Genomic DNA, 115,343 nt, shown 5'->3' with positions numbered 1-115,343 from the left:
CACCTCCAGTGCGTTCGCGCCGCACGCCACGCAGACTCTGGTCTCAAACACGCAACATGTGGACTGCCAGGCCGAGCAGGGCGCAGGCAAACAGCACCTGGATCACACCCCGCTTGAAGCGGAACAAGGCAACCGCTGCAGCAACCGCGATTACCGCTGAAGGCCAGTCAAACGCCCCGCTGAAGCCCTCTGGCCAAAGTACGTGGTAGCCGAAGAACATGGCGAGGTTCAGGATCACTCCCACCACAGCGGCGGTGATCCCTGTCAGCGGTGCGGTGAATTTCATCTCGTTGTGAGTCGACTCCACCAGCGGGCCACCGGCCAGGATGAAGATGAACGAAGGCAGGAAGGTGAACCAGGTGACAAGGCTTGCCGCGACTGCGCCGGCAAGGAACGGGTGTTCAGCACTGAACATTGGATGCACGTAGCCACCAACGAAGCCGACAAAGGCAACCACCATGATCAGCGGCCCTGGCGTGGTTTCCCCCAAGGCGAGCCCATCGATCATCTGGGTTGGAGTCAGCCACCCGTAGTGCCCGACAGCGCCCTGGTAGACATAGGGCAGCACGGCATATGCACCGCCAAATGTCACCAAGGCAGCCTTGGTGAAGAACCAGCCCATTTGTGTCAGGGTTCCGTCCCAGCCAGACGACAGCGTAAGCAGCCCCATGGGCAGAGCCCAGAGCGCAACACCGACCAGCAACAGGCGCAGGAGGTGCCCCCAATTGAAACGGGCATGCTCGGGACGAGGGGTGTCGTCATCGATCAGGGCCGGGCCATAACTGTTCTTGGCGGCCCCATGACCGCCACCGATCACGAACTTGCCTGGGGCGAAGCGGCCACCCACGTAACCGATGATGGCGGCAACCAGCACGATCAGCGGGAATGGCACGTTGAGAGCGAAGATGGCCACGAACGAGGCCCCAGCCATGGCCCACAGCCAGCCGTTCTTCAGCGCTCGCGAACCTATTCGATGGGCTGCGTGAACGACAATGGCCGTGACCGCCGGTTTGATGCCATAGAAGATCCCTGCGACCACCGGCACCTCACCGAAGGCGATGTACACCCAGGACAAACCAATCAGGATGAACAGCGAAGGCAGCACGAACAATGCGCCGGCAATCACACCGCCCCAGCTGCGGTGCATGAGCCAGCCGATATATGTGGCGAGCTGCTGAGCCTCAGGGCCAGGCAACAACATGCAGTAGTTCAGCGCATGCAAGAATCGTTTTTCGCTGATCCACCTCCTTCGCTCAACCAGCTCCTGGTGCATGATCGAGATCTGTCCGGCGGGCCCACCAAAACTGATGAAGCCCAGCTTGAGCCAGAACAGGAATGCTTCAAACAGTCCGATCGGCCGCTGAGCCGCTTGCGATGGTGGCTGTTCGCCCACTGCAGAGGTGCTATCAACCATTTTGAACTTCCTCAATCGCGAAAGCCGTCAGTAGCCCATCGAAGATGCCCCCGGCGACAGTTGTCAGTTGATCGTCATCGCCAATGCTTTCTCTCAAGCCCGCGAGGACGCGTTCGATGCCTGGGGCTTCGGAGGGTTGGTTGCCTCCCACATCCAGGTAGTGAATGACGCTTGCCAAGCGTGTCAGGCCTGGCTGCTCAACGGCAAAGCTCTCGATGAGGGTTTCGAAGGACACCCGCTGCCCGACATGGCTGAACCTGGCCCCATCAAAATCGAAGCCCAGGGCATCGTCTGGGCAATCGCCGGGACTGTCCAGCCAAATGAATTGGGCGTCGGCATCGATGAAACGACGGATCAGCCAGGCACAAGCCAACCGGTCCACCCACGGGCGCTTTCGGGTCGCCCAACGGCGGCCCTGGTAGTCGCTGCGTACCAATGGCGTGATGGCTTCGTCGTGCGCACTCGGTTCATCGGCAGACAGTGCTCGACCAATCGCGGTCTCAAGGGCCTGCAGCGCTGCGTCGGCTTGAGCCTTGAGTGCGCCTGGAAAGAAATCGATCGCCGCCAACTGGCCGAAGGCCTTTCTCAGCTTGCGTACCTGCCGTGCTGTCTGCAGTGCATTGTCTGGTGAGAGATCCGCTCGGCAGCCTGCAATTTCTTCGAGGAGTCTGGCGTATTCATCACGCCTGTCGAACAGCGCGCTGAAGCGCTCTTCACGCTCAGGCAGCGACAGGAGAAATGCCGTGCCGTTGATGGCCAGCACGTCGCGCTCCACGGCTTCGAACGCCTCGCGGCCCGCGCTTCGTTCCGGCAGCAGGTACACGCCATCCCGCAGCACGGCAGCACCAGAGGCCTTCAGGGCTCGCCAGGCGCGCATACGCTCGGTGGCGTTGGCTGTCGGCAGCCCGAGAATGAGTAGCGACCAATCAATCATGTAGAGAACTCAACATAAAATGCATCTTTCTCTACATTAATGCAGATTGGGCCAAAAGCAACGGGCAAAGAACCCTTTGGGGGCGCTAGCGCGGAGCGGCCACAATGGCATGCCGTGGCAAGGCGATTGAAATCAGGGCAGCCAGCACAACGAAGGCCGTGGAGATCCACAGGCAGGCTTGCAGCCCGTAAGCCTGGAATACCCAACCGGAAAGCAGCGTACCGACCAGCCGCCCTAGCGCGTTGGACATGTAGTAGAAGCCCACATCCAGCGATACCCCGTCTTCCTTGGCATAGCTCACGATCAGGTAGCTGTGTAGCGACGAGTTCACGGCGAACAGCACGCCGAACAGCATCAGCCCGCCAAGCAGCACCACCTGAGCCGACCAGCCTGCCGACAGGCCCAGGGCGATAAGCGCAGGCAGCCCGGCAAGGACGATCGCCCAGATAAAAGCCGCCCGACCGTCGGGCACATGGCCGCGCTTCTTGCCAGTGATGTGGGGGGCAAACGACTGAACGATGCCGTAGCCGATTACCCATGCAGCCAGGAAGCCGCCGACCAGCCAGAAGTCCCAGCCAAAAGCCGTGCTCAGGTACACCGGCAATGCCACGACGAACCAGACGTCACGGGCGCCAAAGAGAAACAGCCGTGCGGCCGAGAGGATGTTGATGGCCCGGCTCTTGGACAGCATGTCGCGGAACTTCGGTTTGGCCTTGGCTTTGCCCAGGTCCTTTTTCAGCAGGATCAGACTGCCGATCCAGATCAATGCCAGTACCGCAGCCATGGCCAGCACCGCCAAGGTAAAACCGAGCAGGGCGAGCAGGGCGCCGCCAAGGAAGAAACCCACGCCTTTGAGCGCGTTTTTCGAGCCCGTCAGGATGGCCACCCACTTGTAGAGGGTACCTTGCTGATTGTCCGGCACCAGAAGCTTGATGGAGCTCTTGGCACTCATCTTGTTCAGGTCCTTGGCGATGCCGGACAACGCCTGGGCGGCCATCACCCAGGGCACTGTCAGCCAGGCTGCCGGCACCGTAAGCATCAGCAAGGCCAGCACCTGCATGCCCAGGCCGATGTTCATGGTGCGGTTGAGCCCCAGGCGGGCGCCGAGGTAGCCGCCCACCAGGTTGGTGATCACGCCGAACACTTCGTAGAACAGGAACAGCGCCGCGATCTGCAGCGGCGTGTAGCCAAGCGAATGGAAGTGCAATACCACCAGCATGCGCAACGCGCCGTCGGTGAGGGTGAAGGCCCAGTAGTTGCCGGTCACCAGCAGGTACTGACGCACTTGAGCAGGCAGGGCTGACAACGCCTTCATGATTGCCGTCTACTCCGCCATGCCGACCATTCGGGCCAGTTCAGCTGCGCGGTTGGCGTAGCCCCACTCGTTGTCGTACCAGGCGTAGATCTTCACCTGGGTGCCATTGACTACCAGGGTCGATAGCGCATCGATGATCGAGGATCGCGGGTCTGTGCGGTAGTCGATGGACACCAGTGGTCGCGCTTCGTAGCCCAGAATGCCTTTCAACGGGCCTTCGGCAGCCGCCTTCAGCAACGCGTTGACCTCTTCAGCCGTGGTCTCACGCGCCACTTCGAACACGCAGTCGGTCAGCGAGGCGTTGGCCAGCGGTACACGCACGGCGTGACCATTCAGTTTGCCGCGCAGCTCAGGGAATATCTCGGCGATTGCGGTGGCCGAGCCCGTCGTGGTCGGGATCAAGCTCATGCCCGAGGCACGGGCGCGACGCAGGTCCTTGTGCGGCGTATCGAGGATGCTCTGGGTATTGGTCAGGTCGTGGATGGTGGTGATCGAGCCGTGGCGGATACCCAGGCTCTCGTGAATCACCTTGACCACCGGGGCCAGGCAGTTGGTGGTACAGGACGCGGCGGTGACGATGCGGTGTAGCGCCGGATCGAACAGGTGCTGGTTGACACCCATCACCACGTTCAGCGCGCCTTTCTCCTTCACCGGAGCGCAGACCACCACGCGTTTGACGCCCTGATCCAGGTAGGCCTGGAGCACGGCTACCGACTTCATCTTGCCGCTGGCCTCGATGACCAGGTCGCAGCCCGACCAATCGGTGTCGGCGATCGCCTTGTTCGCGGTGACCTTGATGCGCTTGCCGTCGATCACCACCGCGTCGCCTTCTGCCCCGGCTTCAAGATGCCAGCGCCCGTGAACCGAGTCGAAGTTGATCAGGTGGGCGTGGGTCTCGGCGTCGCCGGCCGGGTCATTGATCTGGATGAATTCGAATTCCGGCCAATCCCAGGACGCCCGCAGCGCCAGGCGACCGATACGGCCAAATCCGTTGATGCCTACTTTGATTGCCATGTTCCTGTTCTCGAGTTGGGACTTCAGATGGATCGTTGATTGACACGCCTGGACAGTTCTTCGGCCGACTCCTTGCGCTCGGAGTATCGGTCGACGAGGTAGTCGGTGCGGTCACGCAACAGCAGGGTGAACTTCACCAGTTCTTCCATGACATCGACGGCACGGTCGTAGTACGGGGACGGTTTCATGCGGCCCGCTTCGTCGAACTCCAGGTAGGCCTTGGGCACTGACGACTGGTTAGGGATGGTGAACATGCGCATCCAGCGGCCCAGCACGCGCAGCTGGTTGACCACGTTGAACGACTGCGAACCGCCGCACACCTGCATGACCGCGAGGGTCTTGCCCTGGGTCGGGCGCACAGCGCCCATGCTCAGGGGGATCCAGTCGATCTGCGACTTGAACACACCGGTCATCGCGCCGTGGCGTTCCGGCGAGCACCAGACCATGCCTTCCGACCACAGCACCAGGTCGCGCAGCTCCTTGACCATGGGGTGGTCTTCGGGGGCGTCATCCGCCAATGGCAGGCCGGACGGGTTGAAGATTCGCGTCTCGGCACCGAAGTGCTCCAGCAGGCGGGCCGCTTCCTCCGTCAGCAGGCGGCTGAAGGAGCGTTCGCGGGTCGATCCGTACAGCAGCAGGATGCGCGGCTTGTGGGTGGACTGCTGGGCGATCGCCAGTTTCTCGGCGGATGGCAGGTCGATCAGTTCGCTGTCGATGTTGGGGATAACATGTTCGGTCATGGTTCTACTCCTGGGACAAGGCACCGGACGCCTGATCGAACCAGCGGCGCTTGAGCCACCAGGCCACGCCAACCAGCGAGATCAGTACCGGCACTTCCACCAAAGGCCCGATGACGGTGGCAAAGGCGACCGGCGAGGCAAGGCCGAAGGTGGCGATGGCCACGGCAATGGCCAGTTCGAAGTTGTTGCTTGCCGCGGTGAAGGCCAGCGCAGTGGTGCGGGGGTAGTCGGCCGCCAGCAGCTTGCCCATCCAGAAGCTGATGAAGAACATCACCACGAAATAGATGGTCAGTGGGATGGCGATGCGCAGCACATCCAGTGGCAGTTGCAGGACCATGTCGCCTTTCAGGCTGAACATGGCCACGATGGTCAGCAGCAACGCCACGAGCGTCAGCGGGCTGATCTTCGGAATGAACTGCTTCTGGTACCAGGTTGCGCCCTTACTGCTGATCAGGATCTTCCGGGTCAGGAAGCCGGCCAGGAACGGGATACCCAGGTAGATCAGCACCGATTGGGCGATATCGAGGAAGCTGGTCTCGATGACGCTGCCCTCCAGGCCGAACAGCGGGGGCAGCAGCCCCAGGAAAATCCAGGCGTACACACTGAAGAACACAATCTGGAAAATGCTGTTGAAGGCAACCAGGCCGGCCACGTACTGGTTGTTGCCGCCGGCGATCTGGTTCCACACCAGCACCATGGCGATGCAACGTGCCAGGCCGATGAGGATAAGGCCGGTCATGTATTCGGGCCTGTCGGACAGAAAAACGACCGCCAGCCCGAACATCAGCACCGGGCCGATCACCCAGTTCTGAATCAGCGACAGGGCGAGGATGCGTTTGTCCTTGAAGACCTGCGGCAACTCCTCGTATTTCACCTTTGCCAATGGCGGGTACATCATCACGATCAGGCCGATCGCGATGGCGATGTTCGTCGAGCCCAGCGACAAGCTGTTCAGCCAAACCGGCAACCCCTGGAACAGGCTGCCCAGCCCGATGCCAAGGCCCATGGCCAAAAAGATCCAGACCGTCAGGTAGCGGTCGAGGAAGGAGAGTCGGCTTTTGCTCATGGTGTATCTCCCTGAACGTCAAAGCGTTCCGATACGTGCCAGCTCGCCTTGAGCTGGGTGGCATCCAGTTGTTCGAAAGGCAATGTGAAAAATGCCGTGTTTTTTCTCGGCAGTGGTCAGCAGCAGGTAGCGACGCGCTGAGGGCGGTCACCCATGCTGTCCAGTCGTTTGGCGCTGGTGTTCAACCAGTCGCGATTGGCCTCCAGCGTTGTTACCAGGACATCGCGTACCCAGGTGGGCAGTTCTGGATGCAGGCGGTAGTAGACCCACTGGCCTTGGCGGCGGTCTTCAAGCAGGCCGCAGGTACGCAGTTGTGCCAGGTGGCGGGAGACCTTGGGTTGGCTTTCTTCCAGGGCGCAAATCAGTTCACAGACGCACAGCTCTTGCTCGCGAGCGATCAGCAGCATCATCCGAATGCGGTTCTCGTCGGCGAGGCATTTGAAGACCTGGGTCGGGGTCAGCGAGTCAGTCATGGCAGTTCTCGGTGTTTGCTCTTCATGCTTGATATATATGGTTTTTCAAATATACGAATTTTCGCATGTATTGCAAGGCCTGCCAGATTGATTCCTGCAGACGAAAAGAAGGCCTTGCAGGAGATCGGCCAGCTTGTGGGCTGCGCTGACGCTTGGCGAACTGAATTCGCAAGCAGTCCGCGTACCCTGTGGGAGCGGCTTTAGCCGCGAAGAATCCAACGCGGTGGATGGCACCGGCTGCGCCGGTGTTCGCGGCTAAAGCCGCTCCCACAGGGTCCCTGCCAATTCAATGAGTCATGTGCAGTTCCATGAGGGCGGGCCAGTCCGTTCCACCGTAGCGTCCTGTTGATCAAGGCTTGACCGCCCGCGCTGTGCAAATACCTTTAACATGCTCAAGGACCAGCCCCCATCGTTGAAAGAGAGTTGTATGGAGTTACGTCAGCTTCGCTATTTCCTGAGTGTTCTGGAGTACGGCAGTCTTGGCCGGGCGGCGGTCGAGCTCGGGGTCGGCGCCTCTGCACTGAGCCAGCAACTGTCGAAGCTGGAGAGCGAGGTGAGTACCCGGCTTTTGACACGTTCAAGTACCGGCGTGTCGCCGACGGCGGCCGGCCTGGCCTTCGAATACCATGCGCGCCTGGCGCTTCGTCAGGCGGAGCATGCGGTCCTTGCGGCACAAAGTGGCCGCATGAGCGGCTATGCCAGCGTAGGGCTGGCACCGACCACCGCATCGATTCTTGGCCTGGCGTTGATCGACAGGATGCGCGAACGCTATCCGGACATCCGCCTGCACCTGGTGGAAATGTTGTCTGGTTATCTGATGAACCAACTCAATGCCAGGCACCTTGACCTGGCGGTGCTGTTCCAGACAGAGACGGGGCCGCGGCTGGATGTCCGGGCGCTTCTGACGGAGCGGCTGTTCGTGCTGGTTCCCGCCCCGCTGGTCAAGGCCGAGTGGGGCGAGTCGCTTACATTGCAACAGATTGCGACGCTCCCCTTGGTGATGCCCAGCACCCAGCATGGTCTGCGCACGACATTGCGCTCGATTTTCGAACGGGCCGGGCTGGAGGCCAGCATCGTCATGGAAGTCGATGGTCTGTCGCTGTTGATGGATTGTGTCTGTGCGGGCCATGCCGCCACCATCCAGCCCGGCGCGACGGTGGCCCGGGCGCATCAGGCAGGCTTGCGCGTGTTTGCCATCGATGAAGCGCAGGCGCAGCGTCGCAATGTGATTGTCAGCCTGACCGATGACGAGCTCTCGCCGGCCGCGTTGGCGACACGGATCGTACTGCAGGAGGTCGCTCGGGATCTGGTGGAGCAGGGCCGATGGCCTGGGGCCCGGTTGCTATGACCTAGACTGTGGGTTCACTCATCCAGCCCCTTTAGAAAAACTGAATGCCTCCCCCTGACGATCGCGTTTCGCACCCTCCGGGCACTCATTAAAGTCCGTGGCCACGAGGAGCACCCGAACATTCGGCTCTTCGTGACCTGGAGGCGAAATGATCGATGTGCTAGTCATCGGAGGGGGCAATGCCGCCCTCTGTGCCGCGCTGATGGCGCGAGAGGCCGGAGCCAGCGTGCTGCTGCTCGAGGCCGCGCCCCGCGCCTGGCGTGGTGGTAATTCACAACACACACGTAACCTGCGCTGCATGCATGATGGCCCGCAGGACGTGCTGGTCGAGGCTTACCCGGAGGAAGAGTTCTGGCAGGACCTGCTGAAGGTCACCGGTGGCCAGACTGACGAAAAGCTTGCGCGTCTGGTGATTCGCGCGTCCTCCAACTGCCGTGGGTGGATGCGCCGCCATGGTGTGCATTTCCAGCCTTCGTTGTCGGGTGCGCTGCACACCGCACGGACCAATGCCTTCTTCATGGGCGGCGGCAAGGCGCTGGTCAATGCCTACTTTCGCAGCGCCGAAAACCTCGGGGTACAGATACGCTACGACACGCCTGTAGCCGACATCGAGCTGCAGGACGGACGCTTCGTTGCGGCCCATGTACCGGCGCGTGAGGTTCAGGGGCGGCAACTGCCCGCCGAGCGCATCGAGGCACGCACCTGTGTGCTTGCCGCCGGCGGTTTCGAGTCCAACCGCCAGTGGTTGCGCGAGGCCTGGGGGCAGAACGAGCGAGGGGAGTGGCCTTCAGACAATTTCCTGATCCGCGGTACGCGTTTCAATGACGGGGTCCTGTTGCGCCGCATGATCGAACAGGGCGCCGACACGATTGGCGACCCGACCCAGGCGCACATGGTGGCGATCGATGCTCGCGCTCCGCTGTACGACGGCGGCATCTGCACGCGCATTGATTGTGTGTCGCTGGGCGTGGTGGTCAACCGCGACGGTCAGCGCTTCTATGACGAAGGCGAGGACTTCTGGCCCAAGCGCTATGCCATCTGGGGGCGTCTCGTGGCCCATCAGCCCGGGCAGGTGGGGTTCTCGATCATCGACCAGAAAGCGCTCGGTCGCTTCATGCCGCCGGTTTTCCCCGGTGCCAGCGCCGACAGCCTGGAGGCGCTGGCCGGCCTGCTTGGTTTGCCTGTGCAGGCCTTCCTCGAAACCGTGCATGCCTACAACCAGGCCTGCCAGGTGGGCACTTTCGACCACACCCGGCTGGACGACTGTCACACCGTGGGCCTGGAGCCGGTGAAAAGCCACTGGGCGCGCCCGATCGATACACCGCCTTACTACGGTTACCCACTGCGTCCTGGCGTGACTTTCACCTATCTGGGGTTGCGCACCGATGAAACTGCCGCGGTCCATTTCGGCAGACGTCCTAGTCCGAACCTGTTCGCTGCCGGCGAGATGATGGCGGGCAACGTACTGGGCAAGGGCTACACCGCAGGTGTCGGCATGTCCATCGGCACCGCCTTCGGCCGTATCGCCGGGACCAGCGCCGCTGCGGCGGCAGGTTACGAACATCCAGAAAAAGAGAATCGCCATGACCGTGCAACTGCCTGAACCACGCCAGCCTGATGCCGCCCGGCCGGCCCTCGCACTGATCCCGGTGTTGAACCTGGAGGAGCGGGAAGTGGACCGGCAAATGCGGATCTGCAACGCCTGCCGATACTGCGAAGGCTTCTGCGCAGTATTCCCGGCCATGACCCGCAGGCTGGAGTTCGGCAAGGCCGACATCCATTACCTGGCCAACCTGTGCCACAACTGCGGCGCTTGCCTGCATGCCTGCCAGTATGCCCAACCCCACGAGTTTGCCGTCAATGTGCCCCAGGCAATGGCCAAGGTGCGCGGGCAGACTTACGCCGAGTACGCCTGGCCGGCCCTCTTCGGACGGCTGTATCGGCACAACGGCACCTATGTCGCCACTGCATTGGCCGTCGCCTTGTCGCTGTTCTTGCTGCTGACCTTGTACGTCAACGGCACGCTGCTGCCCGGGCGGTTGGCGGGGAACTTCTATGCGGTCTTCCCGCACAACGCTCTGGCGCTGATGTTCGGTAGTGTCTTTGCCGCTGCAGGTGTGGCCCTGGCGGTGGCGGTACGACGTTTCTGGCGCTCGGTCTCGCCTGCCGAGGCGCTGGCGCAACCGGCCAAAGGGGCAGTTTTCGAGGCATCAAGCGCAGCGTTGACCCTGAAATACCTGGACGGCGGGCACGGCCAAGGTTGCAACAATGCCGATGATCGCTACACGCTCTGGCGTCGGCGCTTCCATCACTTCACCTTCTACGGCTTCATGTTGTGCTTTGCCGCCACGGTGGTCGCCACCGGGTATCACTACCTGCTGGGCCAACAGGCGCCGTACCCGCTGCTGAGTGCACCGGTGTTGCTCGGAACACTCGGCGGTATTGGCTTGATCGTCGGGCCGGCCGGGCTGTTGGCGCTGAACCTGCGCAGGGCGCCGGAGCAGGGCGATGTTGCCCAGCGGCCCATGGACCGGGCGTTCATCCTGCTTCTGCTGCTGGTCAGCGCCACGGGCCTTGCGTTGCTGGGCCTGCGTGATACCGCAGCGATGGCGATCCTGCTGGCGATCCATTTGGGCACTGTGATGGCGCTATTCGTCACGCTGCCCTATGGCAAGTTCGCTCATGGCCTGTTCCGCAGCGCGGCACTGCTGAAGTTCGCGATCGAGAAACGCCGGCCCAACGCCCTGGGGCTGGGAGGGGAGTGAACCATGGACGCAGCCGGTTTTTTCCCAGTGCCGCGCCGCGCGAAACGCAAGGCGTTTCGCTTATCGGTTGGGCCACTTGTCCAGCAGGATCGACACGAACTTCTCCGCTGCTGGCGACAGCGACGCCCCGCGGCGATAGACCAACCCCAGGGTGCGGGTGACCTGGGGTTCGATCAGCGGCACGCTGACCAGCGTCGGGTGGTCGGCGTTGGGCATGGCCAGGCTGGGCATGGCCGACACGCCCAGCCCGGCCTCGACCATGCCCAGCGAGGTGGAAAGGTGCTGAACCTCATAGAACCACTTGGGCCGCAGATTGAGCCCGGACAGGGCATGGTCCAGCAGCATCCGGTTGCCGCTCAGTCGGCCTACGCCGATCAGGCGGTAGTCGGCCAGTTCTGTCCAGGTGACGGCTTCGCGGTTTGCCAGCTTGTGGTCCCTGCGGCAGGCCAGCACGAAATGTTCCTGTACCAGGGAGACGAATTCGATGTCCGGGTGCTGGCCGCTCATCATGTTGATGCCGAAATCGGCCTCACCCCGCAGCACGGCTTCGAGCCCGTCGTTGGCGCTGAGGTCCAGCAGACGAATGCGGATCTTCGGGTATTGCTCGTTGTAGTCGCGGATCACCGACGGCAGGAAATAGAACGCCGCGGTCGGGATGCAGGCGAGGGTGACCTGGCCGGTCTGTCGTTCGGCGAGTTCGCGAATGCTCAGGATCGAGTCCTCGAAGTCATCCAGCAGGCGCCTGGCCTTGGGCAGGAAGTCACGCCCGACGCTGGTCAGGCTGACGCGACGGGTAGTGCGTTCCAGCAACGACGTGCCCAAGCCTTCCTCGAGCTTCTTGATCCGTCGGCTCAAGGCAGGCTGGGACAGGTGCAGCGCTTCTGCGGCTTCGTGGAAGCTACCGAGTTCGGCGATTTTCACGAAAGATCGTATGTCTTGCAGCTCATATTCCATCTCGGTTCGCTCTTGGCATTGGGCTCTTTATTGATGCTCAAATCGGAACAATGACTACGATATTTGCATTGGATTGATTTATCCATCCCTGTCAATCTTTTGTCCACAGCATCAATGATGTCCATTGATCAACAAGAGTGCGAAATCATGCAACGAATTCCTTGCGTACTCATGCGCGGTGGCACCTCCAAGGGCCCCTTTTTCCATGCATGGGACCTTCCTGCCAATGTGGTCGAACGCGACGAATTGCTGATCAACCTGATGGGTTCCGGGCATGAACTGGAAATCGACGGTATCGGTGGCGGTAGCCCGCAAACCAGCAAGGTAGCGATTGTCAGCCCCTCGCTGCATGCCGACGCCGATGTCGACTACCTGTTCGTGCAGGTCATGGTCGCCCAGCGCCGGGTCGATACCGCGCCCAACTGCGGCAACATGCTGTGCGCCGTTGGCCCGTTCGCCATCGAACAAGGCCTGGTCAAAGGCCAGGACGGCAAGACACTGGTGCGTATTCGCAACCTCAACACCGGTACTTTCGTCAATTCGCTGGTAGAAACCCCCGGCGGCATCGTGCGCTACGAAGGCCGTACGGCGATCGATGGCGTACCGGGCACTGCCGCCCCGGTGCACCTGACCTTCCTCGATGCGGTCGGCAGCAAGACCGGCAAGCTGTTCCCGACTGGCAAGGCCAAGGATGTGATCGATGGCGTATCGGTCACCTGCATTGACATGGCCATGCCGATGATGGTGATTGAAGCCAGCCAGCTGGGTGTCACCGGCTCGGAAACCCCGGCCGAACTCGACGCCAACGTCGGTCTGCTCGAGCGCCTCGAGGCGTTGCGCCTGAAGGCCGGCAAGGCCATGGGCCTGGGCGATGTCAGCGGTATGGTCATCCCGAAGCCGGTGCTGGTGTCCAAGCCCCGCTATGACGGCACGTTGCAGGTTCGCTACTTCATGCCGCACAACTGCCACCGCGCCCTGGCCATCACCGGCGCGATAGGGTTGGCGACTGCCTGCGTCAGCCCCGGTACGGTCATCGGCGAACTGCTGGGCGAGGGCGCCGAGCAACTGGCCGAGGTACGCCTGGAACACCCAAGTGGCGGTATCGATGTCGCGCTGTCACGCAGCGGTGCCGATGGCAAGACGATTCAGGCCTCGGTGGTGCGAACTGCCCGGCGGCTGTTCTCAGGCTTCGTTTACGCCCCTACATTCCGCAGGTTGGCGGGGTAAGCCCAGGCGGTAGCCCAGACCTGTACATTCGCAACAAGCGCATCCGCACAATTTGAACAATGGGTGATGCCTCATGAGACTTGCCAAATCGCTGTACTTCCAGATCCTCTGCGCCGTCCTGCTGGGCGTGGTGGTCGGTCACTTCTGGGCGCAACAGGCCGTTGCGCTCAAGCCTCTGGGTGATGCGTTCATCAAGCTGATCAAGATGATGATCGCGCCCGTGGTCTTCTGCACCATCGTCACCGGTATCGCCGGCATGACCGACAAGCGCTCCCTGGGGCGTTTGATGAGCAAGACCTTGCTGCTGTTCCTGGTACTGACCGTCGTCAGCCTCATGATCGGCCTGGCAGCGGTATACCTGTTCCGCCCGGGCGTCGGCATGAACATCGACCCGGCTACGCTCAGCACCGAGGGGCTCGGCCAGTACGCCGCGTCTGCGGCGAAGCTCAGCGTGGTCGACTTCTTCATGCACATCATTCCCGACACGTTCATCGGGGCGTTCAGCAAGGGTGAAGTGTTGCCGGTGCTGTTCATCGCGGTGCTCAGCGGTTTTGCCCTGTCGTCCATGGGCGAGAAGGGCAAGCCGGTACTCGATGTGCTGGAGTCCGCCTCGACCATGGTGTTCCGCATTTTCGGCTACCTGATGCGCTTCGCCCCGGTCGGTGCCTTCGGTGCGCTGGCCTTCACCGTCGGGCAGTACGGCGTGACGTCCCTGGGCGCACTGGCCAAGCTGGTCGGTACGCTCTACATCGCCTGTGCGTTTTTCGTGCTCGTGGTGCTTGGCGGCATCTGCCGTGCCCATGGCTTCAGCCTGTGGAAGCTGCTGCGCTATTTCCGCGAGGAGTTCCTGGTGGTGCTCGGCACATCGTCCACCGAGCCTGTACTGCCACGCATGCTGGAAAAACTGGAAAAGCTGGGCTGCAAGAAAGGTGTGGTCGGGCTGGTGCTGCCAACCGGCTACTCCTTCAACCTCGACGGTACTGCCATCTACCTGTCGCTGGCGGCGGTGTTCATCGCCCAAGCCTGCAACATTGATCTGAGCCTCGGCCAGACGGTGACGATGCTGGCGATCATGCTGTTGTCGTCAAAAGGCGCCGCGGGTGTGACCGGTAGCGGTTTCGTTGCGCTGGCCTCGACCTTGACCGTCATTCACGACATCCCGCTTGCAGGGCTTGCCTTGCTGATCGGCATCGATCGCTTCATGTCCGAGGCGCGTGCCCTGACCAGCCTGGCCAGCAACGCCGTGGCCACCGTGGTCATCTCACTGTCTGAGAATGCCTGTGACCGGGAAACCTTGCTGCGCCGCCTGAACGGCACCCCGGCTGCACCGGACGTGGCGGACACTGTGCCGGCCGACTGGTCTGCCGAGCCTAGGCATCACGGCTGAAAGCCTCTTCTACCTCCCATTGTTGACTTAGAATCCCACTCAGCATCCCAGCGATGTCGAGTGGGGTAGGGGGCCGTCTGCCTTGGCGATGGCCGCAATAGAATAAAAACAAGAGATAAGACCATGCTCGCACTCCTGGGCCTGATCATGGTGGTGACCTTCACCTACCTGATCATGAGCAAACGCCTGTCACCGATCGTTGCGCTCACCGTAGTACCCGTTGTCTTTGCAGTGATCGGTGGCTTCGCCCCCGAACTGGGCAAGATGATGCTCGATGGCTTGAAGATGGTAGCGCCCTCGGCGGCCCTGCTGCTGTTCGCCATCCTGTTCTTCGGCCTGATGATCGATGCCGGCCTGTTCGACCCGTTGATCCGCAAGATCCTCAAGCGCGTCAATGGTGACCCGATCAAGATCGCCATCGGTACTGCGCTGCTGTCCCTGCTGGTGGCGCTCGATGGTGACGGCACCACCACCTACATGATTACCTGCGCGGCCATGCTGCCACTGTACAAGCGCATTGGCATGAACCCGATGATACTGGCAACGGTGTCCATGCTGTCGCTGAGCATCATGAGTGGCATGAGCCCCTGGGGTGGGCCGGCCACCCGGGCCATTGCCGCGCTCGGTCTGGATGCGACCGAGTATTTCATCCCGATGCTGCCGACCGTGATCGGCGGTGCGGCCTGGGTGGTGTTCACCGCCTACCTGCTGGGCCGCGCCGAGCGCCGACGCATCGGCAACATCGCCCTGGAGTCGGGTGGCGGCAACTGCTACATCAAGGAAATCCTCGGTGATAACCCGCACAAGCGCCCACGGCTGGCGTATGTGAACCTGGTGCTGGTGATTGCCGTGATGACGGCTCTGGTGATGGGTGTCATGCACGCGGCACTGTTGTTCATGATCGGTTTCGTCGCGGCGCTGATGATCAACTACCCGCAGCTGGATCTGCAGAAGGAGCGCATCCTCGCCCATTCGGGCAACGCCATGACCGTGGTGCTGCTGGTGTTCGCCGCAGGCATCTTCGCGGGGATCTTCTCTGGCACCAAGATGGTCGATGCCTTGGCGCAGACCCTGGTCGACTGGATTCCCGACGCGTGGAGCCACTGGTTCCCGCTGGTGGTGGCGCTGACCAGCATGCCGCTGACCTTCGTGCTGTCCAACGACGCCTATTACTTTGGCGTGGTGCCGATCCTTGCCAACGCCGCGGCCGCCTATGGCATCGACCCGGTTGAAATCGCCCGCGCCTCGGTGCTGGGGCAGCCGGTGCACCTGATGAGCCCGTTGGTGGCCTCGACCTTGCTGCTGGTGGGCATGGTCGATCGCGACATCGGTGACTTCCAGAAGGCCACCGTGAAATGGGCGGTGCTGACATCGCTGGTCATCACCGCGCTGGCCTTGGTCACGGGTGCCTTGTCCTTCTTCGTCTGATCTGCATGGGGCGCCGCTGGCGCCCACCTCATCCAAGAACAACAACAGAGTACCGAACATGTCCCGAACTGTTTTCCGTGGGGCCACCTGTGGCCTGCTCTGCGGCTGGTTGCCTGTGGCCGGCGCTGCCGGATTCATCGACGACGGCAAGCTCAAATTGCAGCTGCGCAACGTTTACTTCAACGAAAACTTCCGTGACGAACAAGGCATGAGCGCCCGCGCTGCTGCAACTGCCAAGAGCGAGCGGGTGGAGTGGGCACAGGGTTTTTTGCTGGACTACCAATCGGGGTTCACTCAAGGCCCGCTGGGCCTGGGGCTCGATGCCCTGGGGCTTGTAGGCGTACGGCTTGATTCGGGCCGCGGCCGCAGCGGTACCGGCTTGCTGCCGGTCCATGACGATGGCCGTGCGGCTGACGAGTTCGCCAGTGCCGGGGTGACGGCCAAGGCGCGACTGGGGCAGACCGTGGTCAAGCATGGCACCTTGCTGCCCAAGACGCCGGTGCTGGTCTACAACGATGCGCGGTTGTTGCCGCAGACCTACCAAGGCACGCAGCTGACCAGTAACGATGTCGATGGCCTGACCTTGACTGCCGGCCACCTGGACCGCTTCAAACAGCGCGACTCCTCCGACAGCACTGGCCTGTTCCTGGATGGCTACAGCGGCGGGGAGTCTGGCGATTTCAACTTTGCCGGTGCCGACTATGCCGTCAGCAAGCAGCTGCGCTTGAGCTACTTCCACGGCCAGCTCGAACACTTCTACCGCCAGGACTATGTCGGCCTGGTCCATGACCTGCCGTTGGCCGGCGGGGTGTTCACCACCGACTTGCGCTATTTCAAGAGCCGCGACAGCGGAGCCGCTCACGGTGGCGAGATCGACAATGACATGTTCAGCGGGCAGCTGTCCTACACACACACCGGGCACACGGTCGGTGCCGGTTACCAGGTGCTCGACGGCGAGGCCGGGCTGCCGTACGTCAGCGGTGCGACGGTCTACTCGTTCAGCAACGTGGGTATCGGCAAATTCATCGAGGAGGAAGAGAAAACCTGGATGGCGAGCTATGCCTACAACTTTGCCGCGGCCGGTGTCCCCGGGCTCACGTTCATGGCGCGCTACCTGAGCGGCGACAACGGTCGCTCCGCTGATGCCGGGCTAAGCGAGTGGGAGCGTGACGTGGAGCTTGCCTACGTGGTGCAATCCGGGCCGGTGAAAGGGTTGGGCGTGAAACTTCGCAACTATGTCTACCGTTCTGACTTTTCCCGAGGTCGCGACAGCAACCGGATCTATCTGACCTACGATATAGCGGTTTGGTAATGCGCCAGCGCGAGCATGCGCTCTTGGAGCGCTTGCTCGCCAGGTGCAGGCAGAAAAACGAATCACGCTCCGGACGGCTGTGGCGCTTTCTTGCCTAACCGGATCAGCTCGTTGGAGAAACACAGTCCGCTGAGAATCAACCCGGCCCCAAGGTACAAGGTATCTCGAGGTACCTCATTGAGGATCACGAACGCCAGCAGCGCGGCAAACAGCGGTTCAGTCAGTTCCAGTGCCTGGACTTGCGATGGCTTCAGATACTCGATGGCCTTGGTGGTACAGAAGAAGCCGAGGATGGTCGGCAACGCAGCCAGAGCCAGCAATGCCATGACCGCCGCCAACGAAAGCTCTCCGATGATGAACCCATCGGTCGCAGCCGGCATCAGCAGGTAAAGACTGCCGAAAAACAACAGTTGGCGAGTGAAATGCAGCCCCCCGGAAACGCCCATGCGCTTCATGGCAACCGAAAATGCGCCATAACCGCAGCCTCCGATCGAAGCGAGCACTGCGCCTTGCAGCGTGAAGCCTTGTTCCAGGTCGGCTCCAAAGATTACGGCAATACCGGCTATCGTCAATCCGGCGCCTACTGTCGCGTTGGCGGTGATTGGGTCCTTGAGGACTATCCGTCCCAGCAGTATCGAAGAAATGGAAGCGCTCGCCATCAGGATCACCACGACACCTGCCGCGGCGTAATGGCTATAGGCTGAGGTTTCAAAGTGGAACAGCACAAAAATGCCGAGAAAGGCGCAAACGGCCGCAGGGAGCCACTTGGCCGTATGCAGGGGCCGCTTGAGGAACATGAGCAAGGCTGACAGCAGCAGGCAGCCAAGTACGGTTTTTATCAGGGCGATGCTGCTGGAGCTGAATCCACTGTTCATCAACACCTTGCTGAGTACGCCGATCGTTGCATTCAATGCTGCGGCGCAGAGTGCAAAGAGGACGCCTTTGCCGAAATGAGATTGCATCAATACTTTCCTTGTCATTGGCTTTATACATTCGCCCCGTCGATATGCAGGCGATTGCGGCCCGCTTGCTTGGCGATATAGAGCGCCTGGTCGGCGCGTTCAATTAGTGACGGCGGGCTGTCGAGGGCTGTTCCATCGGAGCAGGCGATGCCGATACTGGCGGTTACTTGTCCGAAAGGGCTGCCTTCGTGAGGGATATGTTGCAAGGCCAGGCGCTCGAGCATCAGCCTGGCAACGACGGTTGCCCCATCGTTGTCGGTATCGGGCAGGATCACAGCCATTTCCTCACCCCCGTAGCGTGCCAGCAGGTCGCGAGGGCGGCGGATGCAGGAGGAGAGCAGGTGAGCCATCTGCTGCAGGCAGGCATCGCCAGCCGGATGCCCATAGGTGTCGTTGTAGCGCTTGAAATGATCGATGTCGATCATCAGCAGCGCCAGCGTGGTCCCATCTCGATGGGCCATGCGGATCTCCTGGGTCAGCGCTTCGTCAAAGCAGCGCCTGTTGGCAAGCCCCGTCAGCGCATCATGCATCGCTTGGCGTTCGAGCTGTTGGTTGCTCTCAAGCAACTGCTGTTGGGTCAGTCGCAGTTCGTTTTCGACCGCGCTTCGCCGGCTCATGGCTCGAATCAGCAGCCAGCCAATGGTTCCGGTCAGTGCGAGCAGCGCAGCGACCACCAGCGACGACAGCAGCGCCTCGAGCCGCCAGGCTGCAAGTGCTTCCTGCTTGCCCAGCGCGACCGTTGTCACCAGGGGTAGCTTGTCACTCTTGCGAAACGCATAGAGGCGTTCTACGCCGTCCAGGCTGGAGGTGAATGACGCGGTGCCGGCTGACTGGTCGATGAGGTACTTGGCGAAGATTGGCGACTTCGAAAAGTTGCGCCCCATGTCCTGTTCCCGAAACGGATAGCGCACCAGCATGGAGCCATCGGTAAAGGTCAGCCCGATGGCACCGTCATGGCCAACGTCCAGCTTGCCGAAAAGCTGCAGGAAGTTCTCCACGCCAAGCGTCATGGCAACAACACCGGCGAATTCTCCGCGGTCATCGTTGAATCGCCGGCTGATGGTGATCACCCATTCCTGGGTGACGCGGCTTCGGATTGGCAAGCCGATGAAGGGGTCGCGGGACGGGTCGTCACGGTGGTGGATGAAAAAGGCCCGGTCGCTGCTGTTGGCGCCGACGGGAGTCGGACGGTTGGACGACATGAGCCAGCGCCCATCCTTGGCATAGATGGTGATGCCGCTCATTGGCGGCATCAATGGCTGCTGACGCTTGACCAGCTGACCCAGCCGTTCGATCTGTGCAGGTTCGGCGCCCTCGGTTTCCAGGCGTTCGACCAGGCCGAGCAACAGCATCGAGCTCTGCCGGACGATACCTTCCGAATAGGTGGACAGTGCCTGGGTCAGGTTCAGGCCATGGACATTGATGTCTTCCAAGGCGCGCTCGCGAGAGGCCATGACCTTCCACAGCGTTAGCGAGGCGAGAGAACAACCTATGACCGATAGCAGTAGCACAACAAGGTGGATGTCACGCTTCACGTCAATTCACACGCCTTTTTCCCTAAAGACCAAGCTGAGCGCCGACACGCTGTAACTAACCAAACGGTCAGGATGTAACTATCTGGTCCATGCCCAAAAATATAGCACCTAAATTATTGGAATGTCCGACAGAATTACGCGAGCTGAAGTTTTCCTTGAGGGCGCGAGTCGTTATCTTCCAACCGGGTTTTCAGAAGAGTCAGCATGGTAATCAGGCAAGTAACCCTGGACGTAGCGCACGGTTTTCTCCAGCGTTCGCGCCATGTCGGGATGTGCCAACTGATACTTTCGTTCCAATTGCTGGCTGTTACGCATGTCGAAGCGCTGTGTCTGAATGAAGTTCAATGACTCGGCGCTGATCGCGAATCGGGCTGCCAGTCCGGGAATCATCAATAGCCACTTGAGCAACCCTATCGGTACATGGCGGCGGGGTGCCTTGATCTTCAGCGTTTTTGCCAGTTGTTCGAGCATACCCTGCAAGTTCGGGGTGTGCTCATAGAGCGCCAGGACCTCCCGGTTGGCCATCGAGGGGTCGAACGCCACGCAGGTCATCATCATCACCAGGTAGTCGACGCTGACCAACGGCAACCAGTGCCTGGCGGAACCGGGGACAGCCTTGAACCGGCCCTGGGCCAGATTTCGAATCAGTTCGGCCAGGGGTTGTCCTTCAGGGATGTGCCCACTCTCGCTGTGGCCACACACCGTAGCAGGATGAACGATCGAGTAATCCGCGCCCACCTCCTGCATGTAACGGATGACTGCAAAATGGGACTCCAGCTTGCTGCCTTCGTAGCCACCTGCTCGGCTGTAGACTGCGGGCCAATTGGTGTTTTCAGGGCGTTCGTTATCAACCCCGATACTCGCAAGGTGGGTGAGGTTCTGCAGCATATAGCCGCCTACCATCAGTAATCGGACGCGCAGGCTCGCCGCGAGCCTGGCGACTCTCAGCGCTCCTTGTACATTGACTGCGCGGGCCTGTTCCATTGTCAGGCCCCAGGTAAACTGCGCCGCGAGGTGGAAGACTACAGCGGCTGAAGACACGCATTGCTTGTCTGCTTCACTGAGTCCAAGCCCCTCCCTGCTGATATCGCCTTCAACTGCATGGATATAGGCAGGGTCACCGCCCAGTCGGGTGACCTGGGCTCTCAGGCGCTCGATGTTTTCGGGGTTACGCATAAGTACCCGGGTCGTGTGCCCTGTTGCAGTAAGGTGGGCCAACAAGTGTTGACCCACAAACCCACTGCCGCCTGTGACGAAGCATTCCACGCTCATGTCTGAACCCTTGTATGGATGATTGGCGCAGGCTAAGGTGTAGAGCGTACTCTACAGTCAAGGGATTTTTGCTGTGAATATTGGTGAGTTGGAGCGCCGCAGTGGAATCGGTCGCCATACAGTGCGCTATTACGAGCAACTCGGGCTAATCGTGGCCCATCGACAAGCCAACAACTACCGCAGCTATAGCGACCAGACCATTATTGATCTGGCCTTTATCCAGAGTGCCCAGAGCGGCGGTTTTTCACTCGCCGAGATCGGCGACATCCTTGTAGCCAAGCGGGGCAATACGATCGATTGCGCGCAAGGCGCGGTCCTCGTCGCCAGCAAGATGGCCGAAATTCAAGCGAAGATCACCACGCTGCAGGCCGCCTATGTGTTTCTGGATGCGGAGCGTGCAAAGCTTGAAGCCAGCGCCATTGCCAACGGACTGACTGTTCCTGACCTTACTGTGAATTTGCATGGCCCGACGCTGTAGCTTGTTTATTCGCAACTATTTCTCATTTACACTTGCGTCTTGTTTTCGGGGCCTACCTCTTTTCAGGATGCATCGTGTCGCTCGATCCCGCCAAACCGACGCTGCTGTCTACATTGGTACGTCACTATGACGACCTGGTGGACCACATTCGCCGACGCTTCGGCGACAGAAGCATGGCGCGCGATGTAGTGCATGACGTGTGTGTGCAGTTGCTTGAGCGCGGTGAGAAAGAAAACGTTCGGACCCCGCTGGCGTTGCTACGAAAAATCTCCAACGACACCGCCGTGAGTCGCTATCGTAGCGATCGCCGGCGAGGCGCCTGGGTAGAGGCAGTTTCAGAGCTTCCGGAGGTAGCCTGCCCGGCAGCCACGCCGATGAGCCGGTATGACAGCGAGCGCGAGTTTCAACTGCTCGTGAGCGCTATCGCAGACCTCCCACCTCGCTGCCAGGCCGTTTTCGTCATGCATAAAGTTCACGAAATTCCCCAGGCAGAGGTAGCCGCTCGCCTCGGCATTTCCATCAAGACAGTCGAAAAGCACCTACGCCTGGGGTTGGCGGCGTGCAGGCAACGGCTTGGCCGCGATGAGGTGCAACCATGACGAAGCAGCCCGAACAGGCGCCACTGGACGAGGCTCTTGGGCGACACCGTGAAGAGCTCAAGCACCTGTTCCCCCTGCCGCCGTCCAGGCCTGCGCCCGCTAAAGCGGTAAAGTCAGCAGGTATCACGCTAGCGGTTGCGATCGCCTTTGCCGCCCTTGCCTGGCTGAACCCCGCCTATAAGAACGAGGGTTTCGCTACCGCTATTGGTGAGCGGCGCGCTGTGCTGCTGAGCGATGGAAGCAAACTGCTGCTCGATAGTGGCACGCACGTCGATATCAGATGGCGCCTGCTCAGCCGCGAAGTCGACCTGCGCGCTGGGCAGGCCCTCTTCGATGTGTCCTCGGCCGTGTACCGCCCCTTCGTAGTGTCTGCTGGCCTGGCGAAAGTCGAGGTGCTCGGTACGCTGTTCAATGTTCGCCGCCTGGATAACGAGGCGGTTCGTGTGACCCTGGCCCGTGGGCGCGTGGACGTCACCGTGGCAGCTGCGGCGCAAGCGCCTGTCACCCTCAGGCCAGGGCAACAGGTCGACTCGATTGGCGGGCAACTGATGCCAGTGGCGAAGGTCGACGCCTTGAAGGCGATGGCCTGGAAAGATGATCGCATCGTGTTCGAGCAGACGCCGCTGGATGAAGCGGTGTCGTTGCTACGTCACTATCGCAAGGCATCCATTGAGCTGAGCGACCCAAGCTTGGCTGCACTCAAGGTGACAGGGGTCTTCGAGGCGCACAATGTCGACCTGCTGCTGGATCTGTTACCGAGCATCCTGCCCGTCGCCGTGCTGAAACAAGAGGATGGCAGCGTCCGGATTCAACGTAAATCTACAAGAAAATAATTCTCAAGCGCAGGTAGGGTTTCTCGATTCCCATGGCGGCTATTGAAAAAAGCCCAACCAAAAAAAGGAACTCGAGAAGTGCATTTTCCCCTCCGCAGTCGCCAACTACGCCTGTCATTGCTTGCCAGTAGCCTGCTCATCGCAATGTCGGCCCAGGGCCGGGAACGGGTGAACGTGGATCTCCCTGCTGCGCCGCTTGGGGAGGCCATCAACGCCCTTGCACAGCAGTCTTCGGTACAGATCATCTTTGCCAGCGATCTCGGTGCAGGCCGAAACGTGCCCGCGGTGAAGGGGCGGTTCACACCTGAGGAAGCACTTCAAACGCTGCTCAAGGACAGTGGCTTGCAAGCACAGGCCAAGGATGAGCGCACCTTCGTCATCATCGCGCAAGGCACCGCTGCACCCAGGTCCAAAAACCAAAGCGTACCCGTGGAAATGGCGCAGATGGAAATCACGGCCTCGCGCACCAGCAGTAGCCTGGTGTCCGCGACGCGGCAGTCCACCGTTCTCGAGCATGAACAACTGCAGGAGCTACGCCAGGGTTCAGAGAGCCTGGCCACGGTACTGGCCAAGGCGATTCCGGGCATGTCCGACTCCAGCCGCACCATCACCGAGTATGGCCAGACCCTGCGTGGGCGCAGCATGTTGGTCATGGTCGACGGGGTGCCGCTCAATACCAACCGCGACTCTTCGCGCAACCTGGCCAACATCGACCCGGCGCTGATCGAGCGGGTCGAAGTCATCCGTGGCAGCAGCGCCATTTACGGCAGCGGCGCCACGGGGGGCATCATCTCCATCACTACACGACCTGCTGGCGGTGAAAGCCGTGCCGAAACCAGCCTGAGCGCCACTTCGCCACTTACCCGCCTGGGCAGCGATGGCCTGGGGGGCCAGTTCCAGCAGTATTTTGCAGGCTCTCAGGGCGCGGTGGACTACTCGTTCGACTTCGGCACCCGCCACATCGGTGCCTCGTACGATGCGCACGGCGACCGGATTGCTCCGGAGCCCAGTCAAGGCGACCTGTTCGATTCGAACATCTACAACATTGGCGGCAAGCTGGGGCTGCACATCGACGAGAACCAGCGAATCCAGCTTGCCGTCAGCCACTACGATGCACGCCAGGACACCGACTACGCTACAGACCCAAGCGTCGCGAAACTCCCCGCAGGCTCGGTGCCGGCCAATGCGATCAAGGGCCTGGATCTCGACGAACAGAACCGCATTCGCAACACACTGCTGAACCTGGAGTACGAGAATCTCGACATTCTCAGCAGCCGGCTTTCTGCCCAGATGTACTACCGGGACTACTTCACCCGCTTCACGCCGTTCGACGCCCGGGCCGTTGCTACCCGTGGCGGCAACGTGGACCAGATCATGCAGAACAGCGAAGTGTTCGGCAGCCGCCTGACCCTGCGCACGCCACTTGGCGACAGCGGCAGTACCGAGCTGGTGTGGGGTGGCGACTATAACCAGGAGCGCAGCGACATGCCGCTGGATGTCTTCGACCCAGCGGCTTATGACGCCAGTGGCGGCCTGGTCTTCGACAAGACCGGCAAGCTCACCTACATGCCCCCGCTCAAGACCCGAAGCGCCGGTGCGTTCGCGCAGCTTCAGCATCGCTTCGATGAGCACTGGTCGGTCGACGGTGGCCTGCGCTACGAATACTCCACCGCCGAATTCGATGACTTTGTTCCTTTGTCCGAATCCAGGGCTGCCTCCCCTGTGGCGGTGAAGGGTGGCGACATTCACTACGATGCGGTGCTGTCGAACCTTGGCATCGTCTATTCGCCGGTACTCGGCCAGGAAATCTACGCCTCCTTCAGCCAGGGCTTCCAGTTGCCCGACGTGGGCATCCAGTTGCGAAATGCGCGCCGTGGCTTCGACCTGGGGGCCTCGAACCTGGAACCGGTCAAAACCAACAACTATGAGATTGGCTGGCGAGGTGAGCTGGGCAGCAACACCCTGGGCACCCTGGCCCTGTTCTACACCACCTCCAAACTGGGGGACGTGCAAAGTTTCAACAATGGCCTGATTCTGACCCGCACCAAGGAGCGCATCTACGGTGCTGAAGCCAGTGCCGACTGGCTATCGGACGATGCGGTGTGGGGCGCAGGGGGCAGTGCGACCTGGATGCGTGGGCGAGAAAAGCCGGACGGCAAAGGCTGGCAAGACATGACCGGCTATCGCGTTCCGCCCCTGAAACTGACCGCCTACGTCCAGTACAAGCCGACCCTGGACTGGAGCAACCGCTTGCAAGCCACGTTCTTTGACGCCAAGGATTACAGGCTCGATGGCGTGGACAGCTTTGGCCGACATCAGGTGAGTTCCTATACGACAGTGGACCTGGTCAGCCAGTACCAGATCACCCCTGATGACAAGGTGAGCGTCGGCATCCAGAACCTGTTCAACCGCGACTACTACCCGCTTTACAGCCAGTTGTTGCGTAATAACAACAACACCAGCCACTTGCCGGCACCGGGCACTGTGTTGACTGCCAGCTATACGCATGATTGGTAAGGTTGTAAAAGATCGCCGGGCCGATGACGAGCCCGGCGCTCGACGGAAAGAAGAGGGCGCTTCGGGAAGGGTCAATGGGCGTCGGCGGAAGGCTGTGTCGGGGGCTGTACCTTGCGCATCAACGGCACCAGTACCGTGGCGAGCGCGAAACACACCATGATCACCAGAAAAGCGTCGGCGTAGGTCAGGGTTTGCGCTTCGCGCCAGGTCAATGCCCAGAGCTGGCGCAGCGCGGTATGGCTGGCATCCAGGCTGTCCTGGCCCAGGGCTTGGGCGTTGCTGCTCCATTGCTCGAGCCAGGCGTTCATCGTCTCGTTCTGAACGTTCAGGTGCTCGGCCAGGCGCAGGAAATGCAGGTTGGTACGGTCGTTGAGTACCGTGGCGCAAGCCGCAATCCCGAGCGCGCCACCCAGGTTGCGCATCAAATTGAACAAGCCCGAGGCGAGCTTGAGGCGTGCAGGCGAGAGCGCACCCAGGGTGAGGGTCACGGTCGGCGGCACGGCCATCTGTTGGGCAAACCCGCGAATGGCTTGAGGCAGCAGCAGCTCTTTGCCGCCCCAATCATGGGTAATCGAAGAAAAATCCCACATCGAAATGCCGAACAGTGCCAATCCCAGCATCAGGATCCAGCGCAGGTCTACACGGTTGGCGAGAAAGGCATACACCGGAATCGCCAGCAGTTGAAACACGCCAGTGGAAAACACCGCCAGGCCGATATCCAACGCGCCATAGCCGCGCACATGGCCAAGGAACAGGGGGGTGAGGTAGATCGTGGCGAAAATGCCGATTCCGGTAATGAAGGAAAACAGGCAGCCCAAGGCGAAGTTGCGGTCGCGCAGGGCACGCAAGTCAACGATGGGGTCTTCGATCTTCAGGCTGCGCCAGATGAACAGTACGCCACTGATGCCCGCCACCCAGGCGGTGGCAGAAATCGTTGCATCGCTGAACCAGTTCCAGCGCGGGCCTTCCTCCAGGGTGTACTCCAGGCAACCGAGAAACACCGCCATCAAACCAATGCCCAGGTAGTCAGCGCCCTTGAGCAAGTGCAGGTTGGGGTGGTCGACCTTGACCAGCAGCGGTACGGCGATGGTGACGAACAGGCCAGGAACCAGATTGACGTAGAACAACCAGTGCCAGGACGACACGTCGGTGATCCAGCCACCGACTGCAGGGCCCAGCGTAGGGGCGAGCGATGCGATGGCACCGATGACCGAGGCAGCGATCACCCGCTGCTTGCCGGTGAAGTAGATGAACGCGGTGGTGAACACCAGCGGGATCATCGACCCGCCAAGAAAGCCCTGCAGGGCACGAAAGGCAATCATGCTCTGGATGTTCCAGGCCAATGCACACAGCAGGCTGGTCAGGGTGAAGCCGGCCGCCGATGCCGCGAAAAGCCATCGCGTGCTCATGACCCGTGACAGCCACCCCGACAAGGGAATCACAATGATTTCCGCGATCAGGTAGGCCGTCTGCACCCAGGCGATGTCGTCTGCACCGGCCGAGAGCCCGCCGCCGATGTCCTTGAGCGATGCCGAGACGATCTGGATATCGATCAAGGCGATGAACATCCCCACGCACATGGTGGCAAAGGCCGTGACTTTCTGTGCGGGTGTGAGGACGGGCAGGGCGCCATTCATGGCCGGGCTGCCGATGCCAGTTTCGCTTGCGGCAGGGCCTGCGGCCCGGTGTCGACTTCGGCGATCACCGAAAGGCCCGGGCGCAGGGCGCCAAAGTCTGCATCGCTGCCCTCAAGGCGCACCCGCACCGGCACGCGCTGCACGATCTTGGTGAAGTTGCCGGTAGCATTCTCGGGGGGAAGCACGCTGAACTGAGCGCCGGTGGCTGGCGCGATGCTCTCGATGCGGCCATGGAAGGTATGGCCCGGCAGGATATCGGCGGTGACGCTGACCGTCTGGCCGACTTGCATGTTCGCGAGTTGGTCTTCCTTGAAATTGGCGTCCACCCATAGCCCATGGGCGGGCACTACAGAGATCAACTGACTGCCGGATGCAGCAAAGGCCCCGACCTTGGCTCGGCGGTTGCCCACGTAGCCGTCCACCGGCGAGCGTAGTTCGGTGTAACCGATATTGAGCCGCGCCTGTTCCCTGTCTGCCTCTGCCTGGGCCAGCGCGGCTTGTGTCTGCTGACGTTGCGTGTCGATCACCGCCAGTTGCTGGCGCGCCGCAAGCCAGCCGGCTTCGGCGTGGGCCCGATCGGCTTGCGCCGTTTTCCAGGTGGCCTCGACGCGTTGGGCGCTTTGCACGGAAACCGCCTGGCTGCTGACCAGGCTCTGGTAGCGGACCTTGTCGTTCATGGCTCGCTGCGCTTCAGCGCTGCGGGCGTCGATCTGCGCTTTGGCCTGACTGATGAGCGCATGCTGCAACTGCTCTACCGCATCGAGGTTTGCAAGACGGGCACGTTGCGCGGCGACGGCCCCATCCGCTTTGGCCAGTGCCGCCGTGTAGTCGCGCACATCGATCCGCGCCAGGAGGTCACCTGTCTTGACGAACTGGTTGTCCACCACCGCGACCTCGGTGATATAGCCCGGTACCTTGGCGCTGATCACGGTGACGTCCGCGCCCACGTAGGCATCGTCGGTGTCTTCGATGAAGCGGCCATGGCTCCACCAGTGGCTGGCATAGCCTGCACCGCCAACCATCGCGAGCACCAGTAGCGCCGTGCGCAGTAGGGCCTTTGAACCGATGGATTTCCTTGCAACTGCTTCGGTGGCGTCCACCGGGTCAGGCGCTGCACCAACGTGAGCATTCATGACGGTCAACCCTCTGAAGAGGCTTGGGTGGGGAAGGGGCTTACCAAGGTGCTGCCTTGGCGGTAGGCCTGGCCGGTTTCAGCGCGCCAATGGGTCAGCGGGTCCGCGTCGGGTGCGATACACAGCCGGTGCTCGTCCACGGTGATGGGTTTTCCAGTGTTGGCGTCCATGAGTGCCAGGGCGACAGGCTCGCCGGTGCGTTCATCGGCCAGGTAGACCTTGTGCGAACCCTCGGCATGCTTCGCACCCCACGCCATCAAGGTCAGGATCACCGGGCGCAGGTCACGCCCGGCCTCGGTGAGCAGGTATTCGAAGCGCGGCGGGTTGTTCTGGTACGGCCGGCGCTCGAGCAGGCCTGCGGTGACCAGGTCGGTCAGCCGACGGGTAAGCGTATTGCTGGCGATGCCCAGGCTGTGCTGGAACTCATCGAACCGGCGCAAGCCATAGAACGCATCGCGCAGGACCAACAGGCTCCAGCCATCACCGATGTGCTCGAGCGCACGGGCTACGGGGCAAGGCATGGGTTGGAAGCTGGCTTTTTTCATGGCATCGGCCTCGGGCGTCATCCTGGGATGAAGTCACTATCCGCCAGTAACTTTCATTATGCAAGTTACTATGGCCATGATTTTGATGTCCGTTGGTCGGCCAGATTGACTTACGTGCAGGGAATCTCATTACCCGCCAGCGTCGTCATGCGACACCCGTTGTTCACTCGGACGCAAACGACGGTCGTTCCGCGAACCATGCCACCGCCAGCTCCTTGAACGCCTCAGCCGAAGGCGTCAGCGGATAGCGCTGGTCATGGGCCAATACGATGCTGTGCGTTGGCAACTTCTCCAGAGTCGGCCGACACACCAGCGCTTGACCATCGTAACTACGGTCACCAAATGGCCGGGTATAGATCAGCGCCACGCCAAACCCGTTGGCGACGAGGCTACGCTGCAGCTCGAAGGTGCGCACACGGTGCACAGCGGCGGGTGAGAGATCGTAGAAGCTGAACAGATCCAGCACATGCTGCCAGCTGTGGACCTGATCGGTGACGACCAGGGTGTATTCGGATAGCGCTTTGAGACTGACGCGCGGCTCTTTGGCCAACGGATGATCGGCAGCCAGCAGTACCTGGGCAGTCAGCTGACACAGCTGTGTGCATTGCGTGTTCGGCGGCAGACCCAGATCGTAGGTGATTGCCAGCTCTATCGCGCCCTCACTCAGCCGCTTGCCAACATAATCGAAGCTGCCTTCGCGCATATCGACAGTCACCCTCGGGCAGGACTCCTGCATTCGTCGCACAATCTGTGGCAGGCAATAGGGCGCCAGGTCTTCAAAACATCCGACGACCAATTCTCCAACACACTCTCCGGCATTGGCATTGATTTCGGCAAAGGTCCGAGCCTCTGCCAGAACGCGACGGGCCTGGACCATGACGGTGCGACCGAATGGGGTCAGCGATATGCCAAGGCCACGTTGGCGTACGAAAATCGATTGACCCAGTACCTCTTCCAATTCGGTGATGGCCGCCGAGATGGAGGGTTGTGAAACATGAAGCTCCATGGCGGCAGTCGTCAGGTTACCGTGCTTGGCCGCTGCGAGCGCATAGCGAAGTTGTCGCAGTGTGAACTTCATAGTTTTTTCCGTTGTGATACATCAGGACATATTATTTTATCCTTTTTTGAGGTTGTGAAATATTTCTCCTGTGCGGTGGTCACCGATGACAGGTGCCACGCCGATGCCGATTGCAAGGCTCATCAGCCCGTTTGGCGACCCTCTTTGGGCCGGATGCCCTCGACTGCTGCAATCCATGTTCTTGTTTGGGAGCGTCACAATGAAAATTACAAAGGCTCTGCTGACCACGACACTATCTTTCGGGCTGCTGGCGGCCGCTGGCGCCAGCCAGGCGGCCGGTTGGTGCGAGTCTGGCAAACCGGTGAAATTCGCCGGTTTGAACTGGGAAAGCGGGATGCTGCTCACGGACGTGATGCAGTTCGTGCTGAAAAACGGTTATGGCTGTGATACCGATAGCTTGCCGGGTAACTCCATCTCCATGGAAAACGCCCTGAGCAGCAATGATATTCAGGTATTTGCCGAAGAGTGGGTGGGGCGCAGCGAGGTTTGGAACAAGGCTGCGGCTGCCGGCAAGGTGGTTGGCGTCGGCGCGCCGGTCGTTGGCGCGGTCGAAGGCTGGTATGTGCCGCGTTATGTGATCGAAGGCGATGCCAGGCGCAAACTCGAAGCCAAGGCACCGAACCTCAAGACCATCGCCGATCTGGGGCAATACGCACAGGTATTCAAGGACCCGGAAGAACCGGACAAGGGGCGCTTCTACAATTGCCCGGCCGGCTGGACCTGCGAGCTGGACAACAGCGAGATGCTCAAGCGCTACGGCCTGGAAAGCACCTATACCAACTTCCGCCCGGGCACCGGCCCGGCACTGGATGCCGCCGTGTTGTCGAGCTACAAGCGTGGCGAGCCGATCCTGTTCTACTACTGGTCGCCGACGCCGCTAATGGGCATGGTTGACCTGGTCAAGCTGGACGAGAAGCCAGGCGTGGATAAGTCCCTGACCATCAAAGTGGGCCTGTCGAAGGCCTTCCACGAGCAGGCGCCGGAACTGGTTGCGGTGCTGGAAAAGGTCAACCTGCCGATCGATCTGCTAAACCAGAATCTGGCCCGCATGAGCAAAGATCGTATCGAGTCGCCGGAACTGGCCAAGTTGTTCCTCAAGGAGCACCCCGAGGTCTGGCATAGCTGGGTCAGCGAAGACGCAGCCAAAAAGGTGGACGCGGCACTCTGAGCGTGTGAACTCGTCCGGCTCCTGCCGGACAAGGCGCATGACAGTCCGCTTCATACACTTGCTCGAGAGAATCCCATGTTTCCCAAGAACTTCACGTTTTCCATTGCCGACTGGGTCAATGGCTGGGTCGATGCGCTGGTAACCAACTACGGTGACGTGTTCCGGCACATCTCCGACACTCTGCTGTGGGCCATCGTCAACCTTGAAGGCCTGCTGCGCACGATGCCCTGGTGGCTGATGCTGGCCATCGTCGCCGGTATTGCCTGGCACGCCACTCGTAAAGTCGTGACCACTGTCGTGATCGTCGGTTTGCTCTTCCTGGTTGGTGCGGTCGGTCTCTGGGACAAGCTGATGCAGACCCTGGCGCTGATGCTGGTAGCAACACTGATATCGGTCCTGGTCGGCATTCCGCTGGGTGTCCTTTCGGCACGCAGCAATCGCCTGCGGGCGGTGTTGATGCCGCTGCTCGACATCATGCAAACCATGCCCAGCTTCGTGTACCTGATTCCGGTACTGATGCTGTTCGGCCTGGGCAAGGTGCCGGCGATCTTCGCCACCGTCATCTATGCCGCCCCGCCGCTGATTCGCCTGACCGACCTGGGTATTCGCCAGGTGGATGGCGAGGTCATGGAAGCGATCAACGCTTTCGGTGCCAATCGCATGCAACAACTGTTCGGCGTGCAGCTGCCACTGGCGTTGCCGAGCATCATGGCTGGTATCAACCAGACCACCATGATGGCCCTGTCGATGGTAGTCATTGCGTCGATGATCGGTGCCCGTGGCCTGGGTGAAGACGTCCTGGTCGGCATCCAGACCCTGAATGTGGGCCGCGGCCTCGAAGCGGGCCTGGCCATTGTGATTCTGGCGGTTGTGATCGACCGCATTACCCAGGCCTATGGCCGACCACGGCATGGGGTGGGCAAATGAGCGTTACGCAGACGATGAACAAAATCGAAGTCAAGCATGTCTTCAAGATCTTCGGTGCTCGCGCCGAAGATGCCCTGAAACTGATCCGCCAGAATAAAGCCAAGGATCAGGTCCTGGCCGAAACCGGCTGCGTGGTCGGGGTCAACGATCTCTCGTTGTCCATCGGCAGTGGTGAGATCTTCGTGATCATGGGGCTGTCGGGCTCTGGCAAGTCGACCCTGGTGCGCCACTTCAACCGCCTGATCGACCCAACCAGCGGCGAGATCCTGGTCGATGGCGAGGACATTCTGCAATACGACATGGAAGCCCTGCGCGAATTCCGCCGGCACAAGATCAGCATGGTGTTCCAGAGCTTTGGCCTGTTGCCGCACCGCACTGTGCTGGACAACGTCGCTTACGGCCTGAAAGTCCGGGGCGAGAGCAAGGCCATATGCGCGGAGCGAGCCCTGCACTGGATCAACACCGTGGGCCTCAAGGGTTACGAAAAATCGTACCCGCACCAGTTGTCGGGCGGCATGCGTCAGCGCGTCGGCCTGGCCCGTGCTCTGGCTGCCGACACCGACATCATCCTGATGGACGAAGCCTTCAGTGCGCTCGACCCGCTGATTCGCGCCGAAATGCAGGACCAGTTGCTGGAACTGCAAAAAACCCTGCACAAGACCATCGTCTTTATCACTCATGACCTGGACGAAGCGGTGCGTATCGGCAACCGGATTGCCATCCTCAAGGACGGTCGCCTGGTCCAGGTCGGCACGCCGAAAGAAATCCTCTACCAGCCTGCGGACGAATACGTCGATCGTTTCGTGCAGCGTCGCGTAGCTTCGCTTTAAGGAACCGCGTGTATGTCGTTTGCCGAAAAAATCATCATCGCCGAGGCGCCAGTTCGTTGGCAGGACGTGGTGGCTGTGGCCCGGCATGGCGCGAAGCTTGAGCTGGCCCCATCGGCCTGGGCGCGGATCGAGAACGCCCAGGCGATTGTCCAGCGCATCGTTTCCAGCGGTGACCGCGCCTATGGCGTCAACACCGGGCTTGGCGCCTTGTGCAATGTGTCGTTGCAGGACGAACAACTCAGCCAGCTGTCGCACAACACCTTGCTCAGCCATGCCTGTGGCGTGGGTACGGCGCTGTCGGACGAACAGACCCGGGCGATCATGTGCGCGGCGATCATCAATTTCTGCCAGGGCCGTTCAGGCCTTCAGCGCAAGGTGGTCGAGGCGCTGCTGACCTTGCTCAACCAGCATGTCACCCCGCAGGTTCCGAAACAGGGGTCGGTGGGGTATCTGACCCACATGGCACATATCAGCATCAGCTTGCTGGGCGTAGGCCAGGTCAGCTTTCGCGGCCAGATCATGCCGGCGCAGCAGGCCTTGGCCGAGGTCGGCCTGGCGCCGATCAAACTGGGTGCAAAGGATGGTCTTTGCCTGGTCAACGGTACCCCGTGCATGACTGGCCTGAGCTGTCTGTCCTTGGACGACGCCACCCGGTTGAGCCAGTGGGCCGACGTTATCAGCGCCATGAGCTTCGAGGCCCTGCGCGGCCAGCTCGATGCCTTCGACCCTGAAATCATCGCGATGAAACCGCACCCCGGCATGCAGCGCGTGGGCAGTAACCTGCGTCGCCTGCTCGACGGCAGCGAAATCATTGCCAGCAGCCAAGGCATTCGCACCCAGGACGCCTTGAGCATTCGCTCGATCCCGCAGGTTCACGGTGCTGCGCGCGATCAATTGGAACACGCTGCGCGGCAGATCGAAACCGAACTCAACTCCACGACCGACAACCCGATGTTGCTGGGTACCCCCGAGTCGTATCGGGTGGTTTCCCAGGCGAATCCGCACGGCCAGTCCGTGGCCATGGCGGCCGACTTGCTGGCAATCGCGGTAGCGGAGATCGGGGCGATTGCCGAGCGTCGTCTCGATCGCCTGATCAACCCGTTGGTCAGCGGTTTACCGGCCTTCCTGGTCAGTCAACCGGGGGTGAATTCGGGCATGATGATTGTCCAGTACGTGGCCGCTTCACTGTGTGCAGAAAACCGTCAGCTGGCACAACCGGCAGTCGTCGACAACTACGTCACCTCCGGCCTGCAGGAAGATCACCTGAGCATGGGCACCAATGCCGGGTTGAAGCTGCACCGCGCCCTGGAGAACTGTACGCAGATCCTCGCCATCGAATACTTGTTGGCGGCCCAGGCCTTCGAGTTCCTCAAGGAGCAGCGCTTTGGCGCAGGTACCAACGTTGCCTGGCGGTTGCTGCGCGAACGGGTTCCGGCCTACGCCCAGGACCGTTGGCTGGCCCCGGATATTGCCAGCAGCGCATCGATTCTGAAGGACCCCGGTTTGCTTGGTGTTGCATTCCCCGAGCTGCTTTGACAGATGCAAGCGGCTCGCGACCTCGATCCATGACGAAGCAAGTTGTTCTGTGCCCGAAGATGCCCTAGGCTGCCTCCTTGTGAATCGATGCTATGACACTGGGTAGACGATGAGCGAATTACAAGGATGTTTAGGATTTTCCGGTCTGGAGTGCCGGCCTGTGGGGCCATCCGACGCAGAAATGATCTGCTCGCACCGCCAGGAAATGTTTCTTGAGGCGGGTGGGGACCCTGCAGAGCTACAGGTCATGACTCAGCACTTTCGCCCTTGGCTGGAGGAGCGGCTCGGTGACGGTCGGTATTACGGGTTCAAACTTCTGGATGGCGACCAACCGGTCGCAGCCATTGGCCTGATGAGCATTGATTGGCCGCCACATCCATCGCACCCAACCCAGGACAAGCGTGGTTATGTGTTGAATGTGTTCGTCCAGCCGGCCTACCGCCGCCGAGGCCTGGCTTCGGCCTTGATGCAAGCAGCTGATGCCGAGTTCGCCCGCCGAGGAATCACCTTCGCTGTCCTGCACGCCACCAGGACGGGCAAACCGGTCTACGAGCAGACCGGTTGGACTGGCACCTCGGAAATGGCCAAATCCATTACTTGAGAGTGGCCGCATTCGACCCATACCTGCCCTTCGCCATGGGGTTAGCTGCCGGTCTAACGCTCAGTCGACCTCTAAGTTCTCCAGCTGTGAAAAGCCAGACCCTATCAGAAAGCCAGTATCTGGCCGGAGCTGCACCGGCCGAATGAGCATGCCAAGCTGGGCTGATGGGGACTCTTGCCACTTTGCCGTTCAGCCTCTCACCGCAGCCCACGCCTGACGCTGAGTAGCGGATGCTCTTCATGGGCACCAATCTTTCATTAAGACTTGTTTATTGAGCTTTTGAAATCAAGCTTCTCATGTATTGGTTAACATCTCGCAAATCCTGAACACTCCAAGAGTGAGGCGGGATCTTAACATTATTCTCTTTCAATGTATTTGGAATCAAATTTCCATTTGGGCGAAGCACTATAGAAGATACAATCACCCCAGGATAATCAGCTAATCGCTTCTTGAAATTCAATGTCGTGAGGTCTGGCGTTGGAGGATTGCTTTTTCTTGCCAGCGGCCCTGTCCCTTTGATATCCGCACCATGACAAACCGAGCACCTCTGTATGTAAAGGTTTTTTCCGTTGATATTATCCGCCAACGAATACGGCGTTTGGGTTGTTGCGCAGAATCCAAATAACGCGATGAACAACTTTCTGTTTTTCATTTTTGATTGCGCCAATCAATTTTAATGAAACGAACCTTGCGCGATCACAGCCTGTCCAAGCAGGTAGTCCGGCTGCCGACATGAATACGCCTCTTTCCGAGGTGGACAGCTTAGAGGCGGTTCGGTTGTCTGTCGAACGGTAGCTTTGACTAAGGCGCAAGGCGTCCGCCACTGGCAGATAGCAGCTACTGGTGAAGGTCAGCTATGGGTCGAAAGCGGTCACTCGCGAACGGCTGCTTTCGACCCATTACCGTCCTTCGCGAGAGGCGGCTGCCGGCCATTAGCAGTCATCTGATGTGGCGTTGAGCCCCGAAACGATTTAGTCATCTGAATCCAGCTTCCTTTACACCTACTACTATCCCTACCAACGCGTTGAACGAATCAATATCAAGCGGCCGGCTCAGGAAATAACCCTGACCTTCATCGCACGACACTGCTTTGAGCAATTCCAAGTGGTCGGCGGTCTCAACGCCTTCTGCGGTGACGATGAGGGATAATGCACGCCCCAAACCCACGATAGCTTGGATGATGGCAGTATCGTCCTCGTTCCCCCCCATCCGGCTCAAAAAACTGCGGTCTATTTTCAAGCCGTCAAAGGGGAATTCGCGCAGGTAGCTCAGCGAAGAATACCCCGTTCCAAAGTCGTCCATCGATATCCGCACACCGATGCGCTTGAGCGCTCGCATGACCTCAAGTGCGCCTGCGGCACCGTCAAGCATGACACTTTCGGTAATTTCCAACTCCACCCTTGCAGGATCGACTCCGGAGTCGTTCAGCGTTTTCTGAATTCGCTCGACCAGGTTGCCTCGCTTAAATTCAATGGGTGAAAGATTGACTGAGACAAACAAGCTTTCCGGCCACTGCGCGACGGAGCGGCAAGCGGTACTGATAACCCAGTTACTTAAGGAAAGAATCAGCCCAGCCTCTTCGGCAATCGGGATAAACGTGTCGGGTGGTATTAAACCGCGCTCAGGATGCTGCCAGCGTACCAGCGCTTCGGCACCGACCATCTGACCGTCAGCTATACGATAGCGTGGCTGGAAATACAGACGTAGTTGGCCGTGTCTGATGGCGAAACGTAGGTCGCTTTCCAAACGACGGCGTTCAATGATCCTGGCATTCATATCACCCGCGTAGTAGCGCCAAGTGTGACCACCAGCGGCCTTTGCCTCGTAGAGAGCAATATCGGCATAACGAAGCAACTCGGCGGCCTCGACAGCGTCCGTTGGCGCCATCGCGATGCCTATACTGGTGCTGACGAACACTTCCTGCTCCTCGATCGCTATAGGCCGCTCGAGGGACTCGATGAGGCGACGACAGAGCGCCTCGACTTGATCCTGGATGCTCATGTCGGTGAGGATCAGTACAAACTCGTCCCCCCCGAGGCGAGCTACCAGATCGCCATCGCGCACGCACTCAGCCAGCCGGCTCGATACTTCATTCAGCACCAAATCACCGGCAGCATGCCCGAGCAAGTCATTGACCGGTTTGAAACGATCAAGGTCCAAGCTGAGCATGATCAGAGGTTGCTCTGCTGTCTGCAATGCCTTGAGTTTGCCGTCCAGAAACTCCTGAAGACGCCTCCTGTTGGGGAGCCCGGTCAAGGCGTCGTGTTGTGAGAGGAATTCGATTCGCCGACGGGCTTCAACCTCTTCCGTCACATCGGTCGCCGTACCGCGAAAACCTTTACCTGCCATTTCGCGCGCCGAAAGGCGAGTGATGCGCTCCCGACCTTGGGTATCGACGTAGCGGCACTGAATGCTGATATCCGACCGACGGTTCGGGATACTGAGCCACTGGGATAACGTGCCCGATTCGGTGCACAACAGATCGTCGATCACCGCACCGATCCAAGCGTCCCTGGACAATCCCGTCACGTCTTCAAACCGCTCGGACAAAAAGGTCAGACGCCAGTCAGCATCTATTTCCCATACCCAATCCGAGCTGGTTTCAACGACGTCGCGAAAACGCGCTTCGCTGGTGGCTAGGGCCTCCTGGCTGATCCGTAGCGATGCATAGCTGGAGTCAAGCTCCAGCGCCCCGGCGGTGGTGCGACGCAAAATGGCCCAGGTCATCAGGCACACCAACAGCAAGGCAACGCCGATCAATGGCAACCCTAGCTTCAATAGACGCAGCCCTGGCCTGGATGAGCTCCAGCGCAGCGTACCGGCAGCACCGTCATTACCCAATGGCAGTAGTGACATTGCGCCCGCCTCGTCAGCCGTGGCGACATGCAGATTCTCGACTCCAAAATCGTTGCCGATCAGCTCGAGCTTGGCGCGGTTCAAAACATCCACAAAAATCAGCACCGATGGCGACCTGTCATCCGCCACCACCGACTGATCGGTGCCCGGTGTAATCGCTGCTGCCCCGACGAGGGCGGGTACGCCACTTACATTGATAAAGGCAGTGATCGGTGTTTCTGTTTCCGCGCCTGCACGAGCCTTATCAAGAATCCCGGCAATGGACTGCCCGAGCCACTCAGAGACCTCAACGGATTTGAGCTCGCCCTTGACCACAGAGTAAACGGTGCGATTGACGTCGTTGACGACAAACAGCCCGTGGAAACCGAAGTCCTTATAAATCGTTGGTCCGACGTTTTGTCGAGCGAAGGCCCAGTCTAGGTCAACTTCGGTATGCAGGTGCTTATAAGCATCACCCCAAAATGCGTAATCCTTGACGGTCGAGCGTAGCGATTTCTCCAGCGATTGCATCGCCTTCTTGGTGTAAAACGCGCTTTCGACCTCCTCCGTTCGGTCTAAATCATGGGCAAGATAAATAAGTGAAACGCTGGCTAGTAAAAACACACCCGCCAACAGGCCCAAAAATTTGAAAAGAGAAGCCCGTGCTAGCGACACGCTCGAGCGATTAGAGAGGGTAACGATGGAGGCGAGATTGTTCGGCATGATTTCCTGCTGGCCGCAGATACAAGTAGCGTGCATAACGCTATCGGCTGCGCTGAGGAAACCGTGAGAGTGCTCATTTTTCTGTGGTCGGTGTAAAACACCGATATGGCTAGGCCCTACCCAAGAAATGAATTGCCCTTGCTTTCGTAGACAACGCCAAGCGACCGCTCTTGGCCGATAGCTGTCCTCCGCGAAAGGCAGCTCTGGGTCGAAAGCGGTCAGTTGTGACTGGCTACTTTCGTCCCAACGCTGCCATTCAGCCCCCTGGCTTAGTAGTTGTGCTGCCTCCGGTATTCGCCCGGTGTCATGCCTGTCCAGGCTTTGAAGGCGCGCAAGAAAGAATTGGCATCCATGAAACCAATCAGGAACGCAATTTCCCCTGGGGACAGGTTTGAGCGAGATAGGTAATGGCGAGCCAGCCCCTCACGAGTGTCATTGAGTACCTCCTGATAGTTCAGTGCCTCGTCTGCAAGATGGCGCTGGAGGGAGCGCTTGCTCATCGCCAGGCGACGGCAGACATCATCGATGCTGCTCCGGCCGCTCGGCAGCATATCGAGCAGTGCACTGTGTACTCGCTCTTGCGTGCTGGCGCCAGCTTCGAGCTTTGAAAGCCGCGTCTGGAGTTCCGGCTCGAAGAATTGCCACATGGAAACGTTCTCGGTGAGGAAAGGGCGAGCAGCATCTTCTTTGGAGAAGCGAATACGATTCCAGTCGCCTTGTCGCAAACTACATCCAAGGAACGCTTCGCACGGCTGTACTGGTTTGGGCTGCGCTACCAGCTCTGCCTCCTGCGGTGTGATCGTTTGCCTTGTGGCGAGGCGCGCCAAGTGGGTAAGAAAAACCAGTTCCATGGCACAGAGGCTGCGCGGCAGCGGACGATCGTATCCATAACACTCGATGAAAACATCGGTGTAAGCGTCGTTGAAGACCACATTCAGTGCCAAGGGACCACAAAGACGCTTGTATTCGGCAAGCCGGGTGAGCGCCACGTTGAGGTTGGGGCTGCACAGGCAAGCAAAAAGAGCCGGGTCGAAGGCTTCGACTGAAATGGCACCACCGAGTCGTAGCGGTAGATGCGATTCTCCAACCAGCTGTTCAAGGCTTTCGAACAGTCGAAAATACTCAGGCGGCGAGAGCACGGAATCCTTGCGGCTGAACAAATCCGCCGGTAGTTGGGCCAAGGCCAGCAGGTCCCCAGGTGTTACTCCCAAATCAGCAATGATCACCTTCCACCCAGCATGCACAGCGAAATTCTTGGCTTGTTTCATTATCGAGGCATCTCTTCGCAGTGCATTGCTGTAGCACGATAGTCAGTAAGGTGAACGGGTACGGCTTCTCTGTCCTTTCTCAGGATGCCTTTTCCATTGCTTTGCGGGACATCTTGAGCACCAGTTTGCGAGGCAGCAGCGGAACAATCCAGTCGAGCATGACGCGCAACTTGCCTTCGTTGAAAGCAACCAGTTCACCGCGCTCCATGGCCTCGTAGCCGCATTGCGCTACGGATTGTGCCGTCTTGGCATTTTTCCAGGCATCCACGCCCTGTAAATCCCCCGCGGTGACGAAACCTGTTGCGACCGCTCCCGGGCATAGGGCAGTGGCGGTTACACCGTATTCCCTGACTTCCTCGGCGATTGCCTGGGTGAATGATGTCACGTATGCCTTGGTGGCGTAGTAAACCGCCTGCAAGGGGCCCGGTATGAACGAGGCGGTCGACGAGATGTTGAGAATGCGCCCGCATCGACGCAAGACCATTGCCTTCAGATAATGATGGGTCAGAGTGGTAAGCGCGCCCATATTCACTTGCATCATGGCTAGATCGGCAGCGATGTCGCGTTCGACAAACTTCCCATGGCCACCGAACCCGGCGTTGTTGATCAGAACGTCGATGGACAACCCTAATGCTTCGGTGGCAGCGATTACTCGATCTGCTGCACCAGGATCGGCCAGGTCTTCCACGATTACATAGACTTTCACCCCGTATCGTGTCTGAAGTTCTTGCTTGATGGACTCAAGCTTGTCACGCGAGCGCGCAACCAGGACGACATCGCCGCGCCTGGCCGCATGGAGGCGTGCCAGTTCTAGTCCGATGCCACCCGAGGCGCCGGTGATCAATGCGGTGTCAGGAACCATGTCATCTCCTTGTTTGGGGCAATAAGTTTGGGTAAGGAGATGTTACGGTCCGAGTTTTGGCATGGCACTAGCACAAGATGCCATGGCTAATTCTGATTGTGCCAAGCGCTCATCGGGCATCCCGTAGCGAAGACCGGAGTGAGCCAGAGGGTCGGTCGCATCAGGTGCAGGTATGGCTAGGCTTGAGTGTTCGCCAGGGGGCGACTGCGGTCTGTCGCGAACGGTTGCTATCGACCCGAAGGTGCGTTGATGGAGGACGGCCAACGACCAGTCGACTGACCAGGCCTGGGCGGTTACGCTGGCGCTTTCTACCTGCACGGAAGCGCCAATGACAGAGGCATACCAAGGAAGCTGCTTGTGCGCAGCAGTCAGTTTCGAGCTACTCGCTCCGCCAAAGGCAGTGAGTCATTGCCATTGCAGCCAGTGCCGCAAAGGCCACGGGGCCGCATTTGCTTCGTACGGCAGCGTTCCGCGCAGCAAGCTGCGAGTACTTCGCGGCACCAACAGCATCAAGGCCTATGCGTCTTCACCGACGGCAGTGAGGGAGTTCTGCGTGGAGTGCGGCTCGACCTTGTTCTGGTCACGCTCCCAAGGTGAGTTTGCCGACTGGATTTCAATAGCGATAGGCACGCTTGATACACCGTTCCTGCCGAAGAAGCAGAAACATGTTCACGTCGATTCCGCAGTGCTCTGGTACACGCCATCCAGTATTCGGCCTCAGATCGACTGACAGCTACGCGCCCTGGGGAAAGCAGTCACCCAAAATGATGCTGGCTTGCGCGCTGCTGGCACTGGCCCTGCGCCGCCGGTGGATTACCTGGAGGGGCTTGGCGAATGACTGTCGTCCGAGAACGGCGATTGTTGACAGCTGTCGAGGTGGTGCAGGGTGGATTTCAGTGTCCTTCCACCGTGGATGCTTCCAGCTGCTGATGAGTGGCCGAGCGATCGCGAATGGCGAATGGTGACAGAGGGCCCTGATGGTTCGGGGGGGCTTTCAGTGGGGCTCCATCCCAGGGTCTGGGGGGGCCTAAAGGGGCGGGCAAGCCTGCTGCTTGATCCGCACTCCGATGCTTCCATGGGCGGAAGCTCGGCGTGGTACGTGCTCGCCTTCTTTGCTAACTGGTCCCTTTCTGAAACAAATCCCGAACCACCTCCCTCATCCAGCGATTCCCGCTGTCTTGCTGGTACCGCGCGTGCCAATGCTGCTTGACTGTGAAACCTTCCACTGCAAACGGGCAATCGTGCACCTGTAAACCATGCATGTCGGCAAGTGTCTGCCCGATGTGCCGTGGCAGCGTAGCCACCAGGTCGGTCGACCCGACGATCATCCCCAAGCCCAGAAACGCTGGCAGCTCCAGTATGATCCTGCGTTCGATGCCGGCCCGCGCCAAGCCAGCCTCCAGTAACTTCTGCCCGGTCCCGGCACTGATCTGTACATGCCCTTCGCCCTGGTAGCGCGCCACGCTCATGCCTTGGCCCAAACGAGGGTGTTGTGGGTTGCTCAGGCAGACCCAGTCCTGCTCGAACAACACCTGCTGATACATCCCCGCGCCCAGCCAAGGCACAAAGCCGATCGCCAGGTCCGCCTCGCCCGACTCCAGCGCACTTTCGGTATTGCCATCGATGCGCGCCGCCTCCAGGCGAATACCGGGCGCGTGGGTACGCAGGTGGTTGAGGATGCTGGGCAGCAGGGTGATATGGCTGGCATCACTGACGCACAGGCGAAAGCGCCGTTGCGCCGTGGCCGGAACGAATTGCGGCTCCCAGGCGGTCAGGCGCCGTAGCGACTCCAGCACCTCGCGGCATGGCCCGATCAACTGGTCTGCGCGCGGGGTAGGGGCCATGCCCCCTGGCGTGCGTACGAACAGCGGGTCGTTCAACTCTTCACGCAAGCGCCCCAGCCAGATGCTCACAGTAGGTTGGCTCTGGCCGAGCTGTTCAGCGCTACGGGTCACGCTGCGGCACTGGTACAGCACATCGAACAGCTGCAGCAGCTTGGGGTCAGGCAAGGCGTCGAGCGTGCTCATTATTGCGAATCTCAATAGGCATATTAAGCCCATTGTATAGCCGAAATAAGCCTCGCTGCATAAGGTAGTCGCAAACAACAGGAGGTCTGCGACGTGAAAATCTGCATTCTGGGTGCCGGCGCCCTGGGTTGCGCCATAGGCGCGGCCTTGAGCGAGGCGGGGCATGAAACCTGGCTGTTGAACCGTGGCCGCGCACATGTCGAGGCGATGAACCTGCACGGGCTGCGGGTGCAGGACGAACGCGGCGAGCGGCAGGTGCGGGTCAATGCGGCCTGCGACGCCGAAGACGTGGGTGTGGCCGACCTGGTGGTGGTGCTGGTCAAATCGTTCCACACCCGCGAGGCGATTGACGGTGCCGGGGCGCTGATCGGGCCGCAGACGCTGGTGCTGTCACTGCAGAATGGCCTTGGCCATGAAGACATCCTGGCCGAGGTGGTGGGGCGTGAGCGGGTGCTGGCCGGCAAGACCTACGTCGGCGGCGTATTGCTGGCGCCGGGTTCGATCCGGGCCGGTGTAGCAGGCAAGCAGACCTTCATCGGCGAACTCGACGGCAAGCTGACGCCCCGTGTGCAGGCCATTGCCGAGGTCTTCAACAGCGCCGGGCTCGCGACCACGGTCAGCGACAACATCCTTGGCACCATGTGGGACAAGCTGCTGGTCAACGTCGCGACGGGCGCGCTCAGCGCTATCACCAGGCTCGGTTATGGCCAGCTCTACAGCGAGCCCCTGCTGGAAAGCACCGCCAAGGCAGCGGTGGCTGAAGCCATCGCCGTCGCTGAGCAAGCCGGCATCCGCCTGAGCCTCTCCAGCCCGGATGCTGCCTGGCGGCTGGCCGCCGAAGGCCTGCCGGCAAGCTTCCGTACCTCGATGCTACAGAGCCTGGAGAAGGGCTCGGTCACCGAGATCGATTTCATCAACGGCTCCGTCGTGCGCTGGGGCCAGCGCCACGGCGTGGCGACGCCGGTCAACGCGACCCTGGTGGCCTGCATCAAGGGTATCGAACGCGCAATGGCCGATCAGCAGAAGGGGAGTCATCCATGAACCAGCCGAAAGCCTACCTGGAACACGTTGCGTTCTGGGTGCGGGACATCCAGTGGCATATCCGCTTTTTCAGCGAGGTGTGCGGCATGACCATGCGCGAGATACAGGGCGACGTCGAGCAGCCGGCGCAGTACTGGACTCTCGGTGGCCTGCAGTTCATCCACCAGCCGGACTTTGCCGGCCCGGAAGGGCGCATGGCGCACCTGGGCATCATGTGCGAGGACCTTGAAGCTGCCCTGGCCGCTGCACAGCGTTTCGGCGTCAGCGAAATGCCCCAGGGCCGCAACTGGCTGCGCCTGCCGGACGGCCTGGCGGTGGAGTTCATTCAGGCATTGCCGGCGAAGTGTGTCGCCCAGGCATTGGCCATCGACCCGCGTGCGGAGGTGAAGGCATGAGCGTGGTGGAAAAATACTGGGACGATGCCCGCGAAGGTGATGAATGCATCAGCCCCACCTACACAGTGACCCGCGAACGCATCCTGGCCTATGCCGACCTCACAGGTGACCACACCCCGGTGCATGTCGACGAGGCGTACGCCAACGCAAGCCACTTCGGCTGCCTGGTTGCCCATGGCCTGTTCGGGCTGTCGATCGCCGACGGCCTGAAGACCCAGTGCGAATACCGCTTTGTGCCGGGCATGTCGCTGGGCTGGACCTGGGACTTCGTGCTGCCGATCAAGGTCAACGATGTGCTGCACGTGCGCATGCGCGTGGGGGCGATGCGCCCGAGCAACAGCCGTCCGGGCTGGGGCATCGTGGTCCTGCCGTCGGAACTGATCAACCAGCACGGCGAAGTCGTGCAGCGTGGCGAGCACCGGCTGATGGTGCCCAGGAGAGTGCAGGCATGAGCCAGGCATTGCCATTGGCGGGTATCCGCGTCATCGATTACAGCCACTTCCTGGCCGGGCCCTATGTGGGCCGCTGCCTGGCAGCACTGGGCGCCGAGGTGATCAAGGTCGAACGGCCGGGCAGCGGCGATGCCGGCCGCCAGCATGCATTCACCCTGGATGAGCAGCAGAGCGGTTACTTCCTGCAGCTGAACATGGGCAAGCAGGGCGTCAGCGTGAACATGAAGGACCCGCGTGGCAAAGCGTTCATGCAACGCCTGACCGACTCGGCCGATGTGTTCATCGAAAACTATCGCCCCGGCGCCCTGGACAAACTGGGCCTGGGCTATGCCGAGCTGTCGGCGCGCAACCCGCGACTGGTGTACTGCTCCATCTCCGCGTACGGCCACACCGGGCCGGATGCCCACCGCGCCGGTTTCGGGCTGATTGCCGAGGCCAAGAGCGGGATCATGCAGATGGTCGGCGTGCCGGGCGAAGCGCCGCCGTTGCTGCGCATTTCCCTGGGCGACATGTACACCGGCATCCATGCCGTGGCGGCGATCAATGCGGCGCTGCTGGGCCGGGTGAGCAGTGGTCGTGGCCAGCACATCGACATGGCCCTGTACGACACGCTGGTGTCGATGCATGAATACGCGGTGCAGTGCTACACCTTGTCCGACGGTACTGTCCTTCCTGAGCAGACCGGCCATGACATGCCGACCTCCACCCTGTACGGCGTGTTCCGCGCCGCCGATGGCGACCTGGTGATCGCCGCCCAGGTCGACGACGCCTGGAAGCGCTTTGCCGCGATGCTCGAGGCCAACGGTGGCCCGCCCGGGTTCGGCAGCGACAGCCGCTACCATAGCCTCAATGGCCGCAACGCCCATCGCCAGGCGATCCTGGCCGTGGTGCGTGACTGGGTCGGCGCACGGCGGGTAGCCGATATCCTGCAATTGCTCGATGGTATCGACATTCCCAGCGCCAAGGTGCAGCGCATCGACGAGGTCGTGGCTGACCCGCAGATCCAGGCGCGCAACATGGTCATCGAGCAGCAGCACCCGCGCTACGGTACCTTGCGCCTGCCCAACCTGCCGTTCCGCTTTTCCGACTGCGACACCACGATCCACCAGGTGGCCCCGGATCTCGGCCAGCACAATGCCGAAGTAGCCGCCGGGCTTGGCTTCAGCCCTGAAGAAATCACCGCCATGCAAGCTGACGGTGTGCTGTTCACCCACGGAGATGCCCGATGAGCGACCGCTATGCAGTGATCGGCCGACCGATCAACCACACCAAGTCCCCGTTGATTCATGGCCTGTTCGCCCAGGCCACTGGCCAGTGCCTGGAGTACGGCGCCATCGAGGGCGAACTCGAGGGCTTCGAGGCCCAGGTACTGCAGTTTCGCGATGATGGCGGGTTGGGCATGAACATCACCGCGCCGTTCAAGTTGCGTGCCTTCGAGCTGGCCGACCAGCGCAGCGAGGCCGCCCAGCTGGCGCGGGCGGCCAATGCACTGAAGTTCGAGGATGGCCGTATCGTTGCCGAGAACTTCGACGGCATTGGCTTGTTGCGGGATATCGAGGAAAACCTCGGTGAACCGCTGGGTAATCGACGGGTACTGTTGCTTGGCGCCGGTGGCGCGGTGCGTGGTGCGTTGCTGCCGTTCCTGCAGGCGGGGCCGAGCGAACTGGTGCTCGCCAACCGCGACATGGCCAAGGCGCTCACACTGCGCAACGAGCTGGATCACCCAAGGCTGCGCATCAGCCGTTATGAGGAGTTGGAGGGACAGTCCTTCGACATCGTGGTCAACGCCACTTCCGCGAGCCTCACCGGTGAGCTGCCGCCGCTGCCTGAGGGTGTGCTGGGCGAGACGCGGCTGGCTTACGAGCTGGCGTATGGCAAAGGCCTGACGCCGTTCCTGCGCATGGCCCAGGCGCAGGGTGTGGCGCGCCTGGCCGATGGTGTCGGCATGCTGGTCGAGCAGGCGGCGGAGGCGTTCGCCTGGTGGCGCGGGGTGCGGCCAGAAACCCGCACTGTCATTGATCGCCTGACTATTCCGCTGGAGTAGGACCAAGACCACTGTGGGAACGGGCATGCCCGCTCCCACAGTGGCCCTGCCAATCAGTACGGCGGCGGTGGCAATTCGGCCAACAGTCTTTTGAGCCCGTCACTCCACTGCCTGCGTATCTGCTCGTAATAGGCATCGTCGCTGGCGATACGCTGGCGTTTCGGTGTTTCCAGGCTGTCCTTGTGATATACCAACAGGTCCAACGGCATACCCACCGACAGGTTGCTGCGAATGGTCGAGTCGAACGAGATCAGGCCACAGCGCAACGCTTCATCGAGAGGCATCTGGTAGCCGAGGTTACGGTCCAGAATCGGCCGCCCATACTTGCTTTCGCCCAGTTGCAGGAACGGGGTGTCCGGCGTGGCCTGGAAGAAATTGCCCTGCGCATAGACGTTGTAGATGCCCATGGCGCCGCCGGCAATCTGGCCGCCGACGATGAACGAACTGCTCAGGTCGATTCCGGCCGACAGCTTGCTGCGATCACGGCCGACCACTTCGCGCAGGGTGTCGGCAACCAGTACCGTCGCATCGTAGAGCGTGGCAACGTTCAGCAGGTGGGGGCCGGGGCCCCGGGTGCGTTGCTGCAGCAGGTTCACCACCGATTGCGAGGTCGCCAGGTTGCCAGCGGTCTGCAGCACGATCAGGCGTTCCCCCGGCACGCCGAACACGAACAACTTGGCAAAGCTGGCGATCTGGTCGATGCCCGCATTGGTGCGTGAGTCGCTGATGAAGACAAGCCCGTCCGCCAGGTGCATGGCGACACAATAGGTCATGCTGTTTCCCTTGTTTTCTTTATGAACGGGTGCAGCGCCTGTCACTGGCGATGCACGTGCACGCTGGCCTGCATCGATTCGGCGCCACCTCCGCGGCGCACGCCCCTGACCGGACAGGCATCGAGGTAGTCCAGGCCCACTGCCAGCTTCAGGTGACGCTCTGGCCGGGTAAGGCGATTGGTGATGTCGAAGCTGTACCAGGCGTCATCGACCCAGGCTTCGGCCCAGGCATGGCTGGCCAGGTGCTGCTCGTCTTCGGTGCACAGGTAACCGGAGACGTAGCGTGCCGGAATACCCAGGCTACGTGCGCAGGCGAGGAATGCATGGGTGTGGTCCTGGCAGACCCCGGCAGCGCCGCCGAACGCTTCGATGGCGGTGGTGCCCACCGACGTGGCCCCGGGACTGTATGGCATGTGCTCGGCCAGGGCTTGCATCAGCCCGACCAGCGCCGCTCGGTCGCGGTGTTCGCCACAGTGTCGCTTGGCGAAGGCCTTGAGTGCGTCATCGGCCTGGGTCAGGTGGCTGCCGCGCAGGAATGGCAGGGGAGAATGTTCGCCGGCCTCCTGCTCGCGCTCCGGGTCGATCTCCACCTGGCCGCTGGCGGTCAGCGCCAGGTGACCGTGGGGTTTGTCCAGGGTCAGTACATGCAGGATGTTGCCATACGGGTCGATCTGGCCGTTGACCTTGCAGGGCAGGTCCAGTTGCCATTCATTGATGCGCTGGCGCTCGCTGCTGCGGGGTGTCAGGCGCAGGAACTGGATGCTGTTGCAGACATCGCTTGCGTAGCTGTACGTAGTGTCGTGGCGAATGGACAGTTTCATACGACCTCCAGATAGGAGTGATGGACCGCCTGGCCCAGTTGGTTGATGCGTCCGATGAAGTCGCTCAGCCACGGGTGCAACCCCGCTTCGAGGATTTCGTCGATCGCGGTGTAGCGCAGACGAGCGTTGAGTTCGGCGGCCATGCGCTGGGCGGCGCGCCCGGTGCTGCCCGGCAGGCAGGCAAGGATCTGGTCCAGTTCCTCGATACAGGCATGCAGCGAGCGGGGCACGTCGACCCGCAGCAATAGCAGCTCCGATACCGGCCGTGCACTGGGCGCGGCGCGATAGAGTTCGTTGAAGGCTTCGTAGGAGGTTAGCGCGCGCAGCAGGGCGCTCCATTGGTAGTAGCCGCGGGCAGAGTCATCGCTGACCTCTTCAGAGGCCTCGCCGAACATTTCATAGCGTGCATCGAGCAGGCGCAGGGTGTTGTCGGCTCGCTCCAGGAAGGTCCCCAGGCGGATGAAACTGTATGCGTCGTTGCGCATGATGGTGCCTGAGGTTGCACCGCGGAACAGATGCGAGCGTTCCTTGACCCAGTCGCAGAACTGGCTGATGCCGTAACGGCCAAGGCCATTGCTGGCAATGTTGCGCATCTCGATCCAGGTAGCGTTGATGTTCTCCCACATGTCGGCGGTGATGCGGCCACGCACTGCGTGGGCATTGGTCCTGGCCGCCTGCAGGCAGCAATAGATGCTGCTGGGGTTGGTCGCGTCGAGGGCGAAGAAGTGCAGCATGCGCTCGGTATCGAGTTCGGTGTGCCGGCGGCGGTAGTCGTCCAGCGTTCCGGATGCCAGCAGCGACATGGCCAGCTCGGCATGGCCGTCACTGCGCCCGGCCTGGGGCATCAGTGATAGCGAATAGCTGACCTCGAGCATGCGCGCAAGGTTCTCCGCACGCTCCAGGTAGCGCGACATCCAGTACAGGTCGGAAGCAGTTCTCGAAAGCATGGTTCAGTCCTCCACCACCCAGGTGTCCTTGGTACCGCCGCCCTGCGACGAGTTGACTACCAGCGAGCCCTCCTGAAGTGCCACGCGGGTCAGGCCGCCTGGCACCAGTCGGGTTTCACTGCCAGACAGCACGAACGGGCGCAGGTCGATGTGGCGCGGTGCGATGCCGCTGTCGACAAAGGTCGGGCAGGTGGACAGGCACAGGGTAGGTTGGGCGATGTAGGCATGCGGGCGGGCCTTGATGCGGGCGCGGAAGTCTTCGATCTGTGCGCTGGTTGCCGCTGGCCCGACCAACATGCCATAGCCACCGGAACCCTGGGTCTCCTTGACCACTAGGTCGGGCAGGTTGGCCAGGACATGGGACAGGTCTGCAGGCCTGCGGCACTGCCAGGTAGGGACGTTGTTCAGCACCGGCTCTTCGCCCAGATAGAAGCGGATCATGTCGTCGACATACGGGTAGATCGACTTGTCGTCTGCCACACCGGTACCCACCGCGTTGGCCAGCACCACGTTGCCGGCGCGATATACCGAGATCAGCCCCGGCACGCCCAGCATCGAGTCAGGGTTGAACGACAGCGGGTCGAGGTAATCGTCGTCCAGGCGGCGATAGATCACATCCACCTGCTGCGGACCGGCGGTGGTACGCATGTAGACGTGCTCGTCACGGATGAACAGGTCCGCGCCCTCGACCAGTTCGATACCCATTTCCCGAGCCAGGAAGGCATGCTCGAAATAGGCACTGTTGAAGCGGCCAGGTGTGAGCAGCACGGCGGTGGGGTTGTCCAGTGGGCTGGCGCTCTTGAGCGTGTCCAGCAGCAGGTTGGGGTAGTGGTCGATCGGGGCGATACGCTGTGCGGCGAACAGCTCGGGGAACAGCCGCATCATCATCTTGCGGTCTTCGAGCATGTAGCTGACCCCGCTGGGGGTGCGCAGGTTGTCCTCCAGCACGAAGTAGCTGCCGTCCCCATCGCGGACCAGGTCGACGCCGGCGATATGGGCATAGAGCCCACGGTGCAGCCCCAGGCCTTGCATGGCGATCTGGTAGCCTTCATTGGCCAGCACTTGCTCCGGCGGGATGATGCCGGCTTTGAGGATGCGCTGGTCGTGGTAGATGTCCTGCAGGAACAGGTTCAGGGCGTGCACCCGCTGGATACAGCCGCGCTCGACCATGCGCCATTCGCTGGCGCGAATGCTGCGCGGGATGATGTCAAAGGGGATCAGGCGCTCGGTGTCCTGTTTGTCACCGTACAAGGTGAAGGTGATACCGGCGCGGTGAAACAGCAGGTCTGCTTCGCGTCGGCGTTGCTCCAGTAACTCCAGCGGGGTGTTTGCCAACCAACGGGCGAACTCTTGGTAATGCGGGCGGCAAACTCCGTTCGTTTCGTACATTTCATTGAAAAATGCCCGGGACATACCCACTCCTTGCCACCGTTGCCGGCAGCTTCATTGCGGTTCTTCTACGTGTATCAGGGTGCGGCCTTGCTGGGGTCGGTGGGTGCTGTGTCTGCGGTGAGCCTCGAATCCAATCAATTGCTGGTGCGTTGTGCACGCAAGAGGCCGTTGCAATGAAGGTGCCTAAAGCCCGGCACAGTACGGAAAAGGCCAGTATGTAGCAGTAAGCTACTGATCCCTCGGGTTTTTATCGCGCCTCTCAACGGTTGCGCGGCGCGCAGTCTTGCTTATGCGGGCCAGGTGGATCGTGGGGCTTGCATCAAAAAGGCGCGCGATGTACCCCGGTTTCAGCTTTTGACCCGAATTGAAGCAAACCGATGCAACACCGGCCCACGGGTTCAGGGCTGAGGCTCACCGCTTTCGAACCATGGCTGCCATGGGTTCAACGGGGAGGGGGGCTTGGCGCGAGGTCGATGGCCGTTGAGTGCGGTTGTCCAGGCTTGTCGCCCGACGTGAGGAAAATCCGGTGCATATTTTTATTCCTAATTATTATTACAGAACAAATTAATATTCCTATTTAATGGTTTCAGGCCCGCTCAGCATCAGTGATGAGCTTGTCGATCGCCCCATCGAGTACAGGAATAATGATGTCCGATCCGAACCCCCTTTTGTTCGCCCTCTATGAGCAGGCCAGTGTCGGCTGTGGCGGGGCACCGAGTCTCTGGACTCACCCGGCCGACGAACGTCTGGCCGCCAACACCTTTGAATTCTGGGCGAATCAGGCGCGTATTGCCGACCAGGCCAACCTCGACATGCTGTTCTTCGCCGATGTGCTGGGCTTCTACGATGTGTTCGGCGGCAACGCAGAGGCAGCCGTGAAGTGGGCGGTAGAGGCGCCTGCCAACGATCCGCTGATGATCATTCCAGGCCTGGCCGCCATTACCCGTAACCTGGCATTCGGCGCTACCGTATCCACGACCTACGAACACCCTTTCAGCCACGCCCGACGGTTCAGTACGCTCGACCACATGACCAATGGCCGGATCGCCTGGAATATCGTCACCTCTTATCTGCCCAGTGCTGCGCGCAACTATGGTCTCGAACAGATGATCAAGCATGGCGACCGTTACGAGCGGGCCGAAGAGTTCATGGATGTGGTGTACAAGCTTTGGGAGGGCAGCTGGGCGGACGACGCCGTAGTCGCCGACAAAGTACGTCGGCTGTATGCCCAGGGTGACCGAGTGAAGCCGATCAACCACATGGGCGAGCATTATCGTGTAGCCGGGCCGCACCTCAGCGCACCTTCGCCGCAGCGAACGCCGCTGCTGATACAGGCTGGCTGGTCTGGCAGAGGGCGCGAGTTCGCCGCCAAGCATGCCGAGCTGGTCTTTATTGCCAAATCGAACCCGCACGAAATCCGCCAGGGCCTGGAGGAAATCTGGCGCATGGCCGAAGCGCGCGGGCGCGCCCGGGCGGATGTGCAGTCGCTGACCGTGTTGCGGATAGTCACAGCCAAAACCGAGATCGAGGCTCAGCGCAAGTACGATTTGTTGCAGAGCAACTATCACCTGGAGGCACAGCTGGTCAGCTATGCCGGCGATACCGGTATCGACTTGAACCGCTATGCCGACAGCGATGCCTTGGCGACCCACACCGAAGGTCTTACTTCCTACATGATGCGCCCCGACGGCAGCGGCAAACCGTTAACAGCAGGCGATGTGAGGCAGCGCTTTGCCAACGTCACCCGCGGCACGGACCTGATCCTGGTGGGCACGCCGACGCAGGTAGCCGACCGTATTGAAGAACATGCGCGAATCTCGGGCACAAGTGGCTATATGCTGAATCCCTTGACCAGCCCGGGCACACTGGAAGACTTCGTCGAACTGGTGGTGCCAGAGCTACAGAAACGAGGGCTTTACCGTAGCCGGCCGCAAAGCGGGACGTTCCGCTCCCGCTTGAGGGCCGATGGGGCCAACCGCTTGCCGGCCAGCGCGTATGGCGCTTCGTTCCGCTCGGCTAGCGCCGGCGATCAGCAATAGAAATCGCCATCTTCCATGCCCGCCTGTAGGAGCGGATTGTTCTCGGTAGCCCGGAACCACGACCAATGCGGGCAAGCCGCACCGGTCGTGAACCACTATCACCGCAGATGCTGTCTGATCGCCCGGGCAGCCTGGTCCATCGCACTGCGGGTACCGGGCACCTGGCCGAGTACGTTGAGCAGGCCGAAGTCGTGGATCATGCCGTTGTAGCGCACGGCCGTCGCGGGTACACCGGCAGCGCCAAGCTTGCGGGCGTAGGCTTCGCCTTCCTTTCAGCTGCTTCAGGCTGGCGCGCAGCGGCGAGGCGTGGATGTCGTCACGCTGCCTGGGGGCGGTGGTATAGCTGTCCCAGAACCATTGCATCATGTTGCGGGTCAGGAAATGGCCCTCGGCGAACTGGTGGTATGAGCCGTTGCTGAAGTTGGCGTCGGTCACCGGCCACAGCAGGGCCTGGAAGCGCAGCTTCGGCGTGCCGGCCTCCTTGGCCTTGAGCGCGACAACCGCGGCCATGTTGCCACCAACACTGTTGCCTACCACCGCCAGATGCCTGCCATCGACGCCAATCTGCCTGCCGTTTTCGGCAACCCAGCGGGTGGCAAGTGCAGCGCTCGACCTGGATGCCGGAGCGGGAGAGTTCCATGGTCAAGCTCCTGGGGGCGCTGGGTAGGATGATCAGTTCTGGTTGGCGTAGGTGGTCGGGCGCAGGTAGCTGACCTTCTGCACATTGCCGTCGCTGTCACGGTAGGTCAGGGTGGCAGTGGTGGCGTGCCCGTTGGCGTTGGCCGGCGCGTCCACGGCGATCACTTGGGCGATGTCCAGGTGCATACCGTACTGGTACGGCGAGGCGGTCTGGGCGAAGGCAGCGACGCTGGCGCCGAAGGTCAAGGTGGCGATGGCGATTGCTTTGCTGAAGTTCATGGTCATGCTCCGTTAGCTTGAGTAGTGGGATCAGCGATTGCTTGTGGGTTGACTGGTATATTGCGCGATAATAATTAGCGCACAAAATATATTTCCGTTATCGTGCCGATCGAAGCGCTGCATCAGCCCCGGCCTCCGTCGCTGGGCGGCGGTCGTCGGGTTGTTTTGCTAGCGTGCCGCCGGCGGGAAGTCGATATCGGTAATGGCGATGTTGTTCAGGTAGTTGGTCAGGGATGGCAGCGCAGTAGTCGCAACCGTTCACGTCCGAAGCGGCGAGGGCATCTGTATTCCATAAATGCGGGCCGTCTGTGTCTATCGGCATCATTGCCAGATTGATACGGTCTGCATTTATTGTATTTCGATGAGGTAACAATGGATCTCACTGCAATCCCCTTCGGTACCACCGATTGGTCAACGATAGAACCGGTAGCACATGCCGGTCAGACAGGCACAGCCTATTGGCGTACCTGCCAGTTTGGTTCAGCGCGCGTGCGGATGGTCGAGTACAGCCCTGGCTATTTGGCCGATCACTGGTGTTGGAGGGGACATATTCTGTTGTGCCTGGAGGGTCAGTTGCATACAGAACTGGAAGATGGTCGTCAGTTCACACTGACGCCGGGCATGAGCTATCAGGTGGGTAATAATGCTGAGGGACATCGGTCATTCACCGCCACCGGGGCGAAGCTGTTCATTGTGGATTAGCAGTGCGGGCGGACCTGCATGACGCACCCAGACAATCTGTTTGTGGCCATGCAGCCGCAATCAGGATAGCAGGCATCCGTGAAGGGCTGCTTTGGGACGAAAGTAGCCGGTCACGATTGACCGCTATCGTCCCAAAGCGGCCTGTCGCGAGAGGGCAGTAATCGGCCAGAAGCGGTCATTGCACAACGAGAACCTAGTTGGTCCCTCGACACTCTTGTGAGACGTTGAGGTGACTCTAACTTTCCAGGGAAGACCATGGACGTTCGATCGACGGAAACAAAAGATTGGATGCTATTAAAGCAAGTCCGACTCGCTGCGCTTTTGGACACGCCAACGGCGTTTGGTGTGAGTTATCAGACTGCCGCCGCATACAATGACGAGCAATGGAAAGAAAGAGCCTCATCAGCCGGAACAGAATTCTGGCTGGCCTTCGAGCAAGACAGACCTGTTGGAATGATCGGTGCCGCAGTCAGTAGTGCGAATCGCTTTAACTTGATCGGGATGTGGGTTGAACCTGCTGCACGGGGCTCTGGCGCGGCAGCTCAGCTGGTAGAAGCCGTAAAAGCTCGCGCGACGGTGAAAGGCTTTGATCGCGTTTTTCTGGACGCCTCTCCCGACAATGCAAGAGCCTCGAATTTCTATCTGAAGCAGGGTTTTACTTTCCTGGATGAATGGGAACCGTTAGAAAGTCATCCGCATATTGCGGTTCAGACAATGCTCTGGATCGGAAACTGATTCACAGAGTTACCTACTAGCGGTGTGTCCGTTTTGGGTCGAAAGCGGTCTGCCGCAAACGGCAATTGTCCGCTAGTGGACGACTCAGCAAAGGGATTGACTGTCGCAGCAGTAGCTCTACTCTTGCAATGAGCGTCGGCTCAAAGCTTTAAACCGCAATGCCGGGAGTGCGCTGATGTGACAAAAACAGGTGAAGCGCAGATTCTGGCCAAGAGAGCCGCTTCGCGCGCCAAGATTGTCAACGTTATTGCTGCTGAACTTGAAGGGAGATAACAGGGATGTCCAAAGCACTCTTTACTGTGGGGCCCGTGCTGTCCTTTCGAGGCGTCAGCAAAACGGGACAATGGCAAGTGACCGCATTGGTCGGGGTTGCAAGAGGTTCTGTATTCCCTGCATTTTTTATTGAAGGGCGGGCTTGTCCAGCGCCGAAAGTTTTGCTGGAGCGTCCGAAGGAAACCATCCTCCGATATGACCTGAGCTGTGATCAGCAGGAGGAGGAGCGAACGGTTCAGTTCGGTATAGGCGTTGAAGGGCCGCGATGGCAGTTCTCCGTTCCCGGTCGAGAATATGCCCCGAGAATGGCCTACGTCTCTTGCAATGGCTTTTCGGACCCTAGTGGAATGCGCAAGTTGGTACGCCCTGAAAACGCCGTCTGGGCCGACCTGATCAGCAACCATGACAGTGAGTTGCGGGCTGCCGGTTACGTGCTGGACAAGGAGCAGCTTTGGCACGAAGGACGAATCCATGACAAGGGGTTGAAGCGGTTCCAATTACTTCTGATGGGGGGAGATCAGATTTACTTTGACTCGATCTGGGAGGATATAAAATCTCTCAAGAGATGGGTTGGGCTGTCGCGCAAGGAGCAGCTGGCGTTCAAGGTGAGCGCAGCGTTGGAGAAGGAGATAGAAGCTTACTATTTCGGCCTCTATGCCAATCGTTGGCTACCCGATACACGGCGTGACTGGGGGCACGCCAGGCCAAATCTGGATGCAGCTGATGCGATGGCGAGAATTCCTACGGTGATGATGTGGGATGATCACGATATCTTCGACGGTTGGGGGTCATACAGCCCAGCCATGCAGCACTGTGAGTTGTTCCAGGTGTTGATGCGCCATGCACGTAAGGCGTTCTGGGTGTTTCAGTTACAGCATGCGCTTGATGATTTGCCACAGCAGCAATTGCTCCAGCGCGCGAACGTTTCCCAGCAGGATCCACAGTATGAGCCGGTGCAATGGAGTGCACGATTAAAAGGAGATCAATTGGCCTTGCCGCTCCTGGATGGCCAACCAGGCTTCAGTTTCGGCTATCACCTGGGGCCGGTGTCGCTGTTTGTTGCTGATTTGCGCACTGAGCGTTCACGTACCCAGGTGATGGGGGCCAATACCTGGACTGCCATGCAGGCTTGGCTCCGCACACTGCGTGACGGCACACCCGCTCATCCGGGAAGCAAATGTCAGCACTTGATCTTCATGTCCTCGGTGCCGGTCGCGCACCCCAAATTGTCACTGGCTGAAGGATTACTCGATACGTTTGGGCAGGATCATGTGCTCGACAGTAATGCTGATGACCTCAAGGATCATTGGTCGCACGGGGACCACGAGGGGGAGCGCAAGCGACTCCTGGAGTCACTGACCCGTATTGCTGAGCAGAGAATGCTGCGTGTATCCATTGCTTCCGGAGACGTGCATGTGGCGGCGTGGGGCAGTTGCTATCGTCGGGATATTCCGCCGACGTCGAATTGGGCGCAGATTCAGCAGTTTACTTCGTCAGGCGTGGTGCATCCGTCGTTGGTTGGAGTGGCCGAGCGGCTTTTTCTGCAGTTGCTGAACCAAACCGCAAGCAAGGTCCAGTCCATCGACGTGCAGCACTGTGTCGAGATGATGTTGTTCCCGGGGTTTAATCGGTACGTGATGCCAGCTCGGAACTGGTTGGCCTTTGAGTTGGACGTGGGGGGCGAGGCGGGATCCAAGCTCTGGGCAACCTGGCGTTGTGAAACCGAGGCAGGCTTTTCCAATCACCTGCAAGCGGTGCAACCGGCTCAGAAATAGAGCAACTCAGGTGCACAGCAGTTACAGCGTTCAGAGCGAGGGATTGGTGCGGAGTGCTTTGAAAGCCAGGGTCAGGGTTTAAGAGGGCGGTGTCAGTATGAGCCACTGATCCTGGTTTGATTGACTACCGTGCCGACTGCCCTATGAGCGACGACTGAGTCTTCGCGGACTTGGCAATGTGGGACAGCCTTGAAAGCGCACAAAAAATGGCAAAGGCGTTTCCGGTGGGATTCTTCTCGCCTGGCGCAAGCATTTGCCCAGGGTGTGCAGGTGATGCTGAAAGTGATCTGAGAGCTGTTTTTTTTGTTTTCATGAAATAAAACGCCAACATTATCAAAAAACGAACAATAGTTAGTCTCTATTAGGCAGGGTGTTGCTGAAAAACGCAATCGGCTTAAGCCAGGCATGGTGTAAATTGGATCCAATGTTTGCTCTTGCCCTCTACGGGCGACTACAGGGTGTGCACAGGCATAGGAGAAAGCCGCCATGATGTTGAAGGATCCTTCAAGTAAATATCGCCACTTCGCCACAGTCGACCTGCCAGACCGCCAATGGCCCAATCGGGTCCAGAAGGTCGCTCCCACTTGGTGTAGCGTCGACATGCGGGACGGTAACCAGGCACTGATCGAACCGATGAACGCCGAACGCAAGCGTCGATTCTTCGACCTGTTGGTGAAGGTCGGTTTCAAGCAGATTGAGGTGGGTTTCCCGGCAACATCGCAAACCGATTTCGACTATGTGCGTGAATTGATCGAGAGCGGTGGTATCCCCGAGGATGTCACTATCCAGGTCATGACTCAGGCCCGTACTCACCTGATCGAACGAACCTTCGAAGCGCTCAAGGGGGTGCCACGGGCCATCGTTCATGTGTACAACGCAACGGCTCCCGTATTTCGTGATGTGGTGTTCGGCGTGGATCGGGCAGGTTGCATCGACATCGCCACTCAGGCCACCAGGGAGATCAAGGCGCTGATGCAGGCCAATCCGCAGACGCACTGGACCTACCAATATTCACCTGAAACCTTCTGCTTCACCGAACTCGATTTCGGTCTGGAAATCTGTGAAGCGGTGATCGATGTATTCGAACCGTCGCCTTCCAACAAGATGATCCTGAACCTGCCTACCACCGTGGAGGTTTCGACCGCCAACGTGTTCGCCGACCAGATCGAATGGTTCTGCCGGCATGTACGCAAGCGCGACAGCGTGATCATCAGTGTTCACCCGCACAATGACCGTGGCACCGGGGTATCTACCGCCGAGCAGGCTTGCCTGGCAGGAGCCGAGCGGGTCGAGGGCACCTTGTTCGGCAACGGTGAGCGAACCGGTAATGTCGATATCCTGACCTTGGCTATGAACCTCTATACCAGTGGCATCAGTCCAGTGCTGGATTTTTCCGACATCATCCACGTCCAGCGTGAGGTCGAGTTCTGTAACCAGTTGCCGACCCATCCGCGTCATCCCTATGCGGGAGAACTGGTGTTCACGGCATTCTCTGGTTCTCACCAGGATGCTATCAAGAAAGGCTTCGCCCATCGGCAGAAAAACCCCGACGGTTTCTGGGAGGTTCCGTACCTCCCGATCGATCCTGCCGACATGGGGCGCAGCTATGAGGCCGTCATCCGGGTCAACAGCCAGTCGGGCAAAGGTGGTGTGGCCTACCTGCTGGAGCAGCATGGTATCGTCCTGCCGCGCCGGTTGCAGATGGAGTTCAGCGGGCTGGTGCAGCAGGTTGCCGATAGTGAAGGGAGGGAGATCACCAACGAGATGATCTTGTCGTGCTTCACCAGAAACTACCTGGAGCAGGGTAATCCGTACGTCTTGCTGCACCCCATGGTCACCACTGACGAAGCCTGCACTTACCTTGACGCTCAACTGGTGGTCGATGGTGAACGCCTGGCGCTTGCTGGCAAGGGCAACGGCCCATTGGCCGCACTGGTCCATGCGTTCGCCCAGCAAGGTCTGGTCTTCAATATTGCCGATTACCACGAGAACGCTGTTCGCGATGGTGCTGAGTCCGAGGCGATCGCTTACATCGAGATACGTGTCAACAACCAGTTGCTGTTTGGCGTGGGTAGGGACGGCAGCACACTTCAGGCATCACTCAAGGCTGTGGTGAGTGCTGTCTGCCGTGCCACGCGCCTGGGTTTGCTCAATACCGTCAATAGCATGACCGCCACGGCTTGAGGGGATAGTGCATGGAAGCATTGGGAATGGATTATGAGCATGCTGAAGTCGTGGAGGTCGGTATGTCCTATGGCGAGTGGCGGGCCCGCGCCCGAATGATGCTTAGCCAGCTTCGTCTGGCTGACGGCTTGCCTGCTACCCTTCAGGCCTCGCTGCTGCTTCTGCCCAACGCATCGACGGCTTCGTCGATGAAGTGCCTGACCTTTGCCGAGGGACGACGGTCGGCTGGGTAGATCAGGTTGACGGGGTAGGTGGGCCCTTCGAAGTCCTCAAAGAGTACGACCAATTCACCTCGTTGCACGTAGGGCATGAGCACGTCCTCGACACAGAGCGTGATACCGAAGTCCGACAATGCCGCGTTCACCTTGGCCTGGGTGTTGTTGACGTTCAGTCGACTCGCAATGGGGATCGTGAACGTCTGCATGTTTTGGGTGAATCGCCAAAGCTTGTCCGTCATTCGATCGGAAAACAGGTAGCCCAGACAATCATGGTCCACGAGTTGCTCAGGATGGACCGGCGTTCCTCTGCGCGACAGATAAGCAGGGGAGGCGCAGGCGAACATCCTGAAAGGCTTCAAGCCGCGTTGAACTAATGCTGCACTGTCAGCCAGTTGGGGTTTTCCCAAGCGGAAGACGACTTCGAATCCCTCTTCCACGATGTTCACAAGCCTGTCTGTCAATTCCAACTCGATTTCCGTTTCGGGGTAACGCGTTAGATACTGGGTAAGGAATGGGATTAATCGATGCGAGCCGTAATTATAGGGTGCGCTGATCCTGATTTTTCCGCGTGGCGTTGAGTTCGCTGCCAGCGCCAGCGCGTCGGCGTCTTCAACGTCGCTCAGGATTGCCTTGCAGCGCGAATAGTATGCTTCACCCAAGGCGGTCAAGCTTTGACGGCGGGTGGTTCGGGTGATCAATTTGAGACCTAACTGAGATTCCAGATTGCCAACCTGTTTGGCAATCAGTTGCGGGGTTACGCCCAGTAGTGCCGCCGCTGCCGAAAAAGAGTTTGATTCGGCTGCCGCCACGAACGCCGCCATACTTTTCAGCTTGTCCATATTTACAACCTTTAGTTGTCAATGTTGTTCTGTTTCGAGCGTTTATCTTGAAGATCTTCCTGCTTAACATGTCCCGGGTCAATCAAAGTAAGCGTCTTGTACTTCTTGGAGCGGAGATCTGGAAATGGTGAACATATCGCATGAAACGGCAGAAGAGACGGAGCGCCGGCTGCTACGCGTGTCGACCCAGGCGCGTGTCCGGTTCTTTACCGGCACGTATGCGTTTTTGGAGTTTCCTTTGTCATCTTTTCCACGTGCGGTAGATCCTGACGCACTGGCCCTCGTTCGAGATGACAAGGTGTGGAGTCAACTGGTCCCTTGCGAAGCCGTCGACCAGGAGTTATTCGGCGTCTTCCGTTTCCATTTCCCCGAGGGCGCCGACAACAGCGGGTTCGTAGGCTGGTTGGCAACTCGTCTGAAACAGCGCTTTGGTACAGGTGTTTTCGTCACGTGTGGCCAGCACCGAGATGAGGGTGGGATCTTTGATTATTGGGGCGTCCCGGCCAGTCTGGCTTCGGATGTCTTCATGGAGATCCAGGCATTGCTTGATCGTCGGGCCGGGAAAATGAAGGGGGATCGATAGAGGGGGCGGTGTTCGGGAGTTCCCCCAAAAATACCCTTCGATACCCCCAGCAGACTATGGCTGGTGCTTGCCCGCGCCGTAGCGCTTCTTGCGGGATCGGCATCCGCGCTGTTTCTGTTCTTCCTCGATCACGCGACCCAATGGCGTGCAACCCACCGCTGGGCCATCTGGCTGTTGCCTGTGGCCGGCCATGCGGTGGGCTGGTTCATTACCTGATCGGCAAGCCGGTGAACGCGGGCAAAAACCTACTGATCGACGAGATTCACGACCCTAAGAAAACCGTTCCGCTGCGCATGGTGCCTCTGGTGCTTGCGAGTACGGTGATATCCCACTTCTGGAACTATCGTGCTGTTTCAAGCAATCGATTTTGTCATTTTACGATCCCTCTCCAAGCACCATTGAGCTGCATAAATCAAAGGTTTCAGGGCGCGTCGGGATTTCTCACAAAAAGAGAATGGTGGCACGTTGACTCTCCCCTTAGGGGGAGACTTTAGACTCCCGGCCCTCGATAGACCTGGCCTGAAAACAGCTTTTTTGGCCCGATGACTTTATTCATTCAATGCGGCTTTTGTAGGGAAACAACCAATGAACAATCCGTTGGAATTGGACAGCGTTATCAGCAGTACACAGGAGATTCTTGCGCAGTTGCTGGTGTTGGATAGGGGGGACGTGGCAGAGCACAGCAGTATCGTTGACGACCTCGGCGCCGACTCGCTGGACATCGTCGACCTGAGCTTCCAGCTGGGCCGTCAGTACGGTTGCACCTTGCCGAAAACCAGCGTGCTGGATCACGCGGTAGCGGTGTTCGGCGACGCCAGCCGGTTTGTTGAAAATGGCCGAATCACGCAGGACGGCGTGGCCTTGCTGGAGCAGAGCCTCAGCGCTTATGCGCCGGGCCAGTTGCACGCGGGCATGCAGCCGGGCGATGTCTTCTCGGCCACCACCGTGCGTAACTGGGCGCAGCAATGCCATAACGTTTTCAACTACCTCCCCGAGACCTGCCCGGAGTGTGGCGCGGTTCATGCCCAACTCAATGAACGCAAACAAGTGGTGTGTGGCGGTTGCAGTGCTCGCCTGACCCCTCTGGACGGTGACTCGATCTCGCGTCTGTTGGTTGAGCAGTACGCGGCCACCCAGTTGAAGGCTTCGGCGTAGGGGTTGCCTTGATGCAGGCCAGAGAGGTTCTGGTCACCGGCTATGGCCTGGTGGCTCCCACGGCACTGGATGCGGCCTCGCTGTTCAAGACGATCGGCGAAAACCGTTCCTGCATTCGCCAGCACCCGGCGTTTGTCGAACTGGGGTTTGCGAACCCGGCCGCCGGATTTATCGATGAGCAACAATGGCAGGTCATCGCGGCGGCCTTTCCGGGCGATCTGCAGACCACCTCTCGCCAGGAATGGCTGGCGCATTACGTGGCCCGTCAGGCGCTGGCCCATGCCGGGTTGGCCGACGGCGCATTTGCCCGAGTCGCCAGCGGCATTTTCGTTGGCACCAACAAATATTGCGCGAGCGGTGATTTGCGGGACGCCAGCCGTTACATGGACGATCAGGGGCGGGTCGATCTCGACCAGTACCTGGATAACCACACCCTCAGCGGTGGGGCGTTTGCCCGGCGGGTTGATCAGCAAACCCGCCATCTCGCCGAATGGCTGGGTGTTCGTGACCATGTCTCCACACATTCCGATGCCTGTGCCGCCGGCACCATGGCCATCGGCAGCGCCTATCGAGCGATCGCCCGTGGCGAGATCGACCTGGCGTTGTGTGGCGCGGTGGAGTTGATGGCCCATGAATTGTCCTACTACAGCTTTGATGGGCTGGGCGCACTCTGCCAGCGAACGGACTTTTCCCCACAAGAACAGAGCCGGCCGTTCATGCCGGACCGTTGCGGTTTTGTGCTGAGTGAAGGGGCGGCGCTGTTGGTGCTGGAATCCCGCGAGCATGCCGAGCGTCGTCAGGCCTGTTCGCTGGGCCGGGTGCTGGGTTACGCGAATCTGTGCGAGGCAGAGAAAATCACCTCCAGCAGCCGCGACGGCAGCAAGTATGCCGCCTGCATGACGGCGGCCCTGGCCGATGCCGAACTGACCAGTGCGGCTGTGGACCATGTGAATGTTCACGGTACGTCGACACAGGCCAATGACCGTTGCGAGGCCCTGGGCCTGGCGCAGGTCTTCGGCGAAACCCTGGAGCAGATGACGTTTACCGCCAACAAATCTGCCGTAGGGCACTCGTTGGCCGGCAGTGGTGCCATTGAGGCGGTGCTGTCGTTGATGAGCATTCAGTTGGGCGTGGCCTTGCCGACCCTCAATTTTCAGCCGGAAAAATCCGAGTTTCCGGAGTTGAAATTCCTTTGCGAACCGTTGCAGCAACCGATCAATGTCGTGCTCTCCAACTCCTTCGGGTTTGGTGGCGTGAACAGTTCGTTGGTGCTGGGCAGGGCATGACATGACCAGATCCAATTCAACCGCTGTTTATATCACCGCTGCGTCGGTACTCAACGCCGCCGGTACTGAATGTGCGTCCCGTGACAGTCAACCTCAGGCCGCGCAACCGCTGGATTTCGACCCGGCGCGCCTGGCTCATTGTGTCGCAGCGCCCGCCTTGCCGGCTGGTGTGTACGACCGCAAGCTGTCCCGCAGCCTCGAGCCTCAGGGTGCGCGCCTGCTGTATTGCGCCGGCCGTCTCGCCGAGACCTTGCGTGGGCTGGAACTGCCCGACGAGCGGATCGCATTGATCGCTGCCATTCCGGAAGTGGATGGCCCCAGCTCGTGCTGGGATGCAGTGCAGGCCATTGGCGCACAACCGGCAGATCTGTTGGCGCAATTCTTTGCCCACACACCGCCGCTGCATGCGCTGATGATGCTCAACAGCAGCGTCATGGCCCACGCCGCTGAGGCCTTGCGTTGCAAGGGGCCCATGGGCGGTTTTTGCTCCCAGGGCAATGCGGGGCTGGATGCTTTGATGGAGGCCGCCGCCCATCTGAGCGAAGGCCGTGCCGATGCTGCCGTCGTCGTCAGTAGCAGTCCGAACATCACCCCGGCGTTGTACCTGCGTGACGCTACTCACCCACCTGTGAACCCCGGCTCGTGGGTTTTCGGCGAAGGTGCTGCGGCACTGTTGCTGACGACCAACCCGGGCAGCGGTGCTCAATCTGCGTTGCGCATTGCCGGGTTTGCCCGTGGTTACAGCGCGCAACCCGAGCGTGGACTGGCGGTTGGTCGCGACGTCATTGAGCGTGCTTTGAGCAACGAAAACCTGTGCCTCAGCGATGTCGGGCAAGTTGTCGCCGATGCACAGGATCCGCAGATTGCCGCGTTGTTTACCCGATCGGGGCACACCCTCGAACACTCCAAGGCGTTGGTAGGTGACTTGGGTGCCAGCGCCTTGCTCAGCGAAATCGCTGTGACCTGGGCACTGGATTGCAGCCGTTACACGCTGTTGCTCGAACATAGCCGAGGCGGGCATTGGGGCGCGGTGCTGCTGGCCAGAACGTCGTCGGACACAGAGACAATGGAGAGTTACCCATGAGCCCCACACGGGTCGTGATCACGGGCATGGGCGCCGTCACTGGCTTCGGCTTCGAGTGGCAGTCCATGTGGCAAAAAATGTTGGCCGGCGAGCATTGCATTCGGCCATGGCAACCGGAAGGCGTCGAGGCGGGTGCGTTCCCCGTGCGTTACGCAGCGCCCGTGGACATGAGCTTGATGCCGGCACACTTGAAAGACCATCCGGCCTGGCGGTTGTCGCTGGAAAAGCGCACCCGCTTTGGTTGGGTCGCGGCCACCCAAGCCATTGCCGACAGTGGCCTGAGCCCCGAACAATTGCGTGGCGCGGCGGTATTGTCAGCGTCCGGCGCACCTGCTCATCGTTTGCAGGACATGCTGCTCAGCCTGGCGGATAACCCGGCGCAGGCGCCGTCCTGGGCTCAATTGATGGCGCGACAGGCGCAGGTCGATCCTGACAGTTCACTGTGTCAGAGCAACGACCGCCTTGCACGGGTGATTGCCGATGGCATCGGCAGTGAAGGCCCGGTGATCAATATCAGCAGCGCCTGCGCGGGAGCGTCCCAGGCCATCGGCAATGCATTCCAGATGATCCGTCGCGGCGAGGTCGAGCTGGCCATTGCCGGGGGCGCTGATTCGGTGCTGAGCCTGGACACCATGACCGCGCTGTATCTGCTCGGCGCCGCCAGCAGCGAACAGCGTTGGGGCACCGAACTGTGTCGGCCGTTCGACCGCCATCGCAGTGGCTTGATTGCGGGTGAAGGCGGTGGTTTTGTAGTGCTCGAAACCCTCGAACGGGCGCTCGCCCGAGGGGCAACGCCGTACGCCGAAGTGCTGGGTTTCGGCAGCAGTCTGGATGCCTACAAAATCACCGCACCCGACCCGCAGGGCCGGGGAGCGGTGCTGGCGATGCAGGCGGCCCTGACGGATGCCGGGCTGGCACCGCAACAGGTCGATCTGATCAATGCCCACGGTACGTCGACACCCCTCAACGATGCCGCCGAAACCCTGGCGATCAAGACCCTGTTCGCCGAGCGCGAACATTATCGGCGGTTGCTGGTGACGGCCAACAAATCCCAGTTCGGCCACCTGATTGCGGCCGCCGGAGCACCGGAGTTCATGCTCACGGCCCTGGCCTGCCGGGATGATCGGGTCACGCCGACCCTGAACCTGCATGATGCCGACGAACAATGCGACCTCGACTACTGCGCCCATCAAGCGGTCAAGCGCAAGGTCGACGTTGCCCTGAGCAACTCCTTCGGTTTCGGCGGCCTCAACACTTCGCTGGCGCTGGGCAAGTACCAGGAGGCGCCGCAATGAAACAGGCGGTCGCGATTGCCGGTGCGGGTTGCGTGTTGCCCAGCGGCTGGGGTGTCGAGTCTTTCTGGGCGGCTGCAACCGAAGGGCGCAGTGCAATTTCGGCGCTGAACGCCCGACGGTTCAGCAGCGAACGCGTGGTGGCGTTCGGGCAAATTCAGGATCAGGACCACCAACGCAGCCGACAAGACCTTGCGCAAAACCTTCAGCGTTACTGCACGCCGGCAGTGATCTGGGGTGTCAGCGCGGTACGTCAGGCGTTGGAAGAAGCAGGCCTGGCCGATGAGCAGCCGGATGTCCGTTTCGGTTTGTATTGCTGTCAGGGCGGCTACACCCATCCGTCTCTGGAATCCTATGCCGAGTTGTTGCTCGGCTGTCGGCAGGACGGCGTCGCCAACATGGCGGCGTTCGCCAAACGGATCCTGCAAGACCGTGCCCAGGACCCTTTTCTGGTGCTCAAAGGCTTGAGCAACTGCTTGCTGGGTGTCACCAGCCTGGCGCTGAAACTGGTGGGTGAGTGCAACGCCTATATGCAAGGTGTCGCCGGCAACCTGGCAGCCTTGCGTGAGGCTACGGCCGCTTTGCAGGATGGCCGAATTGACGCGGCAATCGTTGTTGGCGCGGGCAGCGAGCTGGACGCCCTGGCGCTGTCCGGGTTGGTCCAGGCGGGTGTCATCAGCGCCAACGGCTCGAACACTCTACTGCCGTTTGACCTTCGGGGCACCGGCGGCATTGCCGGGGAGGGCGCGGCAGCATTGGTGCTGCGCCGGCGCGAAGACCTGCCGGCCGGTCCTCAGGCGTGCCTCGCCGACATGACGGCCCATGCCACCCTCAGTCGCTTGAGCCTGCCCGACAGCCCAACCGATGTGTTGGTGTGCAGCGGCACCGGCGATGCGCACAAAGACCGCATGTTGTGCCAGACGCTGGCCCTTGCGCGCGCCTCGCACATCACCAGCGGGTTGGCGATCAACGGCATTCTCAGCGCGGCGCCGAGCCTGGTGGATCTGATACTTGCGCGTTGCGCATTGCAGGCCCAAAGCGTGCCACCGATTGCCGGTCTGCAGCATCCAGTGGCGAACCTGCCGTTTATTCAGGGCGCGCCCCACGCTGCGAGCCTTGCGCATTGCCTGGTGCTGAACCGCGACGACAACGGATTCAGCGCCGCCTATCAAGTGCTCTACAGCGCAAAGGTCACTCAGGACTGCCGCTGACTACCGCCTCTTTTTTACTTTCAAGGGATATGACTGTCATGGATTATCGCGATTTCGTTCGGCCCAAATTCGTCGGCCTGCTCCAGGCACTGGGCCTGGAGTGTGAGTTTCAGCGCGCTCTCGGTAGCCAGTTGTTCTACCGCAACCCCAAGGGCGACATGGTCACGGTCACCGACTTTCTCGGCGGTTACGGTGCGGCACTGTTCGGCCACAACGACCCACAGTTTGTCGATCAGCTATGTGCGCTGCTACGCAGCGACGTGCCGTTCAACGCACAAATGTCGATCCGCGGTGCGGCCGGGCAATTGGGGCGAGAGCTCAGCGACGCCTTCAATCGCGAACTGAAGAACACCGAACGTTATATTTCGACGTTCTCCAACAGTGGCGCGGAGGCAGTGGAAATCGCCGTCAAGCACGCGGAGTTCCGTCGCCAGAAGAGCCTGCAAAAGCAGTTCGACGACATCGATTTCACCCTGGCCAGCCTGACCGCCAGCGAACGCGCATACCGCGAGCTGGATGTGGCCGACCTCGACCTGCCTGCAGGTGTCCTGCCGGCCAACCTGAACAGCGTGACCTTGCGTCAGGTGGTTGAAGCCGTTCGCCAACACAACCTGGCGCAGTTGCACATCGAACCGGTATTCGTCGCCCTGCGCGGCAGCTTCCACGGCAAATTGGTCAATACCGTGCAACTGACCTATGGCCGTCAGTACCGCGCGCCGTTTGCCCGTTTTGGTCTGAACGTGGAGTTCATCGACCCACAGCAGCCCTATCAGTTGCAGGAATTGCCTGCCCGGCACAGGCACCATTGGTTGAGCCTGCAATGGGACGGCGAACACCTGAACGTGCTGCAACTGCCGTTCAGTGCGATTACTGCCGTGTTGATGGAGCCGATTCAGGGCGAAGGCGGTATCAACGAGTTCGCGGCCGAGTTCTACCTGGGGCTGCGCAAGCTGTGTAACGAGCAACAATGCCCGCTGATCGTCGATGAAGTACAGTCGGGTTTTGGTCGCGCCGGGACGTTTCTTGCCAGCAGCCAGTTCAACCTGCAAGGCGACTATTACTGCCTGTCCAAGGCCCTCGGTGGCGGCTTGATGAAAATCGCCGCGACGGTGATCCGTAGCAGCCACTACGAAGGCGAGTTCAGCTACATCCACAGCTCGACCTTCGCCGAGGACGATCCGTCCTGCCATATCGCACTGTCGGCATTGCGCCGGTTGTTCGCCAATGATGACGCGATGCTCAAAGACATCCGCACCAAGGGCGCCTACCTCAAAGCCTCGCTCGATGAACTGAAGATGGCCTATCCGGATGTGATCGCCGATGTGCGCGGGCGTGGCTTGCTGGTGGGTTTGGAACTGCACGACTTGAGTGTCAGCAGCTCGCTGGTACAGGCGTCGGCCCAGTACAACGATGCCTTGGGTTACTTGATCGCCGGTTACTTGTTGCAGTTCGAAGCGTTGCGGGTAGCACCGTCGGGCAGCAACTCCAACGTGATTCGCCTGGAGCCGCCAGCCTGTATCACCCTGAGCGAGATCGACCGGCTGATCGGTGCCCTGCAACGGGTCTGCGACATGCTGCGCCGTGGCGATGCGTTGCCGTTGGCCGCGGGTATCTGCGCAGACTCGATTCCCGCCGTGCCAGCCCGTCAGGACGATTTTCGGGTGGCCGAGCCCGTTGAAAACATCGATGCCAAGGTCGAAGTCGTCGCTCGGGTAGCGTTCATCAACCACCTGATCGATGCCGATATTCTCGGTGACGTCGATCCCTCGCTGGCAGCCCTGAGCCCGGAACAAAAACGCACGTTCATCAACCGCACCAAGCCTGAGCGCCGCGCTGCGCCAGTCGGCCCGGTGATCATTCGGTCGCGCCTCGGCATGGCGGTGGAGTTCACGTTGTACCCGCTGTGCATGGATTCGGATGCCATGGCCGAGTACATCCTCAGCGGCGACCTGGACAGCATTCGCGAAGAAGTCGGCAGACGTGTCACCGATGCCCGCGCCGATGGCTGCAGCATCGCTGGCCTTGGGATGTACACCTCGATCGTCACCAACAATTGTCAGGCGCTGAAGATTGCCGACATGGCGCTGACGTCCGGCAATGCCCTGACCATCGGCATGGGGCTCGAAGCCATCGAGCAAGGCTGCGTACAGCAAGGTCTGGCACTGCGCGAGCAAACCGCTGCCGTTGTCGGTGCCGCCGGTAACGTTGCCTCGACCTATGCCTCGGTGCTGTCCGCCACCGTCGATCACCTGATTCTGATTGGCAGCGGTCGTGACGGCTCGGTTCGGCGCCTGGAGAAAACTGCCCAACTGATTTACGCCGACGCGGCCCGTTCGATCCTCAAGGGCACGGCCGAACACGACCGGTTGGCGCAGCGACTGCTGACCCTTGATGGTTTTTGTGACTTGTTGCGCTCACATGGACAAAAAGCCGACCTGGGTTTGCACATTGCCCGTCTGGTGGATGAGCGCCTTGGCGCGAACGCTTTCATCACGGTCACCAACGATCTCGACGCCCTCAAGGGCGCACGGGTTGTCCTGTGTGCGGCCAATGCGCCTCAGCCATTCCTCGGCGCCGAACATTTCGCCGAGCGCAGCGTGATCTGCGATATCGCTGTGCCGCTGAACGTCCATCAAGACCTGCCGAGCCAGCGCGAAGACGTGCTCTACATGCACGGCGGCATCGTCCAGACGCCGTTCGACGACGGCCTGGCGCCCAACGTGCGGGCCTACCTGAAAAAAGGTCAGCTGTATGCGTGCATGGCCGAGTCGGTATTGATGGGCTTGTCCGGCATGAGCCAGCACGGCTCATACGGCGATATCAGCCGTGAGCAAGTTCAGCAGGTCCGCGCACTGGCCGCGATCCACGGCTTCAGCCTCGCGCAATTCAAAACTCAAAACTCACTTTAAGGAGCGGTCATGACTCACAAAATAGCTGTTGTGACCGGCGGCAGTCGCGGCATTGGCAAGTCCATCGTGCTGGCCCTGGCCGGCGCGGGTTATCAGGTTGCCTTCAGTTATGTCCGTGACGAGGCGTCAGCCGCTGCCTTGCAGGCGCAGGTCGAAGGGCTCGGCCGGGAGTGCCTGGCCGTGCAGTGTGATGTCAAGGATGCGCAGAGCATTCAGGCGTTTTTCGAACGGGTCGAGCAGCGTTTCGAGCGTATCGACTTGTTGGTCAACAACGCCGGTATTACCCGTGACGGTTTGCTCGCCACGCAATCGTTGAGCGACATCACCGAGGTCATCCAGACCAACCTGGTCGGTACGTTGTTGTGCTGTCAGCAGGTGCTGCCCTGCATGATGCGCCAGCGCAGCGGGTGCATCGTCAACCTAAGTTCCGTGGCCGCGCAAAAGCCCGGCAGAGGCCAGAGCAACTACGCCGCCGCCAAAGGCGGTGTAGAAGCATTGACGCGCGCACTGGCGGTGGAATTGGCGCCGCGCAACATCCGGGTCAACGCGGTGGCGCCCGGCATCGTCAGCACCGACATGAGCGAAGCCCTGGTCGGCGCCCATGAGCAGGAAATCCAGTCGCGGCTGTTGATCAAACGGTTCGCCCGGCCTGAAGAAATTGCCGACGCGGTGCTGTATCTGGCCGAGCGCGGCCTGTACGTCACGGGCGAAGTCTTGTCCGTCAACGGCGGATTGAAAATGCTATGAGCCAGGCACGCACGATTGTGATTACCGGCGCGGCCAATGGTATTGGCCGCGCCGTCGCGGAAAATTTTGCAGCCCAGGCCGAGCACCTCTTGATCTTGCTTGATCGGGATCTGGCAACCTTGCAGAGGTGGGTCACGGAGGGCGAATTTGCCGCTCGCATCGAAACCCATGAAGCGAACATCGCCGATCTCGCCAGCCTGCAACTCCTGTTCAAGGGCCTGGCCAACCGGGTCGGCTTTGTCGATGTGCTGGTCAACAGCGCCGGGGTCTGCGACGAGAACGAACCTGAAGACCTCGACAACTGGCACAAGGTGATTTCGATCAACCTCAACGGCACCTTTTACGTCACTTCGTTGTGCCTGCCACTGATGGCGGATGGTGGGCGGATCGTCAACATGTCGTCGATCCTCGGCCGAGCGGGCAAGGTCCGCAACACCGCTTACTGCGCCTCCAAGCACGGCATCATCGGCATGACCAAAGCCTTGGCGCTGGACCTGGCGCCACGGCGAATCACCGTCAATGCCATCCTGCCCGCCTGGATCGACACACCGATGCTGCAAGGCGAATTGGCGGCGCAAGCGCGCATCGCCGGGATCACCCACGAGCAAATCCTGCGCAATGCGAAGAAGAAGTTGCCCCTGCGGCGCTTCATTCAGGGCGACGAAGTGGCGGCCATGGTCCGTTATCTGGCGAGCCCGCAGGCGAGTGGCGTCACGGCGCAAAGCCTGATGATCGACGGCGGTGCCGGGTTGGGAATGTAGCCATGGCTCGACTGGGATTGAACCGCGGCCTTTTGGCCGCGCTGGTCAGCCTTGGCTCGCCAGTGGCGATCGCCGAGTGGTTGCCGGGGCATCATGAAGCGGAGATCGGCGTTGCCACGGCCGTGCGTCTGCACGGTGACGACCAGGTCACGCAAAAGGCCGTGTACCTCAAGTTCAGCCTGGAGGATGCCTGGGACAGCGGCTACTACAAGGCCAAGGGCCGAGCCCGTTACGACTTCCGTTATGACGGCAACAACCCCTACAGCGCGCAAGCCCGGGACGATTACCGGGCTACTGCCGATTGGCGGCACCTTTACTGGGGGCTCTACGTCGGTGACGGCGAGCTGACGGTGGGCTGGCAGCAGGTGGTGTGGGGGCGTGCAGATGAATTACGGGTGCTCGATCAGATCAACCCGCTGGATTATCGCGAGGGTGTGATCGGTCTGTTGGAAGACAGCCGCATCGCCGTGCCGATGATTCGCCTGGTGCAGCCGGTCGCCGAGTGGGAGCTGGAAGCGCTGGTGATCACTGATTTTGTGAAAAACCAGGCGCCGGCCGTCGGCAGCGAGTTCGATGCACCGATTTTTGCCACACCCGATCCGCAGATGTTTGTGGTCGATTCGCGGCCCGGTTATGACGGTCACAGTGGCTTCGGTTACGGCGCCAGTGCCAACGGCCGGATCGGCACGGTGGATGTCAGCTTCGTGGCCCTCAACGCCCGCCAACAGGACCCGGTTTACGCCGTCGAAGGCCAGACCGAAGAGGGCCTGATTCGCCTCGAACGGCAATTCCCGCGCTATTCCATGGGCGGCGCCAGTGTGGCCATCGATGCCGGCCACAGCATCGTGGTACGCAGTGAAGTCGCCTACTTCGACAATTGGCGCGTCACCAATCCTTACCGCGCTTACGGCAGCGACCAGACGGCGATGACCAAGTCGCTGCTGGGCGTCGATTACCTATTGCGGGACTGGCTGATCTCGACGCAGTGGCAACATCAGCGGCTGCTCGACTGGCAGCCTGGCATGGTCCAGGACAAACGCGACGACCTGTTCACCGTGTCTGCCGAAGGCTCGCAGTTCCAGGATCGCCTCAAGACCCGTCTGGTTTTCGGCATGTCGCCGCCAGCGCAGGACGACAGTTTCGTTCAGGGGATCTTCACCTACAAACCGGTGGACTGGCTCAAGTTGGGGCTCGAAGTCGATGTGTTCTTCGGCAAGCCCGACCGCCAGTTCGGTGCGTACGCCAACCGCGACCAGGTGCGCTTGTCCGCCGGTTATCTGTTCTGACCACACCGGTGCGGTGTGCGAACCACTCAAACAATGAAAAGGAAATCGCGATGTTGCCCATCTTCAAGACCCTGACTGTAAGCGCACTGTTGCTGAGCGCCGCTGCCGCCATGGCAGCTGAAACACGCACGGCCGACGACATCATTCGCCAGGCTCGGGACCGCGATGACGGCAAGAGCTTCATGTCCCAGGTGTCCCTGATCCTGATCGACAAGCAAGGTAACACCCGCATCCGCGAGTTCAGCTACCTGCAAAAGGATTACCCGGACAGCGACAAATTCACCATGTATTTCTCCGCGCCGAGTGATGTGCGTGACGTCGCCTTCCACATCGAAAACCCACGCGAGGCCCTGGGCCTCGAAGACAGCCAATGGATGTATTTGCCGGTCAGCCGACAGACCCGAAGGATTTCCACCACCGACAAACGCGGGGCGTTCATGGGTAGCGACTACTCCTATGCCGACCTCGACAAGATTCGCGCCGAAGACTATCGCCAAACGCTGGTTGGCGAAGAGCAGTTGCAGGGCCGCGATTGCTACGTGATCGAGCGTGAGCCGGCGACGCCTGCCGTGCTGGCCAAGACCGGCTACAACAAGCTCAAGGTCTGGGTTGACAAGAAGAACTCACTGGTGCTGCGCCAGGATTTCTTCGATGTAAAAGGTGTGATGTTCAAGCAGATGCGCACCCTCAAGACTGAAACCATCGACCAGATCGACAGCATTACCCTCAGCGAAACCGAGGACTTCATCGCCGGTACGCGCTCCCAGCTGCGCTTCAACCAGTTGCAGTACAACGTCGCACTGGACGACCGCCTGTTCACGCAGACCGCGATCAAGCGCGGGCTGAAAGCCGGCGACTTGCCGGAATACGCCGTGTCTGCCCGCTAAGCGCCGCTCTCGATTCATCTGGGACCCTCATTCATGGAAAGATACTTGAACTTCGTCGAGCGCTATGCGCGGGCAATTGTGTTCGTGCTGGTGGCGATCACCGCCTACTTCACCTACACGCTCGGCGCGCTGATGTCGGACACCAATCCGTATCTGCTCAAGGACACTCACCCGGCGCGCAAGACGATCATTGATTTGCAGCGCGAGTTCACCGGCACGTATGACTCGGTCATGGTGGCGCTGAGCAACCCCGAGAGTGTCTTCAACACCACGTCGCTGAACGCCCAGTTCGAGCTGTCCCAGGCCATACGCCGGTTGATGCTGGCGAACGATGAGGACCGTGTCGAACTGCAGCGCATTGTCGGCCTGCACAGTGACGACCATGATGCCCAGGGCTTGCTGGTGCAGATCCTCGCCGAGGGTTTTTCGCAGAACGATTACGCTGCTGCCAAAGCGTTGCGCGACCATGGGATTGCCCGGCACTGGGACAGCCATGACCTGCAGTTCCTGAGCTTTCTTGCCGAGCGGCTCAACCCGATCCAGGAAATGGCCTCGATGGCTGACCTGGAAAACATCAGCTTGAGTGCCGATGGCGAGTTGTGGATCCACAAGACCCTGCACGCCCTGGATATGGACCCGATCAAGGTCGAAGCGCAGATCATGGGCAACGAGCAGATGGTCGGTGGCGTCGTCTCGGCGGACAAGAAAGTCGCCATGGTCGTCGCCGAACTGGGCACCAAACAGGACGACGCTCAGGCCCAGTTGCGTGCCTATCACCAGGTCCGCGAGATCATCGCGAAGTACCAGGCCGCTCACCCGGAGTTCACCGATGAGGTGTTCATCGCCGGCATGCCGATCTTCATTGCGGCCCAGCAGGAAATCATCGATCACGACCTGGCGATGCTGTTCCCGATCGTGTTCCTGTTGGTGACCTCTCTGCTGGTTTTCTTCTTTCGCAAACCACTTGGCGTGGTGTTGCCGCTGTTCAATATCCTGTTCTGCACCATCTGGACCCTTGGCCTGATGGCGCTGCTGCGTGTGCCGATGGACTTGCTCACCAGTGTCTTGCCGGTGTTCCTGTTCACCATCTGTTGTGCCGACGCGATCCACGTCATGGCCGAGTATTACGAACAGCTCAATTCGGGTAAGTCTTTCCGCGAAGCCAACCGTGAAACCCAGCGCCTGATGGTCACGCCCGTAGTTCTGACAACGGTCACGACCATTGCGACGTTCTTGATTTCCACCACCAACAACATTGTCAGCATCCGCAACTTTGGCGTGTTCATGTCCATCGGCCTGACGGCGGCGCTGATTATCTCGTTGCTACTGATTCCGGCGTGGATTTCGATCTGGGGCAAAGATGCCGTCCCGCGCAAAGTGCAACTCAAAGAGTCGCTGATCTCCCACTATCTGGTGGTGTTCTGTGCCTGGCTGATTCGCTGGCGCAAGCCGGTATTGCTGGTGACCCTGCCGTTGTTGGCGATGATGACGGTGTTCACGTTCAAGGTGGATATCGAAGACTCGGGCATTGCCTACTTCAAGAAGGACAGCCCGGTGCGGATGTCCGACGAGTTCATCAACCGGGCCGGAGTCGCGGGTACCTCGCCGGGCTGGATCGCCTTCGACACCAAGACTCCGCGTGGCGCGCTGACCACTGAAACCGTGCAGTTCCTCGAACGTCTGGACCAATTCATCAGGGCCCAGCCGAACGTGAGTTACACCTATTCGGTGGCGACCTACATCAAGCGCATGAATCTCGTGCTCAACGACATGAACCCTGCTTTCCTGCGGGTGCCGCAGGCGGTGGAGCAGGTGACGGTGGTCGATGATGACGGCAAACCGGAGACCTTCGAGGTCGATGGTAACTCGCTCATCGAACAGCACATCATGATGTTCGAGAACGGTGGCGGCACCGACTTGCAGAACGTGCTCAATGCCGATTACTCGAAGGCGGTGACGCTGTTCACCATGACCTCCTCTGTGGCGGGAGATTACCAGGCGATGCTGGATAAACTGGACGCCTGGCTGGCCATCAACAAACCGGCCAACCTGCAAGTCACCCATGCCGGTACGCCGTACATATGGACCGGGGTGTTGCAGGAAATCACCCAGGGTCAGGTGCTGAGCTTCTCGCTGGCGTTGCTGGCCGTGACCTTGATGATGATGTTCTGGCTCAAGTCAGTACGCCTGGGCATCCTCGGCATGCTGACGTTGCTGACCACGTCGGTGACGGTGTACGGCAGCATGTACCTGTTGGATATCGAGTTGAACATCGGTACCACACTGGTGACGTTCCTGGTGGTGGGCGTCGTGGATTACGCCGTTCACCTGCTGTCACGGATCAAGATGCTGGTGCAGAAGGGCATCGAGATCGACGAGGCCATCCTGGCGGCCATGCAGGGCGTCGGGCGCTCGACGGTGGTCAACGTCGTGATCTTCTCGATGGGCTTTGTCGCGCTGCTGTTCTCCGCCTACAAACCCGTCATTGACCTGGGTGTATTGGTGATACTGGCGCTGTCATCCAGCGGCTTCATGACCATTTTGTTGGTCACGCTGATTTCGCCGTGGTTCTTTGCCTCGATTGTGCCGCAGCCAGCAGTGCAAGAGGGCGAGCAGCCGGGGGGTGAGACTGTGCCAGGCTAAATCGCCGGGGCGCCTGCGTGCTGAAAACGGCACGGGGCGCCATGGCCGTTCAGGGGCGGCGGTGCGGATTCAGCGGGCTTTTTCCAGGTGTTCGAACTGGCATTGCATCTGAGCATCTTTGAGGCTCAGCTCAAACTCAACCAAGCCGTCATGCACTTGCTGCAAGGCCTGGATCTGCCCCATCAATTCCTGCTTTTTGTTATCGATGGCCTGCATGGCCAGATCCCAGGGCAGCTCCTGGCCGCGGTGATCCTGCAGAATGGCCTGCATTTCCTTGAGCTTGAAACCGAGTTGCTGAGCGCATTTGATGAAGGTCAGCAGCTCTACGCTTTGCTGGCTGTAGATGCGGTACTTGCCTTCGCGTTGCGGTGGGGGCAACAGGCCGATTTCTTCGTAATGTCGAATGCTTTTGACGGTGGTGCCCGACAGCTTGGCGGCTTTGCCGATGTACATGAAGATCCCTTTTTTGACGCATCAGAAGCGAAAAGATGTCGCGCGCTCGTACACGCGCGCGACATCTTTGCACAAGCGTCAGGGGGCGGGAAGCCGGGTTGGATAAGGTGTCACAGGAGGGGGACTTGGCTGGGCCGTGCAGGGGCACGGCCCAACCGGGGCCGATCAGCGGCTGGCGACCGCCTGGACTTGTTTGAGCCAGGCTTCACGCTGTTCCGGCTTGGAGCCCAATACCGGACCGAAGGTCAAGGTTTTCAGAGGTTTTATGCCGCAGAACTCCAGGGTGGTCTTGCGCATTTGGTGCAGGCCCGGCATACGATACACCCAACGGTAATACCATGGCGGCGTGTCCATGGTCACCAAAAGGTGAGCCGTGCGCCCCTTGAGCAGCTTATCCGGGAAGGGTGAGCCCTTGCGATACTTGAAGGCAAAACCGGGCAGAAACACGCGGTCGAAGAACCCCTTGAGCAACGCCGGAATGCCGCCCCACCAGATCGGGTACACCAATGTCAGGTGTTCGGCCCAGGTAATGTCGTTCTGTGCGTCGATCAAATCGGGCTCAAGCAACTGGATCTGGTTATAGCCATCGTGCAAGACCGGATCGAAATCCAGGGTGTCCAGGCGCAGCAGGCGCACCTCATGGCCTGCTTGCGTGGCGGCCTCGACATAACGTTTGGACACAGCGCCGCAAAAGCTGTCGTTCGAAGGGTGGCCGAGGATTACGAGCATGCGTTTGCTCTTCATGACGAACTCCAGATAATGAAGTGCCAAGGGTAAAGTCTGCCCCTAACGGTAGAGTCAAGCCTTGCCGGTTAGCGGTAGAGACAAACAGTCCAGCAGCGCTTGGGTGTAACCCGGCAAACCGTCATAAGCGTGGCTGAGGGTATCGCTGAGCGTCAGGGTGTCGAGCCCTGTCAAGGCATGATCGACCGGCATCATCAACACTTACCCTAAAGACTGTCAGGGTCGCCGAAGCACATTTGGACAGGGCTGTGTCCATTAGGGAGTGCATTCACGATCGGCTGCTGTCGACCGATAGCGGACAAGATCAAAGCAGGTCTTAGAGTCATCGAGACGGCGCACGTGCGTGGCGAGAAAGGCGCTCCTGATTCGATAGATACACGGCTGACTGAAACTGAGCATCAGATCCAGGGAACCGTGGGTAAGCCGCGCGCAGCCACGCTCAAAACCGGTGAGCGATGGCTCACTCAAATCCAGGCTCGGCTCGATGGTATCGATCTCACAAAGGCGACCGTTGGTCGGATAAGGTTGGATCCGGGTTATATGCGTTTGTATTTTTTTGACGCTTTCATAGTCCTTTAAAAACAATGGGTTGTGGCGTGCTTTTTCATACTCCTTGTAAGGATGATTGTTCGTTGACGATCGATTTGTATCAGGTCTAAGCCTGATTTTCGAACGCCTGGAGCCTGGGGTACACGATGGATGACCGCTGTCGTCCCGGCTTTTCTGCTATTAATGAATGACTCTTCGTTCGAGTGCTAGTCCTTTCGGGAGCGCGTCATGAATCCGTTCATTCGTATCGGCATTGTCGACGACCATCCGTTGTTGCGTGAGGGCGTTGCCAACATACTGAGACGACGGGCGGATCTTCAGGTCATGGAACAGGGCGCCAGTGCGCAAGATGCCAAGGATATCGCCCAGAGGGTGCGTCCGGATGTGATGCTGATGGACGTCAATATGCCGGGTGATGTTTTCGCTGCGGTGCGGTTCATTTCCACTGAACTGTCGGATGTGAGGGTCCTGATGCTGACGGTTTCAGAATCCGAAAATGACGCCTTTTTGGCGCTGGAGGCCGGCGCGTTCGGGTATGTGTTGAAAGGTGTCAGCGGACCGGAACTGGTCACGGCTATCAGGTTAGTTGCCAAGGGGCAAACGTATATCACCCCCGATTTTGTCAACAAACTGCTGAGTAATTTCAAGAAACATGAAGCGGAGATTCACACGTTTGATCTGACCCAGCGCGAAGAGCAAGTTATTTATGAAGTTTCAAAGGGGTTGACTAATAGGGAGGTTGCGTCAAAGCTGTTTATTAGCGAAAAAACAGTCAAGCACTATATGAGTTGTGTGATGCAGAAGCTGCACGTACGAAATCGTGTCGAAGCGGTCACGGCCCTACGGTATTACAGGGAACGCGAAGCTCTCGGGCGATTTCACATCGGCGCAGGGAAAACACCAATGTATGCCCGGAACCGTTCTGACTAAAGTTTGAACTGTGCATTGACCGACGTTCCTGATGTACTAGAGTCGATACTGAACAACCCGCCCAGAGATTCAACGCGATAACGCAAACCGGCGAGCCCCAATCTGGTTCTGCCGGATGTATCGAGTTGCATGGCGTCCGCCGCCATACCCGGACCACTATCCCTGACGCTGATATTTAATACCTGATCAATGTATTGCGCTTGGATGACCTGACCCTCGCCGTTGGCATGCCGGTAAGCGTTGTTGAGGGCTTCTTGCACAAAACGGTACAAACAGAGTTTGAGCGGCAGCGGCGTGGCGTCAGGTAGCGGCCCTAGGGCTAAGTTGACCTTGGTGCCGGTACGTTGCTCGTGCCGTTGCGCCACCAGTTGCAAATCTTCCACCAAGTTCAAATCGTTAATTTCCGGAAGTGCCAGACCTCGTGATAAATCGCGGATCTCCCGCAGTGCGTCGGTCGCGGCACCACGAATGGTTTCGAACGCCTCCTGATCGACATCCGAGCAGTTTTCGGTCAACTCGTCGAGCCAGATTAGAATCAATGTCAATAACTGCGCCGGCCCGTCGTGCAGGTCTGCACCAATCCGCCTCAAGTTGAGTTCGTTGACTCGGGAAAACTCCTGGGTCGCCGTCGCCATCTTGAGCTGGAGTTCGGCATTGCTGATGTGTAAGCGGGTTTGCTCCTGCAGCCGCAAGTGCAGCGCCACTTGTTGCTGCTGAATAATCTTGTCACCGCGTCGCACGATGAAGAAAAGCAGCGCCAGCATTGCCAACGTCGCGGCGCCCACGACCCCCCATACCTGCTGTCGGACGCGATTGATCTCGAGCTCCAGAGTATCGGCTTTTTCATAAAATTCGCCCACAGCGATGATTTTCCTGGAGCTTAAATCCCGCAGGGGCGCGTAGATCTCATAGAGCGGAACGTTTAGATTGCGCTCGAACTCATTCTCATTCTGGCTCAGCTCTTCAAGGGCAGTGACCACTTTGCCCTTAAGCGCCTCGGTGATCTCGTCTATTGGGAATTTGTGGTTGGTGATGGCTTTATTCGTGCTGTAGACCACCGTGCCATCCGCTCGCCAGATCTTGATCGAGACAATGTGTTGATTTAGCGCACGATTTTCCATGAGGCGGTCCAGGGACTGGACACTTGCAGTCGAAAGGCTGTTGTCCCGGATCATCTCCTGCACATAGGGTTCCAGAAACGCTTCCATGTAGTGGGCGCCTGCTTCTGCCGCGCTTTGTACTGCGGCACTTTCTATTCGTTCGCTCACCAGCTTGCCGACCGAGAACATGGTCAGTCCCAGGATCACCGCAGCGGCAATGACAAACTGGGTCGAGTGACTTAGTTTGCGCGCCCGGCCCCTGATCCGGGTGCGCCAGATTCCATTGCGAACCTCCTCGCAAACAGGAGGGTCTGGTTCGACCAAAGGCTGAGCTTCATCTGCGATAGAAGTCTCATTTTTTGATTCGACCTTTGCATCTTTTGCCATCGGCTTGGTTCCCCGATCATCGTGATAAGTCGTTTGAAAAACCCAGCAACTCAGGATATCTGGAGACTGACATGTATGGGCTAAAGCGCTTCACTCTTAATCAAAACGATATTTCGTTTCTTGACCAGCAGGTTACGTTCCCGACCATTCATGTCGTCGGTTATAACGCCGCCGGCGATCCTCTTTACGGCTACAGTGGTTCGGACGGCAAGGTCCATGTGCTCGGTACACTCGGCAGCTTCAATCCCCTGGATATTCCGGTCGGCGAATCCCGCTGGTACAACGGCGCACGGGACCCGATCGGCTTGCGCGACGTCTCCGGTCACTTCAATAACCTGACCCAGGACGGACAGAGCTGGGGCAGTTTTGGTCAGAACTTCATTCGCCTGACCCATTCGGACTACACGCATTACGTTCATCAGAACCTGGATAACGCCGCATTGGCCGGACCGGGCATTCCCGACGGTGTCACGCCCATAGCTGACAGTAGCTCACTGTATAGCGATCCAACAGCTTCACTAGTGGACTACACCCCCCGGATGATCAGCCAGACCATCGTCAGTGGCGGGGTAACTTTTGCTACCGATGCCAACGGGTACATCCAGCATACCGACACGGGCGTAGCGATCGTTACTGATCCGGGGATTCTAGGCACCATTGGCGAGGTGGATAGCACCTCACCGGATTCCGGGCAGTACTACATTCGCAACCAGAACACCGTCAGTGGTGACCCGTCGACAACCGGCTGGTTCACCTTGTTCGGGCAGTTTTTCGACCATGGGCTGGATTTCATCAACAAACCCAATCAGAACGCGACGATCACTATTCCTCTGGCGCCGGATGATCCGTTGTACGGCTCCATCGGCCCGGACGGGCAGCCGGTTTACTCGATCAAAGTGCATCGGGCTTCGGTCAGCGAAGTGGACGGTCAAGGCCAGGCGCAATACGTCAACCTTGACTCGCCCTACATCGATCAGAATCAGACTTACGGCTCCAATGAGGCTGTGACTCAATTGCTGCGTCAATGGGTGGCGGACCCCAATCACCCCGGCCAGTTCATCGCGGGTGCGGCGCTGTTTGACGGCACAACCTTAAGCGACGAAGCCTCCTGGACCCTCAACGGTGTGCTGACCCATCAGACGTTGCCAACCCTGAGCGAATTGCGCGCTCATGTGCTGGCCACCGGTCGCGACGATCTGACCTGGGACGATATCGTGAACTTCCGCGTGCGGGATGCCAACGGCCATGTACTGGATGCCGATCCTGGGACCGCCGGCATACAAGCGGTTTACACCCGCGAGGCGATCCTGCTGGACATGAACCCGCACTTTGATGATATGCATATCGATCAAGCGAAACTGATGTCGCTGGATGCGCACATCACCAGCATCACGTTCGACACGAACAACCCTTATGGGATGGTCATCAATTATGACAATTCGGGTCCGAAAAACTTGTTCAGCTTTGTCAACTTTTCCGACTTCTCCATCAGCGCGGTTCCCGGCAGTGCCGATTTTGCGGTGGCCAACGAGTTGCTGCTGCAGTCGGTGGGTGATCACTACATTGCCGGTGATGGTCGGGTGAACGAAAACTTCGGCCTCACCGCCATTCACCACATATTCCATGAAGACCACAACGTGCAGCTAATCAACCTGCAGAACGAGGTGCTGGGGCAGACAGACGTCAATGTGCGGCATAACTGGCAGGTCCAGGTGAGCAACGGTAGCGGCGGTTTTTACACTGATGCCAACGGTAATTTCACTCTGCCCGATGGCGTCACCGTGTCCTGGGATCAGGACAAACTGTTCTATGCCACCAAGTTGACCGTGGAAATGGAATACCAGCACGTTGCGATCGACCAATACGCGCGTTTGATCACCCCGGATTTGCCAGAGTTTGTGACCTATGACTCGGGCATTAACGCCAATATTTCTCTGGAGTATGGCCAAGCCGCGTTTCGTTTCGGCCACTCGCAACTACGCGAAACCATCGATGCTCTGGAAAAAAATGCCAGTGGTGGCTACGACCTGACCGGTGCAATCACTCACTACGCGCTAGAGCAAGCTTTTCTCAACCCCGGCGGTTTTGCCGAGGTGGGGCCGACAGCCATTGCTCTGGGCATGACCCGGCAGATCAGCAACGAAATCGACGAATTCGTCACCCCGGCCCTGCAACAAGGCTTGCTCGGTCAACCGCTGGACCTCGCGACCATCAACCTGGCTCGTGGTCGCGACTTGGGTCTGCCTACCCTGAACCAGGCGCGTCAGCAGATTCACGATGCACTCGTCGAGGAGAGGGCGTCGCCGGCAGGCGCGCAGCATCACACGAACCTGATCGTGGATGGCTTGACGCCCTATACCAGTTGGAGTGACTTCGCCAACAACATGATTCACCCCGAGTCACTGGTGAATTTCATCGCCGCCTATTCATTTGATGGTGATGTGGCCCATGCCCAAGCCATCATCGATGCCGATACCTCAGGTGTTACCACCAACTATGCCGGCGGCAGCGTCACGGCTGAAGAGGCGGCCTATTTCCTTTCCGGTGCGGCAGATGCCAACGGCAATCATGTGGCCGGTTACGACGGCTACAACGCGATTGATCTGTGGATCGGTGGCCTCGCGGAGAAACATGTCTACACCGGGCAACTGGGCACCACCTTCAACGCTATCTTCGAGGATCAGATGGAACGGTTGATGGATGGCGACCGTTTCTATTATCTGTTCCGCCTTGATCTCGGCTTGCCGGCGATGACCAACCTCAACGAACAGGTAGTGACCGAGCAATTCAAGGACATCATTGAACGCACCACCGATGCCCGGCACCTGGCCGGTGATGTATTCGGTTACGCCGACAGCTACATCGAACTGAGCAACACCGACTCCGGCGCAAGTGCGACGGCGTACAAGGGCGAGCACAAATATGGCACGCTGATCGAGGCGAACCATGTCGGCGTTTACTCAAGCGGTGGCGCGGGCGGAATTGGCGGTAACGGCTTGCTGGTCAGCCTGACCAGCCCGGAAACGCATACCGCTCAAACCTATATCCGTGACTACCGTCCGGACCAGGGCCAGAACCCTGATGGCACAGCGGCAGTGGGCTACAACTCGCACGAAGTATTGTCTGGCACTGACTACAACGACTGGCTCGACGCTGGCGATGGCGACGATACGATCTATGGCGAAGGTGGCGATGACATCCTTGATGGCAAGGCCGGTGCCGACCATATCTATGGCGGTGACGGCAACGATGTGATCTACGGCGGTGATATCGAAGACTTCCTCGATGGTGGGGAAGGGGACGACACCATCTATGCCGGGACCAGCGCAGGTGCCCTCGATGTGGTGATTGGCGGTAATGGCAACGATCACCTCTACGGTGAAGCCGGGATCGACGAGTTGTACGGTGGCGCTGGCAATGACTACATCGATGCCGGCGGCGACACTGATCTGGTGCATGGCGGTGACGGTAACGACGAGATCTACGGTGGCGACGGCCCGGACATTCTGTTCGGTGAGGACGGCGATGACATCATTTCCGGCGGTTCCACTGGCGACCAGGAGTTCGGCGGTGTCGGTGACGACATTCTGCTGCCTGGTCTGGGTGGCGCTCCGGGTCAAGGTGACGGCGATGAGGCCCTCGGTGACGTGGGCTTCGACATCGCGGCCTTTAGCGATGTGAACATTGCCCTGGATGCGGCGGCAGACCTTAACAATCAGAATATCGTGGCGGCGCCGGGCACCGCTGTGCTGTTCCAGCCGTTCAACGCCTTGCTGACAGACATTGAGGGATTGATCGGTTCACGCTTCAGCGATAGTCGTGCAAGCACGACGACTCCGGCCAACCCTCAGGCGGGGCTGATCGGTAATGCCACGGAAAACTGGTTGATAGGCGGCAGCGGCGACGATGTTTCTCAAGGTAATGGCGGAAATGACGTAATCGTCGGCGATTCGATCAAACTCGCCGATCTGAATCACTTGCTCGCCAGTCAGGGGTTCGCTCAGCACTTTACTGGACTGCAAGCGGCCCGTCTGGACTTCATTTTGGGTGATAACCACGCAGCCCAAGGCACGGCCGATGGCGCAGCCGATGAAGCGCTGTACAGTGGCAATTTTGCCGACTACAGCATTACCAAGTTCACCGACATCCGGCCGGGGGGCGAGTTGATCACGGCGTTCAAAGTGGTGGATTTGCGGGTCGGCGCGGCGAATGTCGATGGCACTGATATCGTGACTGGCATTGAAAAACTGCGCTTCGCCGACCGCACAGTCAACCTGAACATCACCAACAGTCTGCCAACCGGCAATGCGTTGCTGTCGGGGTTTGCCACTGCGCCGACCACACCTAGCCGTCCGGTGCCGGCTCAATACCGGCTGACCGCCAATACCTCAACCATACAGGACGCTGACGGCTTGCCTGGGCCAAGTGGGTTCACCTTCCAATGGCAAGCACTGGTGGGCGCGGCCTGGATCAGTATTGCCGGGGCGAATGCTTCGACCTTTGCGCCGACCTCGGCACAGTTCGGCCAGCAGCTACGGGTCATCACCACTTACACCGACAACAACGGCACAGTGGAACAACTGACGTCCGACCCTTCGGAAGCGGTAGGGCGCTTCATCGAAGGCACCAACTTCTTCGGCAACACGCTCAATGGCACCAACTATCAGGACATCTTGATGGGTTACTCGGGCAACGACGTCCTCAACGGCGGACTGGGTTCCGACTTACTGGACGGCGGTAGCGGTAACGACACGATGCTGGGTAACGCCGGCAACGACACTTACAGGGTGGATGCCAATGGCGATGCGGTTCAGGAAAACCTGAACGAAGGCACCGACACGGTCTTGTCCTCGGTCAGCTACACCCTGGGTGCCAACGTCGAGAACCTGAGCTTGCAGGGGGCGAACAACAGTAACGGCACAGGTAACGGGCTGGACAACGTCATCCATGGCAATAGCGGTAACAACCAGCTTAGCGGTGTGGCCGGCAACGACACCGTCTTTGGTGAGGCAGGCAACGATACGCTGCTGGCATCGCTGAACGACGGCAACGACCACTATGACGGCGGTACGGGCACCGATACCTATGACTTATCGGCCACATCGGCGTCGGCCACGGTCGATTTGCTTGTTGGCACGTCAACCAGCACCCAAACCGGCAATGACTCCCTGACCGACATCGAGAACGTCACCGGCAGTTCTGGCGACGATCACATCCAGGGCAACGGCGTTAGCAACCTTTTGCAAGGCCAGGGCGGCAACGACTGGATCGACGGTGGCAGCGGAGACGACATATTGGTCGGTGGGCAAGGTCTGGACAGCCTGTTTGGTAGTCTTGGTAATGATACCTTCCGGGCGTCGGTCAATGACGGCAATGACAGCTACGAGGGTGGTGGCGACACCGATACCTACGACCTGTCGGGTACCTTGGCCAACGCTACGGTCAACCTGTCTACTGGCCTGGCGAGCAGTTCGCAAACCGGTAATGACACCTTGAGCGGCATCGAGAATGTTCTCGGCAGCAACGGTACCAACAGCTTGACCGGCGATAACGCCAACAATGCCCTGACCGGGCAAGGCGGCATCGACACCCTCATTGGTGGAGGCGGCGCTGACACACTGACCGGCAACGGCAACCGCGACATTTTGACCGGTGGGGCGGGGGCGGACATCTTTATGTTCAGCGCAATGAACGACTCCGGCACTTCGACCGCTAGCCGCGATGTGATCACCGACTTTGCGCAGGGAGCTGACCACATCGATCTGACGCTGATCGATGCCCGCACTTCCGGCGCAGGTTCCGCCGGTAATCAGGACTTTGCCTTCCTTGGCGAGTGGAATGGCGTCGGCACTGAGTTCAGTAACCAAGCGCAATTGAAGTACCACTTCGCCAATGTCGGTGGGGTTGAACACACGTATGTGGAGGGCAATGTCAACAGCGGTAATGGCGCAGATTTCCAGATTGATCTGGTCGGGCATGTCGCCCTGACAGCGAGCGATTTCGTCGGCGTGGTGTAAGGTTTTCAACCAAAAACGGCGCCCTCCTTGAGCGAGGTCTGGACCTGCAAGTACAGGCCGGGGGCGGTCACGCTGCGTAGGAAGGCATCGCTGAGTTTTTGCCGGAACGCCGGTGCGGGATGTGTCGGCAAAATCTGGGGGTATCGTTTTTCAGGAAATGAAAAGTACCCCAAACGATACCCCCAGTTACGTTGGAAATGAGTGGAATACGACGGATGGCAACGGACAGAAAATTCGCCTATCTATCTGTATTTGCAGAGGTTATTGGAATTCAGTGGAACTCGCTCACAGGCTATCGGGGTCGCCGAAGAACATCTGTATCCGCGACCGCAACCACCGCTCCGCCGGGTCATTGTCCTGCGCCCCACGCCAGGCCATGTGCAGCTCGAAACTACGCACCTCCAGCGGCAGATCCTCGGCCCGCAACCCACCCGCCGCGGTCAGCGCATCCGCCGTGTAGTCCGGCACCGTAGCGACAATATCGGTGCCCGCCAGCAAGCTCCCCAGCCCGTTGAACTGCGGCACCGCCAGCACCACATGGCGCTTGCGGCCAATCTCCTCCAGGGCCTCGTCGATGAACCCCGACAGGTCCCCGGCAAACGACACCAGCGCATGCGGGCGCGCGCAGAAGTCGTCCAGGGTGATGGTGCCCGGCACGCTGTCGGCTCGCAGCAGTTTCGGCATGCTGCGGCGCAGCACCTTGCGCTTGGCGTTGGCTGGCAGTTCACTGGTGTAACTGACCCCCACCGAGATCTCGCCCGAGGCCAGCAGCGTCGGCATCAGCAGGTAATTGACCCGACGTACCACCAGCACGATACCTGGCGCTTCGGCGCGGATGCGCTTGAGCAACTGCGGCAGCAGGGCAAATTCGGCGTCGTCCGACAGGCCGATGCGGAACACAGCATTGCTGGTGGCCGGGTCGAATTCGGCAGCGCGGCTGACCGCAGTGGAAATCGAGTCCAGCGCCGGGGACAGCAGGGAGAATATTTCGTGGGCCCGGGCCGACGGCTCCATGCTGCGGCCGGTGCGCACGAACAGTGGGTCGTCGAACAGGTTGCGCAGGCGCGACAGGGCCGCGCTGATGGCGGGCTGGCCGAGGAACAGTTTTTCCGCGGCACGGGTCACGCTGCGCTCGTGCATCAGCGTTTCGAACACGATCAGCAGGTTGAGGTCTACGCGACGCAGGTCGTTTCGATTCATCGGTGCGCTTCGCCTAAAGTGGGGCAGAGGTGAATCTTAAGGCCAAAGGCTGGTACCCTGCACGGGTTTAGGGGGACCAATCGCAGGGAAAGTCAGGTGCCCAATCGATGACAAGCATGTCGACTATTAATGACCACTGATGGTCTATCCGGCAAAGCCCGGATAGAGTTCGTGGTAATTAGAGGTTCACAATGGCGAGGTATGCGATGTCCCGCATGATCCGTTTCCACAAGTTCGGCGCTGCCGATGTGCTCCGTTGCGAGGAGCAGCCCGAACAGTCACCCGCTGCCGGCGAGGTACAGATCCGCGTCGAGGCGGTTGGCGTCAGCTGGTATGACGTGCTCTGGCGCCAGAACCTGGCACCGTCCCAGGCACGCCTGCCGGCGGGGATCGGCCACGAGATGGCCGGGGTGGTGACCGCGGTTGGCGAAGGGGTCGAGGATATTGCCGTGGGCGACCGGGTTGCCAGCTTCCCGGCCACCAGTGCCAACGACCACCCCGTATATGGTGATGTCATCGTGCTGCCGCGTACGGCCATTACCCGTTATCCGGATGTACTTACCCCGATCGAGGCCAGCGTGCACTACACGCCGCTGCTGATCGCCTATTTCGCCTACGTTGACCTGGCCCGGGCCAAGGCCGGGCAGACCGCGCTGGTCACCGACGCCAGCCACTGCGCGGGCCCTGCCTTCGTGCAACTGGGCAAGGCCCTGGGGCTGAAGGTGTTCGCCGCCACCAAGGAGGCGGAACAGCGTGAGTACCTGCTGGGCCTGGGCGCCGACAAGGTGATTGTCACCGAAGAACAGGACCTGCTGCTGCAGATTGGCAAGTACACCGATGGCCGTGGCGTGGACATGGTCCTCGATGGCATGGGCGGGCCGCAGATGTCGCTGCTGGGCGATGTGCTGGCACCGCGTGGCAGCCTGGTGCTGTATGGTCTGCAAGGCGGCAATCAGACGCCGTTCCCGGCCTGCGCGGCATTCCAGAAGAACATCCAGTTCCATGTGCATTGCATTGGCAACTTCACTGGCAAGCCGGAACTGGGCATCAGCCAGGACCAGGTGGCACTGCAGCGCGCCCTGCGCGATATCAACCAGTTCACCGCCGACCAGTTGCTGACACCGCAGATCATCAAGGTGTACCCGTTCGAGCAGGTGGTAGAAGCGCATCGCTACATGGACCAATGCCCGTGTGGCGGGCGTGTGGTGCTGGACATGGCGCAACACTGAGGGCTGTTTGCATTATCAGGAAACCCGGGCAGAGTCCCGGGTTTTTTGTGCTCGGTACATAAGATTGATGCTCAAAAGAAGAATGTTCCTACAATAAAGAGCGAAGCGGACTACATTTGGCGCGATTATTAAGTGGCTCGTGGAAATATTCCGCCAAGTTTTTTGGCTTGAACTGTTTTTACCTGGCGGTCAATGTGTTTTCTCACTTCGGCTGAATGGTTTTTTTACCTTGATCTGTATCTTCTATTCGCCTTGCATCCCTCGATAATGGCTCAATGATGGTTTGCGCAAGGAGCGTGGAATGAGCATGGCTATGCCCGAGCCAGGGCGGTACATGGTAGCGGCGGGGCGTCGCAGCGACGCGTTTTTCTCGATGGTATGGCGACAGTGACTGGTTACGTCATTACTTCCATTTAGTTGTAGGGAATTTCTTCTGGCCAAGTTCAGGGCATGTTGACGTTCAGGTCTTCTGTTCGACGTGCGCTGGCTGCATGAAGTTGATGAGGTGATTACGTGACGGCTATTCACGACCAGGCAATGCACTATATCTACCAGCAAGTACTCGAGCGCTTGCTCAGTCACATGTCACAAGCGCAGCGTGCTTCCTTGCAGTTGCTGATACAACGGCTGCTGGTTGCTGCAGGGGGGCCCGAATACATCGGCACCTTCCGCTTGCTGGTGCTGCAAGGCAACGATCGCCACAGCGCCCGGCTGCTGGCCATGCTGCGTGCCGCGCAACTGAGTATTGCCCTGCGTGCGCCGGTAACCTTCCAGTTACGGGTGCTGGTGGTCAGCCTGCCCGTGGCTGGCAGCGCCACGCTCGAAGGCCATGAGCGCAGCTTCAGTGCGCTGTTCATGCAGGATGACCCGCGGGTGCAACTGCAGATGATCGAGGGGCGTGAAGTGGTCCCGTTCAGCCGGCACCTCTCAGCCGCGCCCGAACGCTGGTTGTTGGCGAGGGACGCCATGCTGATGTTCGGTCACCTGGTCGATGCCAGGCCCGAAGCACTGCTAGGTAGCCGCCTGCATCTGGAATTGGCGGGTACCGTGGGTTTTGCGCTGCAGGCACAGGCACCGGCGGATGTCTTGATCACCGCCATCCCCGCGCGCCAGCGCCGCCGGTACCTGGCCTGGGCCCGGCGCAGCCTGCGCCTTGCAGGGGAGCGTGGTCCGCATGTGGTGCATCAGTGCCTGGCGGCGCTGGCCCACGGGCTGAGTCGGCTGAACGGCAGCGTCGGTGTACCGCTGGGCGCCTTGGCGGGGTCGACATCGGGGGCTGTGCCGCAGGATACGCCGGTGCGGGTGATTGCCATTGATGACCTGCTGCCGCCGTTGCTCGAAGGGCAGCAGCTCGACCTCATGCTCGGTTGTTGCTTCGAGGCTGCCCAGGATGCCTGGTCATTGGCCGCGTTCGTCGAGCCGTTGGCCCCGGCGCAGTTGCAGGAGCTGCGCGCACGCAGTCTCGAGCCGCAGGCCAGTCGCCCGGCATTGCGGCTGGCTGGCCAGCCGGAAGGCATCAGGCGGCGTGATGTGCATCAGTTGCAGTTCGGCAAGGCCTACGGCATCAACCCGATCCAACAGGTGTGCCTGCTGTTCAGCCCGTTCGCCAGGCAGGGGAAAAACCTCGAGCGTTTTCTGCAATGTCGGCATGCCGACATGCTGGTGGCGTTGCCTTACCTGCATCGAGCCTTGCAGGGCAAACCCTGCCCTGATGCGGTGAAAAACTGGTTGGTGAACACCAGTGGCCTGCCGCTGGGGCAACTGCGGGTGATCTATGACGGGCGCCTGCCGCTGGCCGCCTGGCGCCTGATGAGCCACCTGGCCTGTCGCGATGTACAACTGCGGTTACTGCCACGGCAGGCCTCGGGTCGGCGGCGTGGAAATGCGGGGCTACCTTGATGGAGGAATCGGGCCCCGGCGAGTTTGCCTATCGCAAGGTCTATCGCTACCTGGAAGCCTTGATCGGCCAGGCGCCAGGCTGTGGCCCATGCCGCTTACCGTCGCTGCGGGTGTTGTCCCGGCGGCTGAGGGTGTCATTGGCCACCGTGCAGAGTGCCTACAGCCTGTTGGAGGAAGAGGGCCGTGTGCAGTGCCTGCCGAGGTCTGGCTATTACGTACAGGGCGCTGGCAAGGGGGACGCTGCGGCCATGCCCCAGCCACCCTTGCCGGCACAGCCGATGCTGGAGCGGGCCCTGTTCACCCACGAGCGGCGCCTGGCACGTCAGCGCATGCACAGTGTTGCCCCTTGGGAGGCGCCTGGCAGCGCCCGGCTGCGCAATGCCGTCGCCGAGCGCTATACCCGCTCCTCCAACCAGTACTGGTGTGCCGAGGACGTTCAGCTGGCCCCTGATGTGCAGGCGTTGCTGGAGACGTTGCTGGCGGCGCTGGCCCTGCAAGGGGGGACCGTGCTGGTGCACTCGCCCTGTTGCTGGCAGGTGTTGCGCGCTTTGGCACGTGCCGGCATGCGGGTGCTGGAGGTACCACTGGATACCCGCGGCAACCCGGATCTGCGCGCCCTGGCCCGGCTGCTGGGGAGCGAGCCGGTACGCATGCTGGTCATGCCGTCGTGCCTTGGCATGCCGCAGGGGCGGCTGGTTTCACCGCACTACCAGCAGCAGCTTGGCCAGTTGCTCGGCCAGCACCCTGTATGGTTGCTGGAAAACGACCTGGACAGTGAGCACTGCTACAGCGGGCCGCCGAATACGCGCCTGCGCAATTGGGTCGACCCCCGCTGGCTATTGGTGATGGGGGCGTTCGATGCCGCAGTGGGGGGCGAGGCGCCCTATGCCTACCTGCTGGGCCATGATGCCGTGCTGGCCAGGGCTTTCTCTGAACGTGCATTCCGGCTTGCACCGCTGCGCCTGCAAGCGCTGGCGCACATGCTGGGCAAAGGTGAGATAGAGGCGCAACTGGTGCGGCTGCGTACGGACCTGCAAAAGCGCATGCAATGCCTGGCGCGTGCGCTGCAGCAGCAGTTCGGCCAGCGGGTGGCGTTGGAAATGCCGGACGGTGGGCGGACACTGTGGGTGCGCTTTCGCCAGCCGCTGCAGTGGGAGGGTATTGCTGAAGCGCTGGCTGGTTCAGCACTGCATGCACTGCCGGGCGAGCAGTTCAGCCTGCAGGGGCGCTACCAGCAGTACCTGGCGTTGGTGTGGCTGGGGGATCACCCGGGGGAACTGCAACAGGCGGTAGAACGCCTTGCCCAGGCGCTGGAACTGCGCTGCGGCCGGCCCGGCGGGGTTGCACCTTGAGCTGCCGGGGTCGCGTTGCAACCCGTTGCTCCCACAAGGTCCCTGCCAATGCAACGAGTCAGGCGTTGACCTTGTGGGCGATTGCCCAGCCCTTTGGGCCGCGCTGTCGCACAGATAACTGAATTCGCAAGCGATCCTCGTACCCTGTGGGAGCGGCTTTAGCCGCGAAGCATCCAACGCGGTGCATGGCACCGGCTGCGCCGGTGTTCGCGGCTGAAGCCGCTCCCACAGGGTCCCTGCTAATTCAATGAGTTATGTGCAGTTCTATGAGAGCCGGCTTGCCGGCGATGAGGCCCTGGCAGGTAAAACCTCCTGTCAGCGATGCGCTTGCTCCTGCCCCTGCCGCAAGTGGGTACTGACCAGCGCGGCTACCACCAGCAACGCGGCAATGATCCACAAGCCATTTCGGGTACTGCCGGTAGTCTGCTCGATCAGCCCCATTACCGATGGCCCGACGAAACCGCCAAACAGGCCGCAGGTGGTGACAAAGGCCAACCCGGCCGCCAGGGCGCTGCCGCTCAGGCGGCTGGAGGGGAAGACGAAGATGATCGACTGGACCACGAACAGCATCAGGGCAGTCAGCGAAAACCCGATCAGGCCGATGAACGAGTTGGCCAGCGACGCCAGCAGCAGCCCGGCGGCCATGGTCAGCAGGCCGAAGAACAGCAAGGTGCGGCAACGGCGCGGCGAGGTGGCCAGGCGCGGGAAGGTGGCGGCGCCGATGGCGGCAGCAACCCACGGTACGGCGGTCAGCAGGCCGACCTGGAAGGGCGACAGCGCGCCGTAGGTACCGATGATGCCCGGCAGGAAGAAAATCACCGTGTAGATGGTGATCTGGTGCACGAAGTACACCACGATCGCCAGCCAGATCTGCCGGTCGCGGAACATCTGCCCCAGCTTGCTCTGCTGCGGTGCGGCGGCCCGTTCGGCAGCCAGGCGGCGCTCGATGTCCTCGGCGTCTGTGGCCGACAGCCAGGGTGCCGAGGCCGGGCCATCAGGCAGTTTCTTCCACACCACATAGGCCAGGGCTACGGCGGGCAGGCCTTCGAGCACGAACAGCCATTGCCAGCCGTGCCAGCCCAGCACACCGTCCATTTCCAGCAGGGCGCCCCCCAGTGGGCCGCTAAGGATATTGGCCAGGCACACGCCCAGCAGGAAGTAACCCGTGGCGCGGGCACGCTGTTCACGGTCGAACCAGTAGGTCAGGTACAGCATCACGCCAGGGAACAGGCCCGCTTCGGCCACCCCGAGCAACAGGCGCATGATGTAGAACGAGGTTTCGCCCTGGACGAAGGCCATTCCCGCCGAGAGCAGGCCCCAGGTGATCATGATGCGGGTGATCCAGAAGCGTGCGCCCACCCGATGCATGATCAGGTTGCTGGGTACCTCGGCCAGGGCGTAGGTGAGAAAGAACAGGCCGGCGCCCAGGCCATAGGCCGCCGCCGACAGGCCAAGGTCGATACCCATGCTGGCCTTGGCCAGGGCAATGTTGGTCCGGTCAAGGAAGCTCATCACGTAGACAACGATGAGCAGCGGCATCAATTTGCGCAACAGCAGGCCGTTCAGGCGCTGTTCTGTGGTGGCGGCAGGGGCGGGGGCCGCTGCAGTACCGGTGAGGATTGTCATTGTTTTTTTCCCCGTGAAAAGTACTGGTGGCGCGCCGCGCAAAGGCGGCACACCCAGGTCTGTGGGTCAGGAACGGTTGATGTCGAGCCACACCGCGCCGTTGGGGTACTGGTAGCGTTCCAGGGTCTCGGCATGCATTTCGATGCTGTAGCCCGGGCGTTGCGGCGGCATGTAGCGCCCGCGGCGTATCACCACTGGGTCGATGAAATGCTCGTGCAGGTGGTCGACGTATTCCAGCACCCGGTTGTGCAGCGAGGCCGACACCGCGATGTAGTCGAACAGGGCAATGTTCTGCACAAGTTCGCACAGGCCGACACCGCCGCCGTGCGGGCACACCGGCACGTCGTACTTGGCCGCCATCAGCAGCACGATCAGCACTTCGTTCAGGCCACCCAGGCGAGCCGCGTCCAGCTGGCAGAAGTCCAGCGCACCGGCCTGGAACATCTGCTTGAACATTACCCGGTTGTGGCAATGCTCACCGGTAGCCACGCCAATCGGCGCAATACGCTGGCGAATAGTGGCGTGTCCGAGGATGTCGTCCGGGCTGGTCGGTTCTTCGATCCACAGTGGCTCGAAGGCGGCCAGGCGGCGCATGTTGGCGATCGACTCCTCAACTCCCCATACCTGGTTGGCATCCATCATCAGGGTGCGCTGCCAGCCAATTTCGTCGCGCAGGATGCTGGCGCGGCGAATGTCTTCCTCCAGGTCCGCACCGATCTTCTGCTTGATATGGGTCCAGCCATCCTCCACCGCCTCGCGGGCCAGTTTGCGCATCTTTTCTTCGCTGTAGCCCAGCCAGCCTGGCGCGGTGGTGTAGCCGGGGTAGCCTTCGCGCAGCATCTGTGCTTCGCGCTGGGCCTTGCCCGGTGCCTGGCGGCGCAGCAGGGCGATGGCTTCTTCGGGGGTGAGCACATCGGTGACGTAGCTGAAGTCCAGGCAGCGCACCAGTTGCTCGGGCGTCATGTCGGCCAGCAGCTTCCACACCGGCTTGCCTTCGTGCTTGGCCCACAGGTCCCACACGGCATTGATGATGGCGGCGGTGGCCAGGTGGATCACGCCCTTTTCCGGGCCCAGCCAGCGCAACTGGCTGTCGCTGACGGTGAAGCGGTGCCAGAAACCGCCCATGTCGGCCGTGATTTCCTCCAGGGTGAGGCCGACGATCAGCGGCGCCAGCGACTGCACCGCCGCCGCGCAAATCTCGTTGCCACGGCCGATGGTGAAGGTCAGGCCGTGGCCTTCGAGGGCCTCGGCGTCGGTGTGCAGCACCACGTAGGCTGCCGAATAGTCGGGGGCGCTGTTCATGGCGTCAGAGCCATCCAGCGACAGCGAAGTGGGGAAACGAATGTCGCGAACGCTCAGGTGGGTAATACGTATGCTCATGGTCGGCTCTTGTTCTGTTCAAGCACTGGGAGACCTGACTGTAGGTTGTCGAGCGATACAGGCATAATCGCCAATTCTTAACCAGCGATACCGGATTCGATATGTCTCGCTTGCCACTCGACAGCGCCCAGGCGCCTGCCAGCCTCGGCGCATTGAAGATTTCCAGCCGGCAGATCACGCTGCTCAACGCCTTGGGCGAGTTCGGTAACCTGCGCCGTGCTGCCGCGGCGATGCATACCACGCAACCGGCAGCCAGCCTGTTGCTGCAGCAGCTTGAGGAGCGCCTGGGCGTACGCTTGTTCGAGCGTTTGCCACGGGGAATGCAAGCGACGTTGTATGGCGAAGTGATGATCCGCTATGCGCAGAACGCGCTGCATGAGTTCGAGCATGCCCAGGCGCAGATTGCCGAGCTGGCGCGCGGAGCCTTGGGCCTGGTGCGGGTGGGCAGCGTCATGGGGCCGGTGCCGGGCGTGCTGACCAAGGCGGTACTGGCCTACAAGCGCGACCACCCCAAGGTGCGTATTTCCCTGGAAGTCGGCACCAGCGACACCTTGCTGCCGGCCTTGCTGCGCGGCGACTTCGACATGGTGGTGGGGCGCCTGCCGGACCAGAGCGACAGCCAGGACCTTAACATCGAACTGTTCGAAGGCGGTGAGCAGATGCGCGTGATCGCCCGCGCTGGCCACCCGCTGGCCAATGCGGCCGGGCTGCAACTGGCCGACCTGGTGACGCTTACCTGGATCCTGCACCCCATCGGCAGCCCGATGCGCCGCCGTGTCGAAAGCGCGCTGCAGGCCGGTGGCATGGTGCAGTCGCTGGATATCGTCGAAACTGCCTCGATCCTGGCTACCACCGCCATGCTCGAAGCCTCCGAGATGATTGCGGTGGTGCCCGATGACGTGGCCAAGCATTATGCCCGCTATGGCATGGTCGCTATCCTGCCCGTGGAGCTGCCGCTGGCCATGGCCAACCTGGGCGTGCTGACCCTGCGCGCGCGGCCCAACTCGGTTGCCTTGGACACTTTGCTGCACTACCTGCGGGCGCAATAGCCCTGCCTTTTCACTTGCCTGAGGCCCTGCGTCAATGCCGCCGGACATGACCCATTCCAGCTTTTGCAACTGGATCCGCTACAAGCACTTGGTGCTGATCGACACCTTGGCGCGCACCCGCAACATGCACGCCACCGCCACGCGCATGAACCTCAGCCAACCGGCACTGAGCAAGATGTTGCGTGACCTCGAGGAGCAGTTCGGCTTCGCCCTGTTCGAGCGCCTGCCGCGAAGCATGCCTCCCACCGAACTGGGCGAGTATGTGGTGCGTTATGCCCAGGGCGCGCTGGCCGAGTCGCAACAGTTCGTCGACCAGGTCAACCGCCTGCGCAACGGCGGGCACGGCTTTATCCGCGTCGGCGGGATCTTTGCCGCCACCGCGCTGGTGCTGCCGCAGGCCATCGCCGCGATCAAGGCGCGCAGCCCGTTGCTGTCGATCGAAGTGGTGGAGCATTCCAGCGATCACTTGTTGACCATGCTGGAGCAGAACAAGCTCGACATCATGATTGGCCGCTTCACTGAAGAACGCTTCAGCCAAGTGTTCGACTTTCAGCCCCTGGAGCCCGAACCGTTCAGCCTGGTGGTCAACAGCGAGCACCCGCTCAACCAGCTGGAAAGCACGCCGTTGAAGGCGCTGGGCGATTGGCCATGGGTGCTGTACCCGGTGGGCACGCCGATCCGCAACCGCCTGGAGCAGGCCTTCAGGGTTGCCGGCATTGCCACGCCTGCCGACAGCGTCGAAACCATCTCCATGCCGATGTTCCTGCAACTGCTGCAAGCGGCGCCGATGATCGCCATGTTGCCGCGCTCGATGGTTGCCGCGCAGCTGGCCAGCGGCCAACTGAAAGAATTGCGCAGCCCCTTGCACTTGCCAGCGCTGGAGTACGGCGTGGTTACCCGCAAGGATGAGCCGCTGAGCGCTTCGGCCCGTGCGTTTGTCGAGATCTTGCTGGAGGGGGCTCGGCGCCGTCAGCAGGAGCAGGGGTGAAGCCCATGGGGCCGCTGCGCAGCCCATCGCAGGCAAGCCAGCTTCCACAGGTACAGCACAAGGTTCAAGGCATGCGCTGTACCTGTGGGAGCGGGCAAGCCCGCGAAGGGCTGCAGAGCAGCCCAATGGCCCAAAAATGCGATTGATAAACAGGCACTAATATCTGTTTTTGATAACCCAGGGTTATCACACGATCGGATCATCTCATTGGGAATGTTGCCCAAGGCTTCTTACAGTGGTCGCAGCCATAACAAGAAGTCAGCCGCACCGCCCTGAGAGGTCCCATGCAACTGATTGCCAAGTCCGGTGACCTTGCCGTCATCCGCCTCAACCCGCTGGACAACGTGCTCATCGCGCGCCAGGCCCTGCCGCAAGGCCTGCGCCTGGACGCCGAGGCGATTACCGTGCGCCAGCCGATCCCTTCGGGCCACAAGGTCGCTACCGAACGTGTGGAGCAGGGCCAGCCCCTGCGCCGTTACGGGCAGATCATCGGTTTTGCCTCGCAGGCTATCGAAGCCGGCGAACACGTGCATGTGCACAACGTGCAGATGGGCGATTTCGCCCGTGACTATGCCTTCGGTGTCGATACCCGCAGCCAGCCCGGCAGCGAAGCGCAGTTCCAGGGTATCGTGCGCGCCGATGGCCGGGTCGCCACCCGCAACTACATCGGCATCCTCACCTCGGTGAACTGCTCGGCGACCGTGGCCCGGGCTGTGGCCGACCATTTCCGCCGCGACATCCACCCTGCAATGCTGGCCGATTACCCGAACATCGACGGCGTGGTGGCGCTGACCCACGGCGCCGGCTGTGCGGTGGACCCCAGCGGTGAAGCACTGGGCCTGTTGCGTCGCACCCTGGCCGGCTACGCCATGCACCCCAATTTTGCCGCCGTGCTGATCATCGGCCTGGGTTGCGAAACCAACCAGATCGAAAGCCTGCTGGAAACCCAGGGCTTGCAGGCCAGCGCCCAGCTGCGTGCTTTCACCATCCAGGGTATCGGCGGCACCTCCAAAACCATCGCCGCCGGCATCGAACAGGTCAAGGCGCTGTTGGCCGAGGCCAACCAGGTGCAGCGCCAGCCGGTCAGTGCGCGGCACCTGGTGGTCGGCCTGCAATGTGGCGGTTCCGATGGCTATTCCGGCATTACCGCCAACCCGGCGTTGGGCAATGCCGTCGACCGCCTGGTGGCGGCCGGTGGCACCGCGATCCTGTCCGAGACCCCGGAAATCTACGGTGCCGAGCACCTGCTGACCCGCCGGGCGGTCAGCCGCGAGGTCGGCGAAAAGCTGGTGGCCCGCATCCGCTGGTGGGAAGACTACTGCCAGCGCATGAACGCCGAACTGAACAACAACCCCTCGGCCGGCAACAAGGCCGGGGGCCTGACCACCATCCTCGAGAAGTCCCTCGGCGCGGTGGCCAAGGCCGGCTCCAGCAACCTGGTCGACGTGTACCAGTACGCGGAAGCGGTGCGTGCCCAGGGCCTGGTGTTCATGGATACCCCCGGCTACGACCCGGTTTCGGCCACCGGCCAGGTGGCTGGCGGGGCCAACCTGATCGCCTTCACCACCGGCCGTGGCTCGGCCTACGGCTGCGCCCCGGCGCCGTCGATCAAGCTGGCGACCAACAACCGGGTGTTCGAGCACCAGGAAGAAGACATGGACGTCAATTGCGGCGGCATCGCCGACGGCTCCACCAGCATCGAGGAACGCGGCGCATTCATCTTCCAGCAGATGCTGCGCATCGCTTCCGGGGAGCGCAGCAAGAGCGAACAGCACGGCTACGGGCAGAACGAGTTCGTGCCCTGGCAGATCGGTGCCGTGACCTGATCGCCAAGCCCTGTCCCATTTTCGAGGCAACCGCAGTGACTCAAACCACACATTACAACGTGCAAGCGCTTACCACCTTCGTCGAGCGGCTGTTCGAAAAGGCCGGCGCCGATACCGAAGTTGCCCAGGTCGTGACCCGGGTACTGCTCGAAGGCGAATTGCTGGGCCATCGCACCCATGGCCTGAACCTGGTCAGCCGCTACATCGACGGCATGCTCAGCGGGCAGGTGAAGGCCCGTGCACAGGCACTGGAGCAGGTGTCCGACAGTGGCATTGCCAGCCTGTTCGATGGCCACTACGTGTTGGGGCCGTACTGCGTGAGCCGTGCTCTGGACTGCGCGGCAAAGGGCGCGGCCGGGCAGGGCATCGGTATCGCCGTGGTACGCCGCGCCGCGCATATCGGCTGCCTGGCAGCCTACCTCAAGCCCTACACCGACCAGGGCCTGGTGGCCATGCTGTATTCCTCGGACCCGTCAGTGGGGCTGGTCTGCGCCCATGGCGGCGTCGATCCGGTCTACACCCCCAACCCGATTGCCGCGGGTATCCCGACCCAGGGCGAGCCGATTCTGCTGGACGTCAGCATGTCTACCGTCACCCTCGGTCTGGTCGGCCAGTGCCGCGATACCGGCAGCCGCCTGCCGCACCCGGTGCTGGTGAGCAATGACGGGCAACTGAGCGCCGACCCGCGCGACTTCTTCACCAGCCCGCCAGGCAGCATCCTGCCCTTGGGTGGCCAGGCCTTTGGCCACAAAGGTTTCGCCCTGGCACTGCTGGTCGAGGCCCTGACCTCGGGGCTGGCCGGCCATGGGCGCAAGGATGTACCAGACCAGTGGGGGGCCTCGGCCACGGCCGTGGTCATCGACCCGCGTTTCTTCGGTGGCCTGCAAGCGTTCACCGACGAAACCAGCTTCCTCGGCCGGCTGGTCCTGGCCAGCCGGCCACTGGACCCCGAGCGCCCGGTGCGCCTGCCTGGGCAGGCTGGCCTCGCCCTGCGCCGCCAAGCGCTGGAGCAGGGGGCACGTCTTTCACCACAGCTGGTGGCTGACCTTGACCGGCTGGCCGTGCAGCTGCAACTGCCAGCACTTTCCCAATGAATGACAGTAAGGGTACACAGATGACTGATCGAGCGAACGGCAAGCGACCGCTGCCTCTGAATCACGATGCCAGCGCGTTCGACAGCGGCAGTTGGGTAGGGCGGGTCTGGCTGCCGGAGCAGGGCCCTGCGGTGGTGCTGGTGAAGGCCGGCGCCGTGCACGATATCAGCCCCTATGTAGCCACTGTCTCGGCCCTGCTGGAAGTGGCCGACCCGGTCGCCTACCTGCGCAGCCTGCCGCTGGCCGAACCGCTGGTCGTGCTGCCAGCCTTGCTGGGCAACAGCGACCCGGCCCAGCGCGACCCGCACCAGCCATGGCTGCTGGCACCCATCGACCTGCAGGCGGTGAAGGCCGCTGGTGTGACCTTCGCCACCAGCCTGCTGGAGCGCGTGGTGGAAGAGCAGGCCAAGGGCGACCCGGCCAAGGCCGATGCGATCCGTGACACCTTGGCCAGCCGCATCGGCGCCGACCTGTCGCAGATCGTGCCGGGCTCAGCCCAGGCCGAAGCGTTGCGCAAGGTGCTGGTGGAGCAAGGCCTGTGGTCGCAGTACCTGGAAGTGGGTATTGGCCCGGATGCCGAGGTGTTCACCAAGGCCCAGCCGCTGTCGGCGGTCGGCCACGGCGCCGACATCGGTATCCACCCCAAGTCGAGCTGGAACAACCCGGAGCCGGAAGTGGTGCTGGCGGTGTCGAGTGACGGTCGCATCAAGGGCGCGATGCTTGGCAACGACGTCAACCTGCGCGATTTCGAAGGCCGCAGCGCCTTGCTGCTGTCAAAAGCCAAGGACAACAATGCCTCCACCGCGCTGGGCCCGCTGTTGCGCCTGTTCGACGAAAGCTTCGGGCTGGACGATGTGCGCGCCGCCGAAGTGGACTTGCAGGTGACGGGCGAAGACGGTTTCATCCTCGCCGGCCGCAGCTCCATGCGCCAGATCAGCCGCGACCCGCAGGACCTGGTGCAGCAAACCCTCAACGAGAACCATCAGTACCCCGACGGCCTGGTGCTGTTCCTCGGTACCTTGTTCGCCCCCAAGCAGGACCGTGACCAACCGGGCAACGGCTTCACCCACAAGCCGGGTGATGTGGTGAGCATCAGCAACCCACACCTGGGTACCCTGTGCAACCGCGTGACCACCAGCGACCTGGCACCGCAGTGGGACTTCGGCCTGCGAGCACTGATCGACAGCCTCGGCCGGCGCGGCCTGCTGGACGCTGCAACCACCGCGCGCCAGCCTTGAGCGGCGCGTAGCGTCAGGGAGGGCGCGGTATGAACGAAGGATCGCCAAGGCGCTGACAGCGCGGCAACAATAATAATAAAGGTCATCACATGAAGCCTACGAAGAAGTACCAACGCATCACCGTCGTGTTCCTGCTGCTGATCGGCATCGTCAACTACCTGGACCGAAGTGCGCTGTCGATCGCCAACACCTCGATCCAGAAAGACATGATGATCAGCCCGTCGCAGATGGGCATCCTGTTGTCGGCGTTTTCCATTGCCTATGCCTTCGCCCAGCTGCCGATGGGCATGATCATCGACCGCCTGGGCAGCAAGATCGCCCTCGGCGCCTCGCTGCTGGGCTGGTCGGTGGCCCAGGCAGCATTTGGCATGGTCAACAGCTTTGCCGGCTTCATGGGCCTGCGGGTGCTGCTGGGGATTGGCGAGGCGCCGATGTTCCCGTCGGCGGCCAAGGCCCTGTCGGAGTGGTTCGATGCCAACGAACGCGGCACCCCGACTGGCGTGGTCTGGTCCTCGACCTGCCTCGGCCCGTGCCTGGCGCCGCCCTTGCTGACGCTGTTCATGGTCAACTTCGGCTGGCGCGGCATGTTCATCATCACCGGCGTGATCGGCGTGGTGCTGGCGCTGTGCTGGTTGACCTTCTACAAAAGCAAGGCACGCTACCTGGCGGAGCTTGCTGCCGAAGGCAAGCCGTTGCCAGGCGAACAGCCGGCGCCGGTAGCCACTGCACAAGCGCCGAAGGCCTCGTACTTCGCCGGCTGGCTGGACCTGTTCAAGCACCGCAGCACCTGGGGTGCGGTACTGGGCTTCATGGGCGTGATCTACATGCTCTGGCTGCACCTGACCTGGCTGCCTGGCTACTTCGAGCGTGAGCACGGCCTGGACCTGTACAAGACCGCATGGGTGGTGTCGCTGGCCTACGGCTTTGGCGCAGCGGGCACGATCGTCGCCGGGCGCTTCTGCGACTTGTTGGTGAAGCGCGGGATGAGCGTGCTGGCCAGCCGCAAGTTCAGCGTCATCATCGGCCTGGTGCTGGCGGCGCTGTTCACCCTGCCGCTGTCGTTCGTCACTGGCCTGACCGGTTGCATCATCCTGCTGTGCCTGGCGCTGTTCAGCATCAACATGGCCAGCGCCACCGCCTGGATGATCGTCAACACCATCGTCGACAGCCAGCGCGTGGCCTCGTTTGGCTCGATCCAGAACTTCGGCGGCTACATTGCAGGCTCGGTGGCGCCGATCGTCACCGGTTTCAGCATCCAGTACTCGGGCTCGTTCACCACGGCGTTCATGATCAGTGCGGTGGTGGCGCTGTGTTCGGCGGTGGCGTACTTCCTGCTGCTGCAGGCACCGATTGGCAGTGCCAAGGTCCAGGCGGCGGAGATGGTCGGGGCGACGGAACAGATGTGAGTTCCGGGGGGCGCTGTGCGCCCCAATCGCGACGCAAGGCCGCTCCCACAGGTATTGCAGTGCTGCTGAAACCAGCGTGATACCTGTGGGAGCGGCCTTGCGTCGCGATTGGGCTGCAAAGCAGCCCCAAGCCGATAGCCGATTGTTGAGCGACCCACGGCACTTGCCAGGCCTACCGATCTGTATGTATAACCAGTATTAATCCCAGCCGCCTGACCCCATCCCGTGATCGCCCATTCCGTCGACGACCCGTTCTACTACCTGCACAATTTCCGCCAGGTGCTGCTGTGGGTCGAACAGCGCTACGAAGACCTGCTCGACGATCAGGAACTCGCTTTCATCCGCACCTTCGTCCAACTGGACACCCCGGCACAAGCCTTGATGGTGCGCATGGTCATGCGCAAAGGCGAGCTGTTTCGCAGCGATCGCCTCGACTATGCCGAAATCGGCGATACCGGGCAGGCCCTGCAGCCGTTGCTGGCCCTCGGCTGGGTACAGGAACCTGCGCAACTGGCGCTGGAGCAACTGTTCGCCTTGCTGCGCAAGGACGAACTTGCCCGCTGTTTTGCCCCACAGCTGAGCCGCCCCCGCGCCGCCAAGCATGAGCTGCTTGCACAACTGCAACCCTTGGGCCTGCAAGCCCGGTCATTGGCCGAGTGGTTCCCGGACAGTGGTGTGCGCATCCTCCAGTGGTGTCTGCAACCCCTGTGCGATCGCATGCGCCTGCTGTTCTTCGGCAACCTGTACCAGTACTGGTCGGACTTCGTCCTCGCCGACCTCGGTGTGCTGCGCTACGAACAGGTGCCGTTCAGTGCCGATTCGCGTGCCCTGCAGCAACGTGCCGAAGTCGACCTGGCCATGGCCTTGCACCATTGCGCCGAGCGCCTGGAGCAGGGCGACGACCCGCTGTCGATTCTGGCTGCCATGCAAGGCCTGCGCAGCGACAACCCGTGGCTGGCCCGGCGCCATGCGCGCCTGCAGTTCGCCCTGGGTCAGCAATGCGAACGCCTGGGTGACTGGGCGCAGGCCATGGCGGTCTACGCGCAGTGCAGCCATGCCCAGGCGCGCATCCGCCAGGTGCGGGTGCTGGAGCGCAGCGAGCAGTGGGCACAGGCCCATGCGCTGGCGTTGCAACTGGCGGCGGCACCGGCCAATGCGCTGGAAGTGCAGGCGCTGGAACGCATGTTGCCACGCCTGGCCCGCAAGCTCGGTGGCCCGCCACAGCGGCGCCAGCGTGTCGCGCCCCTGGAGCTGATCGAGCTGGAGCTGCCCCGGGAACTGGCAGCGCTGGGCGTGGAGGAAGCGGTCCGCCAGCACTTGGCCGAAGCCGGTGGGCCAGTGCATTACGTGGAGAACACGCTGTTCAACAGCCTGTTCGGCTTGCTGTGCTGGGAGGCGATCTTCGCCCCGGTGCCTGGCGCGTTCTTCAACCCGTTCCAGGCCGCCCCGCAAGACCTGCACGACAGCGACTTCCAGCAACGCCGCAGTGCTCTGTTCGAATGTTGCCTGGCGCGGCTTGACGATGGCAGCCATCACCGGGTGATTCTCGACTGCTACGCCGCCAAGCAAGGCCTGCAGTCGCCGTTCGTGTTCTGGTCCATGCTCAGTGAAGAATTGCTTGAGCAAGCCTTGGCCTGCCTGCCGGCGGCCCATTTGAAACAGTGCTTCCTGCGCCTGTTGCAGGACATCCGCAACAACCGCGCCGGTATGCCCGACCTGATCCAGTTCTGGCCCCAACAGGGCCGCTACCGCATGGTCGAAGTCAAGGGCCCCGGCGACCGCCTGCAGGACAACCAGCTGCGCTGGCTGGAGTTCTGCCGGGCCCACGGCCTGCCCGTCGCGGTGTGCCATGTGCGCTGGAGCGAAACGCCGTGAGCTACAGCGTGGCGGTACGCGCCTTGTGCGAGTTCAGCGCCAAGGTCGGCGACCTGGACCTGCGCTTCACGCCATCACCTACCGCCCAGGAGGGGATCGAGGGGCATAGGCGGGTGGTGGCGGGACGCGCTACGGGCTATGAGTCGGAAATTGCCCTCGAAGGCCAGTTCGAAACCCTGACGGTACGTGGCCGTGCCGACGGCTATGACCCCGCCTGCAACCGCCTGGAAGAGATCAAGACCCACCGTGGCGACCTGTCGCGCCAGCCGGCCAACCATCGGCAGCTGCACTGGGCACAGGCCAAGGTCTATGGTTGGTTGATGTGCCAGGCACGGCAATTGCCGGCCATCGAGGTGGCGCTGGTGTACCTGGACGTGGACAGCGATGGTCAGACGCTGATCAGTGAACACTGCACGGCTGCCGAACTGCAGGCCTTCTTCGCAACCCAGTGCCAACGCTTTCTGGCGTGGGCGCAAGGGCAGGAGCAACGCCTGGCCGAGCGTAACCGGGGCCTGCAAGCGCTGGGCTTCCCCTATCCGGCGTTCCGCCAAGGCCAGCGGCAACTGGCGGAAACCCTATACAAGGCGGTGAGTACCGGCCGTTGCCTGATGGCCCAGGCCAGCACCGGAATTGGCAAAACCCTCGGTACCTTGTTTCCCCTGCTCAAGGCCATGGTGCCGCAGCAGCTGGACAAGCTGTTCTTTCTCACCGCCAAGACCCCGGGCCGGGCCTTGGCACTCGATGCCATGCGCCAGATCACCGACGCAACGCCGCAGCCGGCCTTGCGCACGCTGGAGCTGATCGCCCGCGACAAGGCCTGCGAGCACCCTGACAAGGCCTGCCATGGCGAGTCCTGCCCCTTGGCCGCAGGCTTCTACGACCGCCTGCCGGCCGCGCGGGAGGCGGCGGCAGCGCTGCCTTTGCTCGACCGTGCCCAGCTGCGCGTGGTGGCCCTGGCGCACCAGGTGTGCCCGTATTACCTGGGCCAGGAGATGGCCCGCTGGGTAGATGTGCTGGTGGCGGATTACAACTACTACTTCGATGCTCATGCCTTGTTGTTCGGCCTGACCCAGGCCAACCAGTGGCGGGTCGCGGTGCTGGTGGACGAGGCGCACAACCTGGTCGAGCGCGGGCGCGGCATGTACAGCGCCAGTCTCGACCAGGGCCAGTTGCTGGCCCTGCGCCAGAGCAAACCGCACGGGCTGGTCAGTGCGCTGGACCGGCTGAACCGGCAGTGGAACGCCCTCTACAAGGAACAGCGTGCGCCGTACCAGGCCAGCGAGGCGCTGCCGGACGCATTGCTGCGCGCCCTGCAGCAATGCATCGGGCTGATCCAGGAGCAGATGAACCAGACGCCTGCGCAAATGGACCCGCAGGTGCTGCAGTTCTTCTACCAGGCGTTACAGTTCAGCCGGGTTGCCGAGCTGTTCGACGAGCACTTCCTGTTCGACATCAGCCAGCGCCAGGGCCCGCGCAAGCGGCGCCTGGCCACCCTGTGCCTGCGCAATGTCACCCCGGCGCGCCTGTTGGCCCCGCGTATGCAGGCGGCGCGCAGTGTGACGCTGTTTTCCGCCACCCTGAGCCCACGGCATTTCTACAGCGACCTGCTGGGCATGCCGGCCGATACCGCCTGGCTGGAAGTGGCCGCGCCGTTTCGCGCTGAACAGCTGGAAGTGCGCATCGCCAGCCAGGTATCCACCCGCTACCAGCAACGCCAGGCTTCGCTGGCGCCAATCGTCGAGCTGATTGCCCGGCAGTATGAGCGCATGCCGGGCAACTACCTGGCGTTCTTCAGCAGTTTCGAGTACCTGCAACAGGTTGCCGGGCTGCTGGCCGAGCGGCATGCACAGATTCCCATGTGGGCCCAGGAGCCGGGCATGGACGAGGCGGCCCGCCAGGGGTTTCTCGACCGTTTTGTGGCGGATGGCCGCGGGGTGGGCTTTGCGGTGCTGGGTGGTGCATTCGGGGAGGGGGTGGACTTGCCGGGCACGCGGCTGATCGGCGCGTTTGTCGCTACCCTTGGGTTGCCTCAGGTCAACCCGGTCAACGAGCAGTTCAAGCAGCGCCTGGGTCGGCAGTTTGGCGCGGGTTTCGATTACGCCTATCTCTACCCGGGCGTGCGCAAGGTCATCCAGGCGGCAGGCCGGGTGATCCGTGGCGACCAGGACCGTGGTGTGCTGGTGCTGATCGACGAGCGCTTCGCCGAACCCCGGGTGCAGCAGATGTTCCCGGGGTGGTGGCCGGCGCCGGGAGGTTAACGCGGCCCCGGCAATTTGTGCGTCTGCGCTGAAACCCTGGGCCGCAAAGCGGCCCCAATCTGGGCATCAAGGCTAGCCAGGCATGCCATCTACCCGGGGCTGCAGCAAAATGGGCAGGTAGTGGCGCAGGAAAAGCAGCAGCGCCAGGCTCCAGCACAGTACCGAAAGGCTCACCCCCAGCGGTGTGAACAACGGCAGCACCACCCTTGCCAGCGTCGCCAGTTGTATCAAGGCAAAGGCCCAGGCAATGCTGGTTGGTACCTGCAGCGGCCTGCCGCTGTGGCCCAGGCTGACCCGTGCCATCATCGCCAGGATCAAGCCGGTCATGGCACCCACGGTCAGGGCGTGAGTCACCAGGCTCGGGCTCAGCGCCACCCCGGCGTGCCATAGCGCCATGCCCAGGCAGGCAATGGCAATCCAGGCATAGGCCAGGTGCAGTGACCACAGCAGGGGCACACGCCACAGGCCGCGGTCATACCACAAGGCCAGGCGGGCGGTGTGCAAGGCGAACAAGGCGCCGAACAGCACGGCCAGGCCGATACGCGGCGTATCGGCCAAGCCCGAGGCAAAGGCCAGCGGTACCGCTACGCTGAGCAGCAGGCAGGCACGGTCCAGCCAGGGGCGGGCCGGGGCCGGGGCCATGTTGCCCAGGCCGCGCCGGGTGAAGAACGGGATCACCCGCCCGCCAAGCACGGTCATCATCGCGGCCACCAGCCACAACCCGGCAAACACCCCGCGGCGCTGCCACAGTTCGTCCTGGCGCAGCCAGCCGGCCAGGGTCAGCCACTGGCAGGCGGCAATCAGCAGCACCAGGCCGACGATCGGGTAGTTGTTACGCAAGCGCCGTTGCACGATCGGCCTTGCCAGGGCCAGTGCCACCAGTGGCAGGAAGCTGCCCTCGACCACGGCCAGCAAGCCGCCCGGCAGCGGCAGGAACCAACTCGCCCGGCCCAGCGCCCACAGCAGGAACAGGCCCTGCAGCGCGTGCCCGCTCAGGCCCGGGATTCCGCTCCAGTTCTGTACGGCGGTCAACAGGAACCCGGCGACGATGGCGGTGGCAAAGCCGTAGAGCATCTCGTGGCGGTGCCAGGCGAGCATGCCGCCGGGTGGCGTGGGGTCCAGTACCCCGGCCAGTACGCCGGCCCACAACAGCAAGGCGACCAGCGCAAACAAACTGCCCCCCAGGAAGAATGGGCGGAAACCCAGGCCCCAGACGGCCTGGCGTGGGCGTGACTCGATCGGTTGCACAAGCATGGGCGGACCTTCGTTCGTTCAGTAGGCTTAATTGGGGTAAGATCACGATCCGTGCCAGCTTCAAACCCCTTGTATATCAAGGTGATGGCACCTCTCCGGGTCCGAATGACATGCGTACTTTGCTGTTATTCAGACTTGCTTGTATGTCGTTTTGACTTGCTTCAGGGTTTGGCCGGTTCGCCGCTGGTCAACGCTTCGCTACAGGATTCACGTTTTGTCCGACCTCTCGAAAAATCCGCTGCTGCAGTACATGGCCCGCCTGGCCCCATCCAGCCAGCAAACCATGCGCTACATCCTTCAGGACGCCGCCGACCGGCTGGGTTTTGTCGACTGCAATATCGTCGATGTGCCTTGGCATCGGCTCGAGCCCGGCCATGTGATCGCCCTGGTGGCGGCGCTGCGTGCCGACGGTTACGCACCCAACAGCTCGTCGCTGTACGTCAACGCCATCCGCGGGGTGATGAACGAAGCCTGGCGCCAGGGCCTGATCGATCACGAGCAGTTGCTGCGCATTCGCGAGGTCAAGCCGGACACTGGCAGCCGCCTGCCGCCGGGGCGCAACCTGCGGCGCAGCCTGATCCGCGAGCTGATGGATGTGTGCGCGGCCGACCCGCGGCCCCAGGGTGTGCGCGACGCGGCGATCATCGCTTTGCTGTACGGCACCGGCATGCGCAAGTCGGAGTCGGTGGACATCGACCTGGACCAGGTCGACTTCGAGGCGCGCAGCCTGCAGGTGCTGGGCAAGGGTAACCGCCAGCTGATCAAGTACGCGCCGCCATGGGCGTTCGAGAAGTTGCAGGCGTGGCTGGACCTGCGCCGCCAGGACCTGCCGGGAGGGGTCGAAGACGACCCGTTCCTGTTCAACCGCATCCGCCGTGGCAGCCACATCACGCGGGCGCGCATCACCAAGCATGCCATTTACTACATCGCCCGCCAGCGCGGCGCGCAGGTGGGCGTGAAGATCATGCCACACGACTTCCGCCGGGCGTTCATCACCCGGGTGATTGAAGAACATGACCTGTCGATTGCGCAGAAGCTTGCGCATCACGCCAATATCCAGACCACGGCCATCTATGACCGGCGTGATGACAACGAGCGTCGGCGTGCGGTGGACCGCTTCGATTACTGAGGTTTGATTTTTTGGGGGCCGCTTTGCGGCCCTTCGCGGGCATGCCCGCTCCCACAGGTACAGCACAGGCCTCCAGGTACAGATCAACCTGTGGGAGCGGGCGCGCCCGCGAAGGGCTGCAAAGCAGCCCCATTTGCACCCCGCTCCCACAGGTACAGCACAGGCCTCCAGGTACCGAATAACCTGTGGGAGCGGGCGTGCCCGCGAAGGGCTGCAAAGCAGCCCCATTTGCACCGGTACGGGCACCGAAACAGGGCCGAAGCACGCCCCCGCCTTGTGCGCCATCCCCCTGTATGCCCGATGCCAGAGCGGCTGTGGCAAAAGTTTCATTTCCGTTCACCTGCGGAGTTGGCCCGCAACCTGCTATATCCAGCCTGAGAATTTGATCGAGTGGTCAGGCCGCGAGCGTTGTAGCCGTGCGCGCCTGCCCCTCTAAACGGCCAACAGGCCACGGATTTCAGGGGCCGCAGGATGTCGCTCGCGGAGCAGATCGAACAACAGCAAGACGATGCAGGCTGGAGCGCCCACCTGCAGTTGCGCTTCGTCAGGCGCGACGAGGTGACCCGCCTTGGTGCGTGGCGGCATTTCGGACCTCTTTTGGTGCAGCGGCCGTTCTATCCGGAAGGTGCACCGTGCCATGTCTACGTGTTGCACCCACCCGGCGGCATCGTCGCCGGCGACCGCCTGGAACTGGACATCCAGCTGGAACCGGGCAGCCACGCGCTGCTGACCATGCCCGGCGCCAGCAAGTTCTACCGCAGTATCGGCCCGACCGCGCGGCTGGCCCAGCGCTTTCACCTGGCCGCTGGCAGCACCCTGGAGTGGCTACCGCAAGACAGCATCTTTTTTTCCGGCGCCCGTGCCAGCCTGAAAAGCCGTTTCACCCTCGAACCGGGGGCGCGCCTGCTGGCCTGGGAAACCCTGTGCCTGGGGCGCCCGGTGATGGGCGAGCGTTTCGACCAGGGTGCCCTCGACAGCCGCCTGCACATCGAACTGCCCGACGAAGTCGGCCTGCACGAGCGCCTGCGTCTTGAAGGCGGACGCCTGGCCAAGCTTGGCGGGCATCCGCTGCTGGCCACCTTCTGCGCCGCACCAGCCGACCAGGCCGTGCTGGAGCTGGTGCGCCCGCTGCTTGACGAACTGGCCAACCCGGCTGGCGCGACCCTGCTCGGGTCGCTGCTGGTGATCCGCGTGCTCGACCATGACAACCAACACCTGCAACGCACCCTGCAACGCCTGTGGCATGTGCTGCGCCCGGCCGTCCTCGGCCTGCCTGCCTGCCCGCCGCGTATCTGGGCTACCTGAGAGAGCGCCATGGAGCTGACCCCGAGAGAGAAAGACAAACTGCTGCTGTTCACTGCCGCGTTGCTGGCGGAGCGGCGCCTGGCCCGTGGCCTGAAGCTCAACTACCCGGAAGCGGTGGCGCTGATCAGTGCCGCCGTGCTCGAAGGCGCCCGTGATGGCCGCACCGTCGCCGAGCTGATGAGCCTGGGGCGCGAAGTGCTGAGCCGCGAGCAGGTAATGCCCGGCATTGCCGAAATGCTCCACGACGTGCAGGTCGAAGCGACCTTCCCGGATGGCACCAAGCTGGTGACCGTGCATGACCCCATCGTCTGAAACTGCCCAGGAGCCCCGCATGATCCCAGGTGAAATCCAGGTCGCCGCTGGCGACATCGAGCTGAACAGCGGCCGCGCGACGGTCAGCGTCAGCGTGGCCAACCATGGCGACCGGCCGGTGCAGGTCGGCTCGCACTACCACTTCTACGAAGTCAACGAGGCGCTGGTGTTCGAGCGCGCACCGACCCTGGGCTTTCGCCTGGACATCCCCGCGGGTACCGCCGTGCGTTTCGAACCCGGCCAGGCGCGTACCGTGCAACTGGTGGCCTACGCAGGCAAGCGTGAGGTCCATGGCTTTCAGGGCAAGGTGATGGGCGCGCTGGAGGGCAGGGCATGAGCCGCATATCCCGCCAGGCCTATGCCGACATGTTCGGCCCCACCGTGGGCGACCGCGTACGCCTGGCCGACACTGCGCTGTGGGTCGAGGTGGAGCAGGACTTCACCATCTATGGCGAAGAGGTCAAGTTCGGTGGCGGCAAGGTCATCCGCGATGGCATGGGGCAGGGCCAGATGCTGGCCGCCGAAGCCATGGACCTGGTACTGACCAATGCCCTGATCATCGACCACTGGGGCATCGTCAAGGCCGATATCGGCATCAAGCACGGGCGCATCGCGGTGATCGGCAAGGCTGGCAACCCCGATGTGCAGCCCGGCGTGAACGTGCCGGTGGGCCCCGGCACCGAGGTGATCGCGGCCGAGGGCAAGATCGTCACCGCCGGTGGCGTCGACTCGCACATCCACTTCATCTGCCCGCAGCAGGTGGACGAGGCGCTGAACAGCGGTGTCACCACCTTCATCGGTGGCGGTACCGGCCCGGCCACCGGCACCAACGCCACCACCTGCACGCCCGGCCCCTGGTACCTGGCGCGCATGCTTCAGGCCGCCGACAGCCTGCCGATCAACATCGGCTTGTTGGGCAAGGGCAACGCCTCGCGGCCGGAAGCGCTGCGCGAGCAGATCGCGGCCGGTGCCGTGGGCCTCAAGCTGCACGAAGACTGGGGTTCGACACCGGCGGCCATCGACTGCTGCCTGGGTGTGGCCGAGGAAATGGACATCCAGGTGGCGATCCACACCGACACCCTCAACGAGTCCGGCTGCATCGAGGACACCCTGGCGGCCATCGGCGACCGCACCATCCACACCTTCCACACCGAGGGTGCGGGTGGCGGCCACGCCCCGGACATCATCCGCGCAGCGGGGCAGGCCAACGTATTACCGTCCTCGACCAACCCGACCCTGCCGTACACGGTCAACACCGTGGACGAGCACCTGGACATGCTCATGGTCTGCCACCACCTGGACCCGAGCATCGCTGAAGACGTGGCCTTTGCCGAGTCGCGCATCCGCCGCGAAACCATCGCCGCCGAGGACATCCTCCACGACATGGGCGCCTTTGCCATGACCTCGTCCGACTCCCAGGCCATGGGCCGGGTTGGCGAGGTGGTGCTGCGCACCTGGCAGGTGGCCCACCAGATGAAGCTGCGCCGCGGGCCACTGGCGCCAGATACCAGCTACAGCGACAACTTCCGGGTCAAGCGCTACATCGCCAAGTACACAATCAACCCGGCACTGACCCACGGCATCGGCCACGAAGTGGGCTCGGTGGAGGTCGGCAAGCTGGCCGACCTGGTGCTGTGGGCGCCGGCGTTCTTTGCGGTCAAGCCGGCCCTGGTGATCAAGGGCGGGATGATTGTTACCGCGCCCATGGGCGACATCAATGGCTCCATCCCCACGCCGCAACCGGTGCACTACCGGCCGATGTTCGGCGCCCTGGGCGCGGCACGGCATGCCACGCGCATGACCTTTCTGCCCCAGGCAGCGATGGACCGCGGCCTGGCCGAGGAGTTGAACCTGCGCAGCCTGATCGGCGTGGCCCACGGCTGCCGCCGGGTGCGCAAACCGGACATGGTCCACAACACCCTGCAGCCGCTGATCGAGGTCGATGCGCAGACCTACCAGGTGCGTGCCGACGGCGAACTGCTGGTCTGCGAACCGGCCCGCGAACTGCCGCTGGCCCAGCGTTACTTCCTGTTCTGAAGGAGCACCGATGATTGTCTTGACCCGCCGTATCTCCGACCCCGGCACGCTGGGCGAAACCGGTACCGTCACCCTGGACGTGGACAGCCGCATCAAGAGTCGCCTGCGGGTGACCCTGGATGATGGCCGCGAGGCCGGGCTGATGCTCGAGCGCGGCCACCTGCTGCGCGGAGGCGAACTGCTGGCCGATGCCGAGGGTACACAGCTGATACGTGTGCTGGCGGCACCCGAAGCGGTGTCCACGGTGCGCTGTGCCGACTCGCACTTGCTGGCCCGCGCGGCCTATCACCTGGGCAACCGCCATGTGCCGCTGCAGATCGAACCCGGCCTGTTGCGCTTCCAGCACGACCATGTGCTGGACGACATGTTGCGTGGTCTGGGCCTGACGGTAGAAGCCGAACAGGCACCCTTCGAGCCCGAAGCGGGCGCCTACCAAAGCGCGCCGCACAGCCATAGCCATGCCCACGGCCACGATCATCCGTTCGTGCGCCTGCCTGCCCATTCCTGAACTGCCTGGAGCAACCGATGAAAAAGACTTTCGCCCTGTTTCTGCTGATGCTGGCGCTGCCAGCCTTCGCCCACCCCGGGCACGACTCCAACCCGCTGCAGGACGGCCTTCTGCACCCGCTGACCGGGCTTGACCACCTGCTGATGCTGCTGGGCACCGGCGTGCTTGCCGCGTTGACCCGGCGCAGCCTGACGCTACCTCTGGCAACCCTCGCGGCGATGTTCGGCGGTGCGGTGTGCGGCCACCTGTTCGGCGATGTGCTGGGCATGGAAACCCTGATTGTCTTGTCGCTGCTGGTGGCTGCCGGGGCCGTGCTGCTGCCTCGCCGTCAACTGCTGCTGGCCATGGCCATGCCGGTGTTCGCCCTGTTCCATGGCTGGGCCCATGGCGTGGAAGCCACACCAAGCGCGTTCTGGCAATTCAGTGCCGGCTTCGTCACGGTCAGCGGCCTTTTGCTGGCGGCCGGCTTCGCGGTCGGTTGTCTGCTGCGCAGACATAGCGGCTTGCAGAAAGCCTTTGGCGGTGGCCTGCTGGCCGGCGCCGCGCTGGTACTGGCCGGTTGATGGACAGCGACCTGGCGTTGCTGCGCCTGCTGCAGCTGGCCAGCCCTGGCTTGCCGGTGGGTGGTTTTACCTACTCGCAAGGCCTGGAGTGGGCGGTCGAGGTCGGCTGGGTAAGGGACGTGGATGGCTTCGCTGCCTGGCAGCGCGAACAGATCGACGACACCCTTGCCTGCCTCGACTGGCCGGTGCTGGCGCGCCTTTACCGTGCCTGCCAGGCCGAGGACGCCGAGGCCTTCGGCCACTGGTGCCGCTTTCTGCTGGCCAACCGCGAAACCGCCGAACTGCGCCTGGAAGAGCAGCAGCGCGGCGCGGCGCTGGCACGGCTGCTGGATGGCTGGCAACTGGGCCAGGCGCCGGCCTGGCGTGCCAGCCTCGAACTCACCCAGCTGGGCGGTATGGCCTGGCTGGCTGCGCACTGGGCGATCCCACTGCGCCAGTTAGCCCTGGGCCATGGCTTTGCCTGGCTGGAGGGCGCGGTAATGGCTGGGGTCAAGCTGGTGCCGTTCGGCCAGCAGGCGGCCCAGACCTTGCTGCGCGACCTGGGGGCAGGGCTGCCTGCAGCCCTCGACCAGGCACTGGCCCTGGGCGATGACCAGCTTGGCGGCGGCCTGCCGTTGCTGGCCATTGCCTCATCGCGTCACGAAACCCAATACACCCGTTTGTTCCGTTCCTGAGGACTGCCTGCATGCAAAGCTATCAACAACCCCTGCGCGTCGGTGTCGGCGGCCCGGTCGGCTCCGGCAAGACGGCGCTGCTCGAAGCCTTGTGCAAGGCCATGCGCGACCACTACCAGATCGCTGTGGTCACCAACGACATCTACACCAAGGAAGACCAGCGCATCCTCACCGAAGCCGGGGCCCTGGAGCCGGAGCGCATCGTCGGGGTGGAAACTGGCGGCTGCCCGCACACGGCGATACGTGAAGACGCCTCGATGAACCTGGCGGCGGTCGAAGCACTGGCGCGCAAGTTTGGCAACCTTGAGGTGATCTTCGTCGAAAGCGGCGGTGATAACCTGAGTGCCACGTTCAGCCCGGAGCTGGCCGACCTGACCATCTACGTGATCGATGTGGCCGAAGGCGAGAAGATCCCGCGCAAGGGCGGGCCGGGAATTACCAAGTCGGATTTCCTGGTGATCAACAAGACCGACCTGGCGCCCTATGTGGGCGCTTCTCTGGAAGTGATGGAGCGCGATACCCAACGCATGCGCCCACAGCGGCCATGGACCTTCAGCAACCTGAAGAAGGGCGAGGGGCTGCAGGCGGTGATCGATTTCATCGTCGAGCGCGGGATGCTGGGCGTGCGCGGGTGATGTAACGGGTTGAACGCCGTCTGGACCATGGCGCAATTCCTGTGGGAGCGGGTTTACCCGCGAACACCGGCGCAGCCGGTGCCACCCACCGCGTTGGCTTCTTCGCGGCTAAAGCCGCTTGTGTCTTGAGAGGGGATTAGAATCTGGAGTGAGAGCGGTGAATGGCAAGCTGAATGCCAGAGGTGCCTTGA

At 61.2% G+C, this 115,343-nt stretch carries 95 protein-coding genes and 2 pseudogenes; 62 read left to right on the top strand and 35 right to left on the bottom strand.

What is annotated here, in order from left to right; translation table 11 throughout:
* Nucleotides 1-43: 43 nt before the first annotated feature.
* From chrA to A4C63_RS16060, 7 genes are all read right to left on the bottom strand, one after another.
* Nucleotides 44-1,414 (bottom strand): chromate efflux transporter, encoded by a 1,371-nt coding sequence (chrA, locus tag A4C63_RS16090; protein ID WP_063913534.1) that lies wholly within the window; start codon nt 1,412-1,414, stop codon nt 44-46.
* Nucleotides 1,407-2,348 (bottom strand): chromate resistance protein ChrB domain-containing protein, encoded by a 942-nt coding sequence (locus tag A4C63_RS16085; protein ID WP_156510883.1) that lies wholly within the window; start codon nt 2,346-2,348, stop codon nt 1,407-1,409. The genes chrA and A4C63_RS16085 overlap by 8 nt, the downstream gene beginning before the upstream one ends.
* 85 nt (nt 2,349-2,433) lie before the next feature.
* Nucleotides 2,434-3,663 (bottom strand): organoarsenical effux MFS transporter ArsJ, encoded by a 1,230-nt coding sequence (gene arsJ, locus A4C63_RS16080; RefSeq protein ID WP_063913533.1) that lies wholly within the window; start codon nt 3,661-3,663, stop codon nt 2,434-2,436.
* A 9-nt stretch (nt 3,664-3,672) separates the two neighbouring features.
* On the bottom strand, nt 3,673-4,677 hold the full coding sequence (locus tag A4C63_RS16075; protein ID WP_063913532.1) for an ArsJ-associated glyceraldehyde-3-phosphate dehydrogenase: 1,005 nt from the start codon (nt 4,675-4,677) through the stop codon (nt 3,673-3,675).
* Nucleotides 4,678-4,700: 23 nt separating this feature from the next.
* Entirely contained in the window at nt 4,701-5,417 is a 717-nt protein-coding gene (gene arsH / locus A4C63_RS16070) for an arsenical resistance protein ArsH (RefSeq protein ID WP_063913531.1), read from the bottom strand.
* 4 nt (nt 5,418-5,421) lie between these two features.
* The gene (gene arsB / locus A4C63_RS16065; protein ID WP_063913530.1) at nt 5,422-6,483 is read right to left on the bottom strand and encodes an ACR3 family arsenite efflux transporter; all 1,062 of its coding nucleotides are present in this window, start codon (nt 6,481-6,483) and stop codon (nt 5,422-5,424) included.
* Nucleotides 6,484-6,599: 116 nt separating this feature from the next.
* Entirely contained in the window at nt 6,600-6,956 is a 357-nt protein-coding gene (locus tag A4C63_RS16060) for a metalloregulator ArsR/SmtB family transcription factor (RefSeq protein ID WP_063913529.1), read from the bottom strand.
* 427 nt (nt 6,957-7,383) lie between these two features.
* Here A4C63_RS16060 and A4C63_RS16055 point away from each other — a divergent pair, with 427 nt between their 5' ends.
* From A4C63_RS16055 to tcuB, 3 genes are all read left to right on the top strand, one after another.
* A complete protein-coding gene (locus A4C63_RS16055; protein ID WP_063913528.1) occupies nt 7,384-8,304 on the top strand; it encodes a LysR family transcriptional regulator in 921 nt (306 codons plus the stop codon).
* Between the two features lie 148 nt (nt 8,305-8,452).
* Entirely contained in the window at nt 8,453-9,907 is a 1,455-nt protein-coding gene (gene tcuA / locus A4C63_RS16050) for an FAD-dependent tricarballylate dehydrogenase TcuA (protein ID WP_063913527.1), read from the top strand.
* Entirely contained in the window at nt 9,888-11,069 is a 1,182-nt protein-coding gene (tcuB, locus tag A4C63_RS16045; protein ID WP_063913526.1) for a tricarballylate utilization 4Fe-4S protein TcuB, read from the top strand. The genes tcuA and tcuB overlap by 20 nt, the downstream gene beginning before the upstream one ends.
* A 60-nt stretch (nt 11,070-11,129) precedes the next feature.
* Here the strand turns inward: tcuB and A4C63_RS16040 are convergent, their stop codons facing one another.
* Entirely contained in the window at nt 11,130-12,023 is an 894-nt protein-coding gene (locus A4C63_RS16040) for a LysR family transcriptional regulator (protein WP_016714082.1), read from the bottom strand.
* 147 nt (nt 12,024-12,170) lie between these two features.
* Here A4C63_RS16040 and A4C63_RS16035 point away from each other — a divergent pair, with 147 nt between their 5' ends.
* The 4 genes from A4C63_RS16035 (at nt 12,171) to A4C63_RS16020 (ending at nt 17,377) form a co-directional block, all read left to right on the top strand.
* Nucleotides 12,171-13,250, top strand: a complete 1,080-nt coding sequence (locus A4C63_RS16035) for a 4-oxalomesaconate tautomerase (RefSeq protein WP_082888347.1) — start codon at nt 12,171-12,173, stop codon at nt 13,248-13,250.
* 73 nt (nt 13,251-13,323) lie between these two features.
* Nucleotides 13,324-14,637 carry a C4-dicarboxylate transporter DctA gene (dctA, locus tag A4C63_RS16030; RefSeq protein WP_063913524.1) on the top strand — a complete coding sequence of 438 codons (1,314 nt, stop codon included), beginning with the start codon at nt 13,324-13,326 and terminating at the stop codon, nt 14,635-14,637.
* 123 nt (nt 14,638-14,760) lie between these two features.
* On the top strand, nt 14,761-16,065 hold the full coding sequence (locus A4C63_RS16025; RefSeq protein ID WP_063913523.1) for a CitMHS family transporter: 1,305 nt from the start codon (nt 14,761-14,763) through the stop codon (nt 16,063-16,065).
* Nucleotides 16,066-16,123: 58 nt separating this feature from the next.
* On the top strand, nt 16,124-17,377 hold the full coding sequence (locus A4C63_RS16020; RefSeq protein ID WP_063913522.1) for an OprD family porin: 1,254 nt from the start codon (nt 16,124-16,126) through the stop codon (nt 17,375-17,377).
* 62 nt (nt 17,378-17,439) lie between these two features.
* Here A4C63_RS16020 and A4C63_RS16015 read toward each other — a convergent pair whose 3' ends face one another.
* The 3 genes from A4C63_RS16015 to A4C63_RS16005 form a co-directional block, all read right to left on the bottom strand.
* On the bottom strand, nt 17,440-18,339 hold the full coding sequence (locus A4C63_RS16015) for a DMT family transporter (protein ID WP_063913521.1): 900 nt from the start codon (nt 18,337-18,339) through the stop codon (nt 17,440-17,442).
* 23 nt (nt 18,340-18,362) lie between these two features.
* A complete protein-coding gene (locus tag A4C63_RS16010; RefSeq protein ID WP_082888346.1) occupies nt 18,363-19,874 on the bottom strand; it encodes a diguanylate cyclase domain-containing protein in 1,512 nt (503 codons plus the stop codon).
* Nucleotides 19,875-20,045: 171 nt separating this feature from the next.
* A complete protein-coding gene (locus A4C63_RS16005; RefSeq protein ID WP_063913519.1) occupies nt 20,046-21,146 on the bottom strand; it encodes an SDR family oxidoreductase in 1,101 nt (366 codons plus the stop codon).
* 73 nt (nt 21,147-21,219) lie between these two features.
* Here A4C63_RS16005 and A4C63_RS16000 point away from each other — a divergent pair, with 73 nt between their 5' ends.
* The 4 genes from A4C63_RS16000 to A4C63_RS15985 all read left to right on the top strand — a co-directional run bounded on the left by A4C63_RS16000 (nt 21,220) and on the right by A4C63_RS15985 (nt 25,573).
* The gene (locus A4C63_RS16000; protein WP_063913518.1) at nt 21,220-21,624 is read left to right on the top strand and encodes a MerR family transcriptional regulator; all 405 of its coding nucleotides are present in this window, start codon (nt 21,220-21,222) and stop codon (nt 21,622-21,624) included.
* 74 nt (nt 21,625-21,698) lie between these two features.
* The gene (locus tag A4C63_RS15995; protein WP_063913517.1) at nt 21,699-22,223 is read left to right on the top strand and encodes an RNA polymerase sigma factor; all 525 of its coding nucleotides are present in this window, start codon (nt 21,699-21,701) and stop codon (nt 22,221-22,223) included.
* Nucleotides 22,220-23,056, top strand: a complete 837-nt coding sequence (locus A4C63_RS15990) for a FecR family protein (RefSeq protein WP_063913516.1) — start codon at nt 22,220-22,222, stop codon at nt 23,054-23,056. The genes A4C63_RS15995 and A4C63_RS15990 overlap by 4 nt, the downstream gene beginning before the upstream one ends.
* 78 nt (nt 23,057-23,134) lie before the next feature.
* Nucleotides 23,135-25,573 (top strand): TonB-dependent receptor, encoded by a 2,439-nt coding sequence (locus tag A4C63_RS15985; protein WP_063913515.1) that lies wholly within the window; start codon nt 23,135-23,137, stop codon nt 25,571-25,573.
* Between the two features lie 71 nt (nt 25,574-25,644).
* Here A4C63_RS15985 and A4C63_RS15980 read toward each other — a convergent pair whose 3' ends face one another.
* The 4 genes from A4C63_RS15980 to A4C63_RS15965 all read right to left on the bottom strand — a co-directional run bounded on the left by A4C63_RS15980 (nt 25,645) and on the right by A4C63_RS15965 (nt 29,966).
* On the bottom strand, nt 25,645-27,210 hold the full coding sequence (locus tag A4C63_RS15980; protein WP_063913514.1) for a DHA2 family efflux MFS transporter permease subunit: 1,566 nt from the start codon (nt 27,208-27,210) through the stop codon (nt 25,645-25,647).
* Nucleotides 27,207-28,343 carry an HlyD family secretion protein gene (locus tag A4C63_RS15975; protein ID WP_063913513.1) on the bottom strand — a complete coding sequence of 379 codons (1,137 nt, stop codon included), beginning with the start codon at nt 28,341-28,343 and terminating at the stop codon, nt 27,207-27,209. The genes A4C63_RS15980 and A4C63_RS15975 overlap by 4 nt, the downstream gene beginning before the upstream one ends.
* A 5-nt stretch (nt 28,344-28,348) precedes the next feature.
* On the bottom strand, nt 28,349-28,888 hold the full coding sequence (locus A4C63_RS15970; RefSeq protein WP_063913777.1) for a helix-turn-helix domain-containing protein: 540 nt from the start codon (nt 28,886-28,888) through the stop codon (nt 28,349-28,351).
* 163 nt (nt 28,889-29,051) lie between these two features.
* The gene (locus tag A4C63_RS15965; RefSeq protein WP_063913512.1) at nt 29,052-29,966 is read right to left on the bottom strand and encodes a LysR family transcriptional regulator; all 915 of its coding nucleotides are present in this window, start codon (nt 29,964-29,966) and stop codon (nt 29,052-29,054) included.
* A gap of 199 nt (nt 29,967-30,165) precedes the next feature.
* On the opposite strand from A4C63_RS15965, the gene A4C63_RS15960 reads away from it, so the two are divergent.
* From A4C63_RS15960 to A4C63_RS15940, 5 genes are all read left to right on the top strand, one after another.
* Nucleotides 30,166-31,134 carry an ABC transporter substrate-binding protein gene (locus A4C63_RS15960; protein ID WP_063913511.1) on the top strand — a complete coding sequence of 323 codons (969 nt, stop codon included), beginning with the start codon at nt 30,166-30,168 and terminating at the stop codon, nt 31,132-31,134.
* 75 nt (nt 31,135-31,209) lie between these two features.
* Nucleotides 31,210-32,061, top strand: a complete 852-nt coding sequence (locus A4C63_RS15955) for a proline/glycine betaine ABC transporter permease (protein WP_063913510.1) — start codon at nt 31,210-31,212, stop codon at nt 32,059-32,061.
* Nucleotides 32,062-32,075: 14 nt separating this feature from the next.
* Nucleotides 32,076-32,891 (top strand): glycine betaine/L-proline ABC transporter ATP-binding protein, encoded by an 816-nt coding sequence (locus A4C63_RS15950; RefSeq protein WP_063913509.1) that lies wholly within the window; start codon nt 32,076-32,078, stop codon nt 32,889-32,891.
* A 12-nt stretch (nt 32,892-32,903) separates the two neighbouring features.
* Entirely contained in the window at nt 32,904-34,427 is a 1,524-nt protein-coding gene (gene hutH / locus A4C63_RS15945; RefSeq protein WP_063913508.1) for a histidine ammonia-lyase, read from the top strand.
* 109 nt (nt 34,428-34,536) lie between these two features.
* Nucleotides 34,537-35,028, top strand: coding sequence for a GNAT family N-acetyltransferase (locus A4C63_RS15940; protein ID WP_063913507.1), 492 nt, complete (start codon nt 34,537-34,539; stop codon nt 35,026-35,028).
* A gap of 268 nt (nt 35,029-35,296) precedes the next feature.
* On the opposite strand, the gene A4C63_RS25780 is transcribed toward A4C63_RS15940, so the two are convergent.
* The 4 genes from A4C63_RS25780 to A4C63_RS15925 form a co-directional block, all read right to left on the bottom strand.
* A complete protein-coding gene (locus A4C63_RS25780; protein WP_082888344.1) occupies nt 35,297-35,680 on the bottom strand; it encodes a cytochrome c in 384 nt (127 codons plus the stop codon).
* A 323-nt stretch (nt 35,681-36,003) separates the two neighbouring features.
* Nucleotides 36,004-38,586, bottom strand: a complete 2,583-nt coding sequence (locus A4C63_RS15935; protein WP_063913506.1) for an EAL domain-containing protein — start codon at nt 38,584-38,586, stop codon at nt 36,004-36,006.
* Nucleotides 38,587-38,855: 269 nt separating this feature from the next.
* Nucleotides 38,856-39,854 carry an AraC family transcriptional regulator gene (locus A4C63_RS15930; protein ID WP_063913505.1) on the bottom strand — a complete coding sequence of 333 codons (999 nt, stop codon included), beginning with the start codon at nt 39,852-39,854 and terminating at the stop codon, nt 38,856-38,858.
* 79 nt (nt 39,855-39,933) lie between these two features.
* A complete protein-coding gene (locus A4C63_RS15925) occupies nt 39,934-40,716 on the bottom strand; it encodes an SDR family oxidoreductase (protein ID WP_063913504.1) in 783 nt (260 codons plus the stop codon).
* A 328-nt stretch (nt 40,717-41,044) separates the two neighbouring features.
* Here A4C63_RS15925 and A4C63_RS25775 point away from each other — a divergent pair, with 328 nt between their 5' ends.
* Complete coding sequence (locus A4C63_RS25775; RefSeq protein WP_082888343.1) at nt 41,045-41,446, top strand: GFA family protein; 402 nt, start codon at nt 41,045-41,047, stop codon at nt 41,444-41,446.
* A 385-nt stretch (nt 41,447-41,831) separates the two neighbouring features.
* Here A4C63_RS25775 and A4C63_RS15920 read toward each other — a convergent pair whose 3' ends face one another.
* Nucleotides 41,832-42,743 carry a LysR family transcriptional regulator gene (locus A4C63_RS15920; RefSeq protein WP_063913503.1) on the bottom strand — a complete coding sequence of 304 codons (912 nt, stop codon included), beginning with the start codon at nt 42,741-42,743 and terminating at the stop codon, nt 41,832-41,834.
* Between the two features lie 93 nt (nt 42,744-42,836).
* On the opposite strand from A4C63_RS15920, the gene A4C63_RS15915 reads away from it, so the two are divergent.
* Genes A4C63_RS15915 through aroE form a run of 5 tightly spaced genes read left to right on the top strand, consistent with a single transcriptional unit; the run spans nt 42,837 to nt 46,675 of the window.
* Nucleotides 42,837-43,784 carry a ketopantoate reductase family protein gene (locus A4C63_RS15915; RefSeq protein WP_063913502.1) on the top strand — a complete coding sequence of 316 codons (948 nt, stop codon included), beginning with the start codon at nt 42,837-42,839 and terminating at the stop codon, nt 43,782-43,784.
* Nucleotides 43,781-44,179 (top strand): VOC family protein, encoded by a 399-nt coding sequence (locus tag A4C63_RS15910; protein ID WP_063913501.1) that lies wholly within the window; start codon nt 43,781-43,783, stop codon nt 44,177-44,179. Before A4C63_RS15915 ends, A4C63_RS15910 begins: the two co-directional genes overlap by 4 nt.
* Nucleotides 44,176-44,631, top strand: coding sequence for a MaoC family dehydratase (locus tag A4C63_RS15905; RefSeq protein WP_063913500.1), 456 nt, complete (start codon nt 44,176-44,178; stop codon nt 44,629-44,631). The genes A4C63_RS15910 and A4C63_RS15905 overlap by 4 nt, the downstream gene beginning before the upstream one ends.
* Nucleotides 44,628-45,860, top strand: a complete 1,233-nt coding sequence (locus tag A4C63_RS15900) for a CaiB/BaiF CoA-transferase family protein (RefSeq protein ID WP_063913499.1) — start codon at nt 44,628-44,630, stop codon at nt 45,858-45,860. Before A4C63_RS15905 ends, A4C63_RS15900 begins: the two co-directional genes overlap by 4 nt.
* Complete coding sequence (gene aroE, locus A4C63_RS15895; RefSeq protein ID WP_063913498.1) at nt 45,857-46,675, top strand: shikimate dehydrogenase; 819 nt, start codon at nt 45,857-45,859, stop codon at nt 46,673-46,675. Before A4C63_RS15900 ends, aroE begins: the two co-directional genes overlap by 4 nt.
* A gap of 53 nt (nt 46,676-46,728) precedes the next feature.
* Here aroE and A4C63_RS15890 read toward each other — a convergent pair whose 3' ends face one another.
* The 4 genes from A4C63_RS15890 to A4C63_RS15875 are packed head-to-tail and all read right to left on the bottom strand — an operon-like array spanning nt 46,729 to nt 50,629.
* Nucleotides 46,729-47,448: a proteasome-type protease gene (locus A4C63_RS15890; RefSeq protein ID WP_063913497.1), complete on the bottom strand. Its 720-nt coding sequence runs from the start codon at nt 47,446-47,448 to the stop codon at nt 46,729-46,731.
* Nucleotides 47,449-47,489: 41 nt separating this feature from the next.
* On the bottom strand, nt 47,490-48,269 hold the full coding sequence (locus tag A4C63_RS15885; RefSeq protein ID WP_063913496.1) for a transglutaminase family protein: 780 nt from the start codon (nt 48,267-48,269) through the stop codon (nt 47,490-47,492).
* The gene (locus A4C63_RS15880; protein ID WP_063913495.1) at nt 48,266-49,216 is read right to left on the bottom strand and encodes an alpha-E domain-containing protein; all 951 of its coding nucleotides are present in this window, start codon (nt 49,214-49,216) and stop codon (nt 48,266-48,268) included. Before A4C63_RS15880 ends, A4C63_RS15885 begins: the two co-directional genes overlap by 4 nt.
* Nucleotides 49,217-49,219: 3 nt before the next feature.
* On the bottom strand, nt 49,220-50,629 hold the full coding sequence (locus A4C63_RS15875; RefSeq protein ID WP_063913494.1) for a circularly permuted type 2 ATP-grasp protein: 1,410 nt from the start codon (nt 50,627-50,629) through the stop codon (nt 49,220-49,222).
* Nucleotides 50,630-51,255: 626 nt separating this feature from the next.
* Here A4C63_RS15875 and A4C63_RS15870 point away from each other — a divergent pair.
* Complete coding sequence (locus A4C63_RS15870; RefSeq protein ID WP_063913493.1) at nt 51,256-52,647, top strand: LLM class flavin-dependent oxidoreductase; 1,392 nt, start codon at nt 51,256-51,258, stop codon at nt 52,645-52,647.
* A gap of 98 nt (nt 52,648-52,745) precedes the next feature.
* On the opposite strand, the pseudogene A4C63_RS15865 reads toward A4C63_RS15870, so the two are convergent.
* Both A4C63_RS15865 and A4C63_RS15860 read right to left on the bottom strand, forming a co-directional pair.
* A pseudogene (locus tag A4C63_RS15865) lies at nt 52,746-53,271 on the bottom strand (alpha/beta hydrolase fold domain-containing protein); the annotation flags it as partial.
* Nucleotides 53,272-53,319: 48 nt separating this feature from the next.
* Complete coding sequence (locus A4C63_RS15860) at nt 53,320-53,565, bottom strand: DUF2790 domain-containing protein (protein WP_082888342.1); 246 nt, start codon at nt 53,563-53,565, stop codon at nt 53,320-53,322.
* Between the two features lie 372 nt (nt 53,566-53,937).
* Here A4C63_RS15860 and A4C63_RS15855 point away from each other — a divergent pair, with 372 nt between their 5' ends.
* The 5 genes and pseudogenes from A4C63_RS15855 to A4C63_RS27055 form a co-directional block, all read left to right on the top strand.
* Entirely contained in the window at nt 53,938-54,267 is a 330-nt protein-coding gene (locus A4C63_RS15855; protein ID WP_063913491.1) for a DHCW motif cupin fold protein, read from the top strand.
* A 255-nt stretch (nt 54,268-54,522) separates the two neighbouring features.
* Entirely contained in the window at nt 54,523-55,002 is a 480-nt protein-coding gene (locus A4C63_RS15850) for a GNAT family N-acetyltransferase (RefSeq protein ID WP_063913490.1), read from the top strand.
* A 278-nt stretch (nt 55,003-55,280) separates the two neighbouring features.
* Nucleotides 55,281-57,050: an alkaline phosphatase family protein gene (locus A4C63_RS15845; protein ID WP_063913489.1), complete on the top strand. Its 1,770-nt coding sequence runs from the start codon at nt 55,281-55,283 to the stop codon at nt 57,048-57,050.
* 486 nt (nt 57,051-57,536) lie between these two features.
* Entirely contained in the window at nt 57,537-59,234 is a 1,698-nt protein-coding gene (gene leuA, locus A4C63_RS15840) for a 2-isopropylmalate synthase (RefSeq protein ID WP_063913488.1), read from the top strand.
* 53 nt (nt 59,235-59,287) lie between these two features.
* A pseudogene (locus A4C63_RS27055) lies at nt 59,288-59,368 on the top strand (AraC family transcriptional regulator); the annotation flags it as partial.
* 8 nt (nt 59,369-59,376) lie between these two features.
* Here the strand turns inward: A4C63_RS27055 and A4C63_RS15835 are convergent.
* Nucleotides 59,377-60,291 carry a LysR family transcriptional regulator gene (locus tag A4C63_RS15835; RefSeq protein WP_063913487.1) on the bottom strand — a complete coding sequence of 305 codons (915 nt, stop codon included), beginning with the start codon at nt 60,289-60,291 and terminating at the stop codon, nt 59,377-59,379.
* Between the two features lie 124 nt (nt 60,292-60,415).
* Here A4C63_RS15835 and A4C63_RS15830 point away from each other — a divergent pair, with 124 nt between their 5' ends.
* From A4C63_RS15830 to A4C63_RS15775, 12 genes are all read left to right on the top strand, one after another.
* Nucleotides 60,416-60,874, top strand: a complete 459-nt coding sequence (locus A4C63_RS15830; protein WP_063913486.1) for a DUF6196 family protein — start codon at nt 60,416-60,418, stop codon at nt 60,872-60,874.
* Between the two features lie 585 nt (nt 60,875-61,459).
* Nucleotides 61,460-62,029, top strand: a complete 570-nt coding sequence (locus A4C63_RS15825; RefSeq protein WP_063913485.1) for an acyl carrier protein — start codon at nt 61,460-61,462, stop codon at nt 62,027-62,029.
* 11 nt (nt 62,030-62,040) lie between these two features.
* On the top strand, nt 62,041-63,315 hold the full coding sequence (locus A4C63_RS15820; protein ID WP_063913484.1) for a beta-ketoacyl-[acyl-carrier-protein] synthase family protein: 1,275 nt from the start codon (nt 62,041-62,043) through the stop codon (nt 63,313-63,315).
* 169 nt (nt 63,316-63,484) lie between these two features.
* Nucleotides 63,485-64,399 (top strand): hypothetical protein, encoded by a 915-nt coding sequence (locus A4C63_RS15815; RefSeq protein ID WP_063913776.1) that lies wholly within the window; start codon nt 63,485-63,487, stop codon nt 64,397-64,399.
* Nucleotides 64,396-65,694: a beta-ketoacyl synthase gene (locus A4C63_RS15810; protein ID WP_063913483.1), complete on the top strand. Its 1,299-nt coding sequence runs from the start codon at nt 64,396-64,398 to the stop codon at nt 65,692-65,694. The genes A4C63_RS15815 and A4C63_RS15810 overlap by 4 nt, the downstream gene beginning before the upstream one ends.
* On the top strand, nt 65,691-66,902 hold the full coding sequence (locus A4C63_RS15805; RefSeq protein WP_063913482.1) for a beta-ketoacyl synthase N-terminal-like domain-containing protein: 1,212 nt from the start codon (nt 65,691-65,693) through the stop codon (nt 66,900-66,902). Before A4C63_RS15810 ends, A4C63_RS15805 begins: the two co-directional genes overlap by 4 nt.
* A gap of 38 nt (nt 66,903-66,940) precedes the next feature.
* The gene (locus tag A4C63_RS15800) at nt 66,941-69,811 is read left to right on the top strand and encodes an aminotransferase class III-fold pyridoxal phosphate-dependent enzyme (protein ID WP_063913481.1); all 2,871 of its coding nucleotides are present in this window, start codon (nt 66,941-66,943) and stop codon (nt 69,809-69,811) included.
* A gap of 9 nt (nt 69,812-69,820) precedes the next feature.
* Nucleotides 69,821-70,558 (top strand): 3-oxoacyl-ACP reductase family protein, encoded by a 738-nt coding sequence (locus A4C63_RS15795; protein WP_063913480.1) that lies wholly within the window; start codon nt 69,821-69,823, stop codon nt 70,556-70,558.
* Complete coding sequence (locus A4C63_RS15790; protein WP_063913479.1) at nt 70,555-71,319, top strand: SDR family NAD(P)-dependent oxidoreductase; 765 nt, start codon at nt 70,555-70,557, stop codon at nt 71,317-71,319. Before A4C63_RS15795 ends, A4C63_RS15790 begins: the two co-directional genes overlap by 4 nt.
* Nucleotides 71,320-71,321: 2 nt before the next feature.
* Nucleotides 71,322-72,605 (top strand): DUF1302 family protein, encoded by a 1,284-nt coding sequence (locus A4C63_RS15785; protein WP_063913478.1) that lies wholly within the window; start codon nt 71,322-71,324, stop codon nt 72,603-72,605.
* Between the two features lie 50 nt (nt 72,606-72,655).
* The gene (locus A4C63_RS15780) at nt 72,656-73,492 is read left to right on the top strand and encodes an outer membrane lipoprotein-sorting protein (RefSeq protein ID WP_063913477.1); all 837 of its coding nucleotides are present in this window, start codon (nt 72,656-72,658) and stop codon (nt 73,490-73,492) included.
* 33 nt (nt 73,493-73,525) lie between these two features.
* Nucleotides 73,526-76,135: an RND family transporter gene (locus A4C63_RS15775; protein ID WP_063913476.1), complete on the top strand. Its 2,610-nt coding sequence runs from the start codon at nt 73,526-73,528 to the stop codon at nt 76,133-76,135.
* Between the two features lie 69 nt (nt 76,136-76,204).
* On the opposite strand, the gene A4C63_RS15770 is transcribed toward A4C63_RS15775, so the two are convergent.
* The 3 genes from A4C63_RS15770 to A4C63_RS26350 all read right to left on the bottom strand — a co-directional run bounded on the left by A4C63_RS15770 (nt 76,205) and on the right by A4C63_RS26350 (nt 77,527).
* Entirely contained in the window at nt 76,205-76,588 is a 384-nt protein-coding gene (locus A4C63_RS15770; protein ID WP_063913475.1) for a MerR family transcriptional regulator, read from the bottom strand.
* A 165-nt stretch (nt 76,589-76,753) separates the two neighbouring features.
* On the bottom strand, nt 76,754-77,332 hold the full coding sequence (locus tag A4C63_RS15765; RefSeq protein WP_063913474.1) for an NAD(P)H-dependent oxidoreductase: 579 nt from the start codon (nt 77,330-77,332) through the stop codon (nt 76,754-76,756).
* Nucleotides 77,333-77,386: 54 nt separating this feature from the next.
* Nucleotides 77,387-77,527, bottom strand: coding sequence for a hypothetical protein (locus tag A4C63_RS26350; protein ID WP_156510882.1), 141 nt, complete (start codon nt 77,525-77,527; stop codon nt 77,387-77,389).
* Between the two features lie 582 nt (nt 77,528-78,109).
* Between A4C63_RS26350 and A4C63_RS15760 the strand changes: the two genes are divergently transcribed.
* The gene (locus tag A4C63_RS15760; protein WP_063913473.1) at nt 78,110-78,811 is read left to right on the top strand and encodes a response regulator transcription factor; all 702 of its coding nucleotides are present in this window, start codon (nt 78,110-78,112) and stop codon (nt 78,809-78,811) included.
* Here A4C63_RS15760 and A4C63_RS15755 read toward each other — a convergent pair.
* Nucleotides 78,808-80,298, bottom strand: coding sequence for an ATP-binding protein (locus A4C63_RS15755; RefSeq protein ID WP_063913472.1), 1,491 nt, complete (start codon nt 80,296-80,298; stop codon nt 78,808-78,810). The two genes, A4C63_RS15760 and A4C63_RS15755, sit on opposite strands and share 4 nt — an antisense overlap.
* A 71-nt stretch (nt 80,299-80,369) precedes the next feature.
* On the opposite strand from A4C63_RS15755, the gene A4C63_RS15750 reads away from it, so the two are divergent.
* Nucleotides 80,370-86,315 (top strand): peroxidase family protein, encoded by a 5,946-nt coding sequence (locus A4C63_RS15750; RefSeq protein WP_063913471.1) that lies wholly within the window; start codon nt 80,370-80,372, stop codon nt 86,313-86,315.
* Between the two features lie 285 nt (nt 86,316-86,600).
* On the opposite strand, the gene A4C63_RS15745 is transcribed toward A4C63_RS15750, so the two are convergent.
* Complete coding sequence (locus tag A4C63_RS15745) at nt 86,601-87,515, bottom strand: LysR family transcriptional regulator (protein ID WP_063913470.1); 915 nt, start codon at nt 87,513-87,515, stop codon at nt 86,601-86,603.
* Between the two features lie 206 nt (nt 87,516-87,721).
* On the opposite strand from A4C63_RS15745, the gene A4C63_RS15740 reads away from it, so the two are divergent.
* The 3 genes from A4C63_RS15740 to A4C63_RS15730 all read left to right on the top strand — a co-directional run bounded on the left by A4C63_RS15740 (nt 87,722) and on the right by A4C63_RS15730 (nt 91,995).
* A complete protein-coding gene (locus tag A4C63_RS15740; protein ID WP_063913469.1) occupies nt 87,722-88,744 on the top strand; it encodes a zinc-dependent alcohol dehydrogenase family protein in 1,023 nt (340 codons plus the stop codon).
* 513 nt (nt 88,745-89,257) lie between these two features.
* Entirely contained in the window at nt 89,258-90,643 is a 1,386-nt protein-coding gene (locus A4C63_RS15735) for a hypothetical protein (protein ID WP_063913468.1), read from the top strand.
* A complete protein-coding gene (locus A4C63_RS15730; RefSeq protein ID WP_063913467.1) occupies nt 90,643-91,995 on the top strand; it encodes a GntR family transcriptional regulator in 1,353 nt (450 codons plus the stop codon). Before A4C63_RS15735 ends, A4C63_RS15730 begins: the two co-directional genes overlap by 1 nt.
* A 315-nt stretch (nt 91,996-92,310) precedes the next feature.
* On the opposite strand, the gene A4C63_RS15725 is transcribed toward A4C63_RS15730, so the two are convergent.
* Nucleotides 92,311-93,621 (bottom strand): MFS transporter, encoded by a 1,311-nt coding sequence (locus A4C63_RS15725; protein WP_063913466.1) that lies wholly within the window; start codon nt 93,619-93,621, stop codon nt 92,311-92,313.
* A 66-nt stretch (nt 93,622-93,687) separates the two neighbouring features.
* Nucleotides 93,688-95,001 carry an L-fuconate dehydratase gene (locus A4C63_RS15720; protein WP_063913465.1) on the bottom strand — a complete coding sequence of 438 codons (1,314 nt, stop codon included), beginning with the start codon at nt 94,999-95,001 and terminating at the stop codon, nt 93,688-93,690.
* Nucleotides 95,002-95,102: 101 nt separating this feature from the next.
* Between A4C63_RS15720 and A4C63_RS15715 the strand changes: the two genes are divergently transcribed.
* The 8 genes from A4C63_RS15715 (at nt 95,103) to A4C63_RS15680 (ending at nt 106,735) form a co-directional block, all read left to right on the top strand.
* On the top strand, nt 95,103-96,050 hold the full coding sequence (locus A4C63_RS15715) for a LysR family transcriptional regulator (RefSeq protein ID WP_063913464.1): 948 nt from the start codon (nt 95,103-95,105) through the stop codon (nt 96,048-96,050).
* A 34-nt stretch (nt 96,051-96,084) separates the two neighbouring features.
* Complete coding sequence (locus A4C63_RS15710) at nt 96,085-97,038, top strand: LysR family transcriptional regulator (RefSeq protein ID WP_063913463.1); 954 nt, start codon at nt 96,085-96,087, stop codon at nt 97,036-97,038.
* A 284-nt stretch (nt 97,039-97,322) separates the two neighbouring features.
* Entirely contained in the window at nt 97,323-98,864 is a 1,542-nt protein-coding gene (locus A4C63_RS15705) for a UxaA family hydrolase (RefSeq protein ID WP_063913462.1), read from the top strand.
* Between the two features lie 35 nt (nt 98,865-98,899).
* A complete protein-coding gene (locus A4C63_RS15700) occupies nt 98,900-99,958 on the top strand; it encodes an Ldh family oxidoreductase (protein WP_063913461.1) in 1,059 nt (352 codons plus the stop codon).
* Nucleotides 99,959-99,978: 20 nt separating this feature from the next.
* Entirely contained in the window at nt 99,979-101,196 is a 1,218-nt protein-coding gene (locus A4C63_RS15695; RefSeq protein ID WP_063913460.1) for a fumarylacetoacetate hydrolase family protein, read from the top strand.
* 89 nt (nt 101,197-101,285) lie between these two features.
* Nucleotides 101,286-102,602, top strand: a complete 1,317-nt coding sequence (locus A4C63_RS15690) for an MFS transporter (protein WP_063913459.1) — start codon at nt 101,286-101,288, stop codon at nt 102,600-102,602.
* Nucleotides 102,603-102,827: 225 nt separating this feature from the next.
* Nucleotides 102,828-104,477 (top strand): VRR-NUC domain-containing protein, encoded by a 1,650-nt coding sequence (locus A4C63_RS15685; protein ID WP_063913458.1) that lies wholly within the window; start codon nt 102,828-102,830, stop codon nt 104,475-104,477.
* On the top strand, nt 104,474-106,735 hold the full coding sequence (locus tag A4C63_RS15680; protein ID WP_063913457.1) for an ATP-dependent DNA helicase: 2,262 nt from the start codon (nt 104,474-104,476) through the stop codon (nt 106,733-106,735). The genes A4C63_RS15685 and A4C63_RS15680 overlap by 4 nt, the downstream gene beginning before the upstream one ends.
* 72 nt (nt 106,736-106,807) lie before the next feature.
* On the opposite strand, the gene A4C63_RS15675 is transcribed toward A4C63_RS15680, so the two are convergent.
* Complete coding sequence (locus A4C63_RS15675; RefSeq protein WP_063913456.1) at nt 106,808-107,989, bottom strand: NnrS family protein; 1,182 nt, start codon at nt 107,987-107,989, stop codon at nt 106,808-106,810.
* 214 nt (nt 107,990-108,203) lie between these two features.
* Between A4C63_RS15675 and xerC the strand changes: the two genes are divergently transcribed.
* The 9 genes from xerC (at nt 108,204) to ureG (ending at nt 115,152) form a co-directional block, all read left to right on the top strand.
* Nucleotides 108,204-109,118, top strand: coding sequence for a tyrosine recombinase XerC (xerC, locus tag A4C63_RS15670; protein WP_063913455.1), 915 nt, complete (start codon nt 108,204-108,206; stop codon nt 109,116-109,118).
* A 471-nt stretch (nt 109,119-109,589) separates the two neighbouring features.
* Entirely contained in the window at nt 109,590-110,423 is an 834-nt protein-coding gene (locus A4C63_RS15665) for an urease accessory protein UreD (protein ID WP_063913454.1), read from the top strand.
* Between the two features lie 9 nt (nt 110,424-110,432).
* On the top strand, nt 110,433-110,735 hold the full coding sequence (locus tag A4C63_RS15660) for an urease subunit gamma (protein WP_003256923.1): 303 nt from the start codon (nt 110,433-110,435) through the stop codon (nt 110,733-110,735).
* 19 nt (nt 110,736-110,754) lie between these two features.
* On the top strand, nt 110,755-111,072 hold the full coding sequence (locus tag A4C63_RS15655) for an urease subunit beta (protein WP_025339426.1): 318 nt from the start codon (nt 110,755-110,757) through the stop codon (nt 111,070-111,072).
* Nucleotides 111,069-112,772 (top strand): urease subunit alpha, encoded by a 1,704-nt coding sequence (gene ureC / locus A4C63_RS15650; protein WP_063913453.1) that lies wholly within the window; start codon nt 111,069-111,071, stop codon nt 112,770-112,772. Before A4C63_RS15655 ends, ureC begins: the two co-directional genes overlap by 4 nt.
* Before the next feature lie 10 nt (nt 112,773-112,782).
* Nucleotides 112,783-113,280 (top strand): urease accessory protein UreE, encoded by a 498-nt coding sequence (ureE, locus tag A4C63_RS15645; RefSeq protein ID WP_063913452.1) that lies wholly within the window; start codon nt 112,783-112,785, stop codon nt 113,278-113,280.
* Nucleotides 113,281-113,297: 17 nt separating this feature from the next.
* Nucleotides 113,298-113,843, top strand: coding sequence for a HupE/UreJ family protein (locus A4C63_RS15640; RefSeq protein ID WP_063913451.1), 546 nt, complete (start codon nt 113,298-113,300; stop codon nt 113,841-113,843).
* Entirely contained in the window at nt 113,843-114,517 is a 675-nt protein-coding gene (locus A4C63_RS15635) for an urease accessory protein UreF (protein ID WP_063913450.1), read from the top strand. The genes A4C63_RS15640 and A4C63_RS15635 overlap by 1 nt, the downstream gene beginning before the upstream one ends.
* Before the next feature lie 11 nt (nt 114,518-114,528).
* A complete protein-coding gene (gene ureG / locus A4C63_RS15630) occupies nt 114,529-115,152 on the top strand; it encodes an urease accessory protein UreG (RefSeq protein WP_010953755.1) in 624 nt (207 codons plus the stop codon).
* Nucleotides 115,153-115,343 lie beyond the last annotated feature (191 nt).

The sequence above is a fragment of the Pseudomonas sp. p21 genome (assembly GCF_001642705.1).
Taxonomy (GTDB): Bacteria; Pseudomonadota; Gammaproteobacteria; order Pseudomonadales; family Pseudomonadaceae; genus Aquipseudomonas.
Note: the sequence above shows the minus strand (reverse complement) of the source record. Positions and strands in the feature narration are given on the sequence as shown.

Excerpts from the sequence above, each read along its gene's own strand:
- aroE (WP_063913498.1), top strand. The coding sequence starts at position 45,857 with ATGAGCGACCGCTATGCAGTGATCGGCCGACCGATCAACCACACCAAG.
- arsJ (WP_063913533.1), bottom strand. The coding sequence starts at position 3,663 with ATGAAGGCGTTGTCAGCCCTGCCTGCTCAAGTGCGTCAGTACCTGCTG.
- A4C63_RS15860 (WP_082888342.1), bottom strand. The coding sequence starts at position 53,565 with ATGAACTTCAGCAAAGCAATCGCCATCGCCACCTTGACCTTCGGCGCC.
- A4C63_RS15885 (WP_063913496.1), bottom strand. The coding sequence starts at position 48,269 with ATGAAACTGTCCATTCGCCACGACACTACGTACAGCTACGCAAGCGAT.
- A4C63_RS15850 (WP_063913490.1), top strand. The coding sequence starts at position 54,523 with ATGGACGTTCGATCGACGGAAACAAAAGATTGGATGCTATTAAAGCAA.
- tcuA (WP_063913527.1), top strand. The coding sequence starts at position 8,453 with ATGATCGATGTGCTAGTCATCGGAGGGGGCAATGCCGCCCTCTGTGCC.
- A4C63_RS15900 (WP_063913499.1), top strand. The coding sequence starts at position 44,628 with ATGAGCCAGGCATTGCCATTGGCGGGTATCCGCGTCATCGATTACAGC.
- tcuB (WP_063913526.1), top strand. The coding sequence starts at position 9,888 with ATGACCGTGCAACTGCCTGAACCACGCCAGCCTGATGCCGCCCGGCCG.
- A4C63_RS25775 (WP_082888343.1), top strand. The coding sequence starts at position 41,045 with ATGACAGAGGCATACCAAGGAAGCTGCTTGTGCGCAGCAGTCAGTTTC.
- A4C63_RS15690 (WP_063913459.1), top strand. The coding sequence starts at position 101,286 with ATGAAGCCTACGAAGAAGTACCAACGCATCACCGTCGTGTTCCTGCTG.
- ureE (WP_063913452.1), top strand. The coding sequence starts at position 112,783 with ATGATTGTCTTGACCCGCCGTATCTCCGACCCCGGCACGCTGGGCGAA.
- A4C63_RS15730 (WP_063913467.1), top strand. The coding sequence starts at position 90,643 with ATGGAGGAATCGGGCCCCGGCGAGTTTGCCTATCGCAAGGTCTATCGC.
- A4C63_RS15800 (WP_063913481.1), top strand. The coding sequence starts at position 66,941 with ATGGATTATCGCGATTTCGTTCGGCCCAAATTCGTCGGCCTGCTCCAG.
- A4C63_RS15820 (WP_063913484.1), top strand. The coding sequence starts at position 62,041 with ATGCAGGCCAGAGAGGTTCTGGTCACCGGCTATGGCCTGGTGGCTCCC.
- A4C63_RS15655 (WP_025339426.1), top strand. The coding sequence starts at position 110,755 with ATGATCCCAGGTGAAATCCAGGTCGCCGCTGGCGACATCGAGCTGAAC.
- A4C63_RS15760 (WP_063913473.1), top strand. The coding sequence starts at position 78,110 with ATGAATCCGTTCATTCGTATCGGCATTGTCGACGACCATCCGTTGTTG.
- chrA (WP_063913534.1), bottom strand. The coding sequence starts at position 1,414 with ATGGTTGATAGCACCTCTGCAGTGGGCGAACAGCCACCATCGCAAGCG.
- A4C63_RS16060 (WP_063913529.1), bottom strand. The coding sequence starts at position 6,956 with ATGACTGACTCGCTGACCCCGACCCAGGTCTTCAAATGCCTCGCCGAC.
- A4C63_RS15970 (WP_063913777.1), bottom strand. The coding sequence starts at position 28,888 with ATGAAAAAAGCCAGCTTCCAACCCATGCCTTGCCCCGTAGCCCGTGCG.
- A4C63_RS15965 (WP_063913512.1), bottom strand. The coding sequence starts at position 29,966 with ATGAAGTTCACACTGCGACAACTTCGCTATGCGCTCGCAGCGGCCAAG.
- arsH (WP_063913531.1), bottom strand. The coding sequence starts at position 5,417 with ATGACCGAACATGTTATCCCCAACATCGACAGCGAACTGATCGACCTG.
- A4C63_RS16040 (WP_016714082.1), bottom strand. The coding sequence starts at position 12,023 with ATGGAATATGAGCTGCAAGACATACGATCTTTCGTGAAAATCGCCGAA.
- dctA (WP_063913524.1), top strand. The coding sequence starts at position 13,324 with ATGAGACTTGCCAAATCGCTGTACTTCCAGATCCTCTGCGCCGTCCTG.
- A4C63_RS15715 (WP_063913464.1), top strand. The coding sequence starts at position 95,103 with ATGTCTCGCTTGCCACTCGACAGCGCCCAGGCGCCTGCCAGCCTCGGC.
- A4C63_RS15785 (WP_063913478.1), top strand. The coding sequence starts at position 71,322 with ATGGCTCGACTGGGATTGAACCGCGGCCTTTTGGCCGCGCTGGTCAGC.
- A4C63_RS15740 (WP_063913469.1), top strand. The coding sequence starts at position 87,722 with ATGTCCCGCATGATCCGTTTCCACAAGTTCGGCGCTGCCGATGTGCTC.
- A4C63_RS16055 (WP_063913528.1), top strand. The coding sequence starts at position 7,384 with ATGGAGTTACGTCAGCTTCGCTATTTCCTGAGTGTTCTGGAGTACGGC.
- A4C63_RS15640 (WP_063913451.1), top strand. The coding sequence starts at position 113,298 with ATGAAAAAGACTTTCGCCCTGTTTCTGCTGATGCTGGCGCTGCCAGCC.
- hutH (WP_063913508.1), top strand. The coding sequence starts at position 32,904 with ATGTCGTTTGCCGAAAAAATCATCATCGCCGAGGCGCCAGTTCGTTGG.
- A4C63_RS16020 (WP_063913522.1), top strand. The coding sequence starts at position 16,124 with ATGTCCCGAACTGTTTTCCGTGGGGCCACCTGTGGCCTGCTCTGCGGC.
- A4C63_RS15720 (WP_063913465.1), bottom strand. The coding sequence starts at position 95,001 with ATGAGCATACGTATTACCCACCTGAGCGTTCGCGACATTCGTTTCCCC.
- A4C63_RS15855 (WP_063913491.1), top strand. The coding sequence starts at position 53,938 with ATGGATCTCACTGCAATCCCCTTCGGTACCACCGATTGGTCAACGATA.
- A4C63_RS15755 (WP_063913472.1), bottom strand. The coding sequence starts at position 80,298 with ATGGCAAAAGATGCAAAGGTCGAATCAAAAAATGAGACTTCTATCGCA.
- A4C63_RS15675 (WP_063913456.1), bottom strand. The coding sequence starts at position 107,989 with ATGCTTGTGCAACCGATCGAGTCACGCCCACGCCAGGCCGTCTGGGGC.
- A4C63_RS15705 (WP_063913462.1), top strand. The coding sequence starts at position 97,323 with ATGCAACTGATTGCCAAGTCCGGTGACCTTGCCGTCATCCGCCTCAAC.
- A4C63_RS16035 (WP_082888347.1), top strand. The coding sequence starts at position 12,171 with ATGCAACGAATTCCTTGCGTACTCATGCGCGGTGGCACCTCCAAGGGC.
- A4C63_RS15725 (WP_063913466.1), bottom strand. The coding sequence starts at position 93,621 with ATGACAATCCTCACCGGTACTGCAGCGGCCCCCGCCCCTGCCGCCACC.
- A4C63_RS15870 (WP_063913493.1), top strand. The coding sequence starts at position 51,256 with ATGTCCGATCCGAACCCCCTTTTGTTCGCCCTCTATGAGCAGGCCAGT.
- A4C63_RS15845 (WP_063913489.1), top strand. The coding sequence starts at position 55,281 with ATGTCCAAAGCACTCTTTACTGTGGGGCCCGTGCTGTCCTTTCGAGGC.
- A4C63_RS15880 (WP_063913495.1), bottom strand. The coding sequence starts at position 49,216 with ATGCTTTCGAGAACTGCTTCCGACCTGTACTGGATGTCGCGCTACCTG.
- A4C63_RS15905 (WP_063913500.1), top strand. The coding sequence starts at position 44,176 with ATGAGCGTGGTGGAAAAATACTGGGACGATGCCCGCGAAGGTGATGAA.
- A4C63_RS15765 (WP_063913474.1), bottom strand. The coding sequence starts at position 77,332 with ATGAAGAGCAAACGCATGCTCGTAATCCTCGGCCACCCTTCGAACGAC.
- A4C63_RS15980 (WP_063913514.1), bottom strand. The coding sequence starts at position 27,210 with ATGAATGGCGCCCTGCCCGTCCTCACACCCGCACAGAAAGTCACGGCC.
- A4C63_RS15775 (WP_063913476.1), top strand. The coding sequence starts at position 73,526 with ATGGAAAGATACTTGAACTTCGTCGAGCGCTATGCGCGGGCAATTGTG.
- A4C63_RS15875 (WP_063913494.1), bottom strand. The coding sequence starts at position 50,629 with ATGTCCCGGGCATTTTTCAATGAAATGTACGAAACGAACGGAGTTTGC.
- A4C63_RS15940 (WP_063913507.1), top strand. The coding sequence starts at position 34,537 with ATGAGCGAATTACAAGGATGTTTAGGATTTTCCGGTCTGGAGTGCCGG.
- A4C63_RS15830 (WP_063913486.1), top strand. The coding sequence starts at position 60,416 with ATGGTGAACATATCGCATGAAACGGCAGAAGAGACGGAGCGCCGGCTG.
- A4C63_RS16075 (WP_063913532.1), bottom strand. The coding sequence starts at position 4,677 with ATGGCAATCAAAGTAGGCATCAACGGATTTGGCCGTATCGGTCGCCTG.
- A4C63_RS25780 (WP_082888344.1), bottom strand. The coding sequence starts at position 35,680 with ATGAAAAACAGAAAGTTGTTCATCGCGTTATTTGGATTCTGCGCAACA.
- A4C63_RS15990 (WP_063913516.1), top strand. The coding sequence starts at position 22,220 with ATGACGAAGCAGCCCGAACAGGCGCCACTGGACGAGGCTCTTGGGCGA.
- A4C63_RS15695 (WP_063913460.1), top strand. The coding sequence starts at position 99,979 with ATGACTGATCGAGCGAACGGCAAGCGACCGCTGCCTCTGAATCACGAT.
- A4C63_RS16005 (WP_063913519.1), bottom strand. The coding sequence starts at position 21,146 with ATGAGCGTGGAATGCTTCGTCACAGGCGGCAGTGGGTTTGTGGGTCAA.
- A4C63_RS15795 (WP_063913480.1), top strand. The coding sequence starts at position 69,821 with ATGACTCACAAAATAGCTGTTGTGACCGGCGGCAGTCGCGGCATTGGC.
- A4C63_RS15975 (WP_063913513.1), bottom strand. The coding sequence starts at position 28,343 with ATGAATGCTCACGTTGGTGCAGCGCCTGACCCGGTGGACGCCACCGAA.
- A4C63_RS15770 (WP_063913475.1), bottom strand. The coding sequence starts at position 76,588 with ATGTACATCGGCAAAGCCGCCAAGCTGTCGGGCACCACCGTCAAAAGC.
- A4C63_RS15955 (WP_063913510.1), top strand. The coding sequence starts at position 31,210 with ATGTTTCCCAAGAACTTCACGTTTTCCATTGCCGACTGGGTCAATGGC.
- A4C63_RS16025 (WP_063913523.1), top strand. The coding sequence starts at position 14,761 with ATGCTCGCACTCCTGGGCCTGATCATGGTGGTGACCTTCACCTACCTG.
- ureG (WP_010953755.1), top strand. The coding sequence starts at position 114,529 with ATGCAAAGCTATCAACAACCCCTGCGCGTCGGTGTCGGCGGCCCGGTC.
- A4C63_RS15835 (WP_063913487.1), bottom strand. The coding sequence starts at position 60,291 with ATGGACAAGCTGAAAAGTATGGCGGCGTTCGTGGCGGCAGCCGAATCA.
- ureC (WP_063913453.1), top strand. The coding sequence starts at position 111,069 with ATGAGCCGCATATCCCGCCAGGCCTATGCCGACATGTTCGGCCCCACC.
- leuA (WP_063913488.1), top strand. The coding sequence starts at position 57,537 with ATGATGTTGAAGGATCCTTCAAGTAAATATCGCCACTTCGCCACAGTC.
- A4C63_RS15930 (WP_063913505.1), bottom strand. The coding sequence starts at position 39,854 with ATGAAACAAGCCAAGAATTTCGCTGTGCATGCTGGGTGGAAGGTGATC.
- A4C63_RS16015 (WP_063913521.1), bottom strand. The coding sequence starts at position 18,339 with ATGCAATCTCATTTCGGCAAAGGCGTCCTCTTTGCACTCTGCGCCGCA.
- arsB (WP_063913530.1), bottom strand. The coding sequence starts at position 6,483 with ATGAGCAAAAGCCGACTCTCCTTCCTCGACCGCTACCTGACGGTCTGG.
- A4C63_RS15635 (WP_063913450.1), top strand. The coding sequence starts at position 113,843 with ATGGACAGCGACCTGGCGTTGCTGCGCCTGCTGCAGCTGGCCAGCCCT.
- A4C63_RS15660 (WP_003256923.1), top strand. The coding sequence starts at position 110,433 with ATGGAGCTGACCCCGAGAGAGAAAGACAAACTGCTGCTGTTCACTGCC.
- A4C63_RS15935 (WP_063913506.1), bottom strand. The coding sequence starts at position 38,586 with ATGCCGAACAATCTCGCCTCCATCGTTACCCTCTCTAATCGCTCGAGC.
- A4C63_RS16085 (WP_156510883.1), bottom strand. The coding sequence starts at position 2,348 with ATGATTGATTGGTCGCTACTCATTCTCGGGCTGCCGACAGCCAACGCC.
- A4C63_RS15925 (WP_063913504.1), bottom strand. The coding sequence starts at position 40,716 with ATGGTTCCTGACACCGCATTGATCACCGGCGCCTCGGGTGGCATCGGA.
- A4C63_RS26350 (WP_156510882.1), bottom strand. The coding sequence starts at position 77,527 with ATGATGCCGGTCGATCATGCCTTGACAGGGCTCGACACCCTGACGCTC.
- A4C63_RS15960 (WP_063913511.1), top strand. The coding sequence starts at position 30,166 with ATGAAAATTACAAAGGCTCTGCTGACCACGACACTATCTTTCGGGCTG.
- A4C63_RS15910 (WP_063913501.1), top strand. The coding sequence starts at position 43,781 with ATGAACCAGCCGAAAGCCTACCTGGAACACGTTGCGTTCTGGGTGCGG.
- A4C63_RS15805 (WP_063913482.1), top strand. The coding sequence starts at position 65,691 with ATGAAACAGGCGGTCGCGATTGCCGGTGCGGGTTGCGTGTTGCCCAGC.
- A4C63_RS15825 (WP_063913485.1), top strand. The coding sequence starts at position 61,460 with ATGAACAATCCGTTGGAATTGGACAGCGTTATCAGCAGTACACAGGAG.
- A4C63_RS15710 (WP_063913463.1), top strand. The coding sequence starts at position 96,085 with ATGCCGCCGGACATGACCCATTCCAGCTTTTGCAACTGGATCCGCTAC.
- A4C63_RS15780 (WP_063913477.1), top strand. The coding sequence starts at position 72,656 with ATGTTGCCCATCTTCAAGACCCTGACTGTAAGCGCACTGTTGCTGAGC.
- A4C63_RS15750 (WP_063913471.1), top strand. The coding sequence starts at position 80,370 with ATGTATGGGCTAAAGCGCTTCACTCTTAATCAAAACGATATTTCGTTT.
- A4C63_RS15950 (WP_063913509.1), top strand. The coding sequence starts at position 32,076 with ATGAACAAAATCGAAGTCAAGCATGTCTTCAAGATCTTCGGTGCTCGC.
- A4C63_RS15810 (WP_063913483.1), top strand. The coding sequence starts at position 64,396 with ATGAGCCCCACACGGGTCGTGATCACGGGCATGGGCGCCGTCACTGGC.
- A4C63_RS15665 (WP_063913454.1), top strand. The coding sequence starts at position 109,590 with ATGTCGCTCGCGGAGCAGATCGAACAACAGCAAGACGATGCAGGCTGG.
- A4C63_RS15790 (WP_063913479.1), top strand. The coding sequence starts at position 70,555 with ATGAGCCAGGCACGCACGATTGTGATTACCGGCGCGGCCAATGGTATT.
- A4C63_RS15920 (WP_063913503.1), bottom strand. The coding sequence starts at position 42,743 with ATGAGCACGCTCGACGCCTTGCCTGACCCCAAGCTGCTGCAGCTGTTC.
- A4C63_RS15890 (WP_063913497.1), bottom strand. The coding sequence starts at position 47,448 with ATGACCTATTGTGTCGCCATGCACCTGGCGGACGGGCTTGTCTTCATC.
- A4C63_RS15745 (WP_063913470.1), bottom strand. The coding sequence starts at position 87,515 with ATGAATCGAAACGACCTGCGTCGCGTAGACCTCAACCTGCTGATCGTG.